The organism is Flavobacterium praedii (assembly GCF_026810365.1).
Taxonomy (GTDB): domain Bacteria; phylum Bacteroidota; class Bacteroidia; order Flavobacteriales; family Flavobacteriaceae; genus Flavobacterium; species Flavobacterium praedii.
Map to the genome: position 1 here is coordinate 719,043 of NZ_CP113948.1, position 85,958 is coordinate 805,000.

Annotated in this window: 73 protein-coding genes and 1 rRNA gene (1 of these 74 only partly in view); 29 read left to right on the forward strand and 45 right to left on the reverse strand. The window is 34.2% G+C overall.

Features of this window, described 5'->3' with window-relative positions:
* The first annotated feature begins 225 nt into the window (after window positions 1-225).
* Window positions 226-861 carry a PAS domain-containing protein gene (locus OYT91_RS03090; RefSeq protein WP_269223084.1) on the forward strand — a complete coding sequence of 212 codons (636 nt, stop codon included), beginning with the start codon at window positions 226-228 and terminating at the stop codon, window positions 859-861.
* 79 nt (window positions 862-940) lie between these two features.
* Here OYT91_RS03090 and OYT91_RS03095 read toward each other — a convergent pair whose 3' ends face one another.
* Window positions 941-1,609 (reverse strand): DUF4136 domain-containing protein, encoded by a 669-nt coding sequence (locus tag OYT91_RS03095; protein ID WP_269223083.1) that lies wholly within the window; start codon window positions 1,607-1,609, stop codon window positions 941-943.
* A gap of 75 nt (window positions 1,610-1,684) precedes the next feature.
* Window positions 1,685-2,137 carry an SsrA-binding protein SmpB gene (gene smpB, locus OYT91_RS03100; RefSeq protein ID WP_116761195.1) on the reverse strand — a complete coding sequence of 151 codons (453 nt, stop codon included), beginning with the start codon at window positions 2,135-2,137 and terminating at the stop codon, window positions 1,685-1,687.
* 70 nt (window positions 2,138-2,207) lie between these two features.
* Here smpB and OYT91_RS03105 point away from each other — a divergent pair, with 70 nt between their 5' ends.
* Window positions 2,208-2,441 carry a VF530 family protein gene (locus OYT91_RS03105; RefSeq protein WP_281239464.1) on the forward strand — a complete coding sequence of 78 codons (234 nt, stop codon included), beginning with the start codon at window positions 2,208-2,210 and terminating at the stop codon, window positions 2,439-2,441.
* A gap of 148 nt (window positions 2,442-2,589) precedes the next feature.
* Here OYT91_RS03105 and OYT91_RS03110 read toward each other — a convergent pair whose 3' ends face one another.
* From OYT91_RS03110 to OYT91_RS03120, 3 genes are all read right to left on the reverse strand, one after another.
* Window positions 2,590-3,141 carry a GNAT family N-acetyltransferase gene (locus OYT91_RS03110; RefSeq protein WP_281239465.1) on the reverse strand — a complete coding sequence of 184 codons (552 nt, stop codon included), beginning with the start codon at window positions 3,139-3,141 and terminating at the stop codon, window positions 2,590-2,592.
* The gene (locus tag OYT91_RS03115) at window positions 3,141-4,082 is read right to left on the reverse strand and encodes an alpha/beta fold hydrolase (protein WP_281239466.1); all 942 of its coding nucleotides are present in this window, start codon (window positions 4,080-4,082) and stop codon (window positions 3,141-3,143) included. Before OYT91_RS03115 ends, OYT91_RS03110 begins: the two co-directional genes overlap by 1 nt.
* A gap of 63 nt (window positions 4,083-4,145) precedes the next feature.
* Window positions 4,146-4,997: an aldose 1-epimerase family protein gene (locus OYT91_RS03120; protein ID WP_281239467.1), complete on the reverse strand. Its 852-nt coding sequence runs from the start codon at window positions 4,995-4,997 to the stop codon at window positions 4,146-4,148.
* A gap of 247 nt (window positions 4,998-5,244) precedes the next feature.
* Here OYT91_RS03120 and OYT91_RS03125 point away from each other — a divergent pair, with 247 nt between their 5' ends.
* Window positions 5,245-7,518, forward strand: coding sequence for a M1 family metallopeptidase (locus OYT91_RS03125; protein ID WP_281239468.1), 2,274 nt, complete (start codon window positions 5,245-5,247; stop codon window positions 7,516-7,518).
* 316 nt (window positions 7,519-7,834) lie between these two features.
* On the opposite strand, the gene OYT91_RS03130 is transcribed toward OYT91_RS03125, so the two are convergent.
* The 4 genes from OYT91_RS03130 to OYT91_RS03145 all read right to left on the reverse strand — a co-directional run bounded on the left by OYT91_RS03130 (window position 7,835) and on the right by OYT91_RS03145 (window position 10,805).
* Entirely contained in the window at window positions 7,835-8,809 is a 975-nt protein-coding gene (locus OYT91_RS03130; RefSeq protein WP_281239469.1) for a permease, read from the reverse strand.
* 10 nt (window positions 8,810-8,819) lie between these two features.
* On the reverse strand, window positions 8,820-9,056 hold the full coding sequence (locus tag OYT91_RS03135) for a thioredoxin family protein (protein WP_281239470.1): 237 nt from the start codon (window positions 9,054-9,056) through the stop codon (window positions 8,820-8,822).
* 75 nt (window positions 9,057-9,131) lie between these two features.
* Window positions 9,132-9,728 (reverse strand): sigma-70 family RNA polymerase sigma factor, encoded by a 597-nt coding sequence (locus tag OYT91_RS03140; RefSeq protein WP_281239471.1) that lies wholly within the window; start codon window positions 9,726-9,728, stop codon window positions 9,132-9,134.
* A 36-nt stretch (window positions 9,729-9,764) separates the two neighbouring features.
* Window positions 9,765-10,805, reverse strand: a complete 1,041-nt coding sequence (locus OYT91_RS03145; protein ID WP_281240359.1) for an agmatine deiminase family protein — start codon at window positions 10,803-10,805, stop codon at window positions 9,765-9,767.
* Between the two features lie 194 nt (window positions 10,806-10,999).
* On the opposite strand from OYT91_RS03145, the gene OYT91_RS03150 reads away from it, so the two are divergent.
* Window positions 11,000-12,526, forward strand: a complete 1,527-nt coding sequence (locus OYT91_RS03150) for a choice-of-anchor I family protein (RefSeq protein ID WP_281239472.1) — start codon at window positions 11,000-11,002, stop codon at window positions 12,524-12,526.
* A 177-nt stretch (window positions 12,527-12,703) separates the two neighbouring features.
* On the opposite strand, the gene OYT91_RS03155 is transcribed toward OYT91_RS03150, so the two are convergent.
* Together OYT91_RS03155 and OYT91_RS03160 are read right to left on the reverse strand one after the other, a co-directional pair.
* Window positions 12,704-13,591, reverse strand: coding sequence for a carbon-nitrogen hydrolase (locus tag OYT91_RS03155; protein WP_281239473.1), 888 nt, complete (start codon window positions 13,589-13,591; stop codon window positions 12,704-12,706).
* A 230-nt stretch (window positions 13,592-13,821) separates the two neighbouring features.
* On the reverse strand, window positions 13,822-14,547 hold the full coding sequence (locus OYT91_RS03160; protein WP_281239474.1) for a DUF4386 domain-containing protein: 726 nt from the start codon (window positions 14,545-14,547) through the stop codon (window positions 13,822-13,824).
* Between the two features lie 383 nt (window positions 14,548-14,930).
* Here OYT91_RS03160 and OYT91_RS03165 point away from each other — a divergent pair, with 383 nt between their 5' ends.
* On the forward strand, window positions 14,931-15,938 hold the full coding sequence (locus OYT91_RS03165) for an LLM class flavin-dependent oxidoreductase (RefSeq protein ID WP_281239475.1): 1,008 nt from the start codon (window positions 14,931-14,933) through the stop codon (window positions 15,936-15,938).
* A 153-nt stretch (window positions 15,939-16,091) separates the two neighbouring features.
* Here OYT91_RS03165 and OYT91_RS03170 read toward each other — a convergent pair whose 3' ends face one another.
* On the reverse strand, window positions 16,092-16,928 hold the full coding sequence (locus OYT91_RS03170; protein ID WP_281239476.1) for a L,D-transpeptidase: 837 nt from the start codon (window positions 16,926-16,928) through the stop codon (window positions 16,092-16,094).
* A 147-nt stretch (window positions 16,929-17,075) separates the two neighbouring features.
* Here OYT91_RS03170 and OYT91_RS03175 point away from each other — a divergent pair, with 147 nt between their 5' ends.
* A complete protein-coding gene (locus OYT91_RS03175; protein ID WP_281239477.1) occupies window positions 17,076-18,830 on the forward strand; it encodes an ABC transporter ATP-binding protein in 1,755 nt (584 codons plus the stop codon).
* 380 nt (window positions 18,831-19,210) lie between these two features.
* Here OYT91_RS03175 and OYT91_RS03180 read toward each other — a convergent pair whose 3' ends face one another.
* The 7 genes from OYT91_RS03180 to OYT91_RS03210 form a co-directional block, all read right to left on the reverse strand.
* The gene (locus OYT91_RS03180) at window positions 19,211-19,684 is read right to left on the reverse strand and encodes a DUF6169 family protein (protein ID WP_281239478.1); all 474 of its coding nucleotides are present in this window, start codon (window positions 19,682-19,684) and stop codon (window positions 19,211-19,213) included.
* 12 nt (window positions 19,685-19,696) lie between these two features.
* Window positions 19,697-19,819: a hypothetical protein gene (locus OYT91_RS03185; RefSeq protein WP_255557953.1), complete on the reverse strand. Its 123-nt coding sequence runs from the start codon at window positions 19,817-19,819 to the stop codon at window positions 19,697-19,699.
* Between the two features lie 123 nt (window positions 19,820-19,942).
* Window positions 19,943-20,812: a DUF808 domain-containing protein gene (locus OYT91_RS03190; RefSeq protein ID WP_281239479.1), complete on the reverse strand. Its 870-nt coding sequence runs from the start codon at window positions 20,810-20,812 to the stop codon at window positions 19,943-19,945.
* A gap of 309 nt (window positions 20,813-21,121) precedes the next feature.
* Window positions 21,122-22,162: a GMP reductase gene (locus OYT91_RS03195; protein WP_281239480.1), complete on the reverse strand. Its 1,041-nt coding sequence runs from the start codon at window positions 22,160-22,162 to the stop codon at window positions 21,122-21,124.
* A gap of 99 nt (window positions 22,163-22,261) precedes the next feature.
* Window positions 22,262-22,660 carry a hypothetical protein gene (locus OYT91_RS03200; protein ID WP_281239481.1) on the reverse strand — a complete coding sequence of 133 codons (399 nt, stop codon included), beginning with the start codon at window positions 22,658-22,660 and terminating at the stop codon, window positions 22,262-22,264.
* Entirely contained in the window at window positions 22,657-23,010 is a 354-nt protein-coding gene (locus tag OYT91_RS03205; protein WP_281239482.1) for a hypothetical protein, read from the reverse strand. The genes OYT91_RS03200 and OYT91_RS03205 overlap by 4 nt, the downstream gene beginning before the upstream one ends.
* A gap of 16 nt (window positions 23,011-23,026) precedes the next feature.
* Window positions 23,027-23,311: a YtxH domain-containing protein gene (locus OYT91_RS03210; RefSeq protein WP_281239483.1), complete on the reverse strand. Its 285-nt coding sequence runs from the start codon at window positions 23,309-23,311 to the stop codon at window positions 23,027-23,029.
* A 330-nt stretch (window positions 23,312-23,641) separates the two neighbouring features.
* Here OYT91_RS03210 and OYT91_RS03215 point away from each other — a divergent pair, with 330 nt between their 5' ends.
* A complete protein-coding gene (locus OYT91_RS03215) occupies window positions 23,642-25,078 on the forward strand; it encodes a hypothetical protein (protein WP_281239484.1) in 1,437 nt (478 codons plus the stop codon).
* A 337-nt stretch (window positions 25,079-25,415) separates the two neighbouring features.
* Here OYT91_RS03215 and OYT91_RS03220 read toward each other — a convergent pair whose 3' ends face one another.
* From OYT91_RS03220 to OYT91_RS03240, 5 genes are all read right to left on the reverse strand, one after another.
* Entirely contained in the window at window positions 25,416-25,769 is a 354-nt protein-coding gene (locus tag OYT91_RS03220; RefSeq protein WP_281239485.1) for a hypothetical protein, read from the reverse strand.
* Window positions 25,770-25,988: 219 nt separating this feature from the next.
* The gene (locus OYT91_RS03225) at window positions 25,989-26,636 is read right to left on the reverse strand and encodes an HAD family hydrolase (protein ID WP_281239486.1); all 648 of its coding nucleotides are present in this window, start codon (window positions 26,634-26,636) and stop codon (window positions 25,989-25,991) included.
* A 119-nt stretch (window positions 26,637-26,755) separates the two neighbouring features.
* Entirely contained in the window at window positions 26,756-27,355 is a 600-nt protein-coding gene (locus OYT91_RS03230; RefSeq protein ID WP_269223062.1) for a nitroreductase family protein, read from the reverse strand.
* A 183-nt stretch (window positions 27,356-27,538) separates the two neighbouring features.
* Window positions 27,539-29,248: an alginate export family protein gene (locus OYT91_RS03235; RefSeq protein WP_281239487.1), complete on the reverse strand. Its 1,710-nt coding sequence runs from the start codon at window positions 29,246-29,248 to the stop codon at window positions 27,539-27,541.
* Window positions 29,249-29,260: 12 nt separating this feature from the next.
* On the reverse strand, window positions 29,261-30,256 hold the full coding sequence (locus OYT91_RS03240; RefSeq protein ID WP_269223060.1) for an SDR family NAD(P)-dependent oxidoreductase: 996 nt from the start codon (window positions 30,254-30,256) through the stop codon (window positions 29,261-29,263).
* A gap of 1,302 nt (window positions 30,257-31,558) precedes the next feature.
* On the opposite strand from OYT91_RS03240, the gene OYT91_RS03245 reads away from it, so the two are divergent.
* The 3 genes from OYT91_RS03245 to OYT91_RS03255 all read left to right on the forward strand — a co-directional run bounded on the left by OYT91_RS03245 (window position 31,559) and on the right by OYT91_RS03255 (window position 34,754).
* Complete coding sequence (locus OYT91_RS03245) at window positions 31,559-32,053, forward strand: hypothetical protein (protein ID WP_281239488.1); 495 nt, start codon at window positions 31,559-31,561, stop codon at window positions 32,051-32,053.
* Window positions 32,054-32,672: 619 nt separating this feature from the next.
* Window positions 32,673-33,785, forward strand: coding sequence for a DNA cytosine methyltransferase (locus tag OYT91_RS03250; RefSeq protein ID WP_281239489.1), 1,113 nt, complete (start codon window positions 32,673-32,675; stop codon window positions 33,783-33,785).
* 6 nt (window positions 33,786-33,791) lie between these two features.
* Entirely contained in the window at window positions 33,792-34,754 is a 963-nt protein-coding gene (locus OYT91_RS03255) for a restriction endonuclease PLD domain-containing protein (protein WP_281239490.1), read from the forward strand.
* Window positions 34,755-35,273: 519 nt separating this feature from the next.
* Here the strand turns inward: OYT91_RS03255 and OYT91_RS03260 are convergent.
* Both OYT91_RS03260 and clpB read right to left on the reverse strand, forming a co-directional pair.
* A complete protein-coding gene (locus OYT91_RS03260; protein WP_281239491.1) occupies window positions 35,274-36,083 on the reverse strand; it encodes a KilA-N domain-containing protein in 810 nt (269 codons plus the stop codon).
* Window positions 36,084-36,300: 217 nt separating this feature from the next.
* Window positions 36,301-38,904, reverse strand: coding sequence for an ATP-dependent chaperone ClpB (gene clpB, locus OYT91_RS03265; protein WP_281239492.1), 2,604 nt, complete (start codon window positions 38,902-38,904; stop codon window positions 36,301-36,303).
* 445 nt (window positions 38,905-39,349) lie between these two features.
* Between clpB and ytxJ the strand changes: the two genes are divergently transcribed.
* Window positions 39,350-39,739, forward strand: a complete 390-nt coding sequence (gene ytxJ, locus OYT91_RS03270; protein WP_281239493.1) for a bacillithiol system redox-active protein YtxJ — start codon at window positions 39,350-39,352, stop codon at window positions 39,737-39,739.
* A gap of 43 nt (window positions 39,740-39,782) precedes the next feature.
* Complete coding sequence (locus OYT91_RS03275) at window positions 39,783-40,829, forward strand: PDDEXK nuclease domain-containing protein (RefSeq protein ID WP_281239494.1); 1,047 nt, start codon at window positions 39,783-39,785, stop codon at window positions 40,827-40,829.
* Window positions 40,830-40,973: 144 nt separating this feature from the next.
* On the opposite strand, the gene OYT91_RS03280 is transcribed toward OYT91_RS03275, so the two are convergent.
* The 14 genes from OYT91_RS03280 to OYT91_RS03345 form a co-directional block, all read right to left on the reverse strand.
* Window positions 40,974-42,161, reverse strand: a complete 1,188-nt coding sequence (locus OYT91_RS03280; protein WP_281239495.1) for a hypothetical protein — start codon at window positions 42,159-42,161, stop codon at window positions 40,974-40,976.
* Window positions 42,145-43,143, reverse strand: coding sequence for a DUF2157 domain-containing protein (locus OYT91_RS03285; RefSeq protein ID WP_281239496.1), 999 nt, complete (start codon window positions 43,141-43,143; stop codon window positions 42,145-42,147). Before OYT91_RS03285 ends, OYT91_RS03280 begins: the two co-directional genes overlap by 17 nt.
* 203 nt (window positions 43,144-43,346) lie before the next feature.
* Window positions 43,347-43,925: a hypothetical protein gene (locus OYT91_RS03290; protein WP_281239497.1), complete on the reverse strand. Its 579-nt coding sequence runs from the start codon at window positions 43,923-43,925 to the stop codon at window positions 43,347-43,349.
* A gap of 189 nt (window positions 43,926-44,114) precedes the next feature.
* The gene (argH, locus tag OYT91_RS03295; protein ID WP_281239498.1) at window positions 44,115-45,395 is read right to left on the reverse strand and encodes an argininosuccinate lyase; all 1,281 of its coding nucleotides are present in this window, start codon (window positions 45,393-45,395) and stop codon (window positions 44,115-44,117) included.
* Window positions 45,396-45,622: 227 nt separating this feature from the next.
* Window positions 45,623-46,723 (reverse strand): M20 family metallo-hydrolase, encoded by a 1,101-nt coding sequence (locus OYT91_RS03300; RefSeq protein ID WP_281239499.1) that lies wholly within the window; start codon window positions 46,721-46,723, stop codon window positions 45,623-45,625.
* A 55-nt stretch (window positions 46,724-46,778) separates the two neighbouring features.
* Window positions 46,779-47,555, reverse strand: a complete 777-nt coding sequence (gene argB, locus OYT91_RS03305; RefSeq protein ID WP_281239500.1) for an acetylglutamate kinase — start codon at window positions 47,553-47,555, stop codon at window positions 46,779-46,781.
* A 75-nt stretch (window positions 47,556-47,630) separates the two neighbouring features.
* A complete protein-coding gene (locus OYT91_RS03310; protein WP_281239501.1) occupies window positions 47,631-48,590 on the reverse strand; it encodes an N-acetylornithine carbamoyltransferase in 960 nt (319 codons plus the stop codon).
* Between the two features lie 168 nt (window positions 48,591-48,758).
* Window positions 48,759-49,160: a GxxExxY protein gene (locus OYT91_RS03315; RefSeq protein WP_269223046.1), complete on the reverse strand. Its 402-nt coding sequence runs from the start codon at window positions 49,158-49,160 to the stop codon at window positions 48,759-48,761.
* A 185-nt stretch (window positions 49,161-49,345) separates the two neighbouring features.
* Window positions 49,346-50,107: a glutamate 5-kinase gene (gene proB / locus OYT91_RS03320; protein ID WP_281239502.1), complete on the reverse strand. Its 762-nt coding sequence runs from the start codon at window positions 50,105-50,107 to the stop codon at window positions 49,346-49,348.
* A 327-nt stretch (window positions 50,108-50,434) separates the two neighbouring features.
* Window positions 50,435-51,631 carry a glutamate-5-semialdehyde dehydrogenase gene (locus OYT91_RS03325; protein ID WP_281239503.1) on the reverse strand — a complete coding sequence of 399 codons (1,197 nt, stop codon included), beginning with the start codon at window positions 51,629-51,631 and terminating at the stop codon, window positions 50,435-50,437.
* A gap of 155 nt (window positions 51,632-51,786) precedes the next feature.
* Window positions 51,787-52,926: an aspartate aminotransferase family protein gene (locus tag OYT91_RS03330; RefSeq protein WP_281239504.1), complete on the reverse strand. Its 1,140-nt coding sequence runs from the start codon at window positions 52,924-52,926 to the stop codon at window positions 51,787-51,789.
* Between the two features lie 105 nt (window positions 52,927-53,031).
* Complete coding sequence (argC, locus tag OYT91_RS03335; RefSeq protein WP_281239505.1) at window positions 53,032-54,009, reverse strand: N-acetyl-gamma-glutamyl-phosphate reductase; 978 nt, start codon at window positions 54,007-54,009, stop codon at window positions 53,032-53,034.
* A 313-nt stretch (window positions 54,010-54,322) separates the two neighbouring features.
* A complete protein-coding gene (locus OYT91_RS03340) occupies window positions 54,323-55,516 on the reverse strand; it encodes an argininosuccinate synthase (RefSeq protein ID WP_281239506.1) in 1,194 nt (397 codons plus the stop codon).
* A gap of 122 nt (window positions 55,517-55,638) precedes the next feature.
* Complete coding sequence (locus OYT91_RS03345; RefSeq protein WP_269223041.1) at window positions 55,639-56,286, reverse strand: GNAT family N-acetyltransferase; 648 nt, start codon at window positions 56,284-56,286, stop codon at window positions 55,639-55,641.
* A gap of 910 nt (window positions 56,287-57,196) precedes the next feature.
* Here OYT91_RS03345 and OYT91_RS03350 point away from each other — a divergent pair.
* Window positions 57,197-57,865 carry a carbonic anhydrase gene (locus OYT91_RS03350; RefSeq protein WP_281239507.1) on the forward strand — a complete coding sequence of 223 codons (669 nt, stop codon included), beginning with the start codon at window positions 57,197-57,199 and terminating at the stop codon, window positions 57,863-57,865.
* Between the two features lie 77 nt (window positions 57,866-57,942).
* On the opposite strand, the gene OYT91_RS03355 is transcribed toward OYT91_RS03350, so the two are convergent.
* A complete protein-coding gene (locus OYT91_RS03355) occupies window positions 57,943-59,127 on the reverse strand; it encodes a hypothetical protein (RefSeq protein ID WP_281239508.1) in 1,185 nt (394 codons plus the stop codon).
* Between the two features lie 139 nt (window positions 59,128-59,266).
* A complete protein-coding gene (gene fahA / locus OYT91_RS03360) occupies window positions 59,267-60,550 on the reverse strand; it encodes a fumarylacetoacetase (RefSeq protein WP_281239509.1) in 1,284 nt (427 codons plus the stop codon).
* A gap of 107 nt (window positions 60,551-60,657) precedes the next feature.
* Here fahA and glyA point away from each other — a divergent pair, with 107 nt between their 5' ends.
* From glyA to OYT91_RS03390, 6 genes are all read left to right on the forward strand, one after another.
* Window positions 60,658-61,932, forward strand: coding sequence for a serine hydroxymethyltransferase (gene glyA / locus OYT91_RS03365; protein WP_269223036.1), 1,275 nt, complete (start codon window positions 60,658-60,660; stop codon window positions 61,930-61,932).
* 135 nt (window positions 61,933-62,067) lie between these two features.
* Window positions 62,068-62,661, forward strand: coding sequence for a MiaE family protein (locus tag OYT91_RS03370; protein ID WP_281239510.1), 594 nt, complete (start codon window positions 62,068-62,070; stop codon window positions 62,659-62,661).
* A gap of 90 nt (window positions 62,662-62,751) precedes the next feature.
* Window positions 62,752-63,249 carry a GNAT family N-acetyltransferase gene (locus OYT91_RS03375; RefSeq protein WP_281239511.1) on the forward strand — a complete coding sequence of 166 codons (498 nt, stop codon included), beginning with the start codon at window positions 62,752-62,754 and terminating at the stop codon, window positions 63,247-63,249.
* A gap of 129 nt (window positions 63,250-63,378) precedes the next feature.
* The gene (locus tag OYT91_RS03380) at window positions 63,379-64,473 is read left to right on the forward strand and encodes an efflux RND transporter periplasmic adaptor subunit (protein WP_281239512.1); all 1,095 of its coding nucleotides are present in this window, start codon (window positions 63,379-63,381) and stop codon (window positions 64,471-64,473) included.
* Window positions 64,473-65,729 (forward strand): ABC transporter permease, encoded by a 1,257-nt coding sequence (locus OYT91_RS03385; protein WP_281239513.1) that lies wholly within the window; start codon window positions 64,473-64,475, stop codon window positions 65,727-65,729. The genes OYT91_RS03380 and OYT91_RS03385 overlap by 1 nt, the downstream gene beginning before the upstream one ends.
* Window positions 65,730-65,731: 2 nt before the next feature.
* Window positions 65,732-66,412 carry an ABC transporter ATP-binding protein gene (locus tag OYT91_RS03390; RefSeq protein WP_281239514.1) on the forward strand — a complete coding sequence of 227 codons (681 nt, stop codon included), beginning with the start codon at window positions 65,732-65,734 and terminating at the stop codon, window positions 66,410-66,412.
* Between the two features lie 4 nt (window positions 66,413-66,416).
* Here the strand turns inward: OYT91_RS03390 and OYT91_RS03395 are convergent, their stop codons facing one another.
* The 3 genes from OYT91_RS03395 to OYT91_RS03405 form a co-directional block, all read right to left on the reverse strand.
* The gene (locus OYT91_RS03395) at window positions 66,417-66,986 is read right to left on the reverse strand and encodes a pentapeptide repeat-containing protein (RefSeq protein WP_281239515.1); all 570 of its coding nucleotides are present in this window, start codon (window positions 66,984-66,986) and stop codon (window positions 66,417-66,419) included.
* Between the two features lie 468 nt (window positions 66,987-67,454).
* A complete protein-coding gene (locus tag OYT91_RS03400; protein WP_281239516.1) occupies window positions 67,455-68,288 on the reverse strand; it encodes a tetratricopeptide repeat protein in 834 nt (277 codons plus the stop codon).
* A 436-nt stretch (window positions 68,289-68,724) separates the two neighbouring features.
* Window positions 68,725-71,631, reverse strand: coding sequence for a helix-turn-helix and ligand-binding sensor domain-containing protein (locus OYT91_RS03405; RefSeq protein WP_281239517.1), 2,907 nt, complete (start codon window positions 71,629-71,631; stop codon window positions 68,725-68,727).
* A 325-nt stretch (window positions 71,632-71,956) separates the two neighbouring features.
* On the opposite strand from OYT91_RS03405, the gene OYT91_RS03410 reads away from it, so the two are divergent.
* From OYT91_RS03410 to OYT91_RS03455, 10 genes are all read left to right on the forward strand, one after another.
* On the forward strand, window positions 71,957-75,064 hold the full coding sequence (locus OYT91_RS03410; protein ID WP_281239518.1) for a SusC/RagA family TonB-linked outer membrane protein: 3,108 nt from the start codon (window positions 71,957-71,959) through the stop codon (window positions 75,062-75,064).
* A 14-nt stretch (window positions 75,065-75,078) separates the two neighbouring features.
* Window positions 75,079-76,584: a RagB/SusD family nutrient uptake outer membrane protein gene (locus OYT91_RS03415; RefSeq protein ID WP_281239519.1), complete on the forward strand. Its 1,506-nt coding sequence runs from the start codon at window positions 75,079-75,081 to the stop codon at window positions 76,582-76,584.
* A gap of 57 nt (window positions 76,585-76,641) precedes the next feature.
* Window positions 76,642-77,511 carry a hypothetical protein gene (locus OYT91_RS03420; protein ID WP_281239520.1) on the forward strand — a complete coding sequence of 290 codons (870 nt, stop codon included), beginning with the start codon at window positions 76,642-76,644 and terminating at the stop codon, window positions 77,509-77,511.
* A gap of 118 nt (window positions 77,512-77,629) precedes the next feature.
* A complete protein-coding gene (locus tag OYT91_RS03425) occupies window positions 77,630-78,697 on the forward strand; it encodes a family 16 glycosylhydrolase (protein WP_281239521.1) in 1,068 nt (355 codons plus the stop codon).
* 343 nt (window positions 78,698-79,040) lie between these two features.
* Window positions 79,041-80,501: a glycoside hydrolase family 30 protein gene (locus tag OYT91_RS03430; protein ID WP_281239522.1), complete on the forward strand. Its 1,461-nt coding sequence runs from the start codon at window positions 79,041-79,043 to the stop codon at window positions 80,499-80,501.
* Window positions 80,502-80,538: 37 nt separating this feature from the next.
* Window positions 80,539-81,996 (forward strand): glycoside hydrolase family 30 protein, encoded by a 1,458-nt coding sequence (locus OYT91_RS03435; protein WP_281239523.1) that lies wholly within the window; start codon window positions 80,539-80,541, stop codon window positions 81,994-81,996.
* Between the two features lie 453 nt (window positions 81,997-82,449).
* Window positions 82,450-82,695, forward strand: a complete 246-nt coding sequence (locus OYT91_RS03440) for a fibronectin type III-like domain-contianing protein (protein WP_281239524.1) — start codon at window positions 82,450-82,452, stop codon at window positions 82,693-82,695.
* A gap of 15 nt (window positions 82,696-82,710) precedes the next feature.
* Window positions 82,711-82,905 (forward strand): hypothetical protein, encoded by a 195-nt coding sequence (locus OYT91_RS03445; protein WP_281239525.1) that lies wholly within the window; start codon window positions 82,711-82,713, stop codon window positions 82,903-82,905.
* On the forward strand, window positions 82,874-83,443 hold the full coding sequence (locus OYT91_RS03450) for a sialate O-acetylesterase (protein WP_281240360.1): 570 nt from the start codon (window positions 82,874-82,876) through the stop codon (window positions 83,441-83,443). The genes OYT91_RS03445 and OYT91_RS03450 overlap by 32 nt, the downstream gene beginning before the upstream one ends.
* A gap of 1,428 nt (window positions 83,444-84,871) precedes the next feature.
* Window positions 84,872-85,958, forward strand: a 16S ribosomal RNA gene (locus OYT91_RS03455) (it continues 427 nt past the right edge of the window).

Below are 85,958 nucleotides of genomic sequence, written 5' to 3' on the forward strand. Positions count from 1 at the left end.
TTTATTTCTTTTTGTACAAAATTGCTCAAAAACAAGTAGTTATATTCTAAGAGTATGTTTGGATTTGTTTATTTTTATCACGACAATACTATATCGATTTCGTTAATGTCATTAAAACTGATTATTATCATATTTTTAATAAATAACCCGTTTTACATTTGTTTGCAGAAGTGTTAATTGTTAAAATACTGAAAAGCAGATAATTATTTAATTGAAAAAAGAAGAATGAGCGACGAAAAAGAAATGACCAAAAAACCAATTCCAATTGATAAGGAAGTGTCATGGGATAAGACCAAGACAATTATGAGTAAAACTGATTTGTATGGTACTATTGAATATGCAAATGAAGTTTTTGTTGATGTTTGTGGTTATGAGGATTATGAGTTAATGGCTCAGCCGCATAATATAATTAGACATCCAGATATGCCTAAAATTGTATTTAAGGTGCTTTGGGATAATATTCAAAAGGGAAATCAATTTCACGGAATTGTAAAAAACTTAGCCAAATCAGGTAGGTATTATTGGGTTATTACCAATTTTGAATATTCTAGAGATGAGAATGGAAATATAGTGAATTATATTGCCAGAAGAAAAGCCGTTCCTCAAGATGTAATTACAAAACATATCGAACCTTTGTACAAAAAACTACTACAGATTGAACAAGCTAGTGGTATTAATGCAAGTGAGAAATATTTGATTGGATATTTAGAAGAATTAGGTCTTAGTTATGTTGATTTAATTACAAAGTTAATGGTTGAAAATGAAAAAGAACTACAGTTAAATCAAGTCGCTAAAGATCTAGTCGTAGCGGAAACAGAACAAGAAAGCAAAGGCTTTTTTAGTAGGTTTTTTGGTAGATAGAAATTTATCTAATTTTTGTATAATAAAAAAGCAACACTAAATTATGTGTTGCTTTTTTTATGTCTAAATAAAATAAAACCTATTTTGATTTTGGAGCCAAATATCCATCAGCTCTCATTTGTTGTACACAAGCTTTCATGATTTCATCAACTGTAGTGTTTGTATCTCTTACATCCAAAGATTTTGTGGTTCCACTCCAAACTAATTTATTATTTTTTAAATCAAAAATATTAGTTTCAATATAATAATAGGTGTTTTCTTGGTAGTAACCAGGAGAATAATAGGCCGGAGCATAAGCACCATACCAACCACCAAAACCTGCACCATAACCCATTCCATAACCGCCTAAATAGCCATATCCCATTCCGGGAAATCCCATTCCATTATAATAGTTTGCAGTTCCAGGGACATATTGTGTTTCTTTATCAGCTCTAATAAAACGCATTGTGATTACACCATCAAAGCCTTCTGATTGTATAATGCTTAATTTTTGTTCTTGAGTAAGATTTAGATTTTGTTGATTTAAATAACTATATGATGCATTCAAAATAGCAGGATTAATTGATGCTATTCTATTTTCAGTAGATCTTCTTGTGCTTTCATCTTTCACTAAGGCTACTACTAAAACTTTTTTGAAATTTTCTTTGGCAAGAGTCGAATTTGGATCTCTCCAACTAGATACTATGGATGTATTACTTCCACAACTTGCAAAGCATACACAGATTAATGCAATAAAAAAGTTTTTCATAATTTTATTTTTTTGTTTTATGTAAGTAAAAGTAGTTATAATTTTAAAAAACTACGGAATAAAACGAAAATTACTTTAAAAAGCCTTTTTTATTCTATCAAGATCTCTTTTGGTATCTTGTTCTTTTAGAGATTCTCTTTTGTCATAGGTTTTTTTACCTTTACAAAGTCCAATTTGTAGTTTGGCCAATCCTTTTTCATTGGTAAACAATTTCAAAGGTACAATGGTAAGTCCTTTGGCTTGCACACTTCGCAGTAAGCCTTTTAATTCCCTTTTGTTCAAAAGCAGTTTGCGTTCACTTCTGGCTTTGTGATTAAATTGATTCCCAAAGGTGTATTCTTCAATATAGGTATTGATTGCAAAAAGCTCATTGCCACTAAATTCACAAAAACTTTCGGTAATATTTGCCTTTCCCAATCGAATGGATTTAATTTCAGTTCCCGCCAAAACAATTCCTGCCGTAAAGGTTTCTAGAATTTCATAATCGAATCGGGCTCTTTTATTGAGTATGTTGACAGTTTTTTGCATAGTGAGGCAAATTTAGGAACTAATTTATGAAAGAACAATTGTTTTTGGGAAAATACCATAAATTTGCTTCATGGAAAAACAACAATCAAAAGATCCGCTTCACGGTATCACACTTCAGAAAATAGTAGAAACATTAGTAGAATATTATGGTTTTGACACCTTGGGTGAATTGGTCAAAATAAAATGTTTCAACGAAAATCCGAGTGTGAAATCAAGTCTGACCTTCCTTCGAAAAACCGATTGGGCTCGAAAACAAGTTGAAGATTTGTATCTAAAAACAATTTCTAAAAAACAATCCAGATAATGTAGGAGCTAAATCCTGCTATTTGTTTTAATCTTTTATTTTTTAAAGTAAAAATAAAAGAATTTTTACTGCGCACAAGCAAAGCGAACTGTTGAAGCAATCAGGGTTAGGGCATTCGTTTTCAATAGGGAATTAGGAAAATAAAGCGTCATTTATTCAAAATGGAATAGATCATCGTATCCAGAAAACGGCCTTCATAATATTCATTCTCAATCAAATGGGCTTCTTTTATAAAACCATTTTTTAATAAAACTTTCTCAGAGCCTATATTTCCAGGATCCAAAATAGCTTCTATAGAATGTAGTTTCATTTCTTTAAAACCATATTCTACTACTTTTTTCAAAGCTTCTGACACGATTCCTCTTCCTTTGTATTCTGGAAATAACATATACCCCACTTCGGCTCTATAATGTTCTGGTTTTATGCGATAATGGCCAATAATACCCAGTATTTTTTCGGGTTGATTCACAAACGCAATTCCCCAATTTATGCCAATACCATTTTCTATTTTATCATCAAACATAGCAATCAAATCTTTTGCTTCTATTATGTTTTTAAGGTAAGGGCGAGGAATATATTTCATAACTTCATCATTCGATCGCAAAGACAAGATTGCTTCCGCATCATTCGAATTGACTTGTCGCAGTAATAAACGTTCGGTTTCTAGATTTGGAAAAGGTAAAAAGTTTATTTCTAGCATTATTCATTTTTATTTAAAAATTCTACAACTTTTTTATTTATAATTTCAGACTGATCAATAGACATAAAGTGTCCCGCATTTTTAATAACGGCTGTTTCTGCATTCGGGATACATGCATGCACTTTTACAAAAATATTTTCGCTATTTACAATATCGTGATCTCCTATTAATACCATTACAGGAATTTTTAGTGACTTTAAATCTTTTTTTGAAAAGGGCAACATGTTCAATATGCGAGGTTTACTGTTACCATATTTATAGGCAAGAAAAAGTTGGTTTTTGAAAATAGGGCTTATGCTATCGGGATAAAATGAAAAGGCGTTAAAAAATTTATTTGTACTTTTGGTACTAGGAAACATTTTAAGATTTATTCCAGTTAGTACTTTTCCTAAATTTTTCACTCCTCCAAATGTTTGAGCTGGACTCAATAAAATTATTTTTTTAATGAGATTGTTGGGTTGCAGAGCCAAATAGGTTGCCATCCAACCGCCCCTTGATACGCCTACTAAATTAATATTTTCCATTTTAAAGTGATTAAAAATAGCATTATAGAATACAGCGGCTTGTTTATTGTTTAATTTTATACAATTTGAAATCGATTTTCCCGCTTCTAAAGGAAAGTCTATAGCGTACACCCTATTTTTTTTACTAAATTCTTTAATGTTGGGATACCACATGGTGGAACTGGCATCTGTACCGTGAAGCAAAACCAAAGGTTCTCCTGTGCGTGGACCACTAATGATAATGTGTGCTACACCATAATTTGTCGAGACATCTGTTTCTTCAAATGGAATATCCCATAATTTTAATGTTGCGTCATATGATTTTACATATAGTTCTTTTTTATTTAAAGAATCAAATACATAATCGGGGACTATTTTAAAACCAGAACAACCCAATACTAAAAAAAGAATAAGAGATAAAAAGTTGAAATTACGCATGAATTTTTATTAGCGAATTTCGGTTGTTTACTTCTATTTAAATTGTATAATTCTTTATATTTCTTATATAATTTCGATACTGAAAGTGGAATGAAAAGTGGCTTTTGCTTCCAAAATTTGAATGCCTTCTTTATTCAATAGTGAACCAAATTGATCTACTGTGTCCGAATAGCCAAACCAAGGTTCAATGCAAATAAAAGGAGCATTTGGAGGGGTCCAAATTCCTAAATCTGGAAAATCAGCATAACTTACTTTTAAAAAAGGCTTTGAATTTTCTAAAATAGTAATTGTTTTTGGGTCAATTTTTTTGAAAACCAAAGCGTCATTTTCAAATAATTTGTAATTAAGTTGCAATTGATTTTTATTCAATGGCAAATCATTTGTTGTTTTCGAAATTAACCCATCTTCTAATAAATAATATTGTAAAGGGGCTTCTTTTTCAAATAAAAGACTATAGTTTTCAAAATTACCAGGTAAATCAAATGCTGGATGAGCTCCTATTGAAAACGGCATTCTAGTTTTACCATTATTGAAGACTTTATATTCCAATTTTAAGGAATTATTTTCAATAGTGTATATCAAATGTAATTCAAAATCAAAAGGATATTTTTCCTTGGTTGCTGGAGTTGAAAGCAATGAAAATGTAGCACTGTTTTCTTGTTTGTCTATCAATTCAAATTCCATTTCACGGGCAAAACCGTGACGAGATAATTGATATTCTGCATTCTCATATTGATAAGTATTATTTTTTAGAGTACCTACAATGGGGAACAAAACTGGCGAGTGCTTTCCCCAATATGTTGGATTTCCATTCCAAATATATTCTTTATTCGAACTATTTTTTAAGGAAAATAATTCGGCTCCAATATGTTTTATTTGTGCAGTTAAAATAGAATTAGAAATAGTTGTAATCACATTATTATATTTTATATGTTAAATATTCTTTCGTAAAGATATTTTATAATTCTTATTTTGAGAAGTGAAATTAAACTTATTTTAAACTTAAAAACCAATCATATTTTTTATTTAAAACAATAATTTCAATTTTTTTCCATTAATTTGTTATTAAATAGATATAAAATGAAGTAAACTTAAAGTAAATGGCAACATATTTGCCAATTCAATTCTGTTTATGTCACAACATTCAAAAAAAATTATCCTTATGAGAAAAAAATGTTTTAGAGTCCTTTTTCAACTTTCAATATTAATTGTTTTTAGTAATGCTTGGAGTCAAGAAAATAAAGTTGATAGTGCGGCGGTTGTAAAGCTGGTTTCAAAGTACAATTATAACGATGCTTTTGGCCCCTTGTTTTATCTAAATAATGGAACAACAACTCGATCAGCAAGTGGTGCACCTGGTCATGAATATTGGCAAAATAAAGCAGATTATAAATTAACTGCCAAACTGAATGAAAAAACGAATGAAATTATAGGTACAAGTGTTGTTACTTATACCAATAATAGTAATGACAAAATGGGTTTCGTTTGGATGCATTTGGATCAAAATTTATTCAAATCGGATTCTCGTGGAAATGCTCTTATTCCTTTAAATGGAAGCCGTAATGGAGCTAGAGGCGAAGTTTTTGATGGTGGTCATAAAATTAAATCGGTAAAAGTCATTACTACTTCAAAAGGGAAGTCAATAGAGAAAGAAGCTAAATTTAGTATTACGGATACCAGAATGCAAGTGTTTTTGGATGATGATTTAAAAGCAAAAGGAGGAGTTGTAAAAATAAAAATTGATTTTTCTTATATTTCACCAAAAGAAGGTTCGGATAGAACAGGGGTTTTGGATACTAAAAACGGAAAAATATTTACAATTGCACAATGGTATCCACGTATGTGTGTGTATGATGACTTGAGAGGTTGGAATACCAATCCCTATTTGGGAGCATCGGAGTTTTACTTGGAATATGGTGACTTTGATGTGAATATTACAGTGCCTTCTAATCATATCGTAGTTTGTTCAGGAGAATTATTAAATCCTACAGCAGTGTACACAACAGCAGAGCAAAAACGTATTGCTCAAGCCAAACAAAGCGAAAAAACAGTTATGATTCGTTCTGCTGAAGAAGTGACAGCAAACGCATTAAAATCAGAGACATTAAGCGAAAAAACATGGCATTTTAAAATTAAAAATGCGCGTGATCTTTCTTGGGCTTCCTCTGCAGCATTTATCATGGACGGAGCAAGGATTAACTTACCAAGTGGAAAAAAATCCTTAGCATTATCAGTTTATCCTGTTGAAAGTGCTGGAGAAAAAGCATGGGGACGTGCTACAGAATATACCAAAACATCGATTGAAAATTATTCCAAAAGATGGTTTGAATATCCTTATCCGGTTGCTACCAATGTGGCGGGAAATGAAGGAGGAATGGAATATCCTGGAATTGTTTTTTGCAGTTGGGAATCCAAAGGAGAAGATTTATGGGGAGTAACAGATCATGAGTTTGGTCATGGTTGGTTTCCTATGATTGTGGGTTCAAACGAACGACTATTTGGTTGGATGGACGAAGGATTCAATACTTTTATCAATTCATTAAGCTCTGTTGATTTTAATAATGGAGAATATAAAAGTAAAGTGACCGATATGCATCAAAATGCAGAATATTTTACGGATCCAAAAACGGAACCTATTATGAGTTCTCCTGATAACATGAAGGAAAGAAATATAGGTTTGTTGTGTTATTTTAAGCCAAGTTCAGGATTGATTATTTTGAGAGAACAAGTATTGGGGCCAGAGCGTTTTGATTTGGCTTTTAGAACTTACGTAGAGCGTTGGGCATTTAAACATCCTGCTCCAGATGACTTTTTTAGAACTATTGAAAATGTTTCTGGTGAAGATTTAAGTTGGTTTTGGAGAGGTTGGATTGTTAATAACTGGCGTTTGGATCAAGGAGTAAATTCTGTTAAATATATTAAAAATGATCCTAGCAAAGGAGCTGTAATTTCGATTGAAAACTTTGAAAAAATGGCTATGCCAGTAGTTTTAGACATAAAAACGAAAAGCGGTAAAGTCACTCGTGTAAAATTACCAGTTGAAGTATGGCAGCGTAATGTTGAATGGTCATTTAAAGTGAATACCACCGAAGAAATTTTAACGGTAACTTTAGATCCAGATCATGCATTTCCAGATGTGAACGAAAAAAATAATATTTGGAAATCGGGTACAGGAGTTGTAGAAAAAGATATTATTTTAGATGGTTATTTGGGTAAATTTTCTACCAAAGCGGCTCCTTTAAAAATTGAATTTACGGAGAAAAATAGTGTGCTTTATGCAGAAATCACCGATTATCCAAAATTTGGACTTACACCAAGCGGTAAAGATGCTTTTGAATCTAAGGAGGCTGGAGTTTCTTTTCAATTTAATGAAGCCAAAAATGGATTTGATATGCTAATTGGTACAGACCAAAAAATTCCTTTTACAAGAGATTAAAAAATTTTTTTATAGTAAAAAAAGACTTGCAGATTTATATTCTGCAAGTCTTTTTTTTTTAATACCAACCTCGATAAAGTTACATAATAGTAGAATAGGATTTCCAATTTGAGAAGGGTTATGGGGAAATTTTAAATATTTCATTTATTTAGAATAGTATTTTTCTATTATCGAATCTGGATTTAATCCTATCTGGTGTTTTTTCTTCTGAAGTCTAAATTATGTTTGAGTACTCTTTTCATGCATTCATGTATTGTCAAAATTTTTTCAACGCAAGCGATAGGGTTAAATATTCAATTAAAATTTCCCATCATTATTAAAAAATTAAATTAAAAATATATCCCGAGATTATCATTCCAATTCCAATTGTAGTAAAAAAAGCTATAATCAACTTTTTTTTCATTACTTTTTTAAGAAGCAAAGCTTCTGGTAGTGATAAACCAATGGCGCCCATCATAAAAGCAATTCCTGTTCCCAACGGCACTCCTTTGGATACTAACGATTCTAAAACAGGTAATACGCCAACGGCATCAATATACAAAGGAATGGCTGCTACTACTGCTATTGGTACAGCAAAAGGAATCGATTTTGAAAGATAACTTTCAAAAAATGATTGAGGTACATATCCATGGATAAAGGAACCAATGGCTATTCCTATGAAAATATAAACTATTAATTTTTTTATGGTTTGAATCGCTTCCGAGTTAATTTCAGGAAGTCGTTCCAGAAATGTTCTGGTATCTTTGTACACCGATTGATTAATTGTATCCGGTGTTTTTAACCAATCAGCTACATGATGAGCCATTCCTAATTTTTCTAGCAAGATTCCTCCAATTACACCAAGTAAAATTCCTGTTATGATATAAATTACGGCTACTTTCCAGCCGTAAGTCACCCAAAAAAGCGTTATAGCAATTTCATTGACCAAAGGGGAAGTGATTAAAAATGAGAGTGTTATTCCTAAAGGGATTTTTGCTTTTAGCATTCCTACAAACAAAGGAATGGAGGAACATGAGCAAAACGGAGTTATGGCACCCAAACTAGATGCTGCAAGATTACCTAAGCCTGTTTTTTTATTTTTTTCTAAAAAATAACGAACTTTATCTATTGGCAAATAATTGGTTATAATTCCCATTATATAAGTAACAAATACTATTAAGATAAAAATTTCGATAAAAGTAATAATGAAATAATGTAAAGCAGCACTTAATTTTTCAGTACTGCTTATTTCTAAACATTCATAAACCAAATAATCGGCTAAATAGGTGAGGATGTTTGTTAAAGTTTCCATTTAAATTGTTTTAAAGGATGGAAATTAACTGTTCATCTGTTTTTATTTTTTTGTAATCATAGACTTTGCCATTTACAACTAAAGAAGGAAAAGTTAAAGTTTCAAAAACCATTGTATCTTGTAAATCAAACAGTTCCGTAATGGTTATGTCAAGCTTGTTTTTTTGTGCAATTGTAATTAATTGCTCTCTAATTGATGATTTTGCTCCGCAACAAGACGAATGTAAAATTTTGATTTCTGTGCTCATAATTGTGTTTTTTAGAATAAACGTTATTATGTAGACTTTAAATCGAATCAAAAGACACATTTTTTTTAAGAAAAATCATTTTTCGAATTCAATGGTGCAATTATTTAGATGATTTTGAAGTGTGTCACAATTTTTTTTAATAATACAATTGATAAAATTGCCTTGAGAATCATATTCGATATCACAACATTCAATGAAAAGATCTTTCAATTTGATTCTTGCTCTTTGAATTCTCATTTTTGTAGCCGAATGGGTTAAGTTGAGTCGTTTTGCGATTTCTATTTGTGGAATTTTGTCAATATCACTCCAATGTAAAGGTTCAGAATATTTTTTAGGAAGTAATTGAATCATCGGTATTATATGATCAAATACCGATAATTCAAATTCTTTAGATTCTGGATTGGTTAAAGAAGTGGCAATTTTTTCCGAATCTACTATTATATTATTACTGTTGAAATAGTCGTGAATTGTATTTCTGGTTACCTGAAATAACCAAGCTTTAACATTTTTAATAGCTTTGTTTTTTTGATGAGATTCAACAAGCTTCATCATAACATCTTGAACAATGTCTTCGGCAATAGTGCTATTTTGAACTTTTTTATAGATAAAGTTTTTTAAAAAAATATAAAATTCATTTACTACTTCATTGATATTGCAGCATTCTTTTTTCATATTTTTAAAAATTTATTTTACATTAAAAGGAAATTCTTATTCAGGAATCTGTTGACTCAAACAATGCAACGTTCCAAATCCCCAAATAAAATCGATAGCACTGATACCGATTACTTCTCTATCAGGAAAACATTCTGCCAATATGTTCAGGGCCACTCTGTCATTAGAATCATTAAAAGTAGGAACCAATACACAATTATTCAAAATCAAGAAATTCGCATAACTAGCTGGTAATCGTAATCCATCAAAATCAATGCGTTTCGGCATTGGCAATGCTACAATTATGGGTGATTTCCCATCTTCTAGTTTGGCATTTTGCAATCTTTTTAAATTGTCTTGTAATGGTTTGTAATTGTTGTCATTGGGATCCAATTCCACAATTGTTACAATGGTATCTTCATTTATAAATCGGCATAGATCGTCGATGTGTCCGTGGGTATCATCACCTTCAATTCCGTCTCCTAGCCAAATCACATTCGTAACTCCCAAATATTCTTTGAAAACAGCTTCGTAATCCTCTTTTGTGAAACCTGGATTACGTACCTGAATATCAGGATGCATCAAGCATTCTTCGGAGGTTAACAAAGTACCACGTCCGTTTACATCAATGGCGCCACCTTCAACAATTACGGGTTTTCCTTTGTACATCACTTGAGTAACTGGAATGTTTAAAGCTTCGCCTACTTTGTTTGGAACGTGTTTGTCTAGATTGATGTTTTTGTATTTGGCCCAGCCGTTAAAATTAAAATTTAGTGCTTCTCTTTCAGTACCATTTTTTACAATAATCGGACCAGAATCGCGCATCCAACTGCGATTGGTTTTATGAACTATAAAAGACACATTTTCAAAATGAACATGCGCTTCTTCTAAAAGTATGGCTACTTTTTCTTTTTGATTTTCATCGGCAACAACCAAAAAAACAGTTTCAAAATTGGCTATTTTCTTGATGAATTCCACAAATGCCCATTGAACGGCTTCGAATTTTCCAGGCCAATCTTTTCCATTATGCGGAAAACACAATAAAATCCCTTGTTGTTTTTCCCATTCTGCGGGAAAACGTCTCTTTAGTGTAGTCATAGTATTTGAAAATTGTAATGTTTGCAAAGATAAACAAACAGTATAATTAATAAATAATTCTGATGATTTCATTTTGGTCTAGAATATGATTTGATACATAAAACCAAGATATTTTTTGTTAAAGATTTTATAATAGTATCATAATATGCTTTGTTTTATTGAAAATTATTTTTGCACAAACTAAAACAAACAAAATGATAAAGAAAAGTGTAGCTGTACTTGCAGTGTTATTTTTAATTGTAGGATGTCAAAACAACAATGATTCTAATGAAACTCCTGAGCTGGTCGTAAGCGAAAATCCTTCCACTTTCAAAGAAATAGGAACATTGACTATTGGAGGAACTGGAGCTGCAGAAATAAGTGCTTATGATGAAATTTCCAAAAAATTATTTACAGTTAACAATAGCAGTGCCAATAAAATAGACGTGATAGACCTTTCGGATCCGTCGAAACCAGTTTTGCTTGCCAGTATTGATTTGGTTCCTTATAATGGAGCTGCCAATAGTGTTTCGACTTTTAATGGGAAATTGGCAGTAGCTTTAGAATCCAAAACAAACAAACAAGAATCGGGTAAAGTTGTAGTTTTTGAAATGTCAAATTATGCTTTAGTTAAAGAAATTGCTGTAGGTGCATTACCCGACATGATTACCTATTCGCAAGATGGTAAATTCATAATGACGGCTAATGAAGGGGAACCAAATGATACTTATTCTGAAGATCCCGATGGATCAGTTTCTATTATTGATGTTGCTTCTGGTTATGCAGTCACTACTTTGAGTTTTGAAGGTTTTAGTGGTCAATTAGCGGATTTAAAAACCAAAGGATTCAGAATAGCAAGTCCAACCAATAATTTTGCTGCCGATATCGAACCAGAATATGTAACTATTTCAGCCGATTCAAAAACGGCTTGGGTTACTTTACAAGAAAATAATGGAGTAGCCAAAATTGATTTAGCAACAAAGAAAATGGTACAAATTTTTCCTTTAGGATATAAAGAGTATAGTTTGGCCGAAAATGCGATTGATATTAGTGATAAAGATGGGGCTGTTGCTTTTAATCCATGGAAACTAAAAGGAATGTTTCAACCCGATGCCATCAGCAATTTTGAAGTGAATAATGTTCAATATATTGTTACCGCAAATGAAGGAGATGCCCGTGATTATTCCGCTTTTGTTGATGTTAAAAGAATTAATAATGCTGCGGTAGTATTAGACCCGACTATTTTTCCAAATGCTGCGGCGCTAAAAGCGGATGCAAGTATGGGAAGATTGAATATCAATACCAAAATGGGAGATACTGATGGAGATGGCGATTTTGATGAGTTAGTTGGATTTGGAGCTCGTTCATTTTCAATTTGGAATGGACTTACAGGGCAATTGGTTTTTGACAGTAAAAACGAATTGGACAAAAAAGCGCAAGAGTTTGGTGTTTATGATGATGGAAGAAGTGATGACAAAGGGGTAGAACCAGAAGCGGTTTACGTAACTAAAATGGGAGATAAACAGATTCTTTTTGTCGGATTAGAAAGAGCTGATGCTTTTATGGTGTATGATGTGAGTAATCCAATAGCTCCAAAATATTTGCAAACCATAAAAACAGGAGATGCTCCAGAAGGTTTATTGTTTATTCCGGCTTCCAAAAGTCCAAACAAAAGAAGTTTGGTTGTTGTAAGCAGCGAAGGAGATGGAACTGTCAAAATATTTCAACCCGATTTGAATTAGTGATAATTGTTGAATAAAGAGGTACTAAGACGCTAAGGTCTAAAAGATGATTATCTGAATATTTAGTTAACTAGTGCCTTTTATTTTATTCCTTATTCGATTGAAATAAAAAAAATCTACCAAAAGTAATGAAATACTCTTGGTAGATTTTTTATTTATAGTTGTTTGTTAAAACAATTAGTCGATTGCACGTTTGGTAATATCTCCAAAGGCATCGATTCTTCTGTCTCTAAAAAATGGCCAGTTCTGACGCACATTTTCTTGTAAATCTAAGTCTACTTCGGCGATTAGAATTTCTTCTTTATCGTGTGAGGCTTGTGCCAAAATTTCGCCTTGTGGTCCCGCAATAAACGATGATCCCCAAAACTGAATTCCAGCTGTTCCTTCAATATATTGTTCCAAACCAATTCTATTAGCAGCTGCTACATATACACCATTGGCGACAGCGTGCCCTTTCATTACGCTCATCCAAGCACCGTGTTGGTTTTCGCCATATTGCTCTTTTTCTTGTGGATGCCAACCAATTGCTGTTGGATAAAATAAAACTTCAGCACCTTGTAAAGCCGTTAATCGAGCAGCTTCCGGATACCATTGATCCCAACAAATTAAAGTTCCAATTTTACCTTTTTGAGTTGGAATCGTTTTAAAACCTAAATCCCCTGGAGTAAAATAGAATTTTTCATAGAAATGAGGATCGTCCGGAATGTGCATTTTGCGATACAATCCAGCTTCAGACCCGTCAGTGTCGATGATGTAAGCACTGTTGTGGTAAATTCCAGCCATTCTTTTTTCGAAGAAAGGTACAATAATTACAACGCCCAATTCTTTGGCCAAAGCGCTAAAAGCGATAAACGAAGTGCTGTACAATGGTTCTGCCAAAGCAAAATTATCCACATCTTCACTTTGACAAAAATAATGACTGCTGTATAATTCCGGTAACGAAATCACTTCAGCTCCTTGATTGGCAGCATCGCGAACCCAACTCATGCATTTTTTAAGGTTGTTTTCTGCAACATCGTTAAGGTTCAATTGAATGACCGCTATTTTGTACTTTTTCTTTGACATGGTAAAAAAATTAGACTACAAAAATAGTTATTTTTATAAAGAGTTGGTGTAATGACTTTTGGATTTTTTGAATCTCCAGTTGAATTGTTTGATTTAAAGACTAGTTTGTGCTAAAAAAAACTGACCCTAATTAATCTTGTTTTGTATTGAATTGTATAACCCAATTTCAATCCCATTAAAGAGTAATTTTATGTAAAATTGAATGAGCCAATTGTTTTAAAAAAGTGCTTTTATATATTTTTATAAACTGATTTTTTCCAGATAGGCAGATTTACTCCTTTGAAAATAAGCCATAGACTAAATGATAATTCGGCAATTAGGCAGGGCATTAGCAATACAATACTTGAAAGTTGTGGCACTAAGAGAAGTGCAAAACTATTTGTAAGGTAACATATTCCAGCAATTGACATTAGAACTCCAATAGTTTTAGGGAAATAATTGGATTTAAAAAGGAGATACCCTTCGATAAGACACACAAAACCAAAAAAGATTAACCCAATTCCAAAACCAAAATCATGTAGTTTAATGGAAAGATAAGATAAACTGTGCAGTTGGTCAGGGCTAAATGATTTTAAGTAGTCAGCATCGGCTAGGAAGAACAATGCGGCCAAAAGATTTAATTTGTTGGCCACCAAAACAGCGGTTTGTATTAAATTAAAGGATAAGTTGAGTAACGCCAATTTTTCACTTACAGGTCTGAGTAGGTAATACAGAATTATCATTACGGGCAAATCACAAATATGCATAACCAAATCGGCACTAATACCCATTCTCCATAGCAATTCAGATTTCATAATATTGTTTGCAGTGGCGTTTGCATCTCCATAAACGAGTAATTTATTGCGAACCAAAAGTTCTCCAAAAATACCAGCTACTATAATTAATAAATATAGTATTCCAGCAATTCTTGCATAAAGTTGAGGTGAGTCTTCGAATTTTTTGAGAAATAGTTTCATATTTGGCAGTTTAGTTCAAGGTATGACGTTTACTATTTAAAATTGTTACTGGTCTTTCTTATTAATAAAAAGTGCATTATAGTTATGCAACCCTATTCAATGAAAAATTAGAATTTATATGTTTGGGGTATTAATAATCAATTGCAAAAGTTCTTCTGAAAAACTAAATAGGTTGTCTAGCCCCGATGGGAGCAGATATCCTTTTGTCTCGTCCTTTACGAGGCAAAAGATATAGCGTACAGCGGGACAACTGTTGATGCAATTACAAATACTTCTGCTCCCATTAATTAGAAAAAACTCCTTTAAATATTATAATTCAATTAACATCTCGATCTAAATACCATCAGCGTTAATGACTAATTTTGTGTAAACTTAAAAAGAAGATGAAAACCCCAATTCCGATTTCCATACTAGAACTTGCGATAATTACACAGGACAGCAACGCTAGCGAAACGATGCAAAAAACTAAAGAGTTGGCGCAATTGGCCGATAATTTGGGATACAAACGATTCTGGTTGGCCGAACATCACAATATGGCGCACGTTGCGAGTACAGCAACGGTTGTTTTGATTGGGTATATTGCGAGTCAGACGCAACGGATACGAGTGGGATCAGGAGGGATCATGTTGCCGCATCATTCGCCATTGATTATTGCCGAGCAGTTTGGGACTTTGGGACTTTTGTATCCTAATCGAATTGACCTTGGTTTGGGAAGGGCTCCTGGAACCGATTCGCTTACAGCGCAAGCCATCAGAACTGATTTTTTTGAGGAATCACAACGATTTCCAAAAAATGTAAAAGCCTTACAAGATTATTTTTCGGAAGGTAATGCTACCGCAAAAGTGCGCGCTTTTCCAGCTGAAGGTACCAATGTCCCGATTTGGATTTTGGGTTCGAGTATGGATAGTGCCACATTGGCTGCCGCTTATGGGTTGCCGTATGCTTTTGCGGGACATTTTGCACCTCGGCAAATGATTCAAGCTTTTGAGTTTTATCGCGAAAATTTTAAGCCATCGGTCTATTTAGATCAACCCAAAACAATGGCTTGCGTAAATGTTATTGCTGCCGATACGGATCGTGAAGCCGAAGTTTTATCGACGAGTTTGTATCAAATGTTCTTGAATTTAGTTCAAAATAACAGAAAACCGCTGCAACCACCAGTAGCTTCCTTGACTAACCTAATGAATGATATGAGCGAAGAAGCTCGCTTTCATGTCAACCAAATGACGGCTGGTTCCTTTATTGGCAGCAAAGAAACATTGACCAAAGAATTAAAAGATTTTATTAAACATTCTAAGGTTGATGAATTGATGATTACCAGTCCCATCTTTAATCATCAGGATAAATTGAAGAGTTTGCAAATAGTGAAAGAGGTTGTTGATTTGGTGTAGCTATAGCCCACGGTTTCAACCGTGGGGAACGTATATTTGAGAATTATTTTGAATTTTGTTTTCCCCTGAATTGTCTCCAACGGTTGAAACCGTTGGCTATGGTATAATTAAAAAAAGGCTATTGGGCTATTGGATGTAAACTACAACTGAAAACTACAGATCCCTTTTTTTCTGTTCGGATAGAATGCCATTTAAGTAGGATTTTGTTGCTTGTTCAATTTCGTCTGCCGAAATGTTTAATGCTTTGGGGCTTTGAACCAATTGCAACCAAGGTTTTGGTTCACCAAAAGGATATGAACCAAATACAATCACGGGAGTTCCTTTTACAAGTATGGTTTCGTCATCTTTCAATATCCATTGATCAGCCCAATTGTAAAGGTATTTGGCATCCTTTTCTTGAAGTCTCAAGCAAGAATGCGAGGCAGGATAACCCGGCAATTGATATTGATGCCAACCAATCCCTAATTTATTGGCAATGTTAAAATTCCAATACAAATCCCATTCGTCATTGAAAGTACTGGTTGTTTTTTCGGCTTTCCAATTGGTGTAGAAAAGTCCAGTAGGCGTGGGGTCTTTTTTTCGACCCATATTGGTGGGACCAGTGTGAATTAATATGCCATTTTCATAAGTAGCAAAAGTCTGAGTTGGATAAGAGAAATAGATTATTTTGTTAACGCTTTTCAAATACGGAACTTCTAAAGGAAACGGAAGATAAAATTCCAAATCTCCTGTAAAATCTGCAGGGATAATGATAGAATCCATTTTGGAGATATTGGTTTTGTCAGTTCGATTAACAGCAAGTATGATGTCAAGTTTGACATTATCAGTGTTCTTTGCCAACCATTCTTTTGATTTTTCGAAGTGAAAAGTGATGTTTTTGGGTTGCTTACGAACCAGTGTTTTTTTGTTGTCCATATTATTTTGATTCTGATGTTTACACGAACAGATAAAAACATAAAGGATTATTGCGATAAGAGCTGTCTTTTGCATTGCTAATTTTTTTATTGTAAAAATGAAGAATCTAACGAAGGCGACTGTTATATAATTATGGAAATTAGTTGTGTTATTATTTTACCAATTTTATTTTATTGAATTCAATAGTTGTAGTTTTGCATTCTAAATATTTTAAATAAATCAATGAAAATTTTATATACCTATATCAAAGAACACAAGCAATTATTATTTTTAGCCTTATTTTTAGCCGCAATTAATCAATGTTTCTCTTTGTGCGATTCCATTATAATTGGTAAATTATTGAACCAATGCGGTGTTGGAGTTGCCAATTTCAATCATAATTTTCCAAATTTCACCAAAGCGGTTATAGGCTGGTTGGCGCTGTCATTAGGCGCTGCAATGATGTCCAGAATAGCCAAGAACTTTCAGGATTATTTTACCAATATCATTATTCAGCGTACAGGTGCCAAAATGTACACAGACGGGATTCAAAAAGCGCTGGAGTTGCCTTTTCAGGATTTTGAAGACCAACGAAGCGGTGAAACGTTAGGGAAACTTCAGAAAGTAAAAATAGATTGCGAAAAATTCATCACGTTATCTGTTTCATTGGTTTTTCAATCCCTTATCGGAATCACATTTGTCGTGGTTTACGCTATTTCTATCGATTGGTTGTTAGGGCCTATCTTTTTGGCAACCGTTCCTGTTATCGCTTTTATCAGTTCATTTTTGGGAAAAAAAATCAAAAAAGTTTCCAGAGAAATTTTAGGTGAAACCACTGCTTTGGCGGGTGCAACCACCGAATCATTGCGTAATATTGAATTGGTAAAAAGCTTAGGTTTAACGGAGCAGGAAGTGAATCGTCTAAACAGTACTACTATAAAAATATTAGGATTGGAGTTGAAAAAGGTGCGCTTTATTCGTTCGTTAAGTTTCATACAAGGTACAACGGTTCATTTTATGAGAACGGCCTTGGTTTTTGCTTTGTATATGTTTATTTTTAAAGGAGTTATTAAACCAGGTGATTTGATTACGCTGATGTTTTTCTCTTTCTTTTTGTTCAATCCATTGCAGGAATTGGGGAATGTTATTGCGACTTATAACGAAACAAAAGCCTCGATGGATAATTTTGGTAATCTGATGAATGCCAAAAGCGAAGAGAAACCTTTGTTCCCAAAAACAATTGGTTTTATCAATAATTTGAGGTTTTCAAATATTTCATTCAAGCATCAAACTGCCACTTCTTACGCTGTCAAAGACATTTCTTTTGAGGCCAAAGCGGGCGAAACTATTGCTTTTGTTGGACCATCGGGAAGCGGAAAAACGACTTTAGTCAAAATGTTAGTTGGATTGTACACACCAGAGGAAGGCGCTATTTTTTACAACGATATCAACGCCAAAGAAATTGATTTAACCGAATTACGCCAGCAATTGGGTTTTGTGACTCAAGATGCGCAATTGTTTTCTGGAACCATAAAAGATAATTTACTGTTTGTAAAACCCAATGCAACCGACGAAGAAATAAATGATGTCTTGCAAAAATCGGCTTGTCAAAATTTATTGGAGCGCGCCGAAAAAGGATTGGACACGACTATTGGCGAAGGCGGTATAAAAGTATCTGGTGGAGAGAAACAACGATTATCGATTGCAAGAGCCTTGTTGAGAAACCCGAGATTATTGTTGTTTGACGAAGCGACATCTGCATTAGATTCCATCACCGAAGAAGAAATTACGCAAACCATTCGAAGCATATCTTCCAAACAAGACCAAATTACGGTATTGATTGCGCATCGTTTGTCAACCATTATGCACGCAGACCGAATTTATGTATTAGAGCAAGGAAATATTATCGAACAAGGAAAACACCAAGATTTATTGGATGAAAAAGGCCTGTATTACGCCATGTGGAGACAACAAATTGGGGAGAGAAAAATAGTTTAAGTCTCAGTTTTGGAGCAGAAATATTTGGTATTTTTGGCAGCATGGGTCCCGCTATTCGTTGCAATCTTCCGATGAAAAATCGGAAGGATTTCCACTTCTATCGGGGCTAAAAGCGAATATTTTGCATTTTTGCCGTCATTCCAAAGAAAAAAATAAAAGCCAAATCCAATAATTATTCGATATTGGGTCTGGCTTTTTTTTTGCCATTTCCTCCAAGAGTTTCGCGGGAATTGGTCTGCATTTGCAATTTTTTTCGTGTTCCAAATGCCATTGGATTCTTTGTTCTAAAGTTGTATTTTTAGGCATATTGTTGTTTAAATGCCATTCGCGATTGATTTTCATATCTAATTACTTTTGTATTGATGATTATGGCTATCGGCTTATTTAAGACTAGTAAATTCATCTAGTTGTAGATTAATATTTTCAATCACTTCATTCATCTTATAACATTCATTTTTGAATATAAAACCTAAATTGTAATTTATATTTTCTTCCTGAATTTGATATTCTAAATTAAGTTTTGAAAATTCCTTAGTTTGAAACTTTTTGTACCATTGGTCAAATAGCCTTTTTCTATAATCTTGTTTCAAATCCATACTGTCACAGACATAATGTAGTATTGAATTTGGATGGCTTTTGAAATAATTACAAATAATGGTTGTAATTGTAATTTCAATTTTATCGTCTTTGTAAAATTTTTGATTATCCATTTCCCAAAAATCTACTGAATATAAATTTTGAAAATAGGCATTGCCAAAATCCATTTTTCTGAATGCTATAAAATAGTTTAGACCGTGTTTAGTCGTAAATGAAAAAAGAGGATCAACGCCCTCTTTTAGAATATATTCATACATAAAGCTTCTACTTTATTTTGTCTTTTTTACTGTTTTTTCCATAACAACCTTACGGTACTCTTCTTTCAGAGTAACCATTTTTTTCAAAACAGCAGTTGTTTTTGAATTTGGTTTTAATGTGATTGTTTTTTCCATGATTGTTTTAATTTAAAGTACAAATATAATAAATGTTTTTATTGTTTGTAAGCTATTTTAATTCATTGTTTTATAATGGGTTATGAGCAAGTAATTGGCGCATATAAAATTATTCTGTTTCCTTTACTTTTTTCCAAACATCTTTTTGAAGAGATTTATAATTCCCAAAACAGCAAAGCCAACTATAAGTCCAATACTGAATTCTTTTACAATGGAAGGCAATTGAGGTAGTATATGATGTAAAAAATCAATATTGTGTACAAATATGCCACCAGCTACTAATAGCAAAGCAATGGTACCAATAATAGCTAGACTTTTAATGACTTTTGGTAGTGCTTGAACCAGAATATTACCAATAGTTTTGGATACGCTACGTTCTTTGGAACTCAGCCCGATAAGTTTAAAACCTACTTCATCCATTCGTACAATAACAGCAACAATACCGTAAACACCAACAGTTGCAATTATTGCAATTATAGAAACAACAACAACTTGAGATAAAATTGGTTTTCCAATTACGGTGCCGAGCGCAATGATTACAATCTCTACCGATAAAATAAAATCGGTTACTATAGCTGATTTTATTTTTTCTTTTTCTAAAGTCAAAATTTCTTCTTCGGTAAAAGTTTTTATTGTGATTTCGTTAGTTGAATGAGCATGGGGAAATAGATATTCATATATTTTTTCGGCACCTTCATACGCTAAATACAGTCCTCCAAGGACCAGAATTATTATAATTGCCAAAGGGAAAAAGGCACTTAGCAGAAAGGCAATGGGTAAAATAATTAGTTTATTGATGAACGAACCTTTTGCAATTGCCCATAATACTGGGAGTTCTCTGGATGAAACAAAACCAGAAGCCTTTTCGGCATTTACGGCCAAATCATCACCCAAAATACCAGCTGTTTTTTTTGCTGCAATTTTGCTCATTACAGCAACATCATCCATAATTGCTGCGATATCATCTAATAGTGCGAAAAAACCTGATGCCATTTTGATTTGTTTTAGGAATAGAGTCGATTTTAGTATTGTTTAGCCAATATTGAATCTATGAATTTTTTTATTAATGCTAATCTACTGCTTTTTGATTGAATCTAATTATGAAATTAATGTTTGAAGACACTAAATTTCTCGCTTAGCCCCGATGGGAGGGAAAATCCTTTTGAAAACTTTGTCAAAGTTTTGGACTTTGACAAAGTTTGCAAAAGATTGGAAGGACAGCGGGAGTGAAGTCGATGAAAAAACGAAAACTTTTGCTCCTTAAATAAAACATTTGCCTTTCAACCAGTGTTTTCCTTGTGATTATTTGTTAAAAATAACATTCTCTTGTTCCAAAACTCGAATAAAGGTGGTTCTCTTGGTCAATTCTTTTAATTTGGAAGCGCCCACATACGTGCAGGTGCTCCTGATGCCTCCAAGGATGTCTTTTAAGGTAATGATGACGTCTCCTTTGAAAGGTACCTGAACCGTTTTTCCTTCGCTGGCTCGGTATTCGGCGACACCACCAACGTGTTTGTTCATGGCAGTTTCCGAACTCATTCCGTAGAATTTTTTATATTTTTCACCTTCCATTTCGACCAATTCACCACCGCTTTCGGTATGACCAGCCAGCATTCCGCCCAACATCACAAAATCGGCACCAGCACCAAAGGCTTTGGCAACATCACCAGGAGTGACACATCCGCCATCGCTGATGATGTGTCCTCCTAAACCATGCGCGGCATCGGCACATTCGATTATGGCCGAAAGTTGGGGATAGCCCACACCCGTTTTAACTCTTGTGGTACAAACCGAGCCAGGACCGATTCCTACTTTGACAATATCGGCACCGGCCAAAAGCAATTCTTCGACCATTTCGCCGGTAACGACATTTCCGGCAATAATTACTTTATCGGGATATTGTTCGCGTGCTTTTTTGAGGAAACTCACAAAATGTTCCGAATAGCCGTTGGCCACATCGATGCAAATGAATTTTAGCTGTGGATTGTGTTCAAATATTTCGCCTATTTTCTTGAAATCATTTTTTCCGGTTCCAGAACTCACCGCAATATAATTGGAAATGTTCTCGGGTGCATTTTTCATGAATTCATTCCATTGCTCTAGGGAATAATGTTTATGAATGGCTGTAAAAAGGTTTTCTTTGGCCAATGCCAATGCCATTTCAAAAGTACCAACTGTATCCATGTTTGCTCCCATGATAGGAACTCCTGACCAAGTTGAGGTACTGTGTAAAAATTTAAATTCCCTCTCCAAAGAAACCTGAGATCGACTCTTTAAAGTAGAGCGTTTGGGTCTAATCATTACATCTTTAAATCCTAATTTAAGTTCGGTTTCTATTCTCATGATTTTGAAATATGGTTACCTAACAAATGTATTGTTTTATTGAAAAAACTCCGATAAATAGGCGTTAAATATTTATGGTTTTTTCAAGGATTATTTAGATTATAGAGGTGTTTTTTGGTTTTTATGATTATTGAAAAAATGCTTGATAAGATTACTGCCAATTGTTTTAATCGTTTCTGAATGTTTTGAAACCAAATTAGCTATGGCAAATTGCGCTAGTGTTCCAACTACGCTCTTGATTGCATTGTGAGATCCATCTACCAAGAGTTTTTTAGAAATGAATCCGGTACTTAATCCAATTGCATTACTTACTAAATCATTTTGTATTTCGGGTGAAGTAGTTACTTCGTGAAATACGGTTTTAAAAAGGTTGAAGGGTTTTAAACTTTCAAGAGTAATGTGAAATTGTTCTCTTAGGAGATTCAATTCAGTTTCACATTGTTTTTGTTGTTGAATTATTAATTCATTCAATGAATCCGTTTCGTTTCTGTTTTTCATACTATTTTCTCTTTGAGTAATTTTTTAATAATAGCATTGCTTACAGGATATTTTAAGCATTGGTTCCGAAAAAGGTGAAGAAATATTGCTAGGAATAAATAGAAAGCTCCTACAGTAAAATAACCATAAAATGCCTCCCCAAGAAGTTTTCCTATCCATAATGCGACTCCAATGCTGCTCAATAAAACTGAAAATACAACGGTCATAATAACCACAAGTCTTGAAACTAGAGATGATGCAATATCGGCCGTTTTATCTATGGTATTTAGTCTAAACAATTTTAGGCTAGTTTTGCTATACTCTTCTGCTTGTTCAAAAAGTGTTGTTATAGGCGTTGTATTTTTAGTCATATTAAATTTTTTCTGGTTAATAATTTGAAACAATATGATTGGTATTTTTTTTTGCTTCATCAAATTCTGCTTTCGTATCTTCTGTCAACTCTTGTGCAAATTCTTTTGCATTTTGAAGTTTTTCTGAAATAGAATCAGCAATCTCATTGTATTTTGATTTTAAATCATCTGCATAATCACTTCCTTTGTCCATGATTTGTTTACGTGTTACAGACCCTTTATCGGGTGCAAAAAGAATTCCTAAAATTCCACCTATGGCAAGACCTGCCACAGTTCCTAATACTACTTTACTTGTGCTCATAATTATTATATTAAATTGTTTTTTTGTTTGAATATTACTTGTTTTAGTACAAAATAGGTACAAATTTTTTTCTTTGTGTTTATTGATATAAAACAATTTATCCACTGTAAAGGTGAGGTTCTTAAAGGGATTTTCTTTTATACTATTTTTATGAAAAGTTGCATGATTTACAGATTGCAAATGAGTTATGTAGGTTTAATGATACACATTTTTAGTGTCTTTGTACCTAAATATGTATGCCTTGAAGCATATTTTTAAATTCTACTTGTTAATTACGTAGTTTCATATTGACAAAAAAAATAACCTCAAATTTTTAAAAAGTAAAATCACATGAAAACAACAAAAAAGTTATTATTATTAATTGGATTAATCACGTTTTGTGGTTGCAAAAACGATTCAAAAACAAAAGTAGAAACAGTTGATTATTCTAGCACCACTGTTTCCGATTGTATAGCACCGGCAAGTTGGTTTGTTACGGTAAATAATACCCGAAAAACGCCTGCACCTAATGAAGGTCCAACAAGTGTATTTGCAAATAATGCAACGGTAAGCAATTGCGATTTTCATCAATGGTCATGGCAAAAGTTTCTATGGCTAACCAATGAGGTAAATGGACGACCACAGTTTATGGATAGTTTGATACAAGTGTCTTCATCTGGTCAAAAATTAGATCAGAATAAAGGGATTATTTTGACAGATACGGCTCAGGCTAGTTCTACAACGGATATTTTAACAACACCAAATTATGTATCAGGTGTTCCACCATCCACTACCGTTTATTATTCAATATTTATGGACAAACTGCTGTATGCTACAATGTTAAAATATGGACCAATAGCCAAAAAAGATCCTTCCTCTTTAAAGGATATAACCTTTCCTGTAGGTGCATTAGAACTTAAAACCTCTTGGATAAATGCAAGCGTTCTTAAGGATACAACCTCTTATTATATTACTAATGGTCTAATTAATGGGGTAAAAACTAGAGTGGCGCTTTTGGGAATGCACGTGGTGGGTGTTGTAGAGAATCACCCTGAATTTGTATGGGCTACTTTTGAACATGAAAATCTTGCTCCTGCGTATGATTGGGCTAAAGCTACTCCAACAACTGATGCAGCAGTAACTAGCACGGTTGATTATCCTTTTTTTAACAAAAGTACTACAGCTACCGTTAAGAACATCACTTCTGGAAATGGTGTTTATACCGATGTTTTTTCTGTTTATAAATATGGGGTTCCTGTTGAAAAAGCAATGAAAGGATCTTTTAATGTTCAGCTTTTCATGGAAACAAGTCAAAATGGTTCAGAGAACTTTAGTAATATTCGTACAATTAATGAAAGTGTAAAGAAACAACTGAAAGGGGTTTGGAACAACTATTTCTATAATGGTTCGCTATGGATCAATACCGAAGGATATGTCGGAACTAAATCTCAAGCAGCCTTATTGGACTCGTTGAGTTACAAGCTTTCGAAATCTGAACCTGGAAAATTAGCCAGAGGTTCTGTTGCAGCATATAATATTACTATGGAAACGTATGTTCAGGTAGGATTTGGAAAACCATCTTCTATACATGGAACTACAGTGGGTAATCTCGTGAATTGCTTCTCTTGCCACAACACATCTTCCGAAAACACAGTTTCGCCACTTTTTATTAGTCATGTATTTACGGGTTATGTACAAAGTTTGAATGGATTGAACAAAAAGGAAATCAAACAACAACATGTTAATGAAATCAATAAACAATATCTGTTGCGTTTGAAAGGAATTTAAAGCAATTGAATTAAGCCTTTATTTTTTCTAAATTCTGGTTTAAATTCAAAACACAAAACCACAGCAAAAGTCTGTGGTTTTTTTGTGCTTTGTATTTATTAGGCTATTTTCTAATTTCAAAAGCTTTGCTTGCAGAATAGTATTGTTTTGTAAAAGTATTTGTAAACTCAAAAGCTTTATCTGATAAAATAAAAAAGCAACCCTTTATGAGTTGCTTTACATATATTCTGAAACCATCTGGTTTATGTTTTCAATAACGAAAATAAGTTTAAACCATAGAATTAAAAACCGAATTATTGTTTCAAAATGGATTCTATGTTACAAACGATGTTTCTAATTAGATTTCTTTGGTCATTCGCTCAAGTGATAATTTATAGATCACGGCAAAAACACCGTCTTTCATGAATTCATTAAGTTTTGGTTTAAATTCTTCAGCCATTTCGGTAATTGCAATCATCTTTTTATTGTTTTCACGATTTTCTGGTTCCGTTTTTCGAACCCTAATTACTTCAATGAATTCATCCATCCATTTTTCATGGAGAATAATAAATTCTTTTTGTTCGCTAGTTAATTTTTTGATCTCAGTTTGATCCAAATGGGATGCAAAACTGCTAGGACTGATTAATGTTGCTCCTGTTGTCAAACCTAGGAATTTGAAAAAATTTCTTCTATTGGATTTTGAATCTAGCATATGAAATGATTTTTAATGAATAAAATAAACATAAAGATATACTGTTTCTATGACAAATAGATGAAATTGTTAAAAATAATTTTTAAAATATTGAGCAACAGTACAATTAAGAACAGCTAAAAGCAGATTATCTCGATTTATAAAAAGGCAACAATCTATTGAAAAAAAATAGATAGGGTACACTTTGCGGACTGTAATATAAAACTTTATAATCTGAGATTACAAAATCTGAATTAAATCCAAAGGATGATTTACTACTTGTTTTGCACCATTTTCAATCAATTCTTCTTTTGGTCGATAGCCCCAAGAAACGCCCACTGCAAACATATTGGCATTAGTGGCCGTTTGCATATCAATACCAGAATCACCTACGAAAATTATTTCTTCTGGTTTTAGTCCCATGCTTTTGCTTATTACCAAAGCTTCGGTGGGATTGGGTTTTTTGAGTGATTCAGTGGTTAATCCCACTGCAGAATCAAAATAGTTAGGAAACAAAGCAGCCGTGATTTTCTTGGTTAGTTCGTCCGATTTATTAGAGAACACGCCCATTTTCATATTATTCGAAATTAAATAATTCAATAATTCGATTATTCCTTCATACGATGTTGTTTTATGAGTACAAGCATCACGGTATTCTTCAATCATTAAACGGTAACAGCTCTCAATACTTTTTTCATCCTTATGTGTTGTTGGTAGTGATTTGCTAACCAAATTACGTAAACCACTACCAATGAAATATTGATAAGCATCATAACTATGAGTAGGGTAGTTGAGGTCTTGAAGCACGCTATTCATAGCATCTGCAATGTCTTCCAATGAATTTACTAATGTTCCGTCTAAGTCAAAAATAACTCCTTTAAACTTCATTTTTTGTTTTTTAATTTATAGAAAGAAGAGCCATTTCAATTCTTGTTTGGGGAATTTCTCAAAGTTACGGATATTGATTATCTTCTTGGAAAGTAAAGCAAGTTTAATCCCGTTTTGTTTTATATAGTTTCAATTACATTCTCTAGAGATCTTCTGGTTTTTGGTGTTACTTCGATTCGGTTAAAATCATCTTCGGAACCATAACCTACCGCCATTGCAAAAAGTGGTTTGTATGTTGACATTTGGAGAATATCGTGGTATTTATCCGTTTCTATACCTTCCATCGCAGTTGAATCAAGGCCAAGTGCTGCACTAGCCGTCAAACCAACCCCCAATGCAATATATACTTGTTTGGAAAACCATGTCTTCAAATCAGCTTCTGGCATATTGGCTTTAATTTGATTGTACCAGTCCTTTCTAGCTTGTGGAAATTCCTTGTCGACCACTTTTTGAAAAGCATCCAAATCATCCACAACACTAAACACCACTAATAGTTTGGCTTGATTTATTTTTTCTTCATTGTGCATGGAAACGGAAGCTAATTTTGCTTTAATTTCTGGATTTTGGACAAATGTAAATTTCCAAGGTTGGATATTTATTGAAGAAGGAGTGAGTCGCAAAATGGCTTTCAAATCCTCAATTTTTTCTTGTGGTATTTCTTTGTCAGCGTTGTATTTCTTTGCGGTATATCTTTTTTGTATTAATTCTAAAATATTCATGGCTGTATTTTTTTGTTGATTTCTATAGTAGTTATTACAGTTACAAAGTTAACCTAATACATTGGTAGTACGTACATTTTTAAAAATAGAAATAACCAAAATTGACAGAACAATTGGAATGATCAAGGATTGTAAATTTACAGTAGTTATAGGTGTTTTTTTTTTTTTTGGTATTTGTATAATTTAAAATGAATATCTCGCAAAAATAGACAAGCAGTACCAGTTTTTAGTATCGGATACATTATCTTTTATAGCTCCTCCTGGAAGTGTATAAGCTGTATTCAAATGGAAGTACCAATTGCTGGAATGAAAATATTTAAAAGTTAGATTGTACTCTGTTCCGTAAAAATTGGATTGAAGTGTAGATAAAGCCGGATTTCCTCCAATATTATTTTTTTCAGCCGCATAAAAAAGCCAAAACTGTCCTACCAATTGTGTTTTTTTTAATGGTTTATAAACAATTTGCAAACGGTGGCTTATTTCATTACTGTTTTGTACAATCTTATACATGTTAGATCCTTGTACCCATTGCTCGCCATTTCCTCCTGTATAGAGTTGGTCCCAACGATTATAGGAAGCAGTATTGGCATCATCACCACTAAAATAAGCATATCGATAACTAACTGTAGGAGCACCTTTAGAATTGATAAAACTCCAACCAAGCTCTCCATAATAGGCCAAAGCTTTCATATCAAAATTAGGATTACGCTGATAACCAACCTCCGTTTTGTAAAACAAGCCACCACCTTCTCCCGTTGATTTGAAAAAGCGAGCATTGTAAACCTGAAGTCCGTCACGTTTATGCACTGTTCCATCAGGCATGTAGTAATTGAAATTTGAATCTGAAACATTCAGATAACTTAAGCCTAGGATTCCATTTTTTTTGTTTTTCAATTGAAGGTTTATTCCTTTTATTGTTGTTTTACTATCCAAAATATCAAGTTCATTTGGTCTTAAGCTAAAACCTTGCAGTAGTATTTTGTCATAAACAATATCTGCAGTAAATAATTCTTTTCCTGCCCATCGCGGGTTTAGTTGTAAAGAAGCCCGATCATATCCATTCATTGAAGTATTAACAATTAACCAACCATCACCCAGAGTAAATTGCTTACGACCATAACACAAGTTGTATTTATATGCTTTGTCATTATTTGTGCGGCCACCACCCACAAAACCCACAAAAGCCTCTTCAACATCACCATAAATTCTTGATTTGTCAGTAAAAAGTTCGTTACCTGCCGAGAAGGACACCAGATAATTTACGCCACCATAGAGATGGATGTTTGCTTTTGGAATAACTTTTGCAATTCCATAAATACCGGCACTGGCAAACCCTTCGAGCCATGCAGTATAGCCATCTCCCACAGGTTTTTCGGCTAATGGATTACCGTTCGTCAGCTGTTCGGGTTGAGAAAACCACGCATTATCATTAGAATATACCATTTCGGAGGCGGCAGATTTTAGTGTCACAAATACATTTTCGGTATTATAAAGTACTGGAAAAAGATTTTTATCCTTGGCAACATTTACTTTGTTGGCATCTTGGTCTGTAACCGGAATCAACTTAACATTTATGGTTAACTCTACTGCATTTTGGGAGGAGGTTGTCACCAAAGGCGATGCTTTCTCGACAAAAGGCAATAGGTTAATTTTTGAGATGTTATAAGAGGTAAGGAAACTATTAAATTGTGTTTGTGTACTTACGGCAAATGTGTCTTCAATTACTCTTGTATATGCAGCATAAAGTGTAGTATCAACAGGTTGGTTCTCATATACAAAATGTATGGATTGTATGTTTGTACCTTCGTAGATTGATATCGGGTTATTGGACTGAGCAAAAGAATAGGTACTTATTATAATCGATAATAAGCACCCTTTTATTAGTTTCTTCATATATTTTATGATTTAAAAATCAGTCCATCCTCCATCTGTAGCCATTATGGTTCCAGTAAGAGCTGAAGATTCGTCTGAGAGAAGGTATAGAATATTTGAAGCTTGTTCCCAAGGGTAAGATCCTCTATGTTCTGAGTCGCAATATTTAAGAAGACTCATCGTTTTTATGGCTCCCATTCCAAATCCCTCACCAGCAGCAACTGTAGCTTTTACAAATTTCCCTGCACGATCGACCATTGGTGTTTGGGTTTCTGCCATATTAACAGAATTTACTCTAATGCCATAAGGCGCATAATCAATGGCAGCATTGCGTGTTAACCCATTTACCGCGTGTTTGCTGGCAACATAAGCAGGGTTTCCAGATAAACCAGTCATACCCGCAATAGAACCTACAAGCACCACAGAGCCTCCATTATTTTGTTTCAGTAATTGAGTTAAGGTAGAACGTAAAGATTTAAAAGTACCAGCGGCATTCGTTTTGAACGTATTATCCCAGTATTCATCGGTTGCATCTGTTATAGAGGCAGGCATGAGTGCTCTTTGTTCTTTGTTGAATTCAAATTCAGTACCCGAAAATACGCCATCCATGACACCGGCATTGAGACAAGCATAATCTACTTTACCAAATTTTTCAACGGCTACTTGAATCATTCGATCACAATCTGCCGCAATTTGAATGTTTCCTTTCACAAAAACTATTTTTCCACCACTTTTTGCATTCACTTTGTTGATAGAGTCAGAAACTTGTTGTCCTAATTCTTGAAGCCAGTCCATAATCACTACATTCGCTCCTTCTTTGACCGCACGTATGGCAGTCCATTTACCAATTCCGCGGGCACCACCAGTAATGATAATTGTTTTTCCTTTAAAACGGTTAGGGATGAAATAGTCTTTGTCAAGACGCGTAACATTTCGTTTTTGTGGTTTTGTTGCATTTTGAGCATTTGCTGACACCGCAAAAAACAATGCTACAGTAGCTGCGCAAACCAATGAGTTTAGTGTTTTCATAATACCATTTTTTTTTGAATTAATAATTGTAAGTATCTAAATAATAAAGTCTTATTTTTTTGTTTCTGTTAAATGTTTTAATCAGAATATTAATTTTTTAATAAAATTAATATTTTATTTTAGTATTTATAGTTTTGATTTACAATTTTTTTCAAAATTTTCATAAGGTTCTTCTTTGTAATGTTTTCTGGATTATCGAATCGTTTGTGACTTATATTTTGTAGAGTAGAGATTATTTTTTAATTTAAGTAGTCACTCATTGGAAATAAGCAACAAAAAACTTGAATAGGTGAGTGCGAATTGTAGTTTATCTTTCCCCAATTATTGACTTAATAAACATCTAAGAGTTAAATGGTAGCAGAATTGAATTCCTATCTTGAGAGGGGTTAGGGGAATGTTTTCTTTAAAATATAAATACTTTATTTTGATACTGTTGCTCAAAAGTATTTACATTAATTTAAACCAACAGGAAATATTGTACTTACTATTTAAGTAAGTAACTCGATATCTTTATAAAAGAAACTGATTAACATTCCGAATGAATTCTAAATATATTCACGGAAAAAAATCGGGAAACTTTACCTAGCGGTAGTGTTCCTTAGTAGTAATCAAGATATCCGATAACCGTAACACCTCATCCGAAGCAGCTAATTACTTGACCGAAGATTAAAAATGGCATTCAGAAGCATGTAACAGGCTATCCGAAGCATACAACAGGCAATCCGAAGCTTGTATCAGGCGTTCCGAAGCGCTCATCAGGGCATTATTTTTTCTTTGGATGCCCTATTTTGCTGGGCGTAGCATAAAAAGGGTTGAAATGAATAAAATGTACGTTTTTATGTTTGTGATTTTTATGATCTATATCCTGATAGCGGATTTGCAATCCGTGCCCACAAAGTATATAGACACTGGATATTGATAAAAGATTAAATTATTTTAAAAGTAGAAAAAGAAGTTGGGTTTTAGAATAGGAACGGGCACGGATTGCAAATCCGCCTATCGTTGCGGTAATATATCCGCGTCATCGGGTAGTATATCATCAAGTAGGTCCACATTCTAAGAGAAAAATGAATTGCTTTTTCGATTTAGTAACTGAGATCCCTCGTTCCTCGGGATGACAATATTGGGCTTAGATATTGCATGAGATCACTGGTTTCTATGAATCACTGCATATTTGCGAGGAATGAAATTACTATTTGTAAGAAGAATAGGTGTTAAATAGTTGTTAATTATCAAATATAAGAATAGTAATGTAAGAATTTTTTTTAAATTCAATTATTATTAACAAATAACCAACATTTTATGTCTAAATTGATTACTACCATTGCGTCACCGGCAGTATTGACTGCTTTTACAACCGCTGTTAATACAGCATTAACTCCTTTGAATCCCTTTAAAATTAATTTGACCGATGAGGAAAAAAAAGGAACGCGTTCTATGGCGGAAGGCAGGGAAGGGTATGCCCGTTTAATCTCTAGAATTGCCAATCAATTTCCCAATTCATTGAGCCGTGCCGATGTTCCCTCAGAACTAGCCAATCTTTTAGATTATTACAATAATCTAGAAGCTAACAAAATGGCACTAATGCAGGCAATGGAAACTATTGAAGAAATTCAGTTGGGCGCTGCAACTGATGTAATGACTTTGGTAGATCGTTACGCTATAAACTTGCAGGTATCTCGAGGAAATGAAGGTTCACTTGACCTTGCCATGGGCGAAGTAGACCAATGGAACAAGCGTTATGCCAATAAAAAGGAAGAGCCTAAAGTTCCTGTAACTCCAGAAGAGCTAAATTAAGTACAAAACTTGATTCTAATTTTAAAAGCCAAGCTACCTAAAAAACAGCTTGGCTTTTTTTATGGAATGCTGCGCCATACTAATAGTAAGGCGCGCCTATCGATTTGGTAGGCGTCGCCTTTGTTTTTGATAGGCGCGCCTTCAATTTTAGTAGGCTCGCCTATGTTTTTGGTAGACGTCGCGTACAATTTTAATAGGCGCGCCTATCGATTTGGTAGGCATCGCCTATGTTTTTGATAGGCTCGCCTCTTAATTGTTTAGGCGAGCCATAATATTGGGTAGGCACGCCTATGATTTTGATAGGCACGCCTATGGTTTTGGTAGGCGTGCTTATGGTTTTTGTAGGTGCGCCTATAGATTTGATAGGCGTGCCAATAGTTTTGGTAGGCGCGCCTATGTATGTGGGAGTAGTAATTAGACTGTGTAAACTAAAAAAAGCAACCCGTTTGGGAGTTGCTTTTTGTTTTAGATTGAAAATACTTGGCTTGTGGGTTCGAGCAATAGGTGTCGCGCTGGGTAAATAACAATAAAGTATTTTTATATGAATTGTTGATAATTTAATTTATTAAGTAAGCCGTTGGTGAAATCAATTCTATAAATTTGAAAAAATTAAAAAAATATGGATTTTAGATTAGGTGAGTTGTTTTGTGGGCCAGGTGGAATAGCTATTGGGGCTAGAGATGCAGCATTCGAGCATAATGGTGAAATATATTCGATTTCTCACGAATGGGCTAATGATTATGAAAAAGATACTTGTGAAACTTATTCTAAAAATATTTGTCCAGAAAACGTAGGCTCAGTAATATGTGAAGATGTTAGAAAACTTGATATAGATAATTTATCACAAATTGATGGTTTAGCTTTTGGTTTTCCTTGTAATGATTTTTCAATTGTTGGTGAACAAAAAGGCTTTGAAGGAAATTATGGACCACTTTATACTTATGGGATCAAAGCATTAAATAAATTCCAACCAAGTTGGTTTCTAGCTGAAAATGTTGGAGGATTGAGAAACTCAAATGATGGAAATGCTTTCCAGACCATTATTGATGAATTGACTGCCACAGGATATAATGTTGTTGCGAATCTTTATAAATTTGAAAATTATGAAGTACCGCAAGCAAGACATAGAATTATCATTGTTGGTATTAGAAATGATTTAGGATTAACTTTTAAAGTTCCTATAATAAAAAACCCTAAAACTATTACTTCTCGTGAAGCAATAGAAATACCTTCTATACCAACTAATGCTCCAAACAATGAACTCACAAGACAGTCAGAAAATGTAATTGAAAGATTAAAACATATAAAACCAGGTCAAAATGCTTTTAATGCAACAATACCCGACCATTTAAAATTGAATGTAAAAGGTGCTCAAATAAGCCAAATCTATAAACGATTAGATCCAAATAAGCCTGCTTATACAGTAACTGGAAGTGGAGGTGGAGGCACTCACATTTACCATTGGGAAGAAAATCGAGCTCTTACAAATCGTGAAAGAGCTAGACTGCAAACATTTCCTGATGATTTTGTGTTTTGTGGTTCTAAAGAAAGTGTCAGAAAACAAATCGGTATGGCGGTTCCACCCAAAGGAGTTAAATTAATTTTTGAATCTATTTTAAAAACTTTCGCTAGAATTCCTTATGATAGTGTTTTACCAAATATAGAAACAAGAAATAGAGATTTATTTGGTAAAATGGTTATGGAACCAACTGAAGATTATATAACAAATTAAAGATTTATGATAATAAATAATCTTTACCCAACAGCATTAATAAATCCTAAAGCCATTGCAAATAAACTGTATATTGTCAGTGGATATGCGTCTGCAACTTTTGCAAGGAGACATATAGTTGAGTTATTAGCTATAAACAATGATTTTGAAATCAATCTTATAATTGGTATGCCAAATTCTAAAAGTGATCATCTAGCATTTGTTGCACTTCATAATGAGTTTGGAAATAATTTTAAAGGATATTATTATAGGAATTCAGCTCCTGTGCACTGTAAAGTTTATTCTTGGTATAATGATGATGAACCTTGCATTGGTTATACTGGTTCTGCAAACTATAGTCAATATGGTTTTTTTACTCATTTACAAGTCAATCAACTAAATCATGATGATCCAATTCAAATCAAAAGTCTTTTTGATGATTTACTGACTAGAAGTACATATATTCCAAATGAAACAATTGTTTTACCTTTATATCATCGAACTCCTCACATAGGTAGCGTATTACCTAGTAAGATTCAATGGGAAATAGCTAACAAAAGGGTAAGAATTAGCTTCTTGGACAATAAAGGAATTCTACCAAAAGGATCTGGATTAAATTGGGGGCAACGACTCTCAAAAAATACTAATAAAATTACTGGTAAAATTACTTGGAGTCAGCGAGAGCCCAATCAAGCATATTTAAGTTTAAAACAAGACTCTAGAAAAGAAGGCTTCTTACCAGAAAAGGCATTTACTTTTTCTCTAATAACTGATGATGGTCACAGTTTTGACTGTGTTGTTGCTCAAGATGGTAGGAAAGCAATCCACTCTACAAAAGACAATAGTGAAATAGGAAAATATATCAGAAATAGAATTGGAGTGTCTTTAGGTTCTCCAGTAACTGTTGAAGATTTGGAAAGATATGGAAGGACAGATTATACCATTGAAAAAATAGATGATGAGACTTTTCTCCTAGATTTTTCAGTATAATTCATTCCAATCAAATATTTATTAAATCCCGATCGTGCGGATTTTCAATCCGTGTCCACACAGTACATATACAAAGTCAGAATAAAAAGAATAATAAAAAAAGGGGATTGATAATTGGAATTGGTACAGATTCAAAATCCCCGCTATCTGGTCTTTTGGATTAGTTCTTTGAAAGATAAAAGTTCTCGCCTAGCCCCGATGGAAGGGAAAATCCTTTTTAATCTCGTTTTTTTGCGAGATTAAAAAGATTGGAAAGACAGCGGGAGTGAAGTTGATGAAAAACCAAATACTTCTGCTCCTAAAACAAAAAAAACACCAGCTTTTCGACTGGTGTTGTTGATGACCTTTGCCAAAGTTCAAAACTTTGGCAAAGGTTTTAGTACCCTATATTAGTGTACCAACTCACTTTGATTTCTAAAAAAGAGTTCGCCATCAAAAGCATCGAGTAGGATGATGCTATCGGCATGTACTTTGCCAGCGAGGATTTCTTGTGGGGGGATGAAATAGAGTAGTATTATTTTAAATTCTTGATTTGTTTGTTGTTGACCAATGCTTCATTTGAGTGATTGCAATAGTGTTCAGTTGAATTAATCGCTCGGGTTGTGTTTGCCCTTGATGTATGAAAACGGCGTTTAGACTTTCTAAGTTAGATAACACCACCAATTGTTCAATTGTTGCAGTATCCCTGATGTTCCCTTCCAAATCGGGATGTTCCTCAGGCCATTGTTTTGCTGTTGTGCCAAACAATGCCATATTGAGTAAATCGGCTTCGCTGGCATAAACAAAATTGATTTTGATTTTGTCAAGTTCCTTGGGAATGAGGTTTTGTTTTATAGCATCTGTATGAATGTGGTAATTTACTTTTGCCAGTGTACGTTGAAAACTCCATTCTAATTTTAGTCTGTCATTTTCATCGTCTTTTAAACGTTGGAATTCTTTGATGAGGTATATTTTAAATTCAGGGCTAATCCACATTCCAAACTCAAAAGCAATATCGGGGTGTGCATAAGTGCCTCCATATCTTCCAGTAGTTGCTTTCAATCCTATTGCATTGGTTTTTTCAACCCAATCTTTGACACTTAATTTATAACTATTCAATCCTGCTTGACTTTTAATTATGGCGAATTCGCCATAATTAAAATTAGGGTTATAGATGCTTTCCCAAATGCCAATGAATTCAACGGTGTTTCTATTTCTTAACCAATCTGAAATAAAAAAATCACCATCTTTTGCTTTCAACATATCAGTAAGGGATATAAATTCAGAAGCTTTTTTTTGAATAATTGTAATTGCAGTTCCTTTAACATTTATTGTTTTGCTTTTTGCCATAACTCATTTTTTTTGCAGTTTTTATTTAAAACAAAAGATTTTAATTTTTTTTGTTGTGATGTTGCAATGAAAAGTAAATGTACTAAAATTCTTCAATTATGTTTGGTGATTTGATTGATGTCTATGGTTTAATTAAAAAAACACCAGCTTTTCGACTGGTGTTGTTGATGACCTTTGCCAAAGTTCAAAACTTTGACAAAGGTTTTAGTAAGCTATATTAGTGTACCAACTCACTTTGATTTCTAAAAACGAGTTCGCCATCAAAAGCATCGAGTAGGATGATGCTATCGGGATGTACTTTGCCAGCGAGGATTTCTTTGGAGAGCTGGTTGAGCACCTCTCTTTGTATCACTCTTTTTACGGGTCTTGCACCAAATTGCGGATCATAGCCTTTCTCAGAAAGATGGGCGATGGCCTCGGGTGTTGCGTCCATGGTGATGCCTTGTTGGGCAAGCATTTTGGTAACGCTATTCAATTGCAATCCTACAATTCTAGTAATATTGGCAGTGGTCAATGGCGTGAACATTACGATTTCGTCGATACGGTTGATGAACTCGGGACGCACGGTTTGTTTCAATAATCCGAGTACCTCGACTTTGGCGAGTTCGGTGGCGGCTTCGACACTTCCTTTCAGGTTCTCAAACTTATCCTGTATGATTTGGCTTCCCATGTTGGAAGTCATGATGATAATTGTGTTCTTGAAATCGGCCAAACGTCCTTTGTTGTCGGTCAAACGCCCTTCATCAAGCACTTGTAACAAAATATTGAAAGTGTCTGGATGGGCTTTTTCGATTTCATCCAACAAAATCACAGAATACGGTTTTCTACGCACGGCTTCGGTCAATTGTCCACCTTCGTCATAGCCCACGTATCCTGGAGGGGCACCGACCAATCGGCTTACGCTGTGGCGTTCTTGGTACTCGCTCATATCGATTCGTGTCATCGCGTTTTCATCGTCAAAGAGGTATTCGGCTAGTGCTTTGGCCAACTCGGTTTTTCCCACTCCTGTTGTTCCAAGGAAAAGGAAAGTTCCGACAGGTTTTTTCATATCCTGCAAACCGGCACGACTACGGCGCACGGCGTCACTCACGGCTTCGATGGCTTCTTCCTGACCAACCACACGTTTGTGCAGTTCTTCTTCCAGATGCAATAGTTTTTCGCGCTCGCCTTGCAACATTTTCATCACGGGAATTCCAGTCCATTTGGCCACTACTTCGGCAATGTCCTCTCGGGTTACTTCTTCTTTAATCAACGAAGTTCCCGATTGGTTTTCCTGTAATTGTTTGGTAAAAACGGCTAGTCGCTCTTGGGCTTCTTTGATTTTTCCATAACGAATTTCGGCTACTTTACCATAATCGCCCTCACGCTCGGCACGTTCGGCTTCGTATTTGAAGTCTTCAATTTCGGTTTTTACGATTTGAATGTTATCAACGACTTCTTTCTCAGATTTCCATTTGGCGTAAATCTCATTTCGTTCTTCTTTGAGATTGGCCAAATCCATTCCTAATATTTTGAGTTTGCTTTCGTCTTTTTCGCGTTTGATGGCTTCAATTTCGATTTCCAACTGCATTATTTTTCGATCCAAAACATCCAATTCCTCTGGTTTGGAGTTAATTTCCATTCGCAGTTTAGAAGCCGCTTCGTCCATCAAATCGATGGCTTTGTCCGGAAGGAAACGATTGGTGATGTAACGTTGTGATAGCGTTACGGCAGCAATAATGGCGTCGTCCTTGATTTGTACTTTATGGTGTGTTTCGTATTTTTCCTTGATTCCTCTTAGAATCGAAATCGCACTTTCGGTATCGGGTTCTTCGATAATGATTTTTTGGAAACGGCGTTCGAGCGCTTTGTCTTTTTCGAAATATTTTTGGTATTCGTCTAAAGTCGTTGCACCGATAGCTCTCAATTCGCCACGAGCCAAAGCTGGTTTCAAGATATTGGCGGCATCCATAGCGCCTTCGCCACCGCCTGCACCTACAAGCGTGTGAATTTCGTCAATGAACAACACGATGTCTCCTTCGGCCGCGATGACTTCTTTAACTACTGATTTTAAACGTTCTTCGAATTCTCCTTTGTATTTGGCTCCCGCAATCAAAGCTCCCATATCTAAGGAGAATACGATTTTGTCTTTCAAATTGTCGGGTACATCACCATCTACAATTCGGTGTGCGAGACCTTCGGCAATGGCGGTTTTACCCACTCCGGGTTCACCTACCAGCATCGGATTGTTTTTGGTTCGTCGGGTAAGGATTTGCAATACACGACGGATTTCTTCGTCACGGCCAATTACAGGATCTAGTTTTCCGGATCGAGCCAATTCGTTTAAGTTTTTGGCATATTTATTCAAAGCATTGTAGGTTTCTTCGGCAGAGGCAGAGGTTACTCGCTCGCCTTTGCGCAATTCTTCGATTGCTGCTTTTAGTCCTTTTCCGGTTACGCCTTGGTCTTTTAAGATTTGCGCCACTTTGCTTTTCGAATCGAAAATAGCGAGAATCAAATGTTCGACAGAAACGTATTCGTCATTCATTTTTTTTGCAATGATTTCGGCTTCATTCAATGCAGAATTAGCCGTTCTGGAAAGCTGAATTTCACCTCCGGATACTTTCGGAAAACTCTGGATGGTACTGTCTAGAATTTGTAAAAACAAAGGCACATTGACGTTTAGTTTTTTCAAAATAAACGGAGCCACATTCTCATCTACTTCAAAAATAGCTTTGAAAATGTGTTCGTTCTCGATTTGCTGTTGACCCAAACTCTGAACCAGCTGCTGTGAAAGCTGTATGGCTTCCTGCGATTTAATGGTAAATTTATTAATGTTCATGTCTAAAGGTTTTATTTTAGTGAATAGTGAAAAGTGAATAGTGAAAAGTTAGTAGTTAATAGTGAAAAGTTAATAGTGAAAAGTTAATAGTGAAAAGTTAATAGTGAAAAGTTAATAGTGAAAAGTTAATAGTGAAAAGTTAATAATGAAAACTCAAGTTTATACTTATTGCTGATTATAAGTGAAATAATTACGTAAAATCTGCATAATTTTTTTTTGATGAATATTACTCTTTTTGTGTATTAGATGATGTGTATTCTTTTTTACTATCGGCTAATTACTTTTCACGATTCACTTTTCACGATTCACTAAATCTTACTATTTAATAACTAACTTTGCAAATTAAATATCAAATTATATTCCACTATAAATTTACGGACAATTTGACGTTTAAACTATGATTTTCATTACTTTATAAAGACAAAAAGACATAAAATACGACAAAATGAGTATATTTAATTCCCTATTTGGTAGTTCAGAGGAAAATAAGGCCAAAACAAGTAAAATCAATTGGATTCCGTTAACGAACGTAGACCAACTGAATGAGATTGTTGCGTTATCGAATGAAAAGCCGGTAGCAATCTTCAAACACAGCACCCGTTGCAGCATAAGCAGATTTGCGCTGAAACAATTTGAAAATGAATTTGATTCGGCTGATGCAACCGACACTTATTTTTTGGATTTAATTGAACACCGTGATGTTTCCAATGAAATAGCGAGCCGTTTTAAAGTGGTTCATCAATCTCCTCAATTGTTGTTGATTAAAAATGGTCAATCGGTTTATGATGTTTCGCATAGTGATATTGACGCAAAGGATTTGGAGGAGAGGTTGTAAGATTAATAAGTAGTTTGTATATTAGTCTTGTAAAAAAGTAACTATGCAACTAGAGTCTTCACAAATTATTTTTATTTCTGAGATAAAAAAACAAATCAAAGCCGCGCAATATCGCGCTTTGCAAAAAGTAAATGCCGAACAAGTTATGCTTTATTGGAATATTGGTAAAGCAATAGTCGAACGTCAACAAGAATTTGGTTGGGGTAAAAGTATTGTTGAGCTTTTGGCAATTGAACTGCAAAAGGAATTTGTCGGGATTCAAGGGTTTTCTGCTCGAAATTTGTGGAGAATGCGAACATTATATGAAGAATATCATGTAAGTGATTTAATTCTGCCACCATTGGTGGCAGAAATTCCCTGGACGCATAATATTCTTATAATTGAAAAATGCAAAGACGAGCATGAACGTTTTTTTTATATTAATAGAACCAAAAAATTCAGTTGGTCTAAGACGATGCTTATTAATGCCATTGATGCACAGCATTATCAAAAAACAATACTAAATCAAACCAATTTTGATACGACTTTAGCTTTAGAAGAGGCTAATGATGCTAATTTTATTGTAAAAGATGAATATTTATTTGATTTCTTAAATCTATCAGAACCTCATTCTGAAAGTCAATTGGAACAAGCGATATTGACCAATATTAGAAATTTTCTTACTGCTCTTGGAGGCGATTTTAGTTTTATAGGCAATCAGTTTTCTGTAAAAGTTGAAAATAAAAATTATGAAGTCGATCTTTTATTGTTTCATCGGGAGTTGCAATGTTTAGTTGCTATCGATTTAAAAATTGATGAGTTTAATCCCGATTTTGCAGGGAAAATGAATTTTTATCTTTCTATTCTAAATTCTAAAGTCAAAAAGGAACACGAAAGGCCTAGTATCGGAATCATTATTTGCAAGTCTAAAAATAGGACTATTGTAGAATTTGCACTTCAAGATGTTAATAAACCCATTGGAGTGGCCACTTATTCTACATCACCGAATCTGCCGGTTGATATGCAACAGTTTTTTCCAACGAATGAAGAATTTGTTGAAAAAGTAGAAAGCATTACGCAATATATAAATGAAAAAAGTCCCAAATTTTGATTTGGAATCACCTTTTATAATTTGAGAACTTATCAATCTACTGTAATTGTTCCAGAGATTAGCACATATTTTTTTAAATTATGCTTAAAAAGCTGTGCTAATCTGTGAAATTTGTATTTAAAAGTTTTTTGTGTTGGTCTGAATCTAAAACTCCCCATTCGAACCACCACCACTAAATCCGCCACCTCCAAATTCCATTGGTGATTCCTCGACTTTTGCTTCGGGTTTCAATCCAAATTGCGAAGCAACCACAAGCGCTTGAACATTAGCAAAGGCATTTGGGTTGGTAAATCGGTCGACTTTAAAAGTAAGGCCCGTTTCGTTGTGTTTTGTTCTTTTTATGACAAAATAGGTAAAAGCAAATACTAACAAACCACCAATAGTCAAAGCCACTTCGGGAGGTAAAACATTATGATACATTCTGAAGGTGAAAAAGGCAAAGCAAAGCGCCAGAAAACCAATCCAAAGCATCATTCGGTCTTTGTTTTTCAATGAGAAAAAGAGATAAACCAAAGGAATCGACATTGTAAAAGCCCAAAAGAATATAGCAAAAGGAATTTCGGGACTTTGACCGTCATAGAAATAATCATCAGACAGGCTAAAATTTAATTCTCTCACCACATAATAATTTCCTGCGAGATAGAATAAAATTAGACAAAAACCTTTGGCTAGTTTCAGTCCGTTGTAATAATAAGGAACAGTTAAATTTTGTAATGCTTTTTTTGAAATAAAATAAGACCCGCCAGAAAACAGCAACATCACAAAAGGCAAAATGGTTTTTCCGATTGTTAAATACTCGAATGTCGCGTACGCTAGACTTCCTGTTATTCCAAAACAGGCGAGTAGTGCCAAAGACAGATTTAGGTATCGCAAATAAGCAATACTCGAAACGATTGCCATTACTAAAATAACCGCCAGATAGTTGGTGTTATAATTTTGTTCAAAAGTGAGTCCAACCGCCGTCAATAGTGTTGCAATGCCACCCAAAATAAAAGCATCATCCAGACCAAAACCAAAATAATTCATATTCTTAGACATATATTCTTTGGCTCCAAAACCAATTACAGCAAAAAGATAGATGAAAAACAAGTATGCATTGTCCATAACGCCTATGCCCAAGAGCGATATAAATCCACAAATCGAAGAATACAACATGCCACCCAGAATAAAGAAACCAATTCGGATAAAGAGGTTGTTTTGACTTTTTAACCTTGGTAATTGATTGCCCAAAGCTTTGTATTGTTCGTGATTAATAAAACCCGATTCTTTCAATCGATTCGCTTCTTCGTCTAGGTAAACGTTGTTTAAAAGTGCTTTATCGTATGCTATCATCGGTAGTGTTTTTGTTGAAATGTTTAATCAATTTTATAAATCCTATTATGGAGCCAATAAAATAAAAAGGCGTTGTGAATATCAATACAGAGGATAGATCTTCGAAATGGATGGAATCTAAAATCTTTACAAAAAGGATATTTATGCCAATATAGCCGTATAAAACTGTAAACAGGAACAATGAAATGGATCTGATTTGATAACTTAAATTATAAAAATAATAAGTTGCAATTCCCAAAACTAAACCAAAAAGCAACCAGAATTCTTCAAATAAATTGACGATACAGGCTATGCTAACCAAATGCAATGAAAAAGTAAGATAGACCAGATTGAAGTGTTTTTTTAAATTTATTTTGTTAGCATACAAAACCCAAAGCAATAAAGTTAAACCAAAGGCCAATCCAACATAACTTAAGTAGGTATTATCAATCATCTCGTTTTCAAAAACATGCTTTGGATTAACCGAAAGTCCCAAATAAGCTGCCATTCCAGTGATTCCAATGGACAAGACACTTTTGTTGTCAAAATAATAGGCGCAAAAAAGACTGATAACCGTTGGCACCAAAGTAGCCAATCCGAAATGTGTTCCAAAAGTTTGGTATTGAAACTGCAAATAGCCCACAAACGTACAGCTCAATATAACCGCGGTAAGTACCAAATAATCATACAGCGGATTAGGGAATAGAACTTCTTCTTTTTTGAAACCCGGATGATTTTTAAAACAAAAGTAAAAACAGATTAAAGTTACCAAAAGCAATAGTCCCAATATTGCGGTATGTCCAATCGAGTCGATATTTTGGTAAATCAAAATTCCAATCCCAGAAGTAAACATCAATATCGAAAGGTATAGTAAAAATTTCAGTTCATTGTGAACCGAAAACAAGTTCAAACCTCGATACGCTTGAATGGCTTCAAATTGTTCTCCGGTGATGTGATTATTGTCAAAAAGCGTTTGGGTTGCCTGTTCTTCGAAATTTGCCATGCTATTTATTTAAGATATTTCTCAAATATATAGAATTTTTAGTATGAATTAAAGAGTGAAGGAAGAGTAATTTTTAAAATATAAGAAATGGGAGCAGATTATCATTTTTTGTATTTCCTTTAATTTTGATTTAAAAATGGAATAAAAAAACCAACTCTTCTATTTAGAAAAATTGGTTTCAACAATTGAATTAGTAAGCAATGTTATTTTTGGATTTTAATATCCACTACAATTCTTGGATCGTAACCCACTCTGTGAACCGATTTAATATAGATCGCTCCTTTTTTGCCAGCTGCATTTTTGAATAATACAACATTTGGCATTTGGCTATCAGGGAATGAATCATAATCATCGGTGTCAATTTTTATAGTTTCAAAATCAGAACCTTTTACTATATTTTTGAAATTTTCAATTGTCATTAAATCATTCGGAGCATTAATAAAAATGGAAGCTGTAGCATTTTTGATTCCATAATCAGCATTATTGGGGCTCATAAAATAGTTTAAACTAGAATTTGAACTATAGAAAACGATATCAATTTTGGGTAAAGTTGCTGCATCAATCTTGCTTTTTTTAAATGATTTTCCCAATTCTGTTGAAAAAAGTAGACCAGCATCATATCCTTCGGATTGGTCTAATGAAAAAGTAACATCGGTAAAGGTTTTTAAGGTAGCGTTATCAGTAGTACTCGAGTCTGTTTTTGTTTCGTCATTGCTTGAACAACTGTTAAATAAAAGAGAGCTGATACATACTAAAAATGCAATTGTGTAGGTTAATTTCATTAGGGTTAGTTTTATATTTTTTTGTGAAAATATATAATATTATGTATGCATACTATTTCTTTAGTGTTAAATTTTTGATTTATATTGTTATTTTTTAGAGTTGTTTTAGTAATGTTTTAAAGTATAATTGGTTACAAAAAAAAATCCATAAAGAGTATTTATGGATTTTTAATTAGGATTATTTTTGAATTAATATGAATTCTTCATTTTATTCTTTATTTCCTCCAAACACAAATTATTAATACTTCCTTCGTGGGTATGTTTGGTTTGTTTTGGAGATTGGTAGGTTCCGTTTTCCAATTGTTCGGCAACGGCTTTGTAAGCATCTCTAAAAGGCATTCCCGCAACTACCATTTCGTTTAAGGTATCAACAGTAAACAGATAGTTGTATTTAGGGTCATTCAAAATGTTGTCTTTTACCGTGATGTCTTTTATAGAGAAAATAGCAATATCCAAACACGCTTTTAGGTTTTGAATCGCCGGAAACAATCCTTCTTTCAAGAGTTGTAAATCCCTGTGGTAACCACTTGGTAGGTTATTGGTGATCAAAGTAATTTCATACGGTAAGGCTTGAATCTTGTTGCACTTACCACGAATTAATTCAAAAACATCTGGGTTTTTTTTATGTGGCATAATACTGGAACCTGTTGTAAGATGCGAAGGTAAACCAATGAAACCAAAATTCTGACTCATATACAAACACACATCCATAGAGAATTTTGAAAGGGTAGAAGCTACACTGCTCATCGCAAAAGCTACTGTTTTTTCGGATTTTCCTCGGCTCATTTGTGCGGCAACCGAATTGTATTTTAAGGTTTCAAATCCCAATTCTTTGGTAGTAAATGTTCTGTTGATAGGAAACGAACTTCCGTAACCCGCAGCAGAACCAAGTGGATTTTGATCTACAATTTTCAAAGCGGCATTGAGCATTGTGATATCATCAATCAGACTTTCGGCATAAGCGGAAAACCACATCCCAAAAGAAGAAGGCATTGCAATTTGAAGGTGTGTGTAACCTGGCAACAATACATTTTGGTGTTTCTCTGCGGATTCCATCATTAAATCAAAAAGCGTTTTTACCTGCTCTTTCAATTCTTTTACTACATCTTTCAGATACAAATTTACGTCGACCAAAACCTGATCGTTACGGGAACGCGCGGTGTGGATTTTTTTCCCGGCATCGCCCAGTTTTACGGTCAGTAAATATTCAATTTTAGAATGTACATCTTCAAAGCTGTCTTCGATTTCGAAATTCCCGTTAGCAATGTCTTTTATGATTTCATCTAAAGCTAAAACCAAAGAAACGACTTCAGCATTTGTTAACAGTCCAATTTGTCCTAACATTTTGGCGTGGGCAATAGAGCCTAAAGCGTCGTATTTAGCCAAAACCAAATCGAGTTCTCTATCGTTTCCTACGGTGAAATGTTCGATTTGTTTGTCGGTTGGTATTCCTTTTTCCCAAAGTTTCATATTCAATTTTAGATTTTAGATTTTAGATTTTAGATTTGGAAACTTCGGTTTTCAAACCTAAAAATGCTAAAATAAATTACTTTTTTGTTTTAAAAAATCCTCTTGTTTCCCTAATGCCCTAGCCCCGATAGAAGTGGAAATCCTTTTTATTTTTTCTTTAAAAATAAAAAGATTGCAACGGATAGCGGGATTAGCTCCTTGCTTCGACTATGCTCAGGATGATTATTTTAGTTTTTCAAAAAGTCTCCCAGTATTTTGATGTACAATTGGATTCCTTCTTCAATTTCGTTTACATATATAAATTCGTCTGCCGAGTGTGACCGCAGTGATTCTCCTGGCCCAAGTTTCAAGGATTGACAAATCAAAACCGATTGATCCGAAAGGGTAGGCGAGCCATAAGTCGTTCTTCCCAATGCGATTCCGGCTTGTACCAAACCGTGTGAAACGGGAATAGATGAGGCGTTCAAGTGCATCGAGCGCGGTGTCACAATAACTTCGACTCCTGAATCTTTTACTCCCCCTTTGGGGGTTGGGGGGCTTATCGTTTCTAAAATCTCGATATTGCTGTAACAGTCATTTACGCGTATATCAACCACCAAATGGCATTCGGCAGGAACTACGTTATGTTGTTTTCCGGCATTGATTTGGGTCACGGTCATTTTTACAGGTCCTAAAACATCTGATATTTTTTCGAATTGGTAGGTGTTAAACCATTCAATTACTTTCATCGCATTGTAAATTGGGTTGTCGGGGTTGTTGTGAGCAGCGTGACTGGCGGTTCCTTTGACAACGACATCGAGTACCAATAATCCTTTTTCTGCTACAGCCAATTGCATCAAAGTAGGTTCACCCACGATGGCGCAATCCAACACGGGTAAATGTTTCAAAACGCTGTTTAGACCTTGCTTACCACTGCTTTCTTCTTCGGCAGAAGCCACCATAACAATATTATGGGATAGGTTTTCTTTGGCATAAAAATAAACGAAAGCCGCCATAAGCGAAACCAGACATCCTCCTGCATCATTACTGCCCAAGCCATACAATTTGCCGTCTTTTTCGATGGCTTTGAATGGATCGTTCGTGTAACCTTGATTCGGTTTTACAGTGTCGTGGTGCGAGTTGAGTAACAGTGTGGGTTTGGATTGATCAAAATGCTGATTGAAAGCCCAAATGTTGTTGTTTTCCCGTTCGAAAGGAATGTTGTTTTGACGAAACCAATTTTCGATTAAAAGCGCTGTTTGGTCTTCTTCACTTGAAAAGGAAGGAGTTTCAATCAGCGATTTTAATAACGCGATGGCCTCTTGTGTTAGGGTTTCTATGTTCTTCATATATTTTCGTGAAACCTAACAGGTTTTAAAAACCTGTTAGGTTTGTTATTGTTTTTTATAATTCAATGCTCGTATGAACAATTCCGACGTTTTGCAACATTCGGTGGTGTCCAATTTTTATTTTTTGAACGCCTTTGGACAAGCTGTTGAAACAATTGTCTAATTTAGGAATCATCCCGGAATGTATCGCTTTTTCGGCCTTTAATTTGGTGTACAATTCGTGATTGATTTTTTCGATTACGGAGCTGTCATCATCTGCATTATACAAAACACCTGGTTTTTCGAAGCAATAGGTCAAAGTAACTTCAAATACTTCGGATAATGCAATGGCCAATTCACTGGCAATCGTATCGGCGTTGGTATTCAATAATTGTCCTTTTCCATCGTGTGTGATGGCGCAAAAAACGGGAGTTATTCCGCTTTTTAGTAATGTTTCCAATAAAGAGGTATTTACTTTTTGTACGTCGCCCACAAAGCCATAGTCAATCGTTGGGTGATTTCTTTTTGTGGAAAGAATCAAATTGCCGTCGGCGCCTGAAAAGCCCATAGCATTAGTAGTATTCGCCTGCAATTGAGCCACAACATTTTTGTTGATTTCACCTGCATAAATCATTACCACTACCTCGAGCATTGGCGCATCGGTAATGCGGCGTCCATCAATCATTTGGGGCACTAATCCAATGCTTTTAGCCATTTTTGTAGCCGATTTTCCGCCACCGTGAACCAGTACTTTGTATCCTTCTATTTTGGAAAAATCAGTAAGGAATTGTGCCAATTCGGTTGGATCGTCGATGATGTTGCCACCTATTTTTATGATTGATAATGGAGTCATATTGATTTATGATTGTTGATTAACAATTTTAGATTTGTGATTTACTAAAATGTCTATTGTCTATTTGTCTATGTTCTATTTTCTTTTCTCTAATTTTTTCAAAATCTTCTGCAACACCAATTGCGCCGAGTAGGTTCTATTATTGGCTTGCTCAATCACGATCGAATTTTCGCTGTCAATTACTTCATCTGTTACAATTACGTTACGTCTTACAGGCAAACAGTGCATGAATTTGGCATTGTTGGTTCCTTTCATTTTATCGGCAGTGATGGTCCAATTCGGGTCAGAATTGGTTATTTTACCGTATTCTTTGTAATTACTCCAGTTTTTGGCATAAATATAATCGGCGTTTTCAAAAGCTTTATCTTGGTCATACTCGATTTTAGAATCTTTGGTAATTTCAGGATTCAATTCGTAGCCTTCGGGATGTGTAATCACAAAATCCATTTCGGTTTGCAATTGCATCATTTCTACAAATGAATTGGGAACGGCCTGAGGTAACGCTCTCGGGTGCGGTGCCCAAGATAATACTACTTTTGGTCTGTGTTTGGTCTTGTGTTCTTCCATAGTGATGGCATCGGCAAGGGATTGCAACGGATGTCCTGTGGCACTTTCCATATTTAGAATCGGTACAGTGGCATATTTCACAAAACCGTTTATTACTGTTTCGGCATTGTCTTTTTCTTTGTCAACCAAACCAGCAAAAGCTCTTATGGCAATGATATCGGCATATTGAGAAACCACTTCGGCGGCTTCCTTGATGTGTTCCGAAGCGCCTTGGTTCATAATTGCACCGTCTTCAAATTCGAGGGTCCAGCCTTCGCTTCCAAAGTTCATCACCATAACGTTCATTCCTAGATTAATGGCTGCTTTTTGCGTGCTCAAACGGGTTCTCAAACTCGAGTTGAAAAACAACATTACTAAGGTTTTGTTTTTTCCCAGCTTCTTGTTTTTAAGTGGGTTTTCTTTAATTTTTAAAGCTTGTTTCACCCATTTTTGGAGTGAATCTATTTCTTTTATTGAGGTGTAGTTCATAATGTAAATAGTTTGTACGCTGATTAAACTGATTCGCTATCGCGAAGACACAGATAAGGCGCGGATTTTTTTCTTATGTTACTTATTATTTGTACGCTGATTAAACTGATTCGCTATCGCGAAGACACAGATGAGGGGCGGATTTTTTAAACTTATAATTGATGCCGATTAAACGATTTTTTGTTTTCTTGCTTTTCGGTTGTTTTCATATATTTTTCTTTTGAATTCGGGTTTTTTTCCAAAGTTTAAAAGCAATCCCACTTCACAATCTGTAGCTCTTAAATAATTTAAAATTTGGTTTTCAAAATCTTTTACAATACAATCAGCGGCTTTTAATTCGAGAATAATCGTGTTTTCAACTATTAAATCAGCATAATATTCACCAACTTCAGTTCCTTTATAGTAAACGTTAATTCTCTTTTGAGCTTCAACATTGTAGCCTTTATTTTTTAATTCTAAATACAGGGAATTTTGATATACTTTTTCTAAAAAGCCATATCCCAATTCATTATAAACTTCATAAAAAGTTTTTATAATAATATCTGTTAATTCTTCGTGTAATAGACCCATATTTAAAATCAGTTTTAATTTATGTTTTAGCTAATCAGTATTATCAATGTTCTGTTTTTACACAATTTAAGTAAATTTATAAAATACTCAGTTTTTTTCTCAATATCTTAAGCTAATAAATAAAAAAAAATCAGTTTTTATCCGCGTCTTTGCTTTAGCAAATCCGGGTCATCCGCGTACTATTTCTACACGATCTTTGTGAATGCAATTTCATTATTCAAAGCTTTCAACATAAAATTATCTTCGAGTCCATTCACAATCCAAGTTTCTATATTTGCCGCTTTGGCAATGGCAGCCGAATCAATTTTAGACTGCATACCGCCTGTTCCGTGAGACGATTTTTTGTCGCCAATTTCTTTTTGCAACAGCGACAAATCGGTAACCAATTCGATTGTTTCTGGAACTTCATCATTTATTGACGATTTGGTATAAATTCCATTAGTGTTGGTTGCAATAATCAGAATATCAACGTTTAATAATACCGCAGTTAAGGCTGCTAATTTATCATTATCACCAAATTTAATTTCATCTGTGGCAACCGTATCATTTTCATTGATAATCGGAATGTAACTGTTTTTGACCAATACATTGATGGTGTTTACAATATTGACTTTCGATTGTTCCTTTTCAAAATCAGAGTAGGAAAGTAGGCATTGCGAAATATGCAATCCCAAATCACTAAAATTTTCATGGTAAATCCGCATTAAATGGGGTTGACCAATAGATGCCAAGGCTTGTTTTACAAACACATCCTGATCATTGTTGTCTAGTTTTACAAATTGTTTGGCGGCAGCAATTGCTCCTGAACTCACAATAATGAATTCGTATTCGTCTTGTAAAGCGGCTATTTGCACCCCAATGTCTTCAATTTTTCCTCTCGAAATATGATTGGTTTCTTTGGTTAAGGTGTTGCTGCCTAACTTTAGTAATATTCTTTTTTTAGCCATTTTTATGTTTTTTTACCGTTTGAGGATTTTACCGCAAGGGGCGCAAAGTTTTTTATAATTCTAACGCTTAAAAAACGCTAAGTTCGCAAAGCTTTGTGTTGATATTTAACCGCAATGGGCGCAAAGTTTTTTATAATTGAAACGCTTAAAAACGCAATGTTCGCAAAGCTTTGTGTTGATATTTAACCGCAAGGGGCACAAAGTTTTTTATAATTCGAACACTTAAAAACGCGAAGTTCGCAAAGCATTATCTTCCTAAAAATCTTTATTCTTTGTTCTTTTCTCTTTATTCTGAAATCAAAAATCGTTAATCAACAATCTGCAATCTTATCTTATCTGTCCGTCACCATAAATATACCATTTATTGGTCACCAAATGTTGCAATCCAATGGGACCGCGTTGGTGCAATTTATCAGTGCTTATCGCTAATTCTCCGCCCAGACCAAATTGACCACCATCGGTAAATCGGGTAGAGGCGTTTTGATATACTGCTGCTGTATCCACATTTTCCATGAATTCTTGTGCAACAGCATCATTTTTGGTGATGATGGAAGCCGAATGTCCGCCACAATATTTATTTATTTTTTCAATCGCTTCTTGATTGGAATTGATAGCGCCGATAACAATTTTATAATCCAGAAATTCTTCGTACCAAACCAAATCCGATTCTATTTGAGGAACGTTTGTTGTTTTTGAAATCGTTTCGTCTCCCAAAACGGTCACGTTTTTTTGTTGTAATTCGGTAACCACTTTTTTCGCAAAAGCTTCCCAGTTTGGTAGATTTGTGTCAATTAATACTTTATCCAAAGCATTACAAACTGATATATTTGAGGTTTTACCATTGATAATAATAGAAAGTGCTTGGTCTAAATTGGCTTCCTTATCTACATACACGAAATTGTTGCCACGACCGCTTACAATCACGGGGCAAGTAGCGTGTTTCTTGACAAAAGCAATTAGATTTTCACCGCCTCTTGGTACAATCAGATCTACTTTTTGGGTTGGTTTTTCTAAAAAGGCTTGTGTTTCGTTTCGGTCGTAATTTAAATATTCGACCCAATTCGTATCTACATCATTGTCTTTTAAAGCTTGGTGCCAAAGACTCACAATTTTCATATTGGAAAGTAGGGATTCTTTACCGCCTTTCAAGAGGATTTTATTCCCTGATTTGAAAGCGATACCTCCTGCTTCAACAGTTACGTCCGGTCTGGATTCGTAAATAATCAATATCGTTCCGAAAGCCGCTGTTTTATTGGTGATTTTGATGCCATTATCGTGTACAAAATGAAAGCGTTCCTGACCAACAGGATCTTCTTGAGCAAACAATTGACGTAATGAAAGTATCATACCGTCAATTTTGGTATCGTCTACAAGTAAGCGTTTTTCCATCGCGAAATCATCGCTTTTGTAGTTTTCAAGATCTTCCTGATTGCTTTTTTTGATGTTGGTTCTTTCTTGTTCGAGCAAATCTGCCATTCGATTCAGAACTGCATTTCTTTTTTGTATGGGTAATAAATGGCTCATTGGTTTTTGGTTATTGGTTAGCGTTTATTCTATTTTAAAAAAGGATAAACTTTTGCTTAATTTGTTTAATCTCTTAATATTTCAAAAAAAGTTCAAACCATTAAGAGATTAAGTTTGTTAAGTTTTGCTTTGAAAAAGCATTCTATTTTTTTTATCTAGGCCTTTAATTCAGCTAAGCTTTCTTTCAAAGCAACTATAAATGTATCAATAGCTTCCTTTTTGACTGTCAAAGGTGGAAGGATTCTCAATAGATTTTTATTGTTGGCACTTCCTGTAAAAATTAGTTTTTCGACAATCAGTTTTTTACGTAACGGACCTACTTCAAAATCAAATTCTACGCCAAGCATCAATCCTTTTCCTTTCACTTTGATAATTTCAGGAACTTGTTTAATAGCATCCAAGAAATAGGCGTAAACTTCATTTACGTTGTCGATCAGTTTTTGATTTTCAATTACATCCAAAACCGCAATACCAGCGGCACAAGCAAGATGGCTTCCACCAAAGGTAGTTCCCAGCAATCCGTGGCTAGCGGTGAATTTTGGAGCAATCAAGATTCCGCCAATTGGGAAACCGTTCCCCATTCCTTTGGCAAGACAAATAATATCCGGTTTGATATTGTGGTGTTGAAACGCAAAGAATTTTCCACTTCTTCCGTAACCGGATTGTACTTCGTCCAAAATCAAAACCGCTTCGTATTGAGTACACAATTTTTCTAAACCTTGGAAAAATTCGGTAGTGCCTTCGTCCAATCCACCAACACCTTGAATTCCTTCGATAATTACGGAACAAACATCACCTTTTTTCAATTCGGCTTCCACTAAATCAAGATTGTTTAACGGCAAGAAAGTAACCACTTGCTGTGCGTTGATTGGAGCAACAATTTTCTTGTTGTCTGTTACCGCAACCGCTGCCGAAGTTCTTCCGTGAAAAGAGTTGTCAAAAGCAATTACCCTTGATTTTCCGTTGTGGAAAGAGGCTAATTTTAATGCGTTTTCATTGGCTTCAGCACCAGAACTGCACAAGAATAAACTGTACTCTTCACATCCTGAAAGTTTGCCTAATTTTTCAGCCAATTCCACTTGCAATGGATTCTGAATCGCATTCGAATAAAACCCGATGTTATCCAATTGGTTTTTCAATTTGGCTACATATTCCGGTTGTGTGTGTCCAATGGAGATTACCCCGTGGCCACTATATAAATCTAAATATTCTACACCATTTTCATCTGTAATTGTGCAATCTAATGCTTTTACAGGAGTGATGTTGTATAATGGGTAAACGTCAAATAAGTTCATTTTTAATTATTTAATTATTTAAAAATTGAAGAATTTAAAGATTTATATCTTTTATGAATTTCACTAATTTTTCAATCATTAAATTCTTCAATCTTTTAATTATTTCTAGAATCCACTTGGTTTCAAATGCAATCCCGTACTTTCTTCCAGTCCAAACATCAAATTCATATTTTGGATGGCTTGTCCCGAGGCGCCTTTTACTAAATTATCAATTACTGAGGTAATCAAAATCCGGTTTCCTTTTTTGACTAAACTAATAATACATTTATTGGTTTGAACCACTTGTTTCATATTGATACCAGATGTGGTAACAGTTACAAAAGGTTGGTTTTTATAGAATGTTTCGTATTTGGCTACAAGATCCTCCAAGCTTTCGTCGCAAGTAGTGTATAATGTTGCAAAAATTCCTCTTGGAAAATCCCCTCTGTTTGGAATAAAAAGCAATTCGTTTGTGAAATCATTTTGTAATTGGTGCAAGCTTTCTGAAATTTCGCCCAAATGTTGGTGTTCGAAAGCTTTGTAATGCGACATATTGTTGTTTCTCCAACTGAAATGCGAAGTCTCTGAAAGTCCAACTCCAGCACCAGTACTTCCGGTTGTGGCGTTGATGTGAATATCTCCATTTAATAATTTGGCATCCGCCAAAGGCAATAAAGCCAATTGAATAGCAGTCGCAAAACAGCCCGGATTGGCGATGAACTGAGCGTTTTTAATCGCCCCTTTGTTCAATTCAGGTAAACCGTAAACGAACTTTTTACCATCGAAAACTTCGTCTTTATGCAATCTGAAGTCATTTCCTAAATCGATGATTTTAGTATGGCTTGCAAACTGGTTTTCGGTCAAAAATGTTTTTGATTTTCCGTGTCCTAAACACAAGAAAACTACATTTACGTTAGGGTTTACGGTATCGGTAAAATTCATTTCGATATCGCCCAACAAATCGTGATGCGCTACCGAAAGCGGTTTTCCAGCATTGGTGGTGCTGTAAACAAAATCGATAGTAACATCGGGATGAAACATTAATATTCTGATGAGTTCTCCGGCTGTATAGCCAGATCCGCCAATTATACCTATGTTAATCATAATTTTTTATTTTTAAATATGCTATAAAACTGAATGCGTTTTGTTGCCTTTTCCTGCAAGGTCTTTTTTTGACCTTGTAGGTATATTTTAGGTTATTTAATACCTACAAGGTTAAAAAAAACCTTGCAGGATAAAACCTGGTAATTCCTAATATTTCCTCTTTAGCCCCGATAGCAGTGAAAATCTCCCGATTTAGAAAAACAAGGCTTTTTTGCCGTAGTTTTTGTTTATCGGGAATTGCAACGAATAGCGGGAACCCATACCTCCAAAAATGCCTAAACTTTCGCTCCTAACATTTCTTTAAAATGCCGTATTAATCGTGTGTCAATTTGTTTACTGATGAAAAAATGTTTTGCGCATTCCCAAGAATTTTTATAAAGCCTTTAGCATCGTCAGACGTCCAAGCGTTGTTCATTTCGCCGTATTGACCAAAACCAGTGTTCATCAAGTCATTTTCGGACTCGATTCCGTCAAGGGTAAAGTGATACGGTTTAAGCGAAACAATCACAGTTCCGTTTACCGTAGCTTGAGTATCTTCTAGGAAAGCTTCGATGTTACGCATTACAGGATCCAGAAATTGACCTTCGTGAAATAACATTCCGTACCAGTTTCCTAGTTGTTCTTTCCAATATTGTTGCCATTTTCCAAGCGTGTGTTTCTCTAATAAATGGTGTGCTTTGATTATGATTAAAGGTGCAGCGGCTTCAAAACCAACTCTTCCTTTGATTCCGATAATGGTGTCACCCACGTGAATGTCTCTACCAATGGCATACGCATTGGCTAATTTCTCTAGTGCAACAATATTTTTGGTTGGTGCATCAAGAACACCATTGATGCCCACTAATTGTCCTTTTTCGAATTGAAGTGTTACCTTCTCTTCATCTGTTTTTTGCAATTGCGATGGATAGGCTTCGCTTGGCAAAGGTTTACTTGAAGTCAAGGTTTCTTTTCCACCTACGCTAGTTCCCCAAAGTCCTTTGTTGATCGAGTATTGCGCTTTTTCCCAAGAATAGTGAACGCCGTTTTTGGCTAAGTAATCGACTTCTTCTTGACGAGATAATTTTAAGTCTCTGATAGGAGTGATGATTTCAATTTCGGGAGCGATGGTTTGGAAAATCAAATCAAAACGAATTTGGTCATTTCCGGCACCAGTACTTCCGTGAGCAATCGCTTCGGCACCAACAGATTTAGCGTATTTTATCGCTTCAATCGCTTGAAAAACACGTTCTGCACTTACAGATAGGGGATAGGTGTTGTTTTTTAGAACATTTCCGTAAATCAAATATTTAATGGCTTTGTCATAATATTTGTCAACGATAGTCAGGTTGGCGTGTTTGGCGCTTCCCAACTCGTAGGCTCTGTCTTCGATTGCTTTTAATTCGGCTTCGTCAAAACCGCCGGTGTTGATTAATACGGTATGAACTTCATACCCTTTTTCATTTTTCAAATATTTAAGACAGTATGAAGTGTCTAATCCTCCGCTGTATGCTAATACTACTTTTTTCATGATTTTGTGGTTTTTCCTTTTCCTTAACATTCTCCGAGGGTGAATTTGCGGAAAAGGATTATGTTATATTTTGAATATATTTATTTGTTCTCTTTTTTTTTGTTTACTATCAAAAATCCATTTTAGATTTTTTGATGTTCCCCTTTCGGAGGATGTGGTCCCAAAAACAAAGCTTGTTTTATGGCTCTCAATCGGTTTAGAATTTTTACGTTAAAAGGATGTTTGGGTGGGTCTTTCGGTTTTTCTTTTGGGTCAAAAAGCATTCCGGTACACAAACACATTTTGTGTTCCTTGCTTTTTAATATTTCATAATTAGTGCAGGTTTGACAACCTTTCCAGAAACTAGGGTCGTTAGTCAGTTCCGAAAAAGGAACCGGTTTGTAGCCCAAATCCGAATTGATTTTCATTACCGCCAAGCCTGTTGTAATTCCAAATACTTTGGCGTCTGGATATTTTTGTAATGAATAGTCAAATACAAACGATTTTATTTTTTTGGCCAGTCCCAAATTTCTGTAATCTGGATGAACTATTAGACCGGAGTGTGCCACAAACTGACCGTGTTGCCAACTTTCGATATAGCAAAAACCAGCAAAGATTCCGTTGTTAAGTGCAATAACTGCATCGCCTTTTTCCATCTTCTTTTGGATGTATTCTGGTGTTCTTTTGGCAATTCCAGTACCTCTCAACAAGGCAGATGATTCTATGGTATCGCATATTTCCTGCGCATACTTATAATGTTCTTCCTGAGTTACTACAATAGAAATATTCATTTCAAGAGTTATATTTTAGGTTAAATAATGTACTGTAATGAAGTGTGGAATGTTCTGGATTTACAATGTCAAATATAGAATAAATGAAGTAAAGAACAATCCAAATAATTGAATTACAGATAGATAAAATGTGTTTGGTGATTTTTTTTGGATGTATAAATCCAAATAAAGATGGAAATAATTTCAAAACGATAAAATAAGAAATGAATAAATATAATACGATTACACTATGGAAGCTATGATTATAGCATCCGTACTTCGGGAGAAGTCGTAGGTGTAATTATCCGAGAGATAACTGTTTTATATGTTTCTATTTTTTTCATTGGTGCAAATTTACACTTATTTTTCAATCCAAATGCTAAAATTTTTGTAAAAGTCAATTTTTTAACAAATGGGTCTATTTTTGTAATAAAAAAGAAATTTTAAATTTAAATGAGTGTTTTTGAGCTTAATTTTTCTTTTTCAGGAAGTAAGGCTAAGGATTAGAAAAGAGTTTTTAAAATGATTTTGACTCATTTATTCTAAAAGTTCGTTTGGGCGTAACCGCCGCTAGAAAAAAGGGCTAGTTTCTTTGTCGTCATGGCCCTTTTCTCTAGCGGCGGTCGTGCTATTCGCGCTACTTTGGTAGCTAGCTGCTATCACTTACGCGGATATAACATCTTTAGGAAAAAATAGGGGGTTTTTTTTATAAAAATAAAAAAAAAGAGAATTCTTTATGAACCCAAAATATATTAACAATATCGTTTGAGAATTATGATTGATTTTATTTCTCTTATATAATGCATTGAATATGATAAATGTCAATATTTGCGCAGTTTGATGTTCTTAAATTTACGACTCATTACTATTTATTACTTTGTTTAAATTCTTTATAACAATATAAGATTTGTTGTAATTTAAGACTATTATCATGAAAAAAGGATTGCTTTATTTACTATTTATAAGTGTAGTATTCGCTTGTAATAAAACTGAAAAAACAGAAGATGCTAATTTAACTCCACTTCAAAAACTCGAAGCAGGAAACAAACGATTTGCCTCAGGAAAACCCATGCATCCTGATGAAACTTTGGAAAGAATTCGCGAACTAAAAAAGGGTCAGCATCCATTTGCTATTGTTGTAAGTTGTTCCGATTCAAGAGTTCCGGCTGAACTTGTTTTTGATCAGGGCCTTGGAGATATTTTTTCGATAAGAACTGCAGGTAATGTAATGGGAGATTATGAATTAGGAAGTATTGAGTATGCCGTTGAACATTTAGATTGTAAACTGGTGATCGTGATGGGACATAAAGATTGTGGAGCTATGAAAGCTTTTATAAAATCAAATGGACATTATGAACAAACGGATCATATTAAAAAAATTATAGAATATATTGAAAGTGAGAAAGAAGAAAAAAATCTGGCAATTCATAATGATTTAGTGCTGGATAAAGTTATCGATGTCAATATAGAACATGGTGTTGCTTTTTTGAAAACTGCAGAACCTATTTTAAAAGAGTTTTATGATAACAAAAAAGTAGCTATTGTTGGAGCAGTATATGATATTGAAACAGGTAAAGTTATTTTTAATACTGACAAATAGTTTTTAATTTGTTTTATGTAAAAAAAAGAGGCAGTCTAAATTTTTAGACTGCCTCTTTTTTTAGTAATGAAAAGATCTTATTTTCTAAACGAATTTCGGGAAATAACCGAATTGATTTTGGCTTTCAAATCTTCGCCTGTGTCATAAACCATCTGTTCACTTGAAGGAAAGGGCATAATTCTCTTGTCGAAATAAGAGTAATAATTATCATCGGCTGCACGACGATCTCCTTTGTATGTAGAATAGATGTTTTCGAAAACAAATTCGCTAGTTATAGGGAATGACTCTATAGGTTGTTTGGTTTTGTTATCTACATAGTCCACTTTGGCAGTAATCTGACAGGATTTAAATTGTCTAACTTCATAAATATTTACTCTTGCATTAATAAGATTATCTATCATTACAGGTTTGCCTTCTCTGTCTACAACGACTCTGCCATTGGCATCAAGCTGTTTTTTCTGTCCGTCAACTACTTGGCGTTCTTTGATAAATTCTCTTTCTTTTATTTGTTCAGGCGATATAAAAATAGATCTAAAATTGATTTGCATTCCGTAATCGTAGTAAATGTCTTTTTGTTTAACACTATGGTAAATAGTCCATTTATCATTTAATTTATAGCTTTTAAAATCCAATAAATCATTCTGCAATTGTATTGGAATAATCATGTTAGTTTCATTTTGGGTATATACTATAACAAAATCAGTACCTTTAAATTGAGCTTCTCCCATGATTTTGGCTACATCCTTATAATTTGGATTTATTTTTTCCAAATACGCTAAATCATCATAAACCCTGCGGTAATTCATTTTGTTTTTGGTCAGCATCAAGGCTTTTGCATTTGTGTACAAATAATTGGATAAAGCATTTTTGCTACTTATAATAGGTTCATTATAATTATCGAATGGAAAAATGGCATTTCGTCCTTCTTTAATTAATTTTAGCGGAAGCAAAGGTTTAATTTTTTCTTGTCGCTCATTTAGAGTTAGGTATGTGCTGTAAATTTTTTCCAGTTCATTCGGATTGTTCTCTTTACTCAAAAAACTGATAGTATTTAAATCGCGTTCTTTAGCTTTAGCGAAAGCTTCTTCAAGTAAATAAATGTAATCTTGTTTTCCTTTTTTGTCTTTGTTAGAGCGTAAATTGGAAAGAGCAATGTCAATAGCAGCATCGTAATTTCCTGATGCCAAATTGTTTTGGGTTTGTTTTACTCCACAAGATGTAAATAGAATAAAAAAAGCAATTATAGTAGTAATTTTTTTCATGTTTTGGGGGCAATGAATTATTTTGATTTTTGACTAAAATTATTTTGCAAACTTACTATTCCTTTGTTAAATTCAGTCTTTAAAAAGCATAAAAAAACCGACAACTATTAAATTGTCGGTTGGTTAGAAAGTATTGGGATTATTGTCTTACAAATGGAGGAAGTAATTTACTGGAACATTCTCCAAAACCAATTCGAACCTGTCCGTTTTGACTGTATCCTTTAATGATAACGGTATCACCATCGTTTATAAATTTACGTTCGGTACCATCATTTAATTGTATTGGGTTTTTACCACCCCAAGTTAGTTCTAACATTGATCCAAAACTGTCAGGGGTTGGTCCTGAAATGGTTCCTGAACCCATCATGTCACCGGAGTTTACCCGACAACCGTTTGAGGTATGGTGCGCTAATTGTTGACTCATTGTCCAATACATATGTTTGAAATTAGATCGAGAAACAACTGTTGGAGTTTCATTTTCAGGTGCAATAGCCACTTCTAGATTGATGTCAAAAGAATGTTTTCCTTTTTGTTGCAAATAAGGAAGAGGTGTAGGTTCTTGCTTAGGGCCTTTTGTTCTAAAAGGTTCTAGCGCATCTAGAGTTACAATCCAAGGTGAAATAGATGAAGCAAAGTTTTTGGCTAAGAACGGTCCTAATGGTACGTATTCCCATTTTTGAATATCACGAGCACTCCAGTCATTTAATAAAACCATTCCGAAAATATAAGCTTCGGTTTCACCTACAGGAACATTCTCTCCCATAATATTGACATCGGTTGTGATAAATGCTGTTTCCAATTCAAAATCTACCAGTCGAGATGGTCCAAAAACGGGGCTCGTTTCACCATTTGGCAACGTTTGTCCCATAGGTCTGTGAACTGGAATTCCAGACGGAATAATAGTTGAACTTCTTCCGTGATATCCTACTGGAATATGTAGCCAGTTGGGTAATAAAGCATTTTCTGGGTCACGGAACATTTTTCCAACATTAGTTGCATGTTCTTTACTGGAATAAAAATCTGTATAATCGCCAATTAGAACGGGAAGTTGCATTTCTACATCTTCCATTCTGAAAATTACAATGTCTCTATGGGTAGTATTATCTCTTAATTCTGGATTTTTTGCATCAAAAAGTTCTGCAATTCTATTGCGAACTAATCGCCATGTTTTTTGGCCATCGGATATAAAATCATTCAGGGTATCTTGCATGAACATATCGTCCGTCAATTCAATACCTTCAAAGTAATTTAATTGCTGTAAAGCGCCTAAATCGATTGCAAAATTACCAATTCGAGTACCTACGGTAACGATATTTTCCTTGGTAAGAAAAACTCCGAAAGGGATGTTTTGTATAGGGAAGTCACTGTCTGACAGTACCTCTAACCATGATTTTCTACTGGTATCGTTGGCTGTTATTGGCATGATAATGTTAATTGTTTGTTGAAAATTACTTGTCAAATATATTATAATCTAACAGTTAAACAAACGTTTTTTTGTATTTTTGCGACAAATTAACGAAAATCAAAGAAATGCAACGCGACGAACAAATTTTTGACCTCATTCTTGAAGAACAAGACAGACAAATACACGGACTAGAACTTATTGCTTCAGAAAACTTTGTAAGTGACGAAGTTATGGAAGCAGCTGGATCTGTTTTAACGAATAAATATGCTGAGGGTTATCCTGGCAAAAGATACTACGGAGGATGTGAAGTAGTTGATGTAGTCGAACAAATTGCTATCGACAGAGCCAAAGCATTATTTGGCGCAGAATATGCAAACGTTCAGCCTCACTCTGGTTCACAAGCGAATACAGCCGTATTTTTTGCTTGCTTGAAACCAGGCGACAAAATATTAGGTTTCGATTTATCTCATGGAGGTCACTTGACGCACGGTTCACCAGTAAACTTTTCTGGACGTTTGTACAGCCCAGTTTTTTATGGTGTAGATCAAGAAACAGGTCGCTTGAACTATGATAAAATTCAAGAAATTGCTACTAAAGAACAACCAAAATTAATCATTGCAGGAGCTTCGGCTTACTCTCGTGATATGGATTTTGAGCGTTTTAGAGTGATTGCTGATAGTGTAGGGGCTATTTTAATGGCTGATATTTCTCATCCTGCTGGGCTTATTGCCAAAGGGTTGATGAATGATCCAATTCCACATTGTCATATTGTAACCACTACAACTCACAAAACATTACGTGGACCTCGTGGAGGTTTGATCATGATGGGTAAAGATTTTGAAAATCCTTGGGGATTAACTACTCCAAAAGGAGAAATCAGAATGATGTCATCTTTATTAGATCTTGCGGTTTTCCCTGGAAATCAAGGTGGACCATTGATGCACATTATTGCTGCTAAAGCGGTTGCTTTTGGTGAAGCATTGCAAGATGAGTTCTTTACGTATGCTAGACAATTGCAAAAAAATGCAAATGCAATGGCAGATGCTTTTGTAAAAAGAGGATACAATATTATTTCTGGAGGGACAGACAATCACATGATGTTGATTGACCTTAGAAACAAAGGAATTTCAGGAAAAGAAGCTGAAAATGCATTGGTAAAAGCAGAAATTACTGTAAACAAAAATATGGTTCCATTTGATGATAAATCACCATTTGTAACTTCAGGAATCCGTGTGGGAACTGCTGCAATTACCACTCGTGGTCTTGTTGAAGAAGATATGGAAACTATTGTTGCTTTAATCGATAGAGTTTTGGTAGATCACACTAACGAAGATGTTATCGAAGAAGTAGCTAATGAAGTAAACGAAATGATGAGCGAAAGAGCAATCTTTGTGTTCTAAATTTTTGTTTAAAAGTTTAAAGAGTTTAAAGTTTAAGGTTTTGTATTGTGCAAAAGTTCGAACTTTAAACTCTTTTTCTTTTTCAAGAAAATCTTAAACTTTAAACAAAATTTTAAACCTTAAACTAATTTTATAATGTCAGTACTAAGATTAAAATTACCAACCGACCCAAGATGGGTAAATATTGTAGAAAAAAACATCGAAGAGATTCTTACCGATCATGCTTGGTGTGAACAAAAAGCAGCCACCAACGCGATTACCATTATTACTAATAATTCAGAACACCAAGATTTAGTTCAGGATTTATTGGCTTTGGCCAAAGAAGAAATCGATCATTTTGAACAAGTGCACAACATCATCATTAAGCGCGGACTGAAATTAGGTCGCGAGCGCAAAGATGATTATGTAAATGAATTGTATTTGTACATGAAAAAAAGCGGTGACGGAAGCCGAGTTTCTGGTCTAGTGGAGCGATTGTTGTTTTCGGCCATGATTGAAGCTAGAAGCTGCGAACGTTTCAAAGTACTTTCTGAGAACATTAAAGACGAAGAACTATCTGTTTTTTATAGAGATTTGATGGAAAGTGAAGCCGGTCATTATACCACTTTTATAACCTATGCCCGAAAATATGGTGTTGGAATTGATGTAGAAAAACGCTGGAGAGAATGGTTGGAATTTGAAGAGTCTGTTATTGCCAATTATGGTAAGAATGAGACGATTCATGGTTAAAAAAAGTGTTCAGTGTTCAAGTTTTAGTGATCAGTTGATTGCTAGTTCTGAATTCTATTTTCTCCTTCAAACTTCTATTTTATATATTCAATGATCACAATAGTTAAAGCTACGGCAAACGATTACCCAACGATTCAAAATATAGCACATCAAACTTGGCCCGTTGCTTATGGAGAAATTCTTTCGAAAGTGCAATTGGATTATATGTTGGATGCCTTTTATAATGAGGAAGCCTTAAAGGATAGTGTTGCCAATAAAGGGCATCATTTTATTTTAGCCAAAGAAGGAGAGGAGACTTTAGGTTTTGCTTCCTATGAGCATCATTACAACCAAAAACAACAAACCAAGATCCATAAAATTTATATTTTGCCACAAACGCAAGGTAAAGGAATTGGGAAAAGTTTAATCGATTTTGTCGAAAATATTGCTAAAGAAAATGATTCGATTGCTCTTTCTCTAAATGTCAATCGTTTTAATAAAGCATTGGATTTTTATAAAAAAATTGGTTTTAAAATTGTAGATGAAGTTGATATTAAATTAGAACATGGTTATTTGATGGAGGATTATGTAATGGAGAAGCCATTTTAACGGGTTTAATTTTTTTTAATCAAAATTTAATTGAGCTAGTAATTATGTAACAATCATTATTTTTTTACATTTTTTTAAGTCGTATATTTATATCAGTTTTCGTATAAATAAGCGTCAAAAAAATATAAAATGAGGTTAAAATCAATATTTGTTTATGGATTTGCTTTTTTTCTAGTAATAGCTTGTGCTAAGAAGGACAACGGAGAAATTAAGCCTACTGTAGGAGATGTAACAGAAAGTGTCTATGCGTCAGGAGTGGTAAAGGCTCAGGGACAATATATTGTTTATGCTACCGTAAGTGGAAATTTAAAAAAAATTGATGCGACTGTTGGACAATCAATAGCGGTAGGTCAGAAACTATTTGAATTAGACGAAGACAGAGCCATTTTGAACTCTCAAAATGCGGAATTGGCTTATCAACTCAGTAAAGAGAACAATCAATACTCCAAAGATCGAATTGCCGAAATTGAAATGAAAATTCAAACAGCAAAGAATAAAATGCTTTTGGATGAATCTATTTTAAAACGAAATAAAAAAGTCAAAGAGTTAGAATATATTTCGGATGTAGAATACGAAAAATTAGTGCTCACTTATAAAACTTCCAAACTGGAATATGAAGTTGCAGTTAAACAATTGGCGCAACTCAAAGCTCAATTGCAAAACCAAGAAACTATAAATAGCAATACACTAAAAATCAATCAAAGAAATCAAAAAGATTTTACTGTTAAAAGTGCATTCTCTGGACAATTATTTGATATATTGGTTCGAGAAGGAGCTTATATTACCCCACAAATTCCACTAGCAACTATTGGTAAAACCAATTCTTTTTTGTTAGAACTTGAAGTCGATGAAAACGATATGGTTCGAGTAATCCTCGGACAAAAGGTCTATGTTACCATGGACAGTTACAAAGGAGCTGTTTTTGAAGCCATTGTTGATAAAATTTATCCCATTATGGTCGAACAATCCCGTACTTTCAAGATAGAAGCTCACTTTGTAAAACCGCCTCCTAAACTGTATCCAAACTTGACTGCCGAAGCGAATATCGTCATAAAAACCAAAAAGAATGTAATTACAATTCCAAAGAATTATTTGATTCAAGATGAATATGTTTTAGTCAGTAAAAAGGAAAAAAGAAAAGTAAAAACAGGTTTGAGTGATTATCAAAAAGTCGAAATTTTGGAAGGTCTAAAACCTGGCGAATCTATTTTTAAACCCGAATAATGAACTTCAAACTCATTTTAAACATTGCATTGCATTTGCTTCAAGCAAGGCTCAAACAAACTATAGTCGCCGCTATTGGTGTAACTTTTAGTATTGCTATGTTTATTGCTCTGGTTAGTTTTATGAATGGATTAAATGACCTGTTGGACGGTTTGATGCTCAACAGAACTCCGCATGTGCGTTTGTATAATGATATAAAACCAGCGGAACATCAGCCGATAACTTTGGCGGAAGCCTATAAAAACAGCACTAATTTTATACGATCTATAAAACCAAAAGATATTGGTAAATCAATTTATAACAGTAAAGCCATTATTGCATATTTAAAAAAAGACCCACGTATTATTGATGTGGCGCCAAAAATTACTACCCCTGTTTTTTTTAATTCAGGAACGATTGAAATTTCTGGAGTTATCAATGGAATTGATGTTCTGTCAGAAGAAAAAATATTCAAAGTAAGCGAATACATTATCGAAGGAAAGGTTACCAATTTACTGCAAAATAATAGCATTATTCTTGGGAAAGGCCTTGCCAGTAAAATGATGCTCACTGTTGGGGATATTATTAAAATTACTTCTCCCAGTGGCAATTTGTCTTCTCTTAAAATTGTAGGTATTTCTCAAATGGGTATTGCTGAAGTTGATGATGTTATGAGTTATACTTCGCTCGACACTGCACAAAAAATATTGGGCGAACCTACTAATTACATAACCGATATTCAAATACAATTGCATGATAAATTAACGGCTCCCGAACTTTCCAAAGAGTTTCGAGACAAATTTAATTTGGATACCATTGATTACAAAACAGCCAACGCCCAATTTGAAACAGGAAGCAGTGTTCGAACTATTATATCCTATGCTGTAGGAGTTGTGTTGCTGATTGTGGCAGGTTTTGGTATTTATAATATTCTAAACATGATGATTTATGAAAAAATGGACAGTATTGCAATTCTAAAAGCAACAGGTTTTTCTGGAAATGATGTAAGGTGGATTTTTATTTCTCTTTCCTTAATAATAGGTTTTGTGGGAGGAATGTTTGGATTGTTGTTTGGTTTTATTTTTTCATCGATTATAGATGTAATTCCGTTTAAGACTCCTTCTTTACCTACTATTTCAACCTATCCAATTTATTATGATGGGGTTTATTATGTCATAGGAATCATTTTTGCCTTATTTACAACTACAATTGCAGGCTACTTTCCTGCTTCAAAAGCCAGTAAGATTGATCCAGTAGAAATCATTAGAGGAAAGTAATTATGGAAAATAGTAAGATATTAGAAACCAAAGGATTGACAAAATATTTTTATGATCCCGTAAAATTCAAAGTACTAACAGAAATAAATATGAGTATTGATCGGGGCGAATTTGTTTCGATTGTTGGGAAATCGGGTTGCGGAAAATCGACTTTATTGTATTTGCTTTCTACTATGGATACCGATTATGAAGGTCAAATATTAATTCATAATGAACTTGTAACAGGAAAAGAAGACAAAGTATTAGCCCAAATCAGGAATGAAAAAATTGGTTTTGTATTTCAGTTTCATTATTTGTTAATTGAATATAATGTATTGAGAAATGTGATGTTGCCTGGACTAAAATTGGCAAAATATTCAGAACAAGAATTAGAGCATCGCGCGTTGGAACATTTAAAAACGTTAGGCATGGAAGAACAGGCCTTAAAAATGCCAAATCAATTGAGTGGAGGTCAAAAACAGCGAGTTGCCATTGCTCGGGCTTTGATAAACGATCCTTTGATAATAATGGGAGATGAACCAACAGGGAATTTGGATAAGAAAAATAGCGATTTGGTTTATGATATTTTTAAAGAACTGACATTAGAAAAAAAGCAAACCTTACTCATTGTCACTCATGATAATGATTTTGCACATAAAACCAATAGAATTATCACTATGGAAGACGGGAAGATTATTTCTTAAGGACTTACTTTACTATAATGTCGTGTCTATAAAGCAAACCTTTCAGACCTTCTAATGCAAAGATTGCTTTCTTTAATTTTGTAACTTTTGGGTCAATAGTGTAATTGTAACTGGTCTTGAAATTGGCTTTATTAGCAATGGCTTTGGAAAATTCGGCACGGTACAAATCGCAATTTTCAAAGAGTACTTCAGTCAAATCGGTAGCCATAAAATCTACTGCAACCAAACTGCAATCAATGAATGGAGTTCCTTTTATTTTCAAGGTATAAAATTTTGAAAAATCCAGTACACAATCATTAAAACGGACTTCAAAAATGAGTTTGTTGCACATCGAAAAATTAACGTCCTTAATTTCGCAACGGTTAAAAGTCACGGTTCTCAAAGCCACATGATTGATTTTGCCTTCGCTAAAAATACAATCATTAAAAATACAATCAATAAAAGTAACGTCCATAAAGTTACAAGCCGAAAACGTACATTGATTAAATGTACAACATTCAAATTCCTTGAAATTGACTTCATCCACGCCATAAGTATGGTTGTTGTATTCTTTATCTAGGAAATATTCAGGCATTTTTAAACTTTAAGATATGGAACCCTATTGGGCAATTAGTGAACAAAGAAACAAATTTCTTGAAGCTTTAAATGTGTTCAGTCAAAACATTTTTCAACTTTATTACTTTTTTAATTCCAAAATGCTGGTAAAATTGGGTTTCTATATTGAAATGATAGCTATAAAAAATAGAATTACCCCCTTCAGGCTAATCATATAAAGTATTGTTTAATGCTGCGTTGTTAGTAATATGACATTTTTATAGGTAAAAGAATCTAAAGAATAGTAGAAATTTATGGGAGCAGTTATTCTCGTAATCAAGACCTAGAGTCCCGCTGTACACTATATCTTTTTATAATATTTCCCGCTATCTTTCGGGAAATATTATAAAAAGGATGCCGTTCCCATCGGGGCTATGCTAGAAATTTAGGTTTAATTTCCACTTTAAAAAGATTCCACTATCCCCAAATCGAAAAAGAAAGAATTGTGTTATTCTTTAGCAGTTGCATTTGATAATTGTTTAAATTTTTGCAAAAAATCATTGGCTTTTTCGTCCTGACCAATCGATTTTAAAGCAACCGAATAGCGATAATAATATTCAGGTTCTAAGTCAGAAGTCTTATTAAATAATTTAGTATAGTATTTTTCGGCTTTTTCTAGCTCATTATTAAAATAGAAAGAATTGGCCAATTTTTTTAATATGTCCAAAGTAGCATATCCTTTCTCTGCAACTCCTTCATAAGTTTTTATAATATCAATATAGGAGATTTTATCTTCCTCTTCTTTTGACATAGCAGTGATTGACGGTTTTGTTGAACTTTCAATAGCATTTAAACTATTTAATGCTGTGAGAGATTCATTGGGTTGCTCTTTTTGTATTTGAGATGGTATAATTATGCTTTTATTTTCCAGTTGTAAATCATCTGTTGTAGTTGCTTTTTCAGTTGAATTGATACTTGATAACATACTTGATTCATCAGTTTTCTTCAAAGCATTAGATTTTATAGCCTTGTTAAAGTTTGCATCTTCATTCTCGAAAATTGGAGTGATAATTCTGATGTTATTTGGACCTAAATCAAAGGTTTGAATTAATTTGGAATCTGAAACATTGTAAATGGTTTTACGACTACCAAATTTCATTACAATGATTTCTTCAACATGGTAATATTTAACTTTTCTATTGGGGATTTCAATAGTGTTTTTAAAAATGGAAGTGTTATTGGATTCACTTATTTTTTTTTTATTTAAAGGGTTTTTTTGTGACCAACAATTTAATGGAATAAATCCTATGATTATAATGCAAACGAGTAGTTGATTTTTCATATTTTTTATTTTTTAGATAAAGAAAAAGGATATGCAATCAAGGTCACAAATACAGTTATTTTTATTCTCTAAAACTAAATTTTTAAATCACTTTTCGAGTTATTATTGTTTTATTGTAAGTATATCTATATAGTTTATTATGCATTGTTTTTTACAATGTATTATTTTAAGGGTTTTTAATAGATGAATTGAACTAAAAGTAGTAATTTATATTTAGTTTGTAAAGATACTCAAAAGTAATCGACTCTACTTTGTAATCTTAATAGCTTTGGGAATCATACTGAGTGTTTTTTATACTTTCTTATGTCTTTATGAAACAAAAGAAAATAAGAGATGTTATTTTTTGGTGCACTTAGTGATACAATTTTTAAGCTATTTTTTTCGAAATTTGGACAAAGTAGTAGATTGTTAATCGTGTTTGTGTGTTAAATTTTTTCTATTTTATACTCATAAAGTATCCAATTAAGTTTTCTTTTTGATTTAGTTCTAGTTTTTTTCTCAATCGATATCTGGCTAAATCAACTCCTCCTGTAGATATATTCATGAATTCAGCAATTTCTTTTGTAGACATATTCATTAATAAATAGGTAGCCAAATCCATTTCTCTTGGCGTAATGGTAGGGTGTTTTTCTTTTAATTTTTTTAGAAAATCAAAATGTACATTTTTAAGGTGTTTTTCAAGATCTTTCCAACTTTTATCAATGCTGACTTCCTTGCTAATACTTTTACTGAGTTTGTTAAACTGAGTCTTTGCAGCTTCATCAAATGAGTTTGTATCGATAACTTTTAGTTTCTGAATTACGCCGTTTAATACTTTGTTTTTCTTAACTACTTGTAATGTGTTGTTTACGAGTTCTTTGTCTTTGGATAGTAGTTTTATTTGCAATTTATCATTTTCTAGTTTTTCAATTTCTTTTTCCAATTCATATTGCTCTAACCTAATTTTAGTTTCTTTTTCTAAATATAATCTTCTTTGCTCTAAGGTTTCAGCATATTTGTTTTTTCTTATTTTCATTTTTGTACTATATCGGATATAGTATACTAATCCAGCTGCAGTCAGTAAGTAAAATAAATAGGCTAGTGAATGCCTGTACCAAGGGGGAAATATTCGGAATTCAATAGAAGTTTCCTCCGACTGAATCCTAAAGCTGTTTCTTGCTTTTATTTTCATTTTATACGTGCCTTCTTTTAAATTGGTATATTCTTTTATCGTGTTGTTTGACCAAGCACTCCAATTTTCATCAAAGCCTTTCAGCTGATAGGAGAATTCTATATTTTCAAGATTTTCATAAGAAGGAGACGAAAACGTAAACTTTACTTGATTTGAAGCATAAGGCAACTCATATTGTATTTTCTTATCTTGCTTATTCCCTAAATATATAGTATCTCCCGGAAATGTAAAACTTCTAATATGAGCTATTGGTTTTGATATGGATTTGGTTTCGATGGTAGAATCATAGTATGCCAAACCATCCGTTAAGCCAATAAAAGTGTTTTTGGAATCAATAGTATTTATAGACATATAATTGTCTACTAATTTTCCAGTTAAATTTGTAAATGGAGTTATGACATGCTTGTATTTGTTGTTGCCCAATTTTATCAACGCTCCCATTGATTCATTATAGAAGTACCAAATATTCCCATTAGTATCTTCTGTTAGTTTTTTTACTTTTGGGATGGACTTAAATATTTTAGTCATTATAGGATCTTCTACAAAAGTGCCTAATGTTTTTGAATAGGTATAAAAAATATTATTAGACTGAAATAAAACTTTATTATCTATTTTTTGTAGACTTCCAATACCTGGATTTTGTTCTAAAAATTGGGTAAAAGTTTTAATGGCAATGGCTTTTCTTAAATTCTTATTTAGGGTAATTTGATGAATATATTGGTCTTTTTTTAGCCATAAATAATCATTGTCAAGTTCAAATGAATTAGATGATTTATCGATACCTTCTATTTTATTTCTAAATTTCATTCCAGAACTTGTCTTTTCAAATACAGAAAACCCATTGTAGTTTGCCCCAATAAAAAAATTAGGATGATTTGGTATTGATTTAAATCCATAGTAACCTTTTGGATCAAGATTTTTAATCATTTTTCCGTTCTGTATTAATAAAGCTCCTTTGTTACTGGCGCATATTAATTCTCCGTTTATGATCTGAACATTCCATGCTTGGGTAGTAGTTCCTTCTATAAGTCTAAATGAACCTTCTTTAAAATCGGTATTCCAAGGGTGGCAAAAAACGCCTTGATTGGTTGCAACATACAAATAGCCTTTATGTACAACTGAGGAATAAACAGTGCCTAAATTATAGCTAAATCCAAAATAGGTTAGAAATGAATTTTCGTTTACATATGCAATCCCATTATCCAATCCCAGCCATAAATTATTACTGTTGTCTATAAATGAAGTAAGAACTGTATTGTTTTGAAGTCCTTTGCTGCGGTCGATATGTTGTATAATATTTCCATTTAGATCACAAACGATAATACCATCAAGAACCGAATTAATTATAACGTATTTGTTTTTATAAAGGACACATCCAAGAGAACCATTCTTTTTTATGAATGTATTGGCTTCGGTATTCCAAGGCAGTGCTTGATTGTTTGTTATTATAAAAAGTCCTTTGTCCAAAGTGGCAGTCAAGATTTTATTCTTTTCTAATTCAATCATGCCCCAAATTTCTGAATTATTCAAAGTAGTTAAACCTTTGAGATAATTCAGTTTACCATTTTTATATTCTAGAATTCCAGTTGAAATATCTTGAAAATACAATTTGGAATTGATCAGAAATGAGAATTGAAATTTTTTTGGTGCATTTATGATTTTAATTTTGTTGTTCTTGTAGATGTAAATATGGTCAAATGATTGAAAAATAACTTCATCTTTATAAAGGTGTATTTTCCAGATAAAGTCAATTACACTTATTTTTTTTTTATCTAATAAGCTGGAAATAGAAAAGTATTCAAGTTTTCCTTTAGGATTGGCTTCAAAATAACCAAACTCATTATAACAGCCTACATATATTTTTCCAGAAGAATCAACTTTTAAACATTTAATGGCATCCGAATTTTTTGCTTTGTATTTGTTCCAACGCGTTCCATCAAATTGTAAAAGACCATCATTATTTCCAAAATAAACATTGCCATTTTTGTCTTGGTCAATGTCCCAGTTTTGGGTTCCACCTTTATTATCAGTTTTAGTATAGTTTTTAATAAGAGGTAGGCCTATTTTTTTTACTTGTCCTAAAAATAGAAGAGGTGAGACAAGTAAAACAAGTAGCAAAAAATGTTTCGTTATTTTTCTATAAAGTTCTTTATTGTTTTTTAGAGTTTGCATAAGAATTGATAGGATTATTGGGGGAATTATAAAATGCTTTTTAAATGTTTTAGTGCTGAATTTAAAGGTCTTTTGCGGTTTTTTAGCTAAAGTATTTAATTTATAGTAATTGTAGTGATTTTTTTTAATTAATATTTTTTTAAGTAATGTTTTTTAATTTTTAATAAATTGATAATCAATATTTTAATTTTTTTTTGATAATATTTTGTAATACTGGTATGGTGTAAATGATGTGAATTTGTAGTGATTGTAAATTCTGAAATTAAAAATTTAAGATATACTATTGCATCAAATAACTAAATTTTTAACCAAAATAATCAGAAAAATGAAATTATTAAAAGCATTTATTTTTTGTATTTTGTCAGTCTTATTCTCAGTTTATGGGTATGCACAAGAAGCATCAATTAACGGGAAAGTGATTGACGAAGCGGGGATGCCAATACCAGGGGCAACCATAGTTTTAAAAGGAACATTATCTTCAGTAGCAACTGATTATGATGGTAGGTTTCAGATCAAGGCTCCTACAAATGGTGTTTTGACAATTAGCTTTATAGGGTATAAAGCTGTAGAGACTTCTATCAATGGTCGAACATCAGTACAGGTAAAAATGTATACTGCATCACAAGACTTAAATGAAGTTGTGGTAGTAGGGTATGGTACCCAAAAGAAAAGTGTGGTAACCGGCGCGATTTCAAGTGTGAGAGCAAAAGATATCGAGAAAGTTCCTAATGGCCGTATAGAACAAGTGCTACAAGGTAGGGTTTCAGGAGTTACTATTGCTGCAAGTTCTGGACAACCGGGTTCTACATCAACTATTCGTATTAGAGGTTTAACTACTTTTGGTGATGGCGGAAATAATCCACTATGGGTTGTAGACGGTGTTGTTGTAGATGCTGGCGGTATTGGTTTCCTTAATCAGTCGGATATCGAATCTATGGAGGTTCTTAAAGATGCTGCTTCTGCTGCAATTTATGGTACTCGTGCTGCAACAGGTGTAATTTTAGTGACAACAAAAAAAGGAAAGGCAGGAAAAATTACAGTTAGCTACAATGGATTTGCTGGAGTTTCATCTCCTGAAAAAACTTTGGATATGTTAAATGCAACACAATATGCTACTATAATGAATGAAAAATCAGTTGCTGCTGGTGGTCCTATTCGTTTTGCTGATCCTTCTGCTTATGGTAAAGGAACTGATTGGCAGAAACAGATTTTCAACACAAGTGCATTACGTTATTCTCATGAATTAAGTATTAGTGGAGGAAATGATGTTTCTACATTTTATGCTTCTTTTGGAACTCAAGATCAAGAAGGGATAGTTTTATCTGAGATTTCGAAATATAATAAAAGCAATTTCCGTTTGAATTCGACTCACAAGATCTCTAAAGTTTTCACTTTCGGACAGACTTTCGGTTTTTCAAGACAAAAATCAACTGGTATTGGTAATACAAATAATGAATTTGGAGGGCCATTGGCTTCTGCAATTAGTTTGGATCCGCTTACCCCAGTTGTTGAAACTGATCCTTTTGTGATAAATTCTAGATATACAAATCCTGCTATGGTTCGCGATGAAAATGGTAATCCTTATGGAATTTCTGAGTTTGTTAAAGGAGAAATGACAAATCCATTAGCCTACGAAAAAACTAGACTTGGAGGATATAACTGGTCTGATGACTTCGTTGGTAATGCCTATTTAGAGGCGGTTATCTCAAAGCACTTTAAATTCAGAACTACATTTGGAGGAAAAATGGCATATTGGGGTAATCAAGGATTTACTCCTGTCTATTATTTGACTACCACATCAAAAGTGGATGAAAATAGTTACGGACAAAGTGATAATAACAGTTTTGCCTGGAATGTTGAGAATGTTGCCACGTATTCAAATACTATTGGGAATCATAACTTTACAGTACTGTTAGGGCAAGGTGCTTATGTAGATAATATTGGAGGTGGCTCGGGAGTTACAGAACAAGGTTTGCCAATCACAAGTTATAAAGATGCTTCTTTTAATTTCGATATCCCGGCTGACAAAAGAACCAGTAATGTTTATGACCAGACTCAACATAAACTAACTTCTTTATTTACCCGTGTGAATTACGATTTTAAAGAAAAATACTTATTTACTGGTATTGTCCGTCGTGATGGATCTACCCGTTTTGGAGGAAATAATAAATTTGGTGTATTTCCATCATTCAATTTAGGATGGGTAGTTACTAAAGAAGAGTTTTGGAAAGAAAACGAGATACTTAATACCTTTAAGATTCGCGGTGGATACGGTGTTGTTGGAAATGATGCGATAGCAGACTTTAGATATCTTTCTTTAGTAGAAGGTGGGTACAATTATGCTTTTGGAACTGGTGCGCAAATAACTACAGGTTATACTAACCTTACCTTAGATAATCCTGATTTGAAATGGGAAGAAACTTCTCAAGCTAATATTGGATTTGAATCAAGATTTTTACATGATCTAACTCTTACTGTAGATGTTTATAATAAAAAAACCAGCGGAATTTTACGTGAAGTAAATATTCCTGGTTATGTTGGAGTTGCTAAAAATCCAACTGCCAACATTGCCGATATGGAAAATAGAGGTATTGAGGTTGAATTAGGGTATAGAAAACGTTTTGGAGACTTTAACTTTTCAGCTAATGGAAACTTTGCATATCTAGAAAATGAAGTTACTTATGTTGCTTCGGATTCAGATTATATCGTTGGAGATGCTTCTTTCCAATCTATGGGGGTTGTGACAAGAACAAAAGTTGGTCAATCCTACAACTCATTCTATGGTTTCAAAACGGCGGGAATTTTTCAAAATGATGCTGAAGTAGCTGCTTATACAAATGCTTCAGGCGGTTTAATTCAGCCAAAAGCCCGTCCTGGTGATTTCCGTTGGGTGGATACAGATGGTAATGGTTCTATTACTGATGATGATAAACAGTTCTTGGGTAACAATATTCCAAAATACACATTTGGATTGACCTTAAATTTAGACTACAAAAACTTTGATTTTATGGCTTTTGCTCAAGGAGCTGCAGGAAATAAAGTTTTCCAAGGACTACACAGATTAGATATTGCAAATGTAAATTATCAAACTGATGCCTTGGGTCGTTGGACAGGAGAAGGAACATCTAATGATTATCCTAGACTTACAGATACTGACACTAATGAAAACTTTGGTAAGATGTCTGATTTCCACTTGGAAAATGGTGATTATCTACGTTTAAAATTAATTCAAGTAGGTTATTCATTACCAACAGATGTAGTTTCACAGATAGGAGCAAGTAAAATACGTTTTTACTTAACAGGCGAGAATTTGTTCACAATTACGAAATATACTGGATTTGATCCAGAAATTGGTGGAGGTGTGTTTGGAATAGATAAAGGAGTTTATCCACAGGCAAAGACATATATGTTTGGAGCTAGTGTACAATTTTAATAAAACTAAAAATTATGAAAACGATTAAATATAAGTATTTATTTATTGCATTAGCAATAATTTCTTTTGGATCCTGTTCTGAAGAATTTGTGGATATAGAGCCAAAGGGTTTATTCCTTTCCGAAAATTATTACTCAAACGAAAAGCAGTGTACTGCTGCGCTAGTTGGAGTTTATGATGCCATTAGAAAAAATTCAGCAGGTTTTGAAAATATAATTTCAATGATGAACGCTGGTTCTGATGATTTTTATGCAGGCGGAGGTGATGCAAAAGATGGTCAGCAACTGCAGGACTTTTCTACACACTCACTTACTTCTATAAGTATTCCTGGAAGTTTCTGGAATGACCATTATCAAGGAGTTTTTAGAGCCAATGTATTGCTTTCAAAATTACCGGAAGCTGATATGAGTGATGCTGTAAGATCCAGAATTGCGGCTGAAACTAAAACTTTGCGTGCCATTTATTATTTCAACTTGGTTCGTATGTTTAAGAATGTTCCATTGATATTAGTTCCTTTGACTACACAGACTATGTATGATGTGGAACAAGCAGCTCCTGAAGCGGTTTATGCCCAAATTGAAAAAGATTTGACAGAAGCAATAGCTGCTTTGCCAGCAACTGTTCCTGGATTAACTGATGCGGGTCGTCTTACTAAAGGTGGCGCTCAGGCATTGCTTGGTAAAGTATATTTGTTTGATGGTAAAAAAGCTGAAGCCGCTGCAGTTTTGGCTCAAGTAAATGGTACACCAGGTGCTACAAATCAATATGGGAATAAATTATTAGCAAATTTCAGTGATTTATGGGTTCATGCTAATAAGTTTAACACTGAGTCACTTATCGAAGTATGTCATTCAGCAGCTGGTAATACAATTTGGGAATCTTATTCTTCTAGTAGAGATGAAGGAAACACTTTGAATTTAATGATAGGACCTAGAGATTACAAAAAAGATAAAGTAGGAGCTCCGGATCTGCCTCCAGGATGGGGATTTAATATTATTACACAAGATTTATACGATGCAATGAAGAATGATCCGAGATTAGAAGCTACAATATTAGATCTTAATCCACATGTAGCCTCAAAAGCAGCCACCTATACTCCAAGTTACCAAAATACTGGGTATTTCTTAAGTAAATATGTTCCTCGTACGACAGATGTTTCTACAGGTGCAGGAGAAAAAGTATTGAACTACAGGCAAAATACCTATATTATTAGGCTTGCCGATACGTATTTAATGGAAGCTGAAGCATTAGGTTCAGGCGCAAGAGCTCAAGCATTGCTTGATGCGGTTAGATCAAGAGTTGGTTTGTCGTCAGTTCCGGTGACTCTTCAAGCTATCAAAAAAGAAAGAAGAATGGAATTTGCAGGAGAAGGACTTAGATTCTTTGACTTAGTAAGATGGGGTGATGCAGCTACTGTGTTGTCTAATAGAGGTTTTAATGCTGGTGTAGATGAAATTTTTCCTATCCCAACTAGAGAACTTCAAGGGACTAAATTGAAACAAAACCCTGGCTACAATTAATAAAAGCTAAGGTTGGTTTAAAATCCAAATTATTAATACTAAAAAAACACACATATTATGAATATAAAGAAAGTTTTAAATAGAAGCATTTATTTAATGTTGGCTATTATAACATTAAGTTCATTGGGAAGTTGTCAATCTGATTTTGAGGATAATGGATTGTCTGATCCTAATATAGATCCCTCTTTTACAATAACACCTGTACAAGGTGAGCCCAATAAATTTACATTTACTACACTAACAAAAGATGCTGTTGGTTCAAAATGGGATTTAGATGATGAAGCTGGGATGAATTTTGGTCCACTTATCCAAACCCTTTTCTTTCCAGATGCAGGTGCTTATACCATTCAACATGAAGTAATAGGAAGAGGTGGTATAGTGAAAAGTGCTACTCAGAGTCTTGTCGTGGCTACCTCAGATCCAGTTTCTGGAAATATTCTAAAAGGAGGAAAACTTGTTAATGAAGCAGATTGGGCACAATGGACAATCACAAATCCATCAGCCACTGGTGCAAGTATTGTTTTTGGAAATAAATATGCACTCTTAACAGCCAATGGTTGGGCAGGTAATGGAATGTATCAAGCAATTAGTGTTGTTGCAGGAAAAAAATACAAAATAGATATGGTAACTTCTTCGACAACTGGTTGCAGCAATACTTGGTTTGAAGTCTATTGTGGTTATTCGGCTCCAGTACCTGGAACTGATTATTCCGAAGGTGGAAAATTAAGAGCTTTAAGTACTTGGGATGGTTGTGCAACGGCACCTTTTTCAGGAAAAATTTCAGCTGTAGGGTGTAAGCCAGAAAACAATTTAGGAATATTCACTGCAACTACTACTGGTACTGCCTATTTAGTTATAAGAGGTGGAGGCGATGATATGAAGTCTGGTATCAAATTTCAAAATATTGAAATGAGACCAACTTTGTAATTGTTCTCAAGATAATTAGGTTTTTTTTAAGTTAAGTTTGAGTTGGTAGAATGGCCCATTCTCAATTGATTATGGGTCATTTTTTTTTTTAATGGAATGTTTTTAATGAATAGCAAAAATGAAGAAATATCTTTCTAGAATTAATTTGATTATTGTACTAAATTGTTTTCTGTTTATTTCCTGCAGTGGTTCAAATTCAGACGAACCAGAAGCAGATATTAAAACACCTGCAAATTTAAAAGTTACAGCTGCAATAGTTGGCATTTCGCCACAAAATCCAAATGGGGATGGAACTGGTGTAGTAAATTTTACTTTATCGGCAACAAATGCCACATCCTATAAAATTACTCTTGGGAATGGAGAAATAAAGGAAGTAACAAACGGAAGCTTTTCATATACCTATACAACATCGGGTACAAATACTTATGTGTTATATGTGTCTGCTTATAATGCTGGTAAATTTGTTAGCACTTCACTCTCTATTACCGTTTTGGTAGAATCCAAGTTAATTTGGTCTGATGAATTCAATACCGATGGTGCCCCTGATACTAGCAAATGGACTTTTCAAATTTGGGATCCTGGGAATGTTAATAATGAACTGCAATCGTACACCAATCGTCCTGAAAATACAATTGTTCAAGGTGGAGTTTTGAAAATAAAAGCCATCAGGGAAAAATATGGAAAAGGGGACTTCACTTCGGGAAGATTAGAATCTAATGGAAAATTTGATTTTACGTATGGCAAAATAGTGATTAGAGCAAAATTGCCTACCGGCGTTGGGACTTGGCCTGCTGTTTGGATGCTGGGTAGTAATATTGGTAGTGTTGGTTGGCCCGCATGTGGGGAAATAGATATTTTAGAATCTGTTGGAAAAGAGTTGAATGTTAATCATTCATCATTACACTCTCCGGGACGTTCCGGAGCTACTCCAGATACAGGAACTATAAACGTGCCTAATGACAATACCGAATTTCATATTTATACGGCAGATTGGACAGCAAGTTATATAAAGTTTTATGTAGATGACAAGTTGTTTTACACTTTTGTAAATTCAGATAAATTTCCATTCAACAAAAACTTTTATCTAATTGTAAACTTAGCAATGGGAGGCGTTTGGGGAGGTACAGTAGACTCAAATTTTACATCATCAACTTTGGAAGTAGATTATATACGAGTATATAAATAGGAAACGGCAGCGCATATACTTTCTGCTTGAACGAGATTTTTATTTCCAATGGTTGAAACCGTTGGCTGAGGTTAAATGTTAGATTTTTTTTGAATGATGGCAAAAAAGCAAAATCTTTCCTTTTAGCCCCGATTGCAGTGAAAATCCTTATGACCCGGGGTTCGGGGCATAAGATTGTAACGGAAAGCGGGACGATACTTGCTGAAAAGCCCAATCTTTCTGCTCCAAAAATTAAAAATCGAGTTTAGGTTATCAACAATAAAAAATTAAATAAAAATAATTCAGAATCCAAAATAGTGCAGTTCATTTTTTGGGTTTTGTCAAAATTAATTACATATAAATAATGAAAAAAATACATCAAATAGGAAAGCTGTTTTTTATAATAGCTTTTTCAGCCATGCACATCAGTTGTTCTTCTTCTAATGATGGAGGAGATTCGCCAGCTCCAACACCTACGCCAACTCCGGTAGTAAAGAATGAAGTTGATTTTTGGCTGACTAAGGGAAATCAATCCGCACTTTTGCAAAAACAAACCAGTATTTTAGCTTTTGGCAGTAAAGCAAATATTTATCAAAACATTGAAATTAATGATACTCAAAAGTATCAAACCGTGGATGGTTTTGGATTTACATTGACAGGAGGTAGTGCTCAAGTGATCAATCAGTTGACTGCTCAAAAAAAGAAAGACTTATTGCAGGAATTATTTGGTTCAGGTGATGCTTCGATTGGTTTGAGCTACCTTAGAATCAGTATCGGTGCATCCGACTTGAATGCTACTCCTTTTACTTATGATGATATGCCGACTGGACAAACAGATGTTAGTTTGACTAATTTCAGTCTAGCCCCTGATATGACAGATTTGATTCCGTTGCTAAAAGAAATTCTGGCAATCAATCCGAATATAAAAATAATGGGGTCACCATGGTCTGCACCACTTTGGATGAAAGACAATGCTAATTTTGTAGGTGGCAGTCTACAGCCTAAATATTATGAAGTATATGCTCAGTATTTTGTAAAATTTATTCAAAAAATGAAAGGGGAAGGAATTGTAATTGATGCGATTACTCCTCAAAATGAACCTTTACACGGGGGTAACAATCCGAGTATGGTAATGACTGCTTTACAGCAGGCCGATTTTATAAAAAACAACTTGGGTCCAGCGTTTAAATCAGTCAACATTACTACAAAGATTATTACTTATGATCATAATTGTGATAATCCCCAATATCCAATTACAATCTTAAAAGACGCTGTAGCTTACCCTTTTGTAACTGGTTCTGCATTTCATTTATATGGAGGTGATATTAGCGCACTTACAACCGTTCATGATGCATTTCCAGATAAGGATGTTTATTTAACAGAGCAATACACTTCTTCTACAGGAGCATTTGACGGAGATTTAAAATGGCAAGTAAAAAATGTAATTATAGGTTCAATGCGAAATTGGAGTAAAAATGCATTACAGTGGAATCTTGCTAATGATGGTACTTTTGGTCCTCATACACAAGGAGGATGTACAACTTGTAAGGGAGCAATAACAATAAACAGCACCGAATCATTAACCCGTAATGTTGGTTATTACATAGCAGCTCATGCTTCTAAGTTCGTGCCAGTGGGTTCTGTTAGAATTGGTAGTGCTATTGTAGGTAATTTACAAAATGTAGCTTTTAAAACTCCTGAGGGTAAAAAAGTATTATTAGTTCTTAACGACGGAAGTGCTGCAGAATTATTCAATATTAAATACAATGGAAAATGGATTACTACTTCACTAGAAGCGGGAGCAGTAGGAACATATATCTGGTAATATCATAACTATAAAATATATTTTCACCATATAAATCATGAAAAAAACAACTACCGCGTTAGTAGTGCTATCCTCATTTTTTGTTTTTGCACAGCAAAAAAGTAAATCACAAAATCAATCGTATAGTACAAATGGTAAAACGGTTACAGTTTATACGACAGCCGAAAGTACTAATTTAAGATTGACTAAAACAGATGATCTAACATTTTCAGAATTAATTCAACCTACTGAAAGGCAAATTTCGGTATTTGTAAATCCAGACAAAACGTTTCAATCTTTTCTGGGAATTGGAGGCGCAATTACGGATGCCAGTGCTGAAGTTTTTGCCAAATTATCGAGTGACAAACAGCAAGAATTCTTGAATGCATATTACAGTCAGGACAAGGGAATTGGATATTCTTTGATGCGAACTACAATTCACAGTTCGGATTTTGCTTCTGGGAGTTATAACTATATAAAGGAAGGCGATACTGAATTGAAAACATTTTCTATAGAACATGATAGAGCATTTAAAATACCACTGATCAAAAAAGCAACAGCGACAGCTGGCGGAAAAATGACTTTATATGCAAGTCCATGGAGCCCTCCCGCTTTTATGAAAAGTAATAAAGGCATGCTCAAAGGTGGGACACTTTTGCCAGAGTATTTCCAGTCTTGGGCAACGTATTATACCAAGTTTGTAAAAGCCTATGAAAAAGAAGGGATTCCGATTTGGGGTATTTCAATTCAAAATGAACCAATGGCAGTTCAAACTTGGGAATCCTGTGTGTTTACCGCTGAAGCTGAACGGGATTTCTTGAAGAATTTTCTTGGTCCAATAATGAAAAAAGAAGGCTTAGGAGCTAAAAAAATAATAGTTTGGGATCACAATCGCGATTTGATGGTGCAACGTGCCAATACTATTTTTGGAGATCCAGAAGCGGCCAAATATGCTTGGGGAATGGGTTTTCATTGGTACGAAACTTGGGCGGGTGGTACCCCAATGTTTGATAATGTAGCCCGAGTGCATGAAGCATATCCTGATAAAAACTTGATGTTTACCGAAGGATGTATCGAAAAATTTGATGCTAAAAACTACCAACTATGGGCTAATGGTGAGCGTTATGGAATTTCAATGATAAATGATTTTAATAATGGAACTGTGGGTTGGACAGATTGGAATATCCTTTTGGATGAAAAAGGCGGACCCAATCATGTAGGTAATTTTTGTTTTGCACCCATTCATGCGGACACCAATACAGGCGAATTAATATACACCCCTTCTTATTATTACATTGGACATTTTTCAAAATTCATTCGTCCAGAAGCCAAAAGAGTGAGTACTGCTGTGAGCAGAAGCAGTTTGTTGAGCACTTCATTTTTGAATAAAGACGGAAAAATGGTGACGGTCGTGATGAACCAAAGTGAGGCTACCGTAATTTACAATTTGTGCATAGGAACCCAAGCCACCCAAATTACTATTTTACCCAATGCCATTCAGACTTTGGTGTATTAAGTTAATAGATTAACCCGCTGTACGAAAATCAAATACAATAAAAATTTAGCCACATAGATCATAGATTAGTACTAAAAAGGGAAAGAATAAATAGAAATAGCACTATTTCACACATAGAATAGCTATGTGAATAGTAAAACGGCTATTTGTTTCTTTCTTTTAAAAACTATAAATTCTATTTTTCAATGTGGTAAAAATTAATTTCACCCAACGGGTTATATCTAATATCATACTTGTATAAACTCCCAGATACCTAGAAAAAGATGCTGCAATATCTAATTACGATGCTTCATAACCATCACTCTGGGAGCAAATGCAAAATCAAAGTTGAGGTGTTGCGAAAAAAAAGCTTCTATTTATTTGCTAATAATTACACTCAAAAATATAGCTCTGAAGTAAGGAATAAATACAATTCGCGTTCAATTCGCAGGAGGAAATTTTAACCTTAATTGTTTGGAGTTTAAAAAAGAAGCTAAAGTGGGTTTGGTGGTACGCCCGATAATCGAGCTGAAAGATTTTCAAAAAATCAGTTTGAATCGTGGAGAAACCAAAACCATTCAGTTTACGATAGACAATCAAAAGCTGTCGTTTTACAACAATGCATTGGAGTTTGTTTCGGAACCGGGTGATTTTGATCTCATGATTGGCCCGTCTTCGGCAGATATTCGTTTGAGAGATAGTTTTGAATTGTCAAAATAATTTAAAGAATTGATTATGAAATATATTTTAATGTTTATTCTAGTTCCTTTTTTGCTTTTGGCACAAACCAAAAAAGATACCATCAGAGTGTTTTATTTGGGCGGTCAGTCGAATATGCAGGGGTATGGGTATGTAAAAGAGCTACCGGATTCTTTAAATAAAAAAAAAAAATGTTTTTATTTACCAAGGAAACCCGGTTGGAGACAATGATGAAACTGGAGGATTAGGAAAGTGGGAGGTACTTCAGCCAGGGAACGGAACTGGTTTTGCCTCGGATGGAAAAAGCAATACATTTTCGGATCGATTTGGTGTTGAGGTTTCGTTTGCCAAAGAACTGCAAGAATTATATCCAAACCAAAAACTGGCCATTATAAAATATGCCAGAAATGGCTCATCGATTGATAGTAGCGGGACTGCCTATTTTGGTGCTTGGGAGCCTGATTTTAGAGGAGGAAAAGGAATCAATCAATACGATTATTTTCTAAAAACAGTCAATAATGCAATGGCAGTACATGACATAGACGGAGATGGAGTTGAAGATGTATTGATTCCGAGTGGTATTATTTGGATGCAAGGAGAAAGTGATGCCGACAAAACAGAACTGTTAGCCAATCAATATTATTCAAATTTAAAAAGGTTGATGGAACTCATGCGAGCGACTTTTAGAAACAATGATTTGCCTATTGTAATTGGAAAAATATCCGATTCTGGTGATGATGTCGATGGAAAAGTTTGGGGTTTTGGATAATTGGTGCAATACGGACAAGAAAAATTTGCCATAACCGAGCGCAATGCTACCATTGTACGAACGACAAGTAGTTATAAATATTCAGATAAATACCATTATAAGAGTGACGGTTATATTGATTTGGGAAAAGAATTTGCAAAAGCTGTTTTTCTTCTAAATAAATAGAAATACAAAAAAGGCTAAAGATTATCTTTGAATTGAAAAAGGATTGAAACTATAATCTTTTACATTATTAAAGTTACAAACGAAACGTAATATCAAAAGCCTAAATATTTTATAAGTTTTTAGTTTTTTTTGTTCTCCGTGAGATACCTATTTCAAACTATTTTCTCCATTATTTAAAGAAGTTGATATATTTTTAGGATAAGTTTTTAATATGTTTGAAAGCATTTAATGTCCTTTTTGTGGTTAATATGCTTAAAAAGAAATATGTACATAAAAATTAGGTGATGATATTGAAATAAATTTTATGGTTTGAATTCTTTACCGCCCATCATAATTTAAAGAAGCTTTCAAAGTATACATTTTGATGTCTTTATTTGTTCAATAAAATGATCAATGGTTGTGATTGATAATTCGTTATGTTCTTTAGTTTAATACTAGTTCGAATCCTTTTAAATTTTTTACATATATGTTTAACTTATATAAGTAACTATGGTTTTGATATAGTTTGGCTAGTAATAAAAAAAAGCAAATGTTAAGTTTGAATTTTTCTTAATTCGATATATGTTTTTATTAGAATATCCAAGAACTATATATAGGATCAAATCCGTTGTAGTAGCGATGTTAATATATAAGTACAATTCAGGAATTATTTGATGTCTGTATTGACCGGGATATTAATCCTAAATTATAATCCGACTTTATCTTGATATTTACATAATGTATAAAGTTGATGTTAAATGCTAAATAATACTATGTATTTAATAAAAAGCTTCATGATTCAGATATTAATATTTCTAAAAAATCAACAAAAGCAAGAAAAATCTTTAATATGTTGTAAAATGACTAAAATCTAAATTAATCGTTATTAGATTGTTAAGAAAAAGTTTTAAAAAAAAATGAAATTAAATAAAGAAAAGGTTTGTAAATGTGAATTAAGGCAGTACTTTTGCACCCCGCTAAACGCGCAACGTTCCTTGAGAGGCTGATAAGAAAAGAGAAGAAATTGAGAAAAATTTTTTTCAAAAAAAACTTCAAAAAGTTCTTGCCAGTTACAAAAAGAATTGTTAGTTTTGCACCCGCTTTGAGAGACAACGAAAAGCGGATTAAACGATAAGAATACGTTCCTAGACATATTGAATTGACAGCCGTTTTAACAGAGATGTTAAAACAAAAGAATAAGAGTAATAGAATCGAAAGATTTGAGAATAGACCACTAGAATTGGAGTCGCATAATAATAGCTTAATTAATTAAGCGCACAATATACGATGAAGAGTTTGATCCTGGCTCAGGATGAACGCTAGCGGCAGGCTTAACACATGCAAGTCGAGGGGTATTGGTTTTCGGACCAAGAGACCGGCGCACGGGTGCGTAACGCGTATGCAATCTACCTTTCACAGAGGGATAGCCCAGAGAAATTTGGATTAATACCTCATAGTATAGTACAACCGCATGGTTGAACTATTAAAGTCACAACGGTGAAAGATGAGCATGCGTCCCATTAGCTAGATGGTAAGGTAACGGCTTACCATGGCTACGATGGGTAGGGGTCCTGAGAGGGAGATCCCCCACACTGGTACTGAGACACGGACCAGACTCCTACGGGAGGCAGCAGTGAGGAATATTGGACAATGGGCGCAAGCCTGATCCAGCCATGCCGCGTGCAGGATGACGGTCCTATGGATTGTAAACTGCTTTTGCACAGGAAGAAACAACATTACGTGTAATGTCTTGACGGTACTGTGAGAATAAGGATCGGCTAACTCCGTGCCAGCAGCCGCGGTAATACGGAGGATCCAAGCGTTATCCGGAATCATTGGGTTTAAAGGGTCCGTAGGCGGTTTAGTAAGTCAGTGGTGAAAGCCCATCGCTCAACGGTGGAACGGCCATTGATACTGCTAGACTTGAATTATTAGGAAGTAACTAGAATATGTAGTGTAGCGGTGAAATGCTTAGAGATTACATGGAATACCAATTGCGAAGGCAGGTTACTACTAATGGATTGACGCTGATGGACGAAAGCGTGGGTAGCGAACAGGATTAGATACCCTGGTAGTCCACGCCGTAAACGATGGATACTAGCTGTTGGGAGCGATCTCAGTGGCTAAGCGAAAGTGATAAGTATCCCACCTGGGGAGTACGTTCGCAAGAATGAAACTCAAAGGAATTGACGGGGGCCCGCACAAGCGGTGGAGCATGTGGTTTAATTCGATGATACGCGAGGAACCTTACCAAGGCTTAAATGTAGATTGACCGGACTGGAAACAGTTTTTTCGCAAGACAATTTACAAGGTGCTGCATGGTTGTCGTCAGCTCGTGCCGTGAGGTGTCAGGTTAAGTCCTATAACGAGC

What these genes read in the sequence shown, in the direction of transcription:
- argB (WP_281239500.1), bottom strand. Translation starts at nt 47,555, where the DNA reads ATGACTCCATTATCAATCATAAAAATAGGTGGCAACATCATCGACGAT.
- argC (WP_281239505.1), bottom strand. Translation starts at nt 54,009, where the DNA reads ATGATTAACATAGGTATAATTGGCGGATCTGGCTATACAGCCGGAGAA.
- OYT91_RS03185 (WP_255557953.1), bottom strand. Translation starts at nt 19,819, where the DNA reads ATGGAAAAAACAATCACATTAAAACCAAATTCAAAAACAACTGCTGTT.
- OYT91_RS03210 (WP_281239483.1), bottom strand. Translation starts at nt 23,311, where the DNA reads ATGAGCACAAGTAAAGTAGTATTAGGAACTGTGGCAGGTCTTGCCATA.
- glyA (WP_269223036.1), top strand. Translation starts at nt 60,658, where the DNA reads ATGCAACGCGACGAACAAATTTTTGACCTCATTCTTGAAGAACAAGAC.
- OYT91_RS03425 (WP_281239521.1), top strand. Translation starts at nt 77,630, where the DNA reads ATGAAGAAATATCTTTCTAGAATTAATTTGATTATTGTACTAAATTGT.
- OYT91_RS03140 (WP_281239471.1), bottom strand. Translation starts at nt 9,728, where the DNA reads ATGAAAAAAGAATGCTGCAATATCAATGAAGTAGTAAATGAATTTTAT.
- OYT91_RS03105 (WP_281239464.1), top strand. Translation starts at nt 2,208, where the DNA reads ATGGAAAAACAACAATCAAAAGATCCGCTTCACGGTATCACACTTCAG.
- OYT91_RS03390 (WP_281239514.1), top strand. Translation starts at nt 65,732, where the DNA reads ATGGAAAATAGTAAGATATTAGAAACCAAAGGATTGACAAAATATTTT.
- OYT91_RS03350 (WP_281239507.1), top strand. Translation starts at nt 57,197, where the DNA reads ATGAAAAAAGGATTGCTTTATTTACTATTTATAAGTGTAGTATTCGCT.
- OYT91_RS03135 (WP_281239470.1), bottom strand. Translation starts at nt 9,056, where the DNA reads ATGAGCACAGAAATCAAAATTTTACATTCGTCTTGTTGCGGAGCAAAA.
- OYT91_RS03155 (WP_281239473.1), bottom strand. Translation starts at nt 13,591, where the DNA reads ATGTCAAAGAAAAAGTACAAAATAGCGGTCATTCAATTGAACCTTAAC.
- OYT91_RS03160 (WP_281239474.1), bottom strand. Translation starts at nt 14,547, where the DNA reads ATGAAACTATTTCTCAAAAAATTCGAAGACTCACCTCAACTTTATGCA.
- fahA (WP_281239509.1), bottom strand. Translation starts at nt 60,550, where the DNA reads ATGCCAATAACAGCCAACGATACCAGTAGAAAATCATGGTTAGAGGTA.
- OYT91_RS03345 (WP_269223041.1), bottom strand. Translation starts at nt 56,286, where the DNA reads ATGAATATTTCTATTGTAGTAACTCAGGAAGAACATTATAAGTATGCG.
- OYT91_RS03125 (WP_281239468.1), top strand. Translation starts at nt 5,245, where the DNA reads ATGAGAAAAAAATGTTTTAGAGTCCTTTTTCAACTTTCAATATTAATT.
- OYT91_RS03250 (WP_281239489.1), top strand. Translation starts at nt 32,673, where the DNA reads ATGGATTTTAGATTAGGTGAGTTGTTTTGTGGGCCAGGTGGAATAGCT.
- OYT91_RS03315 (WP_269223046.1), bottom strand. Translation starts at nt 49,160, where the DNA reads ATGGGTCTATTACACGAAGAATTAACAGATATTATTATAAAAACTTTT.
- OYT91_RS03170 (WP_281239476.1), bottom strand. Translation starts at nt 16,928, where the DNA reads ATGCAAAAGACAGCTCTTATCGCAATAATCCTTTATGTTTTTATCTGT.
- OYT91_RS03190 (WP_281239479.1), bottom strand. Translation starts at nt 20,812, where the DNA reads ATGGCATCAGGTTTTTTCGCACTATTAGATGATATCGCAGCAATTATG.
- clpB (WP_281239492.1), bottom strand. Translation starts at nt 38,904, where the DNA reads ATGAACATTAATAAATTTACCATTAAATCGCAGGAAGCCATACAGCTT.
- OYT91_RS03200 (WP_281239481.1), bottom strand. Translation starts at nt 22,660, where the DNA reads ATGAAAAACAGAAACGAAACGGATTCATTGAATGAATTAATAATTCAA.
- OYT91_RS03285 (WP_281239496.1), bottom strand. Translation starts at nt 43,143, where the DNA reads ATGGCAAATTTCGAAGAACAGGCAACCCAAACGCTTTTTGACAATAAT.
- OYT91_RS03420 (WP_281239520.1), top strand. Translation starts at nt 76,642, where the DNA reads ATGAATATAAAGAAAGTTTTAAATAGAAGCATTTATTTAATGTTGGCT.
- OYT91_RS03235 (WP_281239487.1), bottom strand. Translation starts at nt 29,248, where the DNA reads ATGAAGAAACTAATAAAAGGGTGCTTATTATCGATTATAATAAGTACC.
- OYT91_RS03330 (WP_281239504.1), bottom strand. Translation starts at nt 52,926, where the DNA reads ATGAACTTATTTGACGTTTACCCATTATACAACATCACTCCTGTAAAA.
- OYT91_RS03150 (WP_281239472.1), top strand. Translation starts at nt 11,000, where the DNA reads ATGATAAAGAAAAGTGTAGCTGTACTTGCAGTGTTATTTTTAATTGTA.
- OYT91_RS03430 (WP_281239522.1), top strand. Translation starts at nt 79,041, where the DNA reads ATGAAAAAAATACATCAAATAGGAAAGCTGTTTTTTATAATAGCTTTT.
- OYT91_RS03395 (WP_281239515.1), bottom strand. Translation starts at nt 66,986, where the DNA reads ATGCCTGAATATTTCCTAGATAAAGAATACAACAACCATACTTATGGC.
- OYT91_RS03145 (WP_281240359.1), bottom strand. Translation starts at nt 10,805, where the DNA reads ATGACTACACTAAAGAGACGTTTTCCCGCAGAATGGGAAAAACAACAA.
- OYT91_RS03165 (WP_281239475.1), top strand. Translation starts at nt 14,931, where the DNA reads ATGAAAACCCCAATTCCGATTTCCATACTAGAACTTGCGATAATTACA.
- OYT91_RS03380 (WP_281239512.1), top strand. Translation starts at nt 63,379, where the DNA reads ATGAGGTTAAAATCAATATTTGTTTATGGATTTGCTTTTTTTCTAGTA.
- OYT91_RS03385 (WP_281239513.1), top strand. Translation starts at nt 64,473, where the DNA reads ATGAACTTCAAACTCATTTTAAACATTGCATTGCATTTGCTTCAAGCA.
- OYT91_RS03130 (WP_281239469.1), bottom strand. Translation starts at nt 8,809, where the DNA reads ATGGAAACTTTAACAAACATCCTCACCTATTTAGCCGATTATTTGGTT.
- OYT91_RS03435 (WP_281239523.1), top strand. Translation starts at nt 80,539, where the DNA reads ATGAAAAAAACAACTACCGCGTTAGTAGTGCTATCCTCATTTTTTGTT.
- OYT91_RS03300 (WP_281239499.1), bottom strand. Translation starts at nt 46,723, where the DNA reads ATGAAGAACATAGAAACCCTAACACAAGAGGCCATCGCGTTATTAAAA.
- OYT91_RS03195 (WP_281239480.1), bottom strand. Translation starts at nt 22,162, where the DNA reads ATGAGAATAGAAACCGAACTTAAATTAGGATTTAAAGATGTAATGATT.
- OYT91_RS03400 (WP_281239516.1), bottom strand. Translation starts at nt 68,288, where the DNA reads ATGAAAAATCAACTACTCGTTTGCATTATAATCATAGGATTTATTCCA.
- OYT91_RS03255 (WP_281239490.1), top strand. Translation starts at nt 33,792, where the DNA reads ATGATAATAAATAATCTTTACCCAACAGCATTAATAAATCCTAAAGCC.
- OYT91_RS03260 (WP_281239491.1), bottom strand. Translation starts at nt 36,083, where the DNA reads ATGGCAAAAAGCAAAACAATAAATGTTAAAGGAACTGCAATTACAATT.
- OYT91_RS03355 (WP_281239508.1), bottom strand. Translation starts at nt 59,127, where the DNA reads ATGAAAAAAATTACTACTATAATTGCTTTTTTTATTCTATTTACATCT.
- smpB (WP_116761195.1), bottom strand. Translation starts at nt 2,137, where the DNA reads ATGCAAAAAACTGTCAACATACTCAATAAAAGAGCCCGATTCGATTAT.
- OYT91_RS03410 (WP_281239518.1), top strand. Translation starts at nt 71,957, where the DNA reads ATGAAATTATTAAAAGCATTTATTTTTTGTATTTTGTCAGTCTTATTC.
- OYT91_RS03245 (WP_281239488.1), top strand. Translation starts at nt 31,559, where the DNA reads ATGTCTAAATTGATTACTACCATTGCGTCACCGGCAGTATTGACTGCT.
- OYT91_RS03280 (WP_281239495.1), bottom strand. Translation starts at nt 42,161, where the DNA reads ATGATAGCATACGATAAAGCACTTTTAAACAACGTTTACCTAGACGAA.
- OYT91_RS03325 (WP_281239503.1), bottom strand. Translation starts at nt 51,631, where the DNA reads ATGAGCCATTTATTACCCATACAAAAAAGAAATGCAGTTCTGAATCGA.
- OYT91_RS03340 (WP_281239506.1), bottom strand. Translation starts at nt 55,516, where the DNA reads ATGAAAAAAGTAGTATTAGCATACAGCGGAGGATTAGACACTTCATAC.
- OYT91_RS03220 (WP_281239485.1), bottom strand. Translation starts at nt 25,769, where the DNA reads ATGCTAGATTCAAAATCCAATAGAAGAAATTTTTTCAAATTCCTAGGT.
- OYT91_RS03445 (WP_281239525.1), top strand. Translation starts at nt 82,711, where the DNA reads ATGAAATATATTTTAATGTTTATTCTAGTTCCTTTTTTGCTTTTGGCA.
- OYT91_RS03175 (WP_281239477.1), top strand. Translation starts at nt 17,076, where the DNA reads ATGAAAATTTTATATACCTATATCAAAGAACACAAGCAATTATTATTT.
- OYT91_RS03415 (WP_281239519.1), top strand. Translation starts at nt 75,079, where the DNA reads ATGAAAACGATTAAATATAAGTATTTATTTATTGCATTAGCAATAATT.
- proB (WP_281239502.1), bottom strand. Translation starts at nt 50,107, where the DNA reads ATGGCTAAAAAAAGAATATTACTAAAGTTAGGCAGCAACACCTTAACC.
- OYT91_RS03215 (WP_281239484.1), top strand. Translation starts at nt 23,642, where the DNA reads ATGAAAACAACAAAAAAGTTATTATTATTAATTGGATTAATCACGTTT.
- OYT91_RS03240 (WP_269223060.1), bottom strand. Translation starts at nt 30,256, where the DNA reads ATGAAAACACTAAACTCATTGGTTTGCGCAGCTACTGTAGCATTGTTT.
- OYT91_RS03115 (WP_281239466.1), bottom strand. Translation starts at nt 4,082, where the DNA reads ATGCGTAATTTCAACTTTTTATCTCTTATTCTTTTTTTAGTATTGGGT.
- OYT91_RS03230 (WP_269223062.1), bottom strand. Translation starts at nt 27,355, where the DNA reads ATGAATATTTTAGAATTAATACAAAAAAGATATACCGCAAAGAAATAC.
- OYT91_RS03090 (WP_269223084.1), top strand. Translation starts at nt 226, where the DNA reads ATGAGCGACGAAAAAGAAATGACCAAAAAACCAATTCCAATTGATAAG.
- OYT91_RS03225 (WP_281239486.1), bottom strand. Translation starts at nt 26,636, where the DNA reads ATGAAGTTTAAAGGAGTTATTTTTGACTTAGACGGAACATTAGTAAAT.
- OYT91_RS03095 (WP_269223083.1), bottom strand. Translation starts at nt 1,609, where the DNA reads ATGAAAAACTTTTTTATTGCATTAATCTGTGTATGCTTTGCAAGTTGT.
- OYT91_RS03310 (WP_281239501.1), bottom strand. Translation starts at nt 48,590, where the DNA reads ATGAACTACACCTCAATAAAAGAAATAGATTCACTCCAAAAATGGGTG.
- OYT91_RS03110 (WP_281239465.1), bottom strand. Translation starts at nt 3,141, where the DNA reads ATGCTAGAAATAAACTTTTTACCTTTTCCAAATCTAGAAACCGAACGT.
- argH (WP_281239498.1), bottom strand. Translation starts at nt 45,395, where the DNA reads ATGAAACTTTGGGAAAAAGGAATACCAACCGACAAACAAATCGAACAT.
- OYT91_RS03275 (WP_281239494.1), top strand. Translation starts at nt 39,783, where the DNA reads ATGCAACTAGAGTCTTCACAAATTATTTTTATTTCTGAGATAAAAAAA.
- OYT91_RS03290 (WP_281239497.1), bottom strand. Translation starts at nt 43,925, where the DNA reads ATGAAATTAACCTACACAATTGCATTTTTAGTATGTATCAGCTCTCTT.
- OYT91_RS03205 (WP_281239482.1), bottom strand. Translation starts at nt 23,010, where the DNA reads ATGACTAAAAATACAACGCCTATAACAACACTTTTTGAACAAGCAGAA.
- ytxJ (WP_281239493.1), top strand. Translation starts at nt 39,350, where the DNA reads ATGAGTATATTTAATTCCCTATTTGGTAGTTCAGAGGAAAATAAGGCC.
- OYT91_RS03405 (WP_281239517.1), bottom strand. Translation starts at nt 71,631, where the DNA reads ATGCAAACTCTAAAAAACAATAAAGAACTTTATAGAAAAATAACGAAA.
- OYT91_RS03375 (WP_281239511.1), top strand. Translation starts at nt 62,752, where the DNA reads ATGATCACAATAGTTAAAGCTACGGCAAACGATTACCCAACGATTCAA.
- OYT91_RS03370 (WP_281239510.1), top strand. Translation starts at nt 62,068, where the DNA reads ATGTCAGTACTAAGATTAAAATTACCAACCGACCCAAGATGGGTAAAT.
- OYT91_RS03180 (WP_281239478.1), bottom strand. Translation starts at nt 19,684, where the DNA reads ATGTATGAATATATTCTAAAAGAGGGCGTTGATCCTCTTTTTTCATTT.